General features: G+C 72.3%; 79 protein-coding genes and 1 pseudogene (1 of these 80 running past the window's edge). 46 read left to right on the forward strand and 34 right to left on the reverse strand.

Annotated features, from left to right (window positions below):
* Positions 1-583, reverse strand: the 5' end (the start) of a protein-coding gene (locus tag ABZS51_RS03490; protein ID WP_355435646.1) for an MFS transporter. The gene continues 854 nt to the left of window position 1, outside the view; 583 of the gene's 1437 nt are visible here — the first part of the coding sequence; the start codon lies at positions 581-583; the stop codon falls past the left edge of the window.
* 114 nt (positions 584-697) lie between these two features.
* Here ABZS51_RS03490 and ABZS51_RS03495 point away from each other — a divergent pair, with 114 nt between their 5' ends.
* Positions 698-1309 carry a TetR/AcrR family transcriptional regulator gene (locus ABZS51_RS03495; protein WP_355435649.1) on the forward strand — a complete coding sequence of 204 codons (612 nt, stop codon included), beginning with the start codon at positions 698-700 and terminating at the stop codon, positions 1307-1309.
* 162 nt (positions 1310-1471) lie between these two features.
* Here the strand turns inward: ABZS51_RS03495 and ABZS51_RS03500 are convergent.
* Positions 1472-1609: pseudogene (locus ABZS51_RS03500) on the reverse strand (IS3 family transposase); the annotation flags it as partial.
* Positions 1610-1631: 22 nt separating this feature from the next.
* Positions 1632-2387: a class I SAM-dependent methyltransferase gene (locus ABZS51_RS03505; protein ID WP_355435652.1), complete on the reverse strand. Its 756-nt coding sequence runs from the start codon at positions 2385-2387 to the stop codon at positions 1632-1634.
* A 263-nt stretch (positions 2388-2650) separates the two neighbouring features.
* On the opposite strand from ABZS51_RS03505, the gene ABZS51_RS03510 reads away from it, so the two are divergent.
* The 3 genes from ABZS51_RS03510 to ABZS51_RS03520 are packed head-to-tail and all read left to right on the forward strand — an operon-like array spanning position 2651 to position 4797.
* Positions 2651-3298: a TetR/AcrR family transcriptional regulator gene (locus ABZS51_RS03510; RefSeq protein ID WP_355435655.1), complete on the forward strand. Its 648-nt coding sequence runs from the start codon at positions 2651-2653 to the stop codon at positions 3296-3298.
* A gap of 22 nt (positions 3299-3320) precedes the next feature.
* A complete protein-coding gene (locus ABZS51_RS03515) occupies positions 3321-3521 on the forward strand; it encodes a ferredoxin (protein ID WP_355435658.1) in 201 nt (66 codons plus the stop codon).
* 1 nt (position 3522) lies between these two features.
* Positions 3523-4797: a cytochrome P450 gene (locus ABZS51_RS03520; RefSeq protein WP_355435661.1), complete on the forward strand. Its 1275-nt coding sequence runs from the start codon at positions 3523-3525 to the stop codon at positions 4795-4797.
* Positions 4798-4848: 51 nt separating this feature from the next.
* On the opposite strand, the gene ABZS51_RS03525 is transcribed toward ABZS51_RS03520, so the two are convergent.
* A complete protein-coding gene (locus ABZS51_RS03525; protein WP_355435861.1) occupies positions 4849-5625 on the reverse strand; it encodes an SDR family oxidoreductase in 777 nt (258 codons plus the stop codon).
* Between the two features lie 215 nt (positions 5626-5840).
* Here ABZS51_RS03525 and ABZS51_RS03530 point away from each other — a divergent pair, with 215 nt between their 5' ends.
* Positions 5841-6485 (forward strand): TMEM175 family protein, encoded by a 645-nt coding sequence (locus tag ABZS51_RS03530; protein ID WP_355435664.1) that lies wholly within the window; start codon positions 5841-5843, stop codon positions 6483-6485.
* A 9-nt stretch (positions 6486-6494) separates the two neighbouring features.
* Here the strand turns inward: ABZS51_RS03530 and ugpC are convergent, their stop codons facing one another.
* The 4 genes from ugpC to ABZS51_RS03550 are packed head-to-tail and all read right to left on the reverse strand — an operon-like array spanning position 6495 to position 10653.
* Positions 6495-7655, reverse strand: a complete 1161-nt coding sequence (gene ugpC / locus ABZS51_RS03535; protein ID WP_355435667.1) for a sn-glycerol-3-phosphate ABC transporter ATP-binding protein UgpC — start codon at positions 7653-7655, stop codon at positions 6495-6497.
* Positions 7656-7664: 9 nt separating this feature from the next.
* Complete coding sequence (locus ABZS51_RS03540) at positions 7665-8495, reverse strand: carbohydrate ABC transporter permease (protein ID WP_355435670.1); 831 nt, start codon at positions 8493-8495, stop codon at positions 7665-7667.
* A complete protein-coding gene (locus ABZS51_RS03545) occupies positions 8495-9400 on the reverse strand; it encodes a sugar ABC transporter permease (RefSeq protein ID WP_355435673.1) in 906 nt (301 codons plus the stop codon). Before ABZS51_RS03545 ends, ABZS51_RS03540 begins: the two co-directional genes overlap by 1 nt.
* The gene (locus ABZS51_RS03550) at positions 9397-10653 is read right to left on the reverse strand and encodes an ABC transporter substrate-binding protein (protein WP_355435676.1); all 1257 of its coding nucleotides are present in this window, start codon (positions 10651-10653) and stop codon (positions 9397-9399) included. The genes ABZS51_RS03545 and ABZS51_RS03550 overlap by 4 nt, the downstream gene beginning before the upstream one ends.
* Positions 10654-10910: 257 nt before the next feature.
* Here ABZS51_RS03550 and ABZS51_RS03555 point away from each other — a divergent pair, with 257 nt between their 5' ends.
* The 3 genes from ABZS51_RS03555 to ABZS51_RS03565 all read left to right on the forward strand — a co-directional run bounded on the left by ABZS51_RS03555 (position 10911) and on the right by ABZS51_RS03565 (position 14045).
* On the forward strand, positions 10911-12749 hold the full coding sequence (locus tag ABZS51_RS03555) for a DUF2264 domain-containing protein (RefSeq protein ID WP_355435678.1): 1839 nt from the start codon (positions 10911-10913) through the stop codon (positions 12747-12749).
* Positions 12750-12798: 49 nt separating this feature from the next.
* Entirely contained in the window at positions 12799-13755 is a 957-nt protein-coding gene (locus ABZS51_RS03560; RefSeq protein WP_355435681.1) for a YafY family protein, read from the forward strand.
* A gap of 71 nt (positions 13756-13826) precedes the next feature.
* Positions 13827-14045, forward strand: a complete 219-nt coding sequence (locus ABZS51_RS03565) for a cold shock domain-containing protein (RefSeq protein ID WP_310712079.1) — start codon at positions 13827-13829, stop codon at positions 14043-14045.
* Positions 14046-14052: 7 nt separating this feature from the next.
* Here the strand turns inward: ABZS51_RS03565 and ABZS51_RS03570 are convergent, their stop codons facing one another.
* Positions 14053-15117 (reverse strand): LacI family DNA-binding transcriptional regulator, encoded by a 1065-nt coding sequence (locus ABZS51_RS03570; RefSeq protein ID WP_355435685.1) that lies wholly within the window; start codon positions 15115-15117, stop codon positions 14053-14055.
* A 281-nt stretch (positions 15118-15398) separates the two neighbouring features.
* On the opposite strand from ABZS51_RS03570, the gene ABZS51_RS03575 reads away from it, so the two are divergent.
* The 4 genes from ABZS51_RS03575 to ABZS51_RS03590 are packed head-to-tail and all read left to right on the forward strand — an operon-like array spanning position 15399 to position 19980.
* The gene (locus ABZS51_RS03575) at positions 15399-16682 is read left to right on the forward strand and encodes a sugar ABC transporter substrate-binding protein (RefSeq protein WP_355435688.1); all 1284 of its coding nucleotides are present in this window, start codon (positions 15399-15401) and stop codon (positions 16680-16682) included.
* 2 nt (positions 16683-16684) lie between these two features.
* Positions 16685-17626, forward strand: coding sequence for a sugar ABC transporter permease (locus ABZS51_RS03580; protein WP_355435691.1), 942 nt, complete (start codon positions 16685-16687; stop codon positions 17624-17626).
* Positions 17627-17629: 3 nt separating this feature from the next.
* A complete protein-coding gene (locus ABZS51_RS03585) occupies positions 17630-18472 on the forward strand; it encodes a carbohydrate ABC transporter permease (protein WP_310712074.1) in 843 nt (280 codons plus the stop codon).
* Positions 18469-19980 (forward strand): family 43 glycosylhydrolase, encoded by a 1512-nt coding sequence (locus tag ABZS51_RS03590; RefSeq protein WP_355435695.1) that lies wholly within the window; start codon positions 18469-18471, stop codon positions 19978-19980. The genes ABZS51_RS03585 and ABZS51_RS03590 overlap by 4 nt, the downstream gene beginning before the upstream one ends.
* 35 nt (positions 19981-20015) lie before the next feature.
* Here the strand turns inward: ABZS51_RS03590 and ABZS51_RS03595 are convergent, their stop codons facing one another.
* The gene (locus tag ABZS51_RS03595) at positions 20016-20588 is read right to left on the reverse strand and encodes a helix-turn-helix transcriptional regulator (protein WP_310712072.1); all 573 of its coding nucleotides are present in this window, start codon (positions 20586-20588) and stop codon (positions 20016-20018) included.
* A gap of 48 nt (positions 20589-20636) precedes the next feature.
* Between ABZS51_RS03595 and ABZS51_RS03600 the strand changes: the two genes are divergently transcribed.
* The 3 genes from ABZS51_RS03600 to ABZS51_RS03610 all read left to right on the forward strand — a co-directional run bounded on the left by ABZS51_RS03600 (position 20637) and on the right by ABZS51_RS03610 (position 23956).
* On the forward strand, positions 20637-21527 hold the full coding sequence (locus ABZS51_RS03600) for a class I SAM-dependent methyltransferase (protein ID WP_355435699.1): 891 nt from the start codon (positions 20637-20639) through the stop codon (positions 21525-21527).
* A gap of 75 nt (positions 21528-21602) precedes the next feature.
* The gene (locus ABZS51_RS03605; RefSeq protein WP_355435702.1) at positions 21603-22463 is read left to right on the forward strand and encodes an alpha/beta hydrolase; all 861 of its coding nucleotides are present in this window, start codon (positions 21603-21605) and stop codon (positions 22461-22463) included.
* 80 nt (positions 22464-22543) lie between these two features.
* Complete coding sequence (locus ABZS51_RS03610; protein ID WP_355435704.1) at positions 22544-23956, forward strand: WGR domain-containing protein; 1413 nt, start codon at positions 22544-22546, stop codon at positions 23954-23956.
* A gap of 292 nt (positions 23957-24248) precedes the next feature.
* On the opposite strand, the gene ABZS51_RS03615 is transcribed toward ABZS51_RS03610, so the two are convergent.
* The gene (locus ABZS51_RS03615; protein WP_355435707.1) at positions 24249-25187 is read right to left on the reverse strand and encodes an AraC family transcriptional regulator; all 939 of its coding nucleotides are present in this window, start codon (positions 25185-25187) and stop codon (positions 24249-24251) included.
* A 169-nt stretch (positions 25188-25356) separates the two neighbouring features.
* Here ABZS51_RS03615 and ABZS51_RS03620 point away from each other — a divergent pair, with 169 nt between their 5' ends.
* Positions 25357-26829, forward strand: a complete 1473-nt coding sequence (locus ABZS51_RS03620; RefSeq protein WP_355435710.1) for an MFS transporter — start codon at positions 25357-25359, stop codon at positions 26827-26829.
* Between the two features lie 24 nt (positions 26830-26853).
* A complete protein-coding gene (locus tag ABZS51_RS03625) occupies positions 26854-27432 on the forward strand; it encodes an NAD(P)H-dependent oxidoreductase (RefSeq protein WP_355435712.1) in 579 nt (192 codons plus the stop codon).
* Between the two features lie 144 nt (positions 27433-27576).
* On the opposite strand, the gene ABZS51_RS03630 is transcribed toward ABZS51_RS03625, so the two are convergent.
* Positions 27577-27825 (reverse strand): hypothetical protein, encoded by a 249-nt coding sequence (locus tag ABZS51_RS03630; RefSeq protein ID WP_355435715.1) that lies wholly within the window; start codon positions 27823-27825, stop codon positions 27577-27579.
* Between the two features lie 1318 nt (positions 27826-29143).
* Between ABZS51_RS03630 and ABZS51_RS03635 the strand changes: the two genes are divergently transcribed.
* Positions 29144-30295 carry a hypothetical protein gene (locus ABZS51_RS03635; protein WP_355435719.1) on the forward strand — a complete coding sequence of 384 codons (1152 nt, stop codon included), beginning with the start codon at positions 29144-29146 and terminating at the stop codon, positions 30293-30295.
* 432 nt (positions 30296-30727) lie between these two features.
* On the forward strand, positions 30728-32251 hold the full coding sequence (locus tag ABZS51_RS03640; RefSeq protein ID WP_355435722.1) for a hypothetical protein: 1524 nt from the start codon (positions 30728-30730) through the stop codon (positions 32249-32251).
* Between the two features lie 27 nt (positions 32252-32278).
* Here ABZS51_RS03640 and ABZS51_RS03645 read toward each other — a convergent pair whose 3' ends face one another.
* Together ABZS51_RS03645 and ABZS51_RS03650 are read right to left on the reverse strand one after the other, a co-directional pair.
* Positions 32279-33634 carry an ATP-binding protein gene (locus tag ABZS51_RS03645; protein WP_355435725.1) on the reverse strand — a complete coding sequence of 452 codons (1356 nt, stop codon included), beginning with the start codon at positions 33632-33634 and terminating at the stop codon, positions 32279-32281.
* 13 nt (positions 33635-33647) lie between these two features.
* Positions 33648-34328, reverse strand: a complete 681-nt coding sequence (locus ABZS51_RS03650; protein WP_355435729.1) for a response regulator transcription factor — start codon at positions 34326-34328, stop codon at positions 33648-33650.
* A 140-nt stretch (positions 34329-34468) separates the two neighbouring features.
* Between ABZS51_RS03650 and ABZS51_RS03655 the strand changes: the two genes are divergently transcribed.
* Entirely contained in the window at positions 34469-34774 is a 306-nt protein-coding gene (locus tag ABZS51_RS03655) for a hypothetical protein (RefSeq protein WP_355435732.1), read from the forward strand.
* Between the two features lie 538 nt (positions 34775-35312).
* Here ABZS51_RS03655 and ABZS51_RS03660 read toward each other — a convergent pair.
* From ABZS51_RS03660 to ABZS51_RS03670, 3 genes are all read right to left on the reverse strand, one after another.
* The gene (locus ABZS51_RS03660; protein ID WP_355435735.1) at positions 35313-36521 is read right to left on the reverse strand and encodes an acyl-CoA dehydrogenase family protein; all 1209 of its coding nucleotides are present in this window, start codon (positions 36519-36521) and stop codon (positions 35313-35315) included.
* 97 nt (positions 36522-36618) lie between these two features.
* Positions 36619-37572 (reverse strand): glucosyl-3-phosphoglycerate synthase, encoded by a 954-nt coding sequence (locus tag ABZS51_RS03665; protein WP_355435863.1) that lies wholly within the window; start codon positions 37570-37572, stop codon positions 36619-36621.
* Between the two features lie 69 nt (positions 37573-37641).
* Positions 37642-39081: a helix-turn-helix domain-containing protein gene (locus ABZS51_RS03670; protein ID WP_310712132.1), complete on the reverse strand. Its 1440-nt coding sequence runs from the start codon at positions 39079-39081 to the stop codon at positions 37642-37644.
* 292 nt (positions 39082-39373) lie between these two features.
* Here ABZS51_RS03670 and aceA point away from each other — a divergent pair, with 292 nt between their 5' ends.
* From aceA to ABZS51_RS03685, 3 genes are all read left to right on the forward strand, one after another.
* Positions 39374-40660, forward strand: coding sequence for an isocitrate lyase (gene aceA / locus ABZS51_RS03675; RefSeq protein ID WP_355435738.1), 1287 nt, complete (start codon positions 39374-39376; stop codon positions 40658-40660).
* A gap of 172 nt (positions 40661-40832) precedes the next feature.
* Positions 40833-41342 carry a SigE family RNA polymerase sigma factor gene (locus ABZS51_RS03680; protein ID WP_355435741.1) on the forward strand — a complete coding sequence of 170 codons (510 nt, stop codon included), beginning with the start codon at positions 40833-40835 and terminating at the stop codon, positions 41340-41342.
* Positions 41339-42514 carry a hypothetical protein gene (locus ABZS51_RS03685; RefSeq protein WP_355435745.1) on the forward strand — a complete coding sequence of 392 codons (1176 nt, stop codon included), beginning with the start codon at positions 41339-41341 and terminating at the stop codon, positions 42512-42514. The genes ABZS51_RS03680 and ABZS51_RS03685 overlap by 4 nt, the downstream gene beginning before the upstream one ends.
* Positions 42515-42533: 19 nt before the next feature.
* Here the strand turns inward: ABZS51_RS03685 and ABZS51_RS03690 are convergent, their stop codons facing one another.
* Together ABZS51_RS03690 and ABZS51_RS03695 are read right to left on the reverse strand one after the other, a co-directional pair.
* Positions 42534-43367, reverse strand: coding sequence for a siderophore-interacting protein (locus ABZS51_RS03690; protein WP_355435748.1), 834 nt, complete (start codon positions 43365-43367; stop codon positions 42534-42536).
* A 75-nt stretch (positions 43368-43442) separates the two neighbouring features.
* Positions 43443-44417 carry an alpha/beta hydrolase gene (locus tag ABZS51_RS03695; protein ID WP_355435751.1) on the reverse strand — a complete coding sequence of 325 codons (975 nt, stop codon included), beginning with the start codon at positions 44415-44417 and terminating at the stop codon, positions 43443-43445.
* Positions 44418-44703: 286 nt separating this feature from the next.
* Here ABZS51_RS03695 and ABZS51_RS03700 point away from each other — a divergent pair, with 286 nt between their 5' ends.
* From ABZS51_RS03700 to ABZS51_RS03710, 3 genes are read left to right on the forward strand one after another with little or no spacing between them, the layout of a single operon-like run.
* Positions 44704-45435, forward strand: coding sequence for an ABC-2 family transporter protein (locus ABZS51_RS03700; protein WP_355435754.1), 732 nt, complete (start codon positions 44704-44706; stop codon positions 45433-45435).
* Positions 45428-46216 (forward strand): ABC-2 family transporter protein, encoded by a 789-nt coding sequence (locus ABZS51_RS03705; protein ID WP_355435757.1) that lies wholly within the window; start codon positions 45428-45430, stop codon positions 46214-46216. The genes ABZS51_RS03700 and ABZS51_RS03705 overlap by 8 nt, the downstream gene beginning before the upstream one ends.
* Positions 46217-46218: 2 nt before the next feature.
* On the forward strand, positions 46219-46995 hold the full coding sequence (locus ABZS51_RS03710; protein ID WP_355435760.1) for an ATP-binding cassette domain-containing protein: 777 nt from the start codon (positions 46219-46221) through the stop codon (positions 46993-46995).
* Positions 46996-47014: 19 nt separating this feature from the next.
* On the opposite strand, the gene ABZS51_RS03715 is transcribed toward ABZS51_RS03710, so the two are convergent.
* Positions 47015-47482: a hypothetical protein gene (locus ABZS51_RS03715; RefSeq protein WP_355435763.1), complete on the reverse strand. Its 468-nt coding sequence runs from the start codon at positions 47480-47482 to the stop codon at positions 47015-47017.
* 195 nt (positions 47483-47677) lie between these two features.
* On the opposite strand from ABZS51_RS03715, the gene ABZS51_RS03720 reads away from it, so the two are divergent.
* The 3 genes from ABZS51_RS03720 (at position 47678) to ABZS51_RS03730 (ending at position 49395) form a co-directional block, all read left to right on the forward strand.
* Positions 47678-48301, forward strand: coding sequence for an MFS transporter (locus tag ABZS51_RS03720; RefSeq protein WP_355435766.1), 624 nt, complete (start codon positions 47678-47680; stop codon positions 48299-48301).
* A gap of 49 nt (positions 48302-48350) precedes the next feature.
* Positions 48351-49100 (forward strand): YcnI family protein, encoded by a 750-nt coding sequence (locus tag ABZS51_RS03725; RefSeq protein ID WP_355435769.1) that lies wholly within the window; start codon positions 48351-48353, stop codon positions 49098-49100.
* A gap of 94 nt (positions 49101-49194) precedes the next feature.
* Complete coding sequence (locus ABZS51_RS03730; RefSeq protein ID WP_355435772.1) at positions 49195-49395, forward strand: EF-hand domain-containing protein; 201 nt, start codon at positions 49195-49197, stop codon at positions 49393-49395.
* Positions 49396-49461: 66 nt separating this feature from the next.
* On the opposite strand, the gene ABZS51_RS03735 is transcribed toward ABZS51_RS03730, so the two are convergent.
* From ABZS51_RS03735 to ABZS51_RS03750, 4 genes are all read right to left on the reverse strand, one after another.
* Complete coding sequence (locus ABZS51_RS03735) at positions 49462-49662, reverse strand: CsbD family protein (RefSeq protein WP_355435775.1); 201 nt, start codon at positions 49660-49662, stop codon at positions 49462-49464.
* A gap of 288 nt (positions 49663-49950) precedes the next feature.
* The gene (locus ABZS51_RS03740) at positions 49951-50979 is read right to left on the reverse strand and encodes an ABC transporter permease (RefSeq protein WP_355435778.1); all 1029 of its coding nucleotides are present in this window, start codon (positions 50977-50979) and stop codon (positions 49951-49953) included.
* On the reverse strand, positions 50966-51964 hold the full coding sequence (locus tag ABZS51_RS03745) for an ABC transporter ATP-binding protein (protein WP_355435781.1): 999 nt from the start codon (positions 51962-51964) through the stop codon (positions 50966-50968). Before ABZS51_RS03745 ends, ABZS51_RS03740 begins: the two co-directional genes overlap by 14 nt.
* Positions 51961-53148: a DUF2092 domain-containing protein gene (locus ABZS51_RS03750; RefSeq protein WP_355435784.1), complete on the reverse strand. Its 1188-nt coding sequence runs from the start codon at positions 53146-53148 to the stop codon at positions 51961-51963. The genes ABZS51_RS03745 and ABZS51_RS03750 overlap by 4 nt, the downstream gene beginning before the upstream one ends.
* A 152-nt stretch (positions 53149-53300) precedes the next feature.
* On the opposite strand from ABZS51_RS03750, the gene ABZS51_RS03755 reads away from it, so the two are divergent.
* Complete coding sequence (locus ABZS51_RS03755) at positions 53301-53975, forward strand: response regulator transcription factor (protein WP_310712043.1); 675 nt, start codon at positions 53301-53303, stop codon at positions 53973-53975.
* Complete coding sequence (locus ABZS51_RS03760; RefSeq protein ID WP_355435787.1) at positions 53968-55314, forward strand: ATP-binding protein; 1347 nt, start codon at positions 53968-53970, stop codon at positions 55312-55314. Before ABZS51_RS03755 ends, ABZS51_RS03760 begins: the two co-directional genes overlap by 8 nt.
* A gap of 60 nt (positions 55315-55374) precedes the next feature.
* Here ABZS51_RS03760 and folP read toward each other — a convergent pair whose 3' ends face one another.
* Both folP and ABZS51_RS03770 read right to left on the reverse strand, forming a co-directional pair.
* Positions 55375-56205 carry a dihydropteroate synthase gene (gene folP, locus ABZS51_RS03765; RefSeq protein ID WP_355435790.1) on the reverse strand — a complete coding sequence of 277 codons (831 nt, stop codon included), beginning with the start codon at positions 56203-56205 and terminating at the stop codon, positions 55375-55377.
* Positions 56206-56907: 702 nt separating this feature from the next.
* Complete coding sequence (locus tag ABZS51_RS03770; protein ID WP_310712039.1) at positions 56908-57777, reverse strand: LysR family transcriptional regulator; 870 nt, start codon at positions 57775-57777, stop codon at positions 56908-56910.
* 876 nt (positions 57778-58653) lie between these two features.
* On the opposite strand from ABZS51_RS03770, the gene ABZS51_RS03775 reads away from it, so the two are divergent.
* Positions 58654-59658 (forward strand): neutral zinc metallopeptidase, encoded by a 1005-nt coding sequence (locus tag ABZS51_RS03775; RefSeq protein ID WP_355435793.1) that lies wholly within the window; start codon positions 58654-58656, stop codon positions 59656-59658.
* Positions 59659-59917: 259 nt separating this feature from the next.
* Positions 59918-61786: an LCP family protein gene (locus ABZS51_RS03780; protein WP_355435797.1), complete on the forward strand. Its 1869-nt coding sequence runs from the start codon at positions 59918-59920 to the stop codon at positions 61784-61786.
* 318 nt (positions 61787-62104) lie between these two features.
* On the opposite strand, the gene ABZS51_RS03785 is transcribed toward ABZS51_RS03780, so the two are convergent.
* Complete coding sequence (locus ABZS51_RS03785) at positions 62105-64135, reverse strand: spermidine synthase (RefSeq protein ID WP_355435800.1); 2031 nt, start codon at positions 64133-64135, stop codon at positions 62105-62107.
* Positions 64136-64301: 166 nt separating this feature from the next.
* Here ABZS51_RS03785 and ABZS51_RS03790 point away from each other — a divergent pair, with 166 nt between their 5' ends.
* Positions 64302-65654 (forward strand): S8 family serine peptidase, encoded by a 1353-nt coding sequence (locus ABZS51_RS03790; protein ID WP_355435803.1) that lies wholly within the window; start codon positions 64302-64304, stop codon positions 65652-65654.
* Positions 65655-65678: 24 nt separating this feature from the next.
* Here ABZS51_RS03790 and ABZS51_RS03795 read toward each other — a convergent pair whose 3' ends face one another.
* Complete coding sequence (locus tag ABZS51_RS03795) at positions 65679-66416, reverse strand: ABC transporter permease (RefSeq protein WP_355435807.1); 738 nt, start codon at positions 66414-66416, stop codon at positions 65679-65681.
* The gene (locus ABZS51_RS03800) at positions 66413-67159 is read right to left on the reverse strand and encodes an ATP-binding cassette domain-containing protein (RefSeq protein ID WP_355435810.1); all 747 of its coding nucleotides are present in this window, start codon (positions 67157-67159) and stop codon (positions 66413-66415) included. Before ABZS51_RS03800 ends, ABZS51_RS03795 begins: the two co-directional genes overlap by 4 nt.
* 61 nt (positions 67160-67220) lie before the next feature.
* Between ABZS51_RS03800 and ABZS51_RS03805 the strand changes: the two genes are divergently transcribed.
* Positions 67221-67931: a TetR/AcrR family transcriptional regulator gene (locus ABZS51_RS03805; protein WP_355435813.1), complete on the forward strand. Its 711-nt coding sequence runs from the start codon at positions 67221-67223 to the stop codon at positions 67929-67931.
* Here ABZS51_RS03805 and ABZS51_RS03810 read toward each other — a convergent pair.
* Positions 67854-68171 carry a DUF4190 domain-containing protein gene (locus ABZS51_RS03810; protein ID WP_355435816.1) on the reverse strand — a complete coding sequence of 106 codons (318 nt, stop codon included), beginning with the start codon at positions 68169-68171 and terminating at the stop codon, positions 67854-67856. The genes ABZS51_RS03805 and ABZS51_RS03810 overlap by 78 nt on opposite strands.
* Before the next feature lie 114 nt (positions 68172-68285).
* Between ABZS51_RS03810 and ABZS51_RS03815 the strand changes: the two genes are divergently transcribed.
* Both ABZS51_RS03815 and ABZS51_RS03820 read left to right on the forward strand, forming a co-directional pair.
* On the forward strand, positions 68286-68759 hold the full coding sequence (locus ABZS51_RS03815) for a nitroreductase family deazaflavin-dependent oxidoreductase (protein WP_355435818.1): 474 nt from the start codon (positions 68286-68288) through the stop codon (positions 68757-68759).
* A 52-nt stretch (positions 68760-68811) separates the two neighbouring features.
* Positions 68812-69624, forward strand: a complete 813-nt coding sequence (locus tag ABZS51_RS03820; RefSeq protein WP_310712029.1) for an ion transporter — start codon at positions 68812-68814, stop codon at positions 69622-69624.
* Positions 69625-69688: 64 nt separating this feature from the next.
* On the opposite strand, the gene rpsD is transcribed toward ABZS51_RS03820, so the two are convergent.
* The gene (rpsD, locus tag ABZS51_RS03825) at positions 69689-70303 is read right to left on the reverse strand and encodes a 30S ribosomal protein S4 (protein WP_355435866.1); all 615 of its coding nucleotides are present in this window, start codon (positions 70301-70303) and stop codon (positions 69689-69691) included.
* A 76-nt stretch (positions 70304-70379) separates the two neighbouring features.
* On the opposite strand from rpsD, the gene ABZS51_RS03830 reads away from it, so the two are divergent.
* Both ABZS51_RS03830 and ABZS51_RS03835 read left to right on the forward strand, forming a co-directional pair.
* Positions 70380-71177 (forward strand): DUF2470 domain-containing protein, encoded by a 798-nt coding sequence (locus tag ABZS51_RS03830; protein ID WP_355435820.1) that lies wholly within the window; start codon positions 70380-70382, stop codon positions 71175-71177.
* An 84-nt stretch (positions 71178-71261) separates the two neighbouring features.
* The gene (locus ABZS51_RS03835; RefSeq protein ID WP_355435823.1) at positions 71262-71846 is read left to right on the forward strand and encodes a hypothetical protein; all 585 of its coding nucleotides are present in this window, start codon (positions 71262-71264) and stop codon (positions 71844-71846) included.
* Between the two features lie 36 nt (positions 71847-71882).
* Here ABZS51_RS03835 and ABZS51_RS03840 read toward each other — a convergent pair whose 3' ends face one another.
* On the reverse strand, positions 71883-73064 hold the full coding sequence (locus tag ABZS51_RS03840) for an ROK family transcriptional regulator (protein WP_355435826.1): 1182 nt from the start codon (positions 73062-73064) through the stop codon (positions 71883-71885).
* Between the two features lie 150 nt (positions 73065-73214).
* Between ABZS51_RS03840 and zwf the strand changes: the two genes are divergently transcribed.
* The 5 genes from zwf to ABZS51_RS03865 all read left to right on the forward strand — a co-directional run bounded on the left by zwf (position 73215) and on the right by ABZS51_RS03865 (position 80824).
* Complete coding sequence (gene zwf / locus ABZS51_RS03845) at positions 73215-74729, forward strand: glucose-6-phosphate dehydrogenase (protein ID WP_355435828.1); 1515 nt, start codon at positions 73215-73217, stop codon at positions 74727-74729.
* 85 nt (positions 74730-74814) lie between these two features.
* Positions 74815-76761: a phosphogluconate dehydratase gene (gene edd, locus ABZS51_RS03850; RefSeq protein ID WP_355435830.1), complete on the forward strand. Its 1947-nt coding sequence runs from the start codon at positions 74815-74817 to the stop codon at positions 76759-76761.
* A gap of 58 nt (positions 76762-76819) precedes the next feature.
* The gene (locus tag ABZS51_RS03855) at positions 76820-77899 is read left to right on the forward strand and encodes a glucokinase (protein WP_355435833.1); all 1080 of its coding nucleotides are present in this window, start codon (positions 76820-76822) and stop codon (positions 77897-77899) included.
* 144 nt (positions 77900-78043) lie between these two features.
* Positions 78044-78658 (forward strand): bifunctional 4-hydroxy-2-oxoglutarate aldolase/2-dehydro-3-deoxy-phosphogluconate aldolase, encoded by a 615-nt coding sequence (gene eda, locus ABZS51_RS03860; RefSeq protein WP_310712021.1) that lies wholly within the window; start codon positions 78044-78046, stop codon positions 78656-78658.
* 216 nt (positions 78659-78874) lie between these two features.
* Complete coding sequence (locus tag ABZS51_RS03865) at positions 78875-80824, forward strand: protein kinase (protein WP_355435836.1); 1950 nt, start codon at positions 78875-78877, stop codon at positions 80822-80824.
* Positions 80825-80855: 31 nt separating this feature from the next.
* On the opposite strand, the gene ABZS51_RS03870 is transcribed toward ABZS51_RS03865, so the two are convergent.
* Entirely contained in the window at positions 80856-81791 is a 936-nt protein-coding gene (locus tag ABZS51_RS03870; RefSeq protein ID WP_355435840.1) for an NADP-dependent oxidoreductase, read from the reverse strand.
* A gap of 270 nt (positions 81792-82061) precedes the next feature.
* On the opposite strand from ABZS51_RS03870, the gene ABZS51_RS03875 reads away from it, so the two are divergent.
* Together ABZS51_RS03875 and ABZS51_RS03880 are read left to right on the forward strand one after the other, a co-directional pair.
* Positions 82062-82523 carry a MarR family transcriptional regulator gene (locus tag ABZS51_RS03875; protein WP_310712017.1) on the forward strand — a complete coding sequence of 154 codons (462 nt, stop codon included), beginning with the start codon at positions 82062-82064 and terminating at the stop codon, positions 82521-82523.
* A gap of 16 nt (positions 82524-82539) precedes the next feature.
* Positions 82540-83739, forward strand: a complete 1200-nt coding sequence (locus ABZS51_RS03880) for a cytochrome P450 (RefSeq protein WP_355435844.1) — start codon at positions 82540-82542, stop codon at positions 83737-83739.
* 5 nt (positions 83740-83744) lie between these two features.
* On the opposite strand, the gene ABZS51_RS03885 is transcribed toward ABZS51_RS03880, so the two are convergent.
* The coding region (locus ABZS51_RS03885) for a PfkB family carbohydrate kinase (protein WP_355435847.1) at positions 83745-84348 on the reverse strand (604 nt) is incomplete at its 5' end.

The raw sequence follows: 84348 nt of genomic DNA on the forward strand, positions 1-84348 counted from the left end.
CGTCGGCCCCTGCGCGCAGCCCGAGTGGCTCCTCCGCAGTGAGCAGTCGGATGCCGGCGATCAGGGCCAGAGCGCCGATCGGCAGGTTGATGAGGAACACCCAGTGCCAGCCGAGTGCTTCTGTGATGAGGCCGCCGCTGATCAGCCCGGCTGAGGCGCCTCCGGCTGAGACGAAGCTGTAGATCCCCATGGCCCTGGCCTGCTCGCCGGGTTCCGGGAACAGCTTCATGATCATGCCGAGGATCACCGCCGAGGCCAGTGCGGCCCCGATCCCCTGCAGGGCCCGGCCCGCGATCAGCATGTCCTGACCGGTGGCCAGGCCGCACAGCAGCGAGGCGAGGGTGAACACGGTCATGCCGCCGAGGAACACCCGCTTGCCGCCCAGCAGGTCGCCGAGGCGGCCCGACAGCAGGAGCAGGCCGGCGAACGCGATCAGATAGGAGTTCACCACCCAGGACAGGCCGCTCTGGGAGAAGTGCAGGTCGTTCTGGACGGTGGGAAGGGCGACAGTGACGATCGTCCCATCGAGGATGATCATGAGTTGCATCACGCACAGCACCAGGAGTGCTGCCCATCGGTTCATGGATCGCTCACTTTCCGGTATTGAAGGACACGACACGTATCGTGTCTCAGAAGTGTGGAACTGTCTCGGCTTTCTGTCAACACGACACGTTCCGTTTCCTGGTAGTCTGGCGTCATGGAAACGTCACCTAACCTGCAACGACGCAGCGAGAAGAGCCATCGGGCGATCCTGGCCGCCGCCATGGAGCTATGCGTCGAGGTGGGCTACGGCAAGGTGACGGTAGAGGCCATCGCCGCGCGCGCGGGGGTCAGCAAGAAGACGATCTACCGGTGGTGGCCGGCAAAGGGTGCCGTCGTCCTGGAGGCGATGGTGGAGATGGTAGGCGAGGTGACCCAGTTTCCCGATACCGGCGACATCGTCACCGACCTCAGGAACCAGATGACCGCCGTGGTCGACTACTTCATGACCGGCCCTCGCGCCACCGTCTACACCGGGATCATCGCCGAGACCCAGCACGACGAGGCGCTCGCGCGCGATCTGCTCGAGCAGCTGCTCGGACCCAGGATCGAGGCCGCGCGAGAGCGGTTGCGCCTCGCGCGGGAGCAGGGGCAGCTCGCTCCTGACGCGGATCTGGATATGGCCGTCGACCTGCTGTACGGACCGATCTACTACCGGCTGCTCCTGCATCTGGGCGCGTACTCCCACAAGCAGATCGGCGCGCTGATCGACCTGGTCATCGGTTCGTTGGGGCCCACGCGGCGAGCAGAGCCGCCACCGAGTCGGTGACCAGTCAGGCTTGTCGAGCGAGGCCCGGGTAAGGAACCTGCGGACAGCCGTTGGCGATACCGGATACCGTTACGCGATCAACCCCGATCGGCACTTCCGCCGTCCGACCGAGGCCCGCTTTGCCCATCGGCCCGCTGATCGACATGTTCACCCAGTACCGGCCGCGTTGAACGACCCGGCCGCCGCGTTGTCTGCGCTGGTCCCGACCGCGCCGCGCGAGCGGGTGACCCCCAGCCTGCGACATACTCGCGCGAACTCCCGCGAGCAGTCCTGCCCGCCGTTGTCGCTGTGAAAGACCGCAATTGATCGTTACGAGGCGCCGTCAGCCGGCGTCTAGAACGAAGAACAAGAAGCCCAGGAACCTCGTGCCGGTGATCTCGCGGAACTCCTCGGGGAACAGTTCGCGGGCTTCCGGCACAAACGGCGGTTCGCTGATGACGCTGATGCGGAAGCCGGCCGCGGTGAAGGCCTCGGTCATCGCGTGCAGCGGCCGGTCCCAGAAGCTCATCCGGGCGGTCTGCCCACCCATGGTCCATTCTTCGATCCGGTTACGGGTTCCGAAATAGCTGGGCTTTTCCCCGGCCCTGTGACGCATGAGGGGGATCACGAAAGGATGGTCGACCGAGACGAGGAGTCGGCCGCCAGGCCTCAGCACGCGTCGCAGCTCGGCCAGTGTCGGTCCCCAGTCCTCCAGGTAGTGCAGCACCAGGGACGCGATGACGTCGTCGAACGCGCCGTCGGGAAAGGGCAGCGGGCCGGCCAGGTCGGCGACCCGCAGATCCGCGTCGGGGCCCAGCCGCCGTCGGGCCAGCTCCAGCATCCCGGCACTCGCGTCGATGCCGGTCACGATGGCGCCTCGATCGCGCAGCGCGAAGAACAGGGGACCCGAGCCGCAGCCGGCGTCGAGGATCCGCCGGCCGGCCACGTCCCCGGCGAGCTCCAGCATCGCGGGCCGTTCGTAGTACGCGTTCAGGAGGCTCGTCTCGTTCTCGGCCGCGTACCCCTCGGCGAGACGGTCATAGTCGTTGAATCGGGACGGGTGTGCGGTCTCAACGTGATCTTCGGGCTTGGTGGGCATGCAGGTCATTTTGGCCCAGCAGTCTCGGCGGCACAGACATACGGCGGATATGGATCAAGCATGCAGACGGCCTGACACCTTCACCAGCGAAGATGAAGCAGATCGAGCCGGGTCGAAGTAGCCGCTCCTCGCTTCCTCAACGCGCACATCCCCGACTCAAGCACAACTTCCGTGCCGTACTGCCAACTCGAAGGCGCCCAGACAAGTGAGGAGATCTCACTTCTGCTCTTGACGTGTTAAATGAACGATCTTTTAATTCGTTCATGGGGCGCATCGCCGGTGTCACCGCCGCCGAGACGCGGGAGCGGCTGCTGCGTGCCGCCGCCGACGTGTTCGGGCAGCGTGGGTACGACGGCACGCGCGTGGCCGACATCGCCGCCGCCGCGGGCGTCAGCAACGGCGCCCTCTACGCGCACTTCGGGTCGAAGGCAGAGCTGCTCGTCGCGGCGCTGCGCGCGCACGGGCGGCGGCTGCTGGCCGACCTGTTCGCGGCCGACCCCGACCGGTCCGCCACCGACCTGCTGCTGGTCATCGGCCGCTGGCTGCCCCGCCGCCGCGACCCGAGCGGGCACCTCATCGTGCAGGCGCTGGTCGCGGCCCGCCGGGACGAGGAGGTCGCCCGGCCCATGCGCGACTACGTCGGCGAGCGCGCCGACTGGGTCGCCACGCTCGTCCGCGCCGCCCAGCACGGCGGCGAGCTGGACCCCGCGCTGTCGCCGAACGCGCTGGCCCACTTCTGCCTCCTCCTGGCGATGGGCAGCTCGCTCGTCACTCCGGACCTGCACACGGTGGGCGACGAAGAGTGGGCCACGCTGCTCACCCGCGTCGTGACCGCCCTCGCCCCGTCCGAAGCGCCGTCCGAAGCGCCGTCCGAAGCGCCGTCCGAAGCGCCGTCCGACACCGACGAATGAACGAACAGAGGAGAGCGACGCGGTGAAAGTGCAGATCGACTCCGAGCGCTGCCAGGGGCACGGCCGCTGCTACACGCTCGCCCCCGGCATCTTCAAGGAGGACGACGAGGGCTACGGGCACCTCGCCGGCGACGGGGCCGTGCCGCCCGGCGAGGACCGCGCGGCCCGCCTGGCGGTGTCCAACTGTCCCGAACGCGCGATCGACCTGTTACAGGAGGCGTGAGATGACCGTCGACGACCGCTTCACCGAGGACTTCCGGGAGCCGCGCGGCGACGAGCCGCCCCCGGGGACCCGTACCGACCCGGTCATCGGCCCGGTTTCGGACTGGGCCACCGACTTCTCCCACATGGAGCCGGAGTGGGCGGCGGACCCGTACCCGATCCAGGACGACCTGCGGCAGCGGTGCCCGATCGCGCACACCGAGCGGTTCGGCGGTGGCTGGCTGCCGACGCGCTACGAGGACGTCGCCGCGATCGCCTACGACACCGAGCACTTCTCCTCGCGGGCGATCGTCATGAGCAACTTCCGGCCGCCCCCCGAGATCGCTCCGGTGGGCGGCGTGCCGCCGATCTCCTCCGACCCGCCGTTCCACCACGACGCCCGCAAGCTGCTGCTCCCCGCGTTCACCAAGACCGCGGTCTCGAAGCGGGAGGCGGCGACGCGGGCGTTGTGCCACGAGCTCATCGACGCGCTGGAGGGGCGCGACGTCGTGGACGCCGCCCGCGACTACGCCCAGCACATCCCGGTACGGGTCATCGCCGACATGCTCGGTTTCCCGCCCGAGGACGGGCCGCGCTTCCGCGAGTTCATCGAGAACTCCCTCGAAGGCGTCAACCGGCCGCCCGATGAGCGCATCGAGCGGATGGACGAGCTGTTCGACTACCTGCTCCAGCAGATCCGCGAGCACGTCGCCCGTCCGCGCGACGACCTGACGACGTACCTCATCGAGGCGGAGCTGTACGGCCGCAAGCTGGAGCCGTCCCACGTGGCCGGGACGATGGCGCTGCTGCTCATCGCCGGCATCGACACCACCTGGAGCGCGATCGGCGCGTCGCTGTGGCACCTGGCCAGGACGCCGGCCGACCGGGAGCGGCTGGTCGCCGAGCCGGGTCTGCTGCCGACCGCGATGGAGGAGCTGCTGCGGGTCTACGCGCCGGTCACGATGGCGCGGCTGGTCAAGGACGACATGCGGTGGAACGGCGTCGACATGAAGGCCGACGACTGGGTGCTGCTGTCGTTCCCGGCGGCCAACCGTGACCCGGCGCAGTTCGACCGGGCCGGCGAGGTGGTCATCGACCGCGAGGTCAACCGGCACGTGGCGTTCGGCCTCGGCATCCACCGGTGCGTGGGCTCGCACCTGGCGCGCATGGAGCTGCGGCTGGCGCTGGAGGTGTGGCTGGAGCGCGTCCCGGTGTTCGAGCTGGCGGACCCGGCGGCGGTGAGCTGGGCGGCGGGCCAGGTCCGCGGGCCGCGGACGCTGCCGCTGCGCATCGGCTGACAGGCCGCGCACGGCCCTGGACCGCCCGCACCGGCGGGCGGTCCGGAGTCCTCAGTGGACGGACATGCCGCCGTCCACGAAGATCGACTGCCCGGTGACGTACGCGGAGCCGCGGCCGGCCAGGAACACCGCCGCGCCCGCGAAGTCCTCGGCCAGCCCGTTGCGGCCGACCATGGTGCGGGCCGCCAGCTCGGCCACCTTCTCGGGGTCGGACGACAGCCGTGCGTTGAGCGGCGTCATCACGAACCCGGGCACGAGCGTGTTGCAGGTGACGCCGTGAGCCGACCACGCCTCGGCCTGCGAGCGCGCCAGCGACTCCAGCCCGCCCTTGGAGACCCCGTACACGCCGCTCTGCACGAACGCGCGGTGCGCCTGCTGCGAGCTGACGTGGATGATCCGCCCGAAGCCGCGCTCCGCCATGCCGGGGCCGAACCGCCGGCCGAGGAGGTAGGGCGCTTCCAGGTTGACCGTCATCGTGATGTCCCAGACGTCGTCGGTCATCTCGTTCATCGGCGGGCGCAGGTTGATCCCGGCGCTGTTGACCAGGATGTCGGGCTCGCCGAACACCCCGGCCGCCTGCTCGGCCGCCGCCCGCACGCCGTCGCGGGTGCTGAGGTCCGCGCTGACCCAGGCGGCGCGGCAGCCGCCGGCGGTCAGCTCGTCCACCGTGGCGGCCAGCTCGGCCTGCCTGCGCGCCACGACCACGACGCGCGCGCCGGCGCGAGCCAGGGCCCCGGCGATGCCCCGGCCTATGCCGGAGCTCCCGCCGGTCACGATGGCGACCCTGTCGTCCAGGGAGAACAGTTCGGAGAGGTACGTCTGCGACATCACGCCCGCACTCTAGAGGACGGCCCCGAAGCGGTGAGAGACGGATCAGGCGGTGCGGACCTGGACGGCCACCGGGGCGGCGTACCCGTCGAGGTCGTCGTCGCGCACGGGCAGGTGCGCCTCCTGTCGATCTGCCATGGATTGGGGCCCGGTTGGCTCACCGTTGCACCGCGACGACCCGCCTCGTCGTTACGCTCGGTGACCAGGGGGGTGGCATGGGCGAGGGGGACGCGGTCGCGCCGGGGATGACGCACGAGCGGGTGGCGATGTTCGTGGACGCCGTGTTCGCGATCGCGATGACGCTGCTGGCCGTGGAGATCCCCCGCCCGCCCGCGAACGTGGCCGAGGGCGAAGGGTCGCGGATGGCCCGCGCGGCCCGGCTGTGGGACTTCCTGGGCGACAACTGGAGCACGTGGCTGGCCTTCGTCATCGCCTTCCTCATCCTGTGGGGCGTCTGGCGGGAGCATCACCGCACCTTCGACATGGTCGTCCGGGTCTCGCCCCGCATCATGGCCAGGCACGTCCCGCTGCTCATCGTGGTCGTGCTGCTGCCGTACGCCACGGGGCTGATCGGCGAGTCGGCGGGCAACCCGCTGACCGTCTGCCTGTTCGTCGGCGCGGTGGCGGCGCTGCTGTTCGCGCAGGCGGCGCTGCTGCGGGCGATCCTGCGTGACCAGGTGCTGCGGCCGGGGGCGGACGCGGCGGCGATGCGGGTGCAGGCCGCCACGCTCATGGTGGTGGGGGCGTTCTGGCTGCTCACCGCGGGGCTGACCTGGCTGGTGGACGGCGTGCCGCTGCTGTGGGTGCTCAGCCCGGTGGTGGGGAGCGTGTCGGGACGGCGCTTCGCGGCACGCGCGTGAGCGTCCGCGTCAGGCGCGCTCGGTGAGGTTCTCCCCCGTCTCGGGATGGAACAGGTGAACGGCCTGCGTGTCGTACCAGAGCCGCAGCGGCTCCCCCCGGCGGGCCCGTGACTTCGGGTCGAGCTGCGCCACGAGCTGGGTGCCCTCCGTCGCCTCCTCGCCGCCCGTGTCCGCCAGGTGCTCCGAGCGGACCGCGGCGGCGCCGAGCGTGAAGTAGGCGAGCTTCTCCGGCCCCATCGACTCCAGCAGGTCCACGGTCCCGGTGAACGTGCCGCCCCCGTCCGCGTCGTGGACCAGGGCCGCGTCCTCGAACGACTCCGGCCGGATGCCGGCGATGACCTCGCGCGGCACGTCCCGGCCCCGCGCGGCCTGGCCCAGCCGGCCGCGCAGCGGGATGTCGCCGATGGCCGTGCGCAGCGCGCCCTCCTCCAGGCGCGCCGGCAGGACGTTCATCGACGGCGAGCCGATGAACCCGGCCACGAACAGGTTGCGCGGGTGGTCGTAGAGCTCCTGCGGCGGCCCGATCTGCTGGATGAGCCCGGCGCGCATGATGACGATCCGGTCGCCGAGGGTCATGGCCTCCGTCTGGTCGTGGGTGACGTACACGGTGGTCGTGCCGAGGCTCTTCTGCAGCCGCGAGATGGACGTGCGCATCTGCACCCGCAGCTTGGCGTCCAGGTTGGAGAGCGGCTCGTCCATGAGGAACGCCTTGGGGTCGCGCACGATGGCCCGGCCCATCGCCACGCGCTGCCGCTGCCCGCCGGACAGGGCCGCGGGCTTGCGGTCCAGGTACGGGGCGAGGTCGAGCAGCCCGGCGGCCCGCTCCACCCGCTCCTGGATCGCCGCCCTGTCCATCTTGGCGAGCTTGAGCGGGAAGGCGATGTTCTCGCGGACCGTCATGTGCGGGTAGAGCGCGTACGACTGGAAGACCATCGCGATGTCACGGTCGCGCGGCGCCTTCTCGTTCATGCGGCGCCCGTCGATGCGCAGCTCGCCGTCGGTGATGTCCTCCAGGCCCGCGATCATGTTGAGGGTGGTGGACTTGCCGCAGCCCGACGGCCCGACGAGGATCACGAACTCGTGGTCGGCGATGCGGAGGTCGAAGTCGTCGACGGCCACGGTGCCGTCGGCGTACCTCTTGGTGATGTGGTCGAGCACGATCTCAGCCATGGCGTCGCGTCATCCCTTCACCGCCCCGGAGGTCAGCCCGGCCACGATCCGCCGCTGGAAGAACAGCACGAAGATCACGATGGGGATGGTGATGACCACGGCCGCCGCCGAGATGGAGCCCGTCGGGTCCTCGAACTGGCTGCTGCCGGTGAAGAACGAGATCGTCGCCGGCGCGGTCCTGGCGGCGTCGGAGGAGGTCAGGGAGATGGCGAACAGGAAGTCGTTCCAGCAGAAGATGAACGCGAGGATCGCGGTCGTCACCATGCCGGGCGCCGCGAGCGGCACGATCACCTGCCAGAACGCCTGGAACGGCGTCGCGCCGTCCATCTTGGCCGCCTTCTCCAGCTCCCACGGGATCTCGCGGAAGAACGCCGACAGCGTGTAGATCGTCAGCGGCAGCGCGAACGTGATGTACGGGATGATGAGCCCCGGCCAGGTGTTGAACAGCCCGAGCGCCCGCTCGATCTGGAACAGCGGGCTGACCAGGGAGATCTGCGGGAACATCGCGATCAGCAGCGACACGCCGATGAGCAGCCGCTTGCCGGGGAAGGCGAGCCGGGCGACGGCGTAGGCGGCCATGGTGCCGAACACGATGGCGACGAGCGTGGAGATCAGCCCGATCCCGATGGAGTTGATCAGGCCGCGCACGAAGTCGGTGTTGGCGAAGATGCCGGTGTAGTTGTCGATCGTCCACCTGCGCGGGATGAACGAGCCGTCGGTGAACGTGCTGGGATCCTTGAACGACAGCGACGCGATCCACAGCACCGGGATCATCGCGTACAGGACGACCACGACGTTGGCGACGGTCCAGCCGGAGACGTTCCGGCGGCCGGCCTCCATCACCGCTCGCTTCCGGGCGCGGCCGTGCCGAACCCCAGGATGAAGATCACCGCGATGATCGCGACGGTGACGAGGATGAGCACGGACATGGTGGAGCCGATGCCGAGGTTCAGACCGCCGATGAGGTTGTGGTAGGCGCTGACCGAGACGGAGGAGGTGTTCTGGGAGCCGTTGGTCAGCACGTAGATGTTGTCGAAGATGCGGAACGCGTCGAGCGTGCGGAACAGCAGCGCGACCAGGATCGCCGGCTTCATCAGCGGCAGCGTCACCCGCGTGAACCGCTGCCAGCGACCGGCCCCGTCCATCGACGCGGCGCGCAGCAGCTCCTCGGGCACCACGGCCATGCCGGCCATGAGCAGCAGCGCCATGAACGGCGTGGTCTTCCACACCTCCGCCAGGATGATGATCGCGATGGCCGGGCCGCGCTCGGTCAGCGGGGCCGTCCCCTCGGGCAGCAGGCCGGCCAGCCAGCCGGTGGCGGGCGTCCAGGCGTACTTCCAGCCGTAGGCGGCGGCGACCGTGACGATCCCGTACGGGATGAGCACGACCGTGCGGACCAGGCCGCGCCCGACCAGCGCCCGGTACATCGCGAACGCCAGCAGCATGCCGAGCACCAGCTCGATCGCGACGCTGACGACGGTGATCACCAGGGTCACCCAGAAGGCGTTCCACCACACGGAGCTGGTCAGCACGGTGGCGTAGTTGGACAGGCCGACCCAGGCCCTGGCGGCGGGGAAGCGCAGGTCGTAGCGCTGCAGCGAGAGCAGCACCGAGTAGACGATCGGCCAGCCGGTGACCACCACCATGACGAACGCGGCGGGCGCGCACAGCAACAGCCCGAGCCGCCGCTCGGCCCGCTGTCCCTCGGTGAGCGGCCGGCGCCCGTCCTTGGCCGTCGCGCTCACGGGAGCACCCCCTGGCTGCGCAGCGCGAGGGAGATCTGCTCGCGCAGCCCGGCGAGCGTGACGGGCGGGTCGACGGAGGCGGGCGGCGACAGCGCCGCGGAGATCGTCGTGGAGACGTTCTGGTACGTGGGCGTCTTGGGCCGGGGCGCGGCCGTCCTCAGCGCGTCGAGGATGGCCTGGCGCATCGGGTACGGCCCGGCCATGGCGGGGTCCCGGTACACCGCCTCGATGGTGGGCGGCAGCCCGTCCTTGACCGCGGCGATGCGCTGGCTGACCGGGTCGCGCAGGCACAGCGCCGCCTGGAACGCCTGCTCGGGGTGCCGCGAGTACGAGCTGACCGCGAAGTTGCCGCCGCCCAGCGGCGAGGCGCCCGCGCCGCGGATGCCCGGGTAGGGCGCCCACTTGAAGTGCGGCAGCAGCTCCGGCTTGTTGGCGGCCATCGAGGCGTACACGAACGGCCAGTTCACCTCGAACGCGGCCCGGCCGCCCTCCATGGCCAGCCGCGCGGAGTCCTCCTGCGTGTTGGACAGCGACGGGTCGGCGGCCGGGGAGCGGGCGTAGTCGCGCATCGCCGTGAGCGCCTCCAGGGCGGGCGGCCCGAGCGCCACCCGGGTGCCGCCGGGGTCGAGGATGCGCCCGCCGGCGGAGGCGACGAGGCTGTTGAACCAGACGACCAGGCCCTCGTACTGGGCGCCGGTCACCTCGCCGTAGTGCGGCTTGCCGCGCGCCGCCAGGCCGGCGGCGGCGCTCGCCATCTCGCCCCACGTGCGGGGCGCCCGCGGCACCAGGTCGGAGCGGTACCACAGGAGCTGCACGTTGGTGTTGTACGGCGCCGCGTACAGCCTGCCCCGCCAGGTGGCGGTGTCGAGGGGCTTGGCCAGCGTGCCCGCGCGGGCCAGCCGGGCGTGCTCGCCGGTCCACTCGCGGATCCAGCGGGCCTCGGCCAGCTCGGCCGTCCAGGTGACGTCGAGGCCGAGCACGTCCAGGCCGGGGTCGGCGGCGGCGAGCCGGCGCACGAGCTGCTCGCGCTGGCCGTCGGCGTCGCGGGGCAGGGTGTTGAGCAGGATGCGGTAGCGGCCGCGGGCCTGGACGTTGCAGCGGGCGACGATGGCGGCGAGGTTCTCCTGCGGCGCGTTGTAGAGGTTGACCAGCGGGACGCTCCGGCCGCCCGCGCCGGAGCAGGCGGCCGGCAGGAACACGGCCCCCGCCAGCAGCACGGCCGCGGCCCCCCGTCTCCCGGTCCTCCTCGTCACGGTCAGGGCCTACCCGCCTGCCTGCGCATATCACCATGAGTAGTCAATCGCCTGCCAAAAGTACGATCGATTCGCCCACAAAGGACGGTCGGGCCTGTCCGAACGCCGTCGTGGTGGATCGTGAAGTGTCGATCGCGCTTTTCGTGGTCGTGCCACCATGCTGAACACGAGCCGGTCGGCGCCCTTGACGGCCGGGGCGGCCGGTCCATAGGGTCACCTGAAGGTTGGAAAGCGCTTACCAAGGCCGGAGGAGCACTGTGGGATCCCGCGAACACTGGGTGTCGGTGGCGGATCGGCTGCTGGAGGCCGTGGTCCCCTACGCCACCCCGGGCTTCGCCCAGTACCGGCTGCCGGGCCGCACGAGCGCCTCCGGCCCCGAGTCCGACGGGCTGGAGGGGTTCGCGCGCACGTTCCTGCTCGCCGCGTTCCGCGCCGCCGGCGACCCCGAGGCCGCTCCCGGCGGGCTGCTGGAGCGGTACGCCGAGGGCCTGGCCCACGGCACCGACCCCGGCCACGAGCACGCCTGGCAGCCCATCGCCGACCACCACCAGACGATCGTGGAGGCCGCCTCGATCGCGCTGGCCCTGCACGAGACGCGGGAGCTGCTGTTCGACCGGCTCGACCCGGCCGTGCAGGAGCGCGTGGTCGCCTGGCTGGGCGGCATCGTCGGCAAGTACGCCCCGCCGTGCAACTGGGTGCTGTTCAAGGTGATCGTGGAGCAGTTCCTCGCCAACGTGGGCGGCCCCCACGACCCCGCCGAGATCCAGCGGCACCTGGCCGACATCGAGCCGTGGTACGTCGGCGACGGCTGGTACACCGACGGCGCGGGCCAGAACTACGACTACTACTGCGGCTGGGCCATGCACCTGTACACGCTGTGGTGGACCCGGATGTCCGGGGCCGACCCGGGCGTGTACCGCGAGCGGCTGCGCACGTTCCTGGAGACGTACCAGCACCTGTTCGCCACGGACGGCGCGCCGATGCACCAGGGCCGGTCGCTGACGTACCGGATGGCGACCGTGGCGCCGTTCTGGGTCGGCGCGATCTTCGACGCCACGCCGCTGTCCCCCGGCCGGACCCGGCTGCTGGCCGACCGGACCCTCGGCCACTTCGAGCGCCACGGGACCCCGGGCGCCGACGGGCTGCTCAGCCTCGGCTGGCACCGGCCCTTCCTGCCCGTGACGCAGCCCTACTCGGGCCCGGCCTCGCCGTACTGGGCCAGCAAGGGCTTCGCCGGCCTGCTCCTCGGCCCCGATCACCCCGTCTGGACCGAGCCCGCCGGGGAGGCCGGCGACTCCGGCGACCGGGAGGACCTGACGCTGGCGATGCCCGCGCCCGGCTGGCTGCTGCACCGCTCCGGCGGCGTCGTGCGCCTGATCAACCACGGCAGCGACCACAACAACCGCGACAGCTCCGTCGACGACCCGCACTACGCCAAGTTCGCCTACTCCACGCACACCGCTCCCGAGACCGGCGACGAGGGCCGGGCCGCGAACATCGACGGCCACCTCACCGTCACCCGCCCCGACGGGAGCGCCACGCGACGGCGGCGCATCGACCGGCTCGTGGTGACCGACCGGCTCGCCGCCTCCCGGTACTTCGACGGCGAGGTCGCGGTCGAGACCGCGTCGGTGGTCGACGGGCCGTGGGAGGTGCGCGTCCACCGCGTCGCCGCGCCCGAGGGCAGCGCCGTCCGCGACGGCGGCCACGCCCTGGCGGGCGACGAGCCGTGCGCCACCCGGCTCGACGGCCTGGAGTCCCGCGTCTCCTCGGGCGCGCTGGTCAGCTCCATCACCGGCCTGCACGGCTGGTACGGGGCCCGGGTCGCGGCCCGTACCGGCCAGAACGCCGTCGGCGAGCACTCGGCGACGCCGTACCTGGTGGGCGATCACCCGGGCGGGCAGGCCCTGTACGCCGCGGCGGTGTGGCTGGGTCCGGGCGAGCCGTCGACGCCGCCGCCCGTCGTGGAGCCGGTACGCGACGGCTTCACGTGGAAGGACGCGGAGGGCGGCCGGATCGAGGTCCGGCTGGGCCGCAGCCCGGGCTACGTCCGCGAGCACCCCTCGGGAGAGCGCGTCACCTGGCCGGCCTCATAACCACCCATTGCGGACGGGCCCTGGCCGCTTTGCGTGCCATCCTCGGGCCATGGCCAGTACGCCGTCCCGCATGATCCGCCTGTTGTCCCTGCTGCAGACCTGCCGTGGCTGGCCGGGGCCCGAGCTCGCCGCCCGGCTGGGGGTCAGCCCGCGCACGCTGCGCCGTGACATCGACCGGCTGCGCGAGCTGGGCTACCCGGTGCGGGCCGCACCGGGTACGGGCGGCGGCTACCGGCTGGAGGCGGGCAGGGCGATGCCGCCGCTGGTGCTCGACGACGAGGAGGCGGTCGCCATCGCGATCAGCCTGCGCACAGCCGCGGGCGGCACGGTGGCCGGCATCGAGGAGACGTCGGTGCGCGCCCTGGCCAAGCTGGAGCAGGTGCTGCCCGGCCGCCTGCGCCGGCAGGTCAACGCGTTGCAGAGCTACACGGTGCCGCTGGTCTCCCAGGGGCCGGCCGCCGACCCGGACGTGCTGACGGTCATCGCGCAGGCGTGCCGCGACCACGAACGGCTCGGGTTCGCCTACCGCAAGCGCGACGGCGACGGCGGGACGCGGCTGGTGGAGCCGTACCGGCTGGTCCATCTGGCGCGCAAGTGGTACCTCGTGGCCTGGGACGCGGGCCGCGAGGACTGGCGGACGTTCCGGGCCGACCGGATGGCGTCGCCGCGGCCGGCCGGGCAGCGCTTCCGGCCCAGGGAGCTGCCCTCGCCGGACATCGCCCGGTACGTCGCCGAGTCCGTCACGGCCTCGCTGGCGCGGCACCGGGCCGTGGTCACGCTGCACGCGCCGTTCGCCGCGGTGGCGGAGCGGCTGCGCCCCCAGGACGGGGTCCTCACGGTGGTGGACGAGCACACCTGCCGCCTGCACACGGCGGCCGACTCGCTGCAGTGGCTGGCGCTCACGCTCGGCATGTTCGACGTGGACTTCGAGGTCCACGAGCCGCCGGAGCTGATCGCGTACATCCGTGCCCTGACCACCCGGCTGTCCCGCGCCACCCCCGCCTGACGCGCCCTCCCTGTCCCGCTCGGCCGGTTATTCGCTCGCGGCCGCGGCGGCGGGCCTGCCAGGGTGAGGGCATGACGCGAGGAACCGTGAAGTTCTGGAAGGCCGAGAAGGGCTGGGGTGCGATCTCCTCCCCCGAGCTCCCGCCGGGCCGTGACGCCTGGGGGCACTTCAGCGACGTCGTCGGCGACGGCTACCGGGTGCTGGAGGAGGGGGACGAGGTCGAGTTCGACGTGGAGCAGCGCCGCCAGGACAGCTTCGAGTACGTGGCGCTCAACATCCGCAAGCTGTGAGCCGAGGTCAGGCGCCGGGGCAGCCGCAGGTTCCGCCGGGCCACACCGCCGAGGTGAGCACCTCGTGGCGGTCCGCGCCCTCGCCCGTCTGGAGGGCGTCGAGGAGGATGCGCACCGCGACCCGGCCGATCTGCTCCATCGGCTGCCGTACCGTCGTCAGGTGCGGCGTGATCAGGCGTCCGGCCAGTATGCCGTCGAAGCCCGTCACCGCCACCTGGGACGGCACTCCGATCCCCTCGCTCCGGAGCACGTCGATCGCGACGAGAGCCTCCTGGTCGGTCGCGCACACCAGGACCCGTGGGAGGGGCGGGCCGCCGAGCAGGGAGCGGACGGTGTCGACGGTCGTCTGGTCGTCGCCCGGGTGGCTGCTCAGCGGAGGGGGCGGGGCGATCCCCGCCTCGTGGAGGGCCTGGGAGAAGCCCTCGTAGCGGGCCACGAACTCCGGGGTGCCCAGCTCGCCGAGGTAGGCGAAGTGCCGGTAGGCGTGGTCGGCCAGCAGGTGCCGCGTGAGCCGGGCCATGGCGTCACGGTTGTCGACGTAGACCGTGTGCATGCCCTCACGCCTGATCTCCCCGCCGAGCTCGACGACGGGTATCCGGGCCGAGATCTGCTCCAGCAGGGTGCCCGGCGCGGCGCCGGCGAAGGCGATGAGGCCGTCCACGCGCCCCGCGACGTCGATGACGCTCGGCAGATGCCCCGGGTTGCGGCCTGACCCGAGCATCAGGGCGTAACCACGCCGCCGGCACTCCAGCTGGACGCCGCGCTGGACCTCGTCGGAGTACAGCGGGAACAGCCGCCCGTCGGGAACGCGCGCCGCGTCGTGGGAGGAGGAACCCTCCTCGGCCGGCTCGAGGAGGTAGTCGAACGCGTACAGCCCCAGCGCCCCCGTCTTCCCCTTGGCGAGGCCGCGGGCGTTGGCGCTCGGCACGTAGCCGATGGAGTCCGCGGCGCGCAGGACCGCCCGCAGGGTCTCCGACTTCACGCGCTCCGGCTTGGTGAACGCGAAGGAGACCGTCGCGATCGACACCCCAGCGAGCTGGGCGACGTCGTAAACCGTCGGGCGTCTCGCCACGTCCGCTCCTCCCCCGGCGACGATCCCATGCCGGATCCGATGCCGTATCCATGCCGGGTCCGATCCGTGGTCCGATCCGGGTCGGCAGTCGGTTTCCGCCGTAACAGTACTGGATCACCGGCGGCCCGGACCGCCATAACGGTCGGGTGGGTTCGCTGGTGAGAGTGCTTGCCACCGTAAATGTTATGCGCTTAGATTACCGCACCGCACGGAGTCCAGCCAGCACATGAGCACGATCGTGCGCCCCGTAGCAACCCCCCATGCACGAAGGGGAACGACAGATGATCCGAAGGAACCTGGCGGCGGCCACGGCCGTCACCGCGACGCTCGCCCTGGCGCTCAGCGGCTGCGGACGCTCGAACGACCGCCCGCAGAGCGACGCACCGGCGAGCCGCCTGACGAACGGCCCGGCCACCGGCACCATCACCGTCTGGGCGCAGGGCACGGAGGGTGAGGCGCTCGCCGGCTTCCTCAAGCCCTTCAAGGACAAGAACCCCGGCGTCGACGTCAAGGTCACCGCCATCCCGTGGGACTCGGCGCAGAACAAGTACCAGACGGCCATAGCCGGGGGGACGACTCCCGACATCGGCATGCTGGGCACCGACTGGATGCCGACGTTCGCGTCGGCGCTGCGCCCGGCGCCCGCCGACATCGACACCGGCGACATCTTCCCGGTCTCGCTCCAGACCACCGACATCGGCGGCGCGCGCCTGGGCGTGCCCTGGTACGTGGAGACCCGGGTGCTCTTCTACCGCACCGACCTGATGAAGAAGGCGGGGTTCGACAGCTTCCCGAAGGACTGGCAGGGCTTCAAGGCGCTCGCGGCGGCGTACCAGGACAAGGCCGGCGCCAAGTACGGCGTCACGCTTCCCTCCGGAGGATGGAACGCGTTCCTGAACAATCTGCCGTTCGTGTGGTCGAACGGGGCCGACTTCATGAACGCCGACCAGACCAAGTGGACCTTCGACACCCCCAGAACGGTCGAGGCCCTCGAGTACCTGAGCGGCTTCTTCAAGGAGGGCATCGCCAACAAGAACCCGGACGCGGAGACGGGCTCCACCGCCTCCGCCTTCGTCAACGGCTCCGTCCCGATGTTCATCAGCGGCCCCTGGGACATCCCGGGACTGAAGACCGCGGGCGGCGCCGGATTCGAGGACAAGTTCGCGGTGGCCCCGATCCCGGCCCCGCCGGGCGGGACGTCCACCTCGTTCGCGGCGGGCGCCAACCTCGCCGTGTTCAAGAACTCCAAGAACCCGGACGCGGCGTGGAAGCTGGTGCAGTGGCTCACACAGCCCGACGTCCAGGTCGAGTGGTTCAAGACCGTCAACGACCTCCCGTCGCGGCAGTCGGCGTGGAAGGACCCCGCGCTGACCGCCGACCCGAAGGTGTCCGTGTTCGGTGAGCAGCTCAAGAGCACGAAGACGGCTCCGGTCCTGACCACGTGGACGCAGGTGTCGGCGGCGGCCGACACGGAGATCGAGCGGGTGTTCCGCGGCGGCAAGAGCCCGCAGGACGCGGTCCGGCAGCTCCAGTCCACCGCGGACTCGCTGGGGACCGGCGAGTAGGCATGGCCGTGACCCGAGCCGCGGGCACCGGGGCGCCCTCGCGCTCCGCCGGCGACGACCCGGGCAGGGCGCGTCGCCGGCGGATGACGGCGGTGGCCTACCTGTTCGCCCTGCCGTTCGTCCTGAGCTTCGCCGTCTTCATGGTGTTCCCGCTCGTCTCCTCGTTCGTGATGTCCTTCACCGACTTCCGCAACAGCGACATCGAGAACCCGCTGGCCGTCGAGTTCGTCGCGGTGGACCAGTACGTCCGGCTGTTCGAGAACCAGCAGTTCGTACGGTCGCTGCTGAACACCGTGTACTTCGTGGCGGCGGGCATCCCGCTCACGATGATCGTCGCCCTGGCCCTCGCCGTGGCGCTCAACAACGGGATCACCCGGTTCCGCACGGCGTTCCGCGTCGGCTTCTACGCCCCCGTGATCACCAGCATCGTGGCGGTCGCGGTGGTGTGGCGGTTCATCCTGCAGCCGGACGGCCTGCTGAACACCGTGCTCGGCGCCCTCGGGGTGCACGGCCCGGACTGGCTCAACGACCCGCTCTGGTCGATGCCCGCCATGATCCTCATGGCCGTCTGGCGGAACATGGGCACCCTTATGATCATCTTCCTCGCCGGGCTCCAGGGCATCCCCGCCAACGTCCTGGAGGCGGCCTCGGCCGACGGGGCCGGCGCGTGGCAGCGCTTCGCCCGGGTGACGCTCCCGATGCTGCGCCCGACGCTGCTCCTCGGCGCCGTGCTGCTGTCCGTGGGGTTCCTGCAGTTCTTCGAGGAGCCGTTCGTCATGACGAAGGGAGGCCCGCTGGACTCCACGCTGTCGATCAGCTACTTCACCTACAACCAGTTCGGGTTCGGCAACTACGGCACCGCGTCGGCGGCCAGCTACGTGCTCTTCGTCGCCATCGCGCTGCTGAGCGTCGTGCAGTTCCGAGCCTTCCGCACCAAGGAGTGACCCGTGACGACACAGTCCCCACGACGGCGGATCAGCGCGGGCCGGACCCTCGTGTACGTCGTCCTCGTCGCCGCCGTCGTGGCCACGCTCGTCCCGTTCGCCTGGATGTATCTCGGCTCGGTGAAGACCCAGTCCGAGCTGCTGAGGCGCCCGCCCACGTGGTGGCCCGAGACGTTCACGCCGGACAACTTCGGGACGTGGTTCGGCCGGCTGAACTTCCCGACGTTCTTCGTCAACAGCGTCGTCGTGGCCGGCTTCACGGTCCTCGGGACGCTCCTGTTCTGCTCCATGGTCGGCTACGCGCTGGCGAAGCTGGACTTCGCCGGCAAGCGCGTCGTCTTCGTGCTCGTCCTGACCACGCTCATGGTCCCCGGAGTCGTCACGTTCGTCCCGCTGTTCGTCGTGGTCAGCAAGCTCGGGATGGTCAGCACCTATCCCGCGCTGATCCTGCCGTTCCTCGCGGGACCGATGGGCGTCTTCCTCATGCGCCAGTTCATCAGCGAGATACCCGACTCGCTCATCGAGGCCGCCCGCATCGACGGCGCCGGTGAGGTGCGCATCTTCGCGCGCGTCATCCTCCCCCTCTGCGGCCCGGCGCTGGCGACGCTCGCCATCCTCACCTTCCTCGGCTCGTGGAACAACTTCCTGTGGCCGCTCGTGGTCGCGCAGACCGAGGACATGTACACGCTCCCCGTCGCGCTCTCCCTGTACTCGGTGGGGCAGAACGCGACGAACTACGGGGTCCTGCTGGCCGGCTCCGTGCTCGTCATCACTCCCGTGCTGCTGCTCTTCGTGGCCCTGCAGCGCTACTTCATCCAAGGAATCGCGGCGACCGGAATCAAATGACCACCTTCGAAGCATCCCAGGACCGGCGCCGCGAGGTCGCCGGCACGCATCCCGTCATCGGCGGGTTCCATCCCGACCCGAGCGTCTGCCGGGTGGGCGAGGACTACTACCTGGTCAACTCCTCGTTCGAGTACTCCCCCGGCGTCCCGGTCTGGCACAGCGCCGATCTGGTCCGGTGGACCCAGATCGGCAACGCCCTGACCGGCGCCGGTCGGTTCCGGGCGGGACAGGCGGGCGCGAGCAGGGGCATCTACGCTCCGACGCTGCGTTTCCGCGCGGGCCGGTTCTGGCTGATCACGACGGACGTCTCCTCGGGCGGCGGCCAGTTGCTGACGTCGGCGACGGACCCGGCCGGCCCGTGGGCCCCGGCCGTGGTGATCGACGGCCTGGAGGGCATCGACCCGGATCTGGCCTGGGACGACGACGGCACCTGCTACGTCACGTACTGCTCGACGCGGCCCGGCATGGAGGGCATCGCCCAGGCCCGCGTCGACCTGGAGCGGGCGGTGGCGCTGGAGGAGCCGAGGCTGGTGTGGCGGGGAACCGGCCTGGCCTTCCCCGAGGCGCCCCATCTCTACCGGCGCGACGGCTGGTGGTACCTGATGATCGCCGAGGGCGGCACGGAGCGCGGTCATGGCGTCTGCGTCGCCCGCTCCCGCAACGCCGAGGGCCCGTTCCAGCCCGCCCCCGCCAATCCCGTCTTCTCGCACCGCAGCACCACCCATCCGGTGCAGAACACGGGGCACGCCGACCTCGTCGAAACCCCCGACGGGGGGTGGGCGGCGGTGTACCTCGGCGTCCGCCCGCGCGGGACGACGCCGATGTTCCACGTCAACGGGCGCGAGACGTTCCTGGCCGGTGTGGACTGGATCGACGGGTGGCCCCGCTTCGACGAGGACCGTTTCGCCTGCGAGATCCCCGACCGCTCGTTCGTGGACACGTTCGCCGGACCCGGGCTCCACCCGCGCTGGGTCTCCCCCGGCGCCCCCCTCCAGGAGTTCGTCACCGCCACCGGGCCCGGGGTGACGCTGGCCCCGGCGACCTGCCCCAGCGGGAACGTCAGCGCCCTGATGGCCCGCGTGACCGACGAGCGCTGGCGCCTGGACGTCACGCTGGACACCTCCGGCGGCGCGGCCGGCGTCCTGCTGCGGCTCGACGACCAGCACTGGTGCGAGCTGCGAGCCGCGGACGGCTCCGCGCACGCGGTGCTGCGCATCGGCCCGCTGGAGTCCCGCGTCGGCGAGGCCGCGACCGGCCTCGGCCCGGCGCCGACGGTACGGATCGCGTCGGAGCCCCCCACCCACGGCGGCCCCGACGACATCGCGCTGTCGGTGGTCCGCGACGGCCGCGGCGTGACGCTCGCGCGCTTCGACGGCCGGTACCTGTCGACCGAGGTGGCCGGCGGGTTCACCGGCCGGACCGCCGGCGTCCGCGCCCTCAGCGGCACCGTCCACGTCGGCTCCGTCCGGTACGAGGCCGACGACGCCTACGCCGGCCCCCGGCCATGACGAAGCGGTTCGGGATCATCCGCGCGCGCGAGCTGTCATGAGCCGTGCAGGTGGGCGCGCTGCCCGTCGTGGTCGAAAATGGTGAGGATCTCCACGGGGCCGTCGTGAGCGCCGATGGCGTGCGGCACCATGGTGGAGAACTCGGCCGCGTCGCCCGCCGAGACCAGGATGACGCGCTCGCCCAGGTGCAGCCGGGCCGTGCCGGACAGGACCGTGAACCACTCGCGGCCCGGGTGCACCCCCAGGTGGTCGGGCCCGGCCGGCCGGTCCGGGGTGATGCGCATCTTCGCCACGGTCACGCCGTGCAGGGTGCGTTCGCGGGACAGCAGCCAGGTCGTCAGCCCCGGCGAGTCGCAGGGCTGCGGCCGGATCACGACGTCCTCGTCCTCGGCGGACTCGACGAGCTGGTCGAGCGTCGTGTCGAGCGCCCGGGCGATCGGCACGAGCTGGTCGAGGGCGATCCTGCGGTGCCCGGTCTCGATGCGGCTCAGGGTGGAGGGGCTGAGGTGACAACGGGCGGCGAGGGCGTCCAGCGACCAGCCGCGAGCCACGCGCAGGCCCCGGATGCGCCGGCGGATCAGGCTCTCCAAGGCGACTTCTTGCGTCATGCGCAAGAGTGTATGTCTTGGGCGCAGGGACCGCCTAGCGTGAAGCGCATGACACACCACTCACGGTCCCACCAGCACGATCACTCTCACCGCCATCACGACGACGGGCATCACGGCGACGGGCATCACGACGACGGGGCCGGGCTGGCGGAGCTGCTGGACCTGGACGCGGAGCTGCTCGGCCCGTACCTCGACGAGGTGACCGCGTGGGTGGCGCGGCACGCCCCGGACGGGCCCCGGACGGTCGCCGACCTCGGCGCCGGGACCGGCACCGGGACTCTGGCACTCGCCCGCCGCTTCCCGAAGGCGGACGTGGTCGCGGTCGACAAGTCGGCGCCGATGCTCGAACGGGTGCTGGCCAAGGCGCGCGGGCACGAGGCGGCGGACCGGGTACGCGCGGTGCGGGCCGACCTGGACGTCGCGTGGCCCGGGATCGGCGCGCTGGACGTGGCGTGGGCGGCCTCGTCGCTGCACGAGGTCGCCGACCCGGACCGGCTGATCCGCGACGTCCACGCCGCCCTGAACCCCGGCGGCCTGCTGGCGGTCGTCGAGATGGACGACCTGCCGCGTTTCCTGCCCGACGACCTCGGACTGGGTCGCCCCGGCCTGGAGTCACGCTGGCACGAGGCCGCGGCACGGGCCGGCTGGAACTCCCACCCGGACTGGCGGACGTCCCTGGAGCGGGCCGGCTTCCAGATCGCCGAGCAGCGGGTCTTCACCATCGAGGCGGATCCGGCGCTGCCGGACGTCGGGCGGTACGCGCACGCCTACCTGAGCCGCATCCGCTCCGCCCTCGACCCCCTGCTGGCCGCCGACGACCTCGACGTGCTCGACCACCTGCTGGCCGACGACACCCCCGGCTCGCTCCTGCGCCGCCGGGACCTGACCGTCCGCGGCACCCGCACCGCCTGGGCCGCCCGCCGCCCCTCCGGCCGCTGAGGCACGGCCGCACCTGATCCGCAGACGACCGCCCGCCCCCGTCCGGCGAGCCGCGAGGCCGTGTACCGTACGCCCATGAACTCGGGCGGCGCGCGGCCGGTGACGGAGCTGGACCTGAAGCTGGACGACGGCACCACCCTGCACGTCTACGACACCGGCGGGGACGACTCCCCCGGCCTCCTCCCCGTCCTGTGGCACCACGGCACGCCGAACATCGGCGCGCCTCCCCGGCCGCTCCTTCCCGCCTCGGAGCGGCTCGGCATCCGCTGGGTGTCCTACGACCGGCCCGGATACGGCGGCTCCACACCGGCCCCGGGCCGGGACGTGGCCTCGGCGGCCGCCTACACCTCGGCCGTGGCCGACGCGCTGGGAATCGGCCGGTTCGCGGTCATGGGCCATTCCGGCGGCGGCCCGCATGCCCTGGCCTGCGCCGCCCTCCTGCCGGAGCGCGTTCTCGCCGTGGTCAGCGTGGGCGGCCTGGCCCCGTTCGGCGCCGACGGGCTCGACTGGTTCGCCGGCATGCACGCCTCCGGCATGGCGTCGCTGCGGGCGGCCGCCGAGGGACGCGCCGCCAAGGAGGCGTACGAGGCCACCGCCGAGTACGACCCGGACATGTTCACGGCGGCGGACCACGCCGCGCTCTCCGGCTCGTGGTCCTGGTTCGGCGAGGTCGTCGGCCCGGCGGTCGAGAACGGCCCGGCCGCGCTCATAGACGACGATCTCGCCTATGTCGCCCCCTGGGGCTTCGACGCGGCCCACATCACCGCGCCGGTCCTGCTGGCCCACGGCGGCCAGGACCGGGTCGTGCCCAGCTCGCACGGCCGGTGGCTGGCCGGCCGCTGCCCCCGGGCGGAGCTGCGGCTGTCCCCCGAGGACGGGCACCTCTCCATCCTCACATCCGCCCCGGCGGCCCTGGAGTGGCTCCGGGCCCGCTGATCAGCACATATCCCAGTTTGTCACCGCGATCCTCTAGTGTCCCGGGCAGTTGATCAAGCCCGACCCTGGAGAGCACGGACATGACGTACCTGGAGCTGTCGGAAGACGACGGCGGATCGCACAAGTTCTACGAGGTGATCGTGTCCGGCGCCCAGGTGACGATCACCTACGGGCGCATCGGCGAGGCCGGCCAGACGAAGGTCACCGGCTTCCCCACCGAGGCCAAGGCCCAGGCGGCGGCCGCCAAGAAGATCAGCGACAAGATCCGCAAGGGGTACGCGCCGGCTGTCCGCGGCGTGCGCCAGCGGCGGGCGATCACCCGCCGGGCGGTCACCAGCAGCCGCTCCACCGCCCGGCAGGCCCCGGTCCTGTGGCGCTTCGCCAGCGGCGCCGCCGCGTTCGGCATCTTCGTGGACGCCGAGCGCTGCTGGGTCGGCAACCAGCGCGGCGACGCCTACACCGTCACCCACTCCGGCACCGTCACCAACCAGTACCGCCTGCCCGACGGCGTCAAGTGCATCGTCGCCGACGACTTCTGGATCTACGCCGGCTGCGACGACGGCCGCGTGTACGACCTCAGCGGCAAGGTGCCGCGGGCCGCCTACGAGATCGCCGCGGACGTGGACATCTACTGGCTCGACATCCGCGACGGCATCCTCGGCGTCTCCGACCGCGCCGGGCGCATCACCACGATCGACTACGAGGACGAGTTCCAGTGGGCGCGCACCGGCCGCGGCGGTTCCGCCTGGATGGTCAGGTGCGACCAGGACTCCGTCTACCACGGCCACTCGAACGGCGTCGCCCGCTACGACGCCTCCGACGGCACCCTCGTGTGGGAGAACGCGTCGGCCGGCGGCGTGCTGTTCGGCTGGCAGGAGCAGCGGTCGGTCTACGCCGGCACCGCCCGCCGCACCGTCCACCGGCTGGCCAAGGACGACGGCCGCACCGAGGGGGTCTACCAGTGCGACGGCTACGTCTACTCCTGCGCCACCTCGCCCGGCGGCCGGCACGTCTTCGCCGGCGACAACCACTCCTCCGTGTACTGCTTCGACGCCTCCGGCGAGCGGCTGTGGAAGCTCGCCACCGGCTGCGGCTCGGCCCTGTCCATGCAGTTCCTCGACGACCGCCTCTACATCGTCACCACCGACGGGACGCTGGCCTGCATCGACGCCAGCGAGGCGGCCATCGCCGCGGCCCGCGAGGGCACGGTCCCGCAGCCCGTGGACGTCAAGGCCGCGGCCACGCTCACCCCGGTCGAGCCGTCGGTCGTGGTGGAGACCACCACGACCGCCGGCGAGGGAGTCGTCGTGGAGTGCACGCGCGAGGGCGACCGGCTGCGGGTGCGGGTGGCCAGCCCCGGCTACGAGCGGTGGAACGTCCAGTTCCCCAAGGAGATCCGTGAGGAGGGCGCCCGCTACCTGGTGGACGGCGTACGCCCGTCGGGCCGCGGCGGCTTCTACCGCGCCTACGGCGACATCCGCCGCCTCCTGTGACGGCACCGCCGAGCCGGTGCGCGTCCTGATCGACTTCCGGCAGGTTGCCGGGGCGGAGCCCGTAGCGCAGCGGGCGCCCGGCGGGCCGCCACCCCGACCAGGTACGTGCTCGGGGGCGGCATCGCCTCGCGGGTGAAGCGGGAACTCAACGCCATGGCCGCGGCACTGGGCGATCCGCTCCCGCGTCCGGCCGTCGCCGCGATCCGCAGCGTCCACCGGACCGGCCCGCTCCCGTGAGCCGCCCACCCTCTGACCGGGACAGGCGCGTACCGTCCCACGCCGCCGAGCCGCGTCAGGCTCCTTGTCGGCGGTACTTGCCAGGGGCGGTGCCGTACTGCCGCTTGAAGGCGTTGGCGAAGGCGAATTCCGAGGTGTAGCCGATCTGCTGGGCCACGACGCTCAGCGGGGCGTCGGAGTCACGCAGGAGCCGGGCCGCCGTGGTCATGCGCCACCAGGTCAGGTAGGTGAGCGGCGGCTGACCGACCAGCGCGGTGAAGCGCCGGGCGAAGGCCGCCCGGGACAGCCCGGCCCGCGATCCCAGCTCCTCCACCGTCCACTGCCGGGCCGGGTCGCGATGAAGGCAACCCAGAGCCGTGATGATCGCCGGGTCGCCGAGCGCCGCGGCCCAGCCGGTGGCGGCGCCGCGCTCGGGCTGCTCGGCGAACCAGGCGCGCAGGATGAACAGCAGAAGCACGTCGAGCAGTGCGGGCACGGCGGCGTCGGAGCCGAGACGGGAGTCCTCCAGCTCGCCGCCGAGGAGGTCGACGGCGGCGCGCAGCTCGGGGTGGCGGCCCCGCCGGGCCGGCAGGTGGACGATCCGCGGCAGCTCGTTCAGCAGGGGATGCGCGCGGGAGAGGTCGAACTGGTAGGCGCCGCACAGGGTCACGCTCGGAGCGCCCGAGCCCCGCACCGCGTCCGGCGGGAACTCGTCGCGTTGCCCGAAGTGGACGCCCTGCTCGTCGGGGGTGCAGAAGGGCTCGGTCAAGGGGGTTGAGGGGGTGTCGGCCAGTCCGTGGTCGACCGGCCCGGGAAGGAACACCACGTCGCCCGGGGCCAGCGCCATGGGGTCGCCGTCCGGTGGGAGCAGCCAGCAGGTGCCCTGCAGGATCACGTGGAAGGCGGCTCCCGGCACGGGGGGGTAGCGCCGGCCCCAGGGGGCGTGTCGTCGCACGCGCGCGGAGGCGGGGCGTCCGATGCGCATGGCCGCGATCACGTCACTGAGCACATCCATGAGGCCATCATAGGTCCATCGTCTATTTCAAGAGACGATGACGTATGAATACGAGATTCATGAGCATGGATCATCTCCACTGATCACTCTACGGTCAGATGTGCGAAAGGTGACCGCCCCTTCCCGGGCGAGGCGCCACCCCCTTCTTGCCCTACGGGAGAAACCGCATATGCCCCACGACGCCCCACCGGCTCACGCGTCGCGCTGGCGCGCGTTTGCCGTGCTCAGCGCCGTACAACTGATGATCATCATTGACTCCAGCATCGTGTACGTGGCGCTGCCGCCCATCCAGAACGACCTGGGCTTCTCCGCGGCCGGTCTGGCCTGGGTCGTCAACGCCTACATGATCGCCTTCGGTGGCTTGTTGCTGCTGTCCGGGCGGCTGGGCGACCTGATCGGCCGCAAGCACATGTTCGTCGCGGGCCTGGTCGTGTTCACCGCGGCCTCGCTGCTGTGCGGGCTGTCGGTAAGTCAGGAGATGCTGGTCGCCGCCCGGTTCGTTCAGGGAGCGGGCGGGGCGATGGCCTCGGCCGTGGTCATGGGCATCATCGTGACCCTCTTCCAGGAGCCACGCGAGATGGCCAGGGCGATCGGCGCGATCGGCTTCGTCGCTGCGGCCGGCGGCGCGATCGGCGGCACCGCCGGGGGCGTCCTGGCGCAGGCGGCCGGCTGGCACTGGATCTTCTTCGTCAACGCACCGGTCGGGGTCGTGGCCGCCGTGCTGGCCGTACGCCTGCTGGCCGCCGACCGCGGGCTCGGCCTCGCCGCGGGAGCCGACGTCGCGGGCGCGTTCCTGGTCACCGCGGGCCTGATGGCCGGCGTCTACACCATCGTGAAGGTCGAGGAGCACGGCTGGGGATCGGCTCACACGCTCGGCCTCGGCGCCCTGTCCATCGCCTTGCTCGCGGGGTTCGCCGCCCGCCAGGCCAGGGCCAGGAGCCCGCTGATGCCACTGCGCGTCTTCCGCTCGCGCAACCTGTCGGGCGCCAACCTCGTCCAGGTCCTGATGGTGGCGGGCATGTCGGGATTCCAGTTCCTCACCGTCCTGTACATGCAGCGGGTCCTGGGCTACGGCGCGGCCGCGACCAGCCTGGCGGGGCTGCCCATCGCGCTGGTGCTGGCGGTTGTCTCTCTCGGCCTGGCCCCGCGCCTGAACACCCGTCTCGGCCCGCGCGCCGTCCTGCTCACGGGTCTGACGCTCATCACGGCGGCGCTGGCGCTGTTCACGCGCAGCCCGGTGGGCGGCGGGTACGCGCTGGACGTCCTGCCGTCGATGGTGCTGCTCGGGGCGGGCGCGGGCCTGGCGATGCCCGCGGTCATGACACTCGCCATGTCGGGTGTCCATCCCGGCGACACCGGGCTCGCCTCCGGCCTGGCCGGAACAGGGGCGCAGGTCGGTGGCGCGCTCGGCCTGGCCGCCCTGGCGGCGCTGGCCTCGGGGCGCACCGACGCGCTGGCCGCCGGCGGGAACCGTACCGTCTCGGCACTGAACGCCGGCTACCACCTGGCGTTCGGCGTCGGCGCGGGCCTCCTCGTCATCGCCGTCCTCCTCGGCTTCGTCGTGCTACCCGCCGGCCCGGTCGGGCCGCGTCGGCCCCCCGCGGCCGGTGAGCATCCGGTCACGAGCAGCATGCATTCCTGAATCAGCTGAACGGAGAGAACAATCATGATCAAGGTAGCGATCGTCATCGGCAGCACCCGCCCAGGACGTAACGGGGAGAGAGTGGCTCGCTGGGTCCACGACCTGGCGGTCGAGCGCGGCGACGCCGAGTACGAAGTGGTGGACATCAAGGACTACGAGCTGCCGCATCTGGACGAGGTGATGCCTGCGGCGATGGGCCAGTACGCCCTCCCGCACACCCGCGAGTGGGCCGCGACGATCGCGTCCTTCGACGCCTACGTGTTCGTGACACCGGAGTACAACCACTCGACGTCGGGCGCGTTGAAGAACGCCATCGACTTCCTGTACGCCGAATGGAACAACAAAGCCGCCGGGTTCGTCGGCTACGGCAGCGCCGGCGGCACCCGCGCGGTGGAGCACCTGCGGCTGGTGATGGGCGAGCTCCAGGTCGCCGACGTGCGCGCCCAGGTCGCGCTGTCGCTGTTCACCGACTTCGAGCACTTCAGCGTCCTCAAACCGGCTGCCCAGCAGGAGGACGCGCTCACCGCCATGCTGGACCAGGTCGTCGCTTGGGGCGAGGCGTTGCGGCCCCTTCGCCGCTCCTCGTCAGGTACTGCCGGGTGAGGTGATCAGCGGCCCCGGCGTGGACGGGTGAGGATCGCGGCAAGCGCGTGGGTCACCCGCCGGTCGCCTCGGCGACGACCTCGCCCCGCGCGGAGACGATCATCGCCGGGCAGCGCGAGGCCTGGTCAGCGACGCCGGCGCTGATCACCAGCCCGGGTAGCGGTCCCACCAGGACGGCTCTTTCGGCGGTCCGTACCCGTCGCCAGCGGGTTGGTGGTGATCTGCGAGGACCAGATCGCGCGCGAGCGTGTCCATGACCCACACCAGCTCGACCGGCCGGACGTCGACGCCGTACAGCGCTCCGAGCAGGGCGCCGGCGGCCGCGGCGACGGAGTCACCGTCAGGCGCCGTGGCCGCGAAGGCCAAGGCCGCCCAGCCCTGCACGTAGGTCACGCCGCTCGACGCGGAAGAGACGCCCGCAGCTCATCCCGAGCTGCGGGCGAGCCGGCTCCAAGTACCCCCTGAACTGCATGAACGTCACCACGACAGAATTCGCGCCATCACGCCGAGCATGAATGATCGGCTGCTGCTGGCAACGTTCGTCGAAGGCGGATACCTTGATCTCAGATCACGCAAAGGGCCTCGGCGCTCGCTCTGGAGGAACCTTCATGCACATCAGGCGAGGCGTTTCAGCGGCGGTGCTGGCCGCCGGCGCGCTCACTGTCGGCTCGACCCCGGCTCACGCTATTCCTCCTCCCCCGCCAGGGGGTGACAACCTCCTCGTCATCAGCTACTACAGCGGGGAACAGCTCATCGGACAGCGCTGGTCCGGGTGCAGTCAGCCTCCGGGCGAATGGGGGACGCTGGAAGGCACGCAGAAAGTCTTCTTCACGCCCTGCTGAGCGGAAAGAGAAGGGGCTGCCCCGTCTGGCGCCTCAGCGCGAGAACGGTGACCTGTCACGTTCAGAGCGCAATGCATGCGAGAAACTGCTCAAACGGTTGGCGATGCAGGGAGGCGCACCCGGAGTGGCCTATGGCCGCTCCGGGGCATTGCGGAGGCCGACGAGCGTCCGCACGAAAGTCGCGGCCACCGCTGCGTCACGTCCCCAGACGCGGGCCGGCCGGTACTGCTCGACATCCTCGGCGCGCGACTCCTCCTCCGCTTGCGCCCGCCGCGGAAAACGTGAGCTCTGACGTGAGTGATGCCTGTCAGGTACACGCCTTGACGCGGGTGGCGAACACCCCACAGAAGCCGTTCACGTCCGTGGTCTCGCGAAAATCGCCTGCGCAGAGGACAGCCATGATCCACGCGAGCCACGGACTTCCCCGCATCCCTGGGTGACCGCCACGCGCCGCCATCACCCACCGTGATTGCCACCGGTATCGATCCGCCCACCATGAAGCAGGTCGCCAGGATCGGCTCGGCGCCCTGTGATTCATGGCCAAATCCGCCCGCCTTGGGAAGCCTCTCCTTTTCTCAGGATAACGGAGGCTCGTACATTGTGCATTTCTCCGGACAATTTCCCCCGAATTGCACCTTGACCATCGGACATCAAAGTCCGGCGGTGTCCTGCATGCCGGATGGGCGGCCAGCGTCAAATACCGACAGCCCTTGGTATGGAATCACAAGATGCACACGATGCCACAAAGAGCATGCCCGTAATGGATGGTACGCCTGGCGGGAACCCCGAGTGCCCACGGTTCGTCTCCGGCGCCACCGGTGGGGTCTCACGGAACCGAACAGGAAAGGAAACGTATGAAAATACGTCTCGTGCTCTCCGGATCAATCGCGGCGGCGAGCCTATGCCTCTACTGCGCCACGCCTGCCATGGCCGCCGAGGCATCTTCTGAGGTGGGCTGCGGCGATGTCACCGGGCTCATCGCGGCGATCGGTCTCGCGAACGCGAATCCTCAGGGCGGCACGATCAAACTCGCTGAGCGGTGCGCCTACCGCTTCGAGGACGAGTTCCAGGACGACACTGACCTGGCTCTGCCGCCGATCACCGGAAGGGTCAGCATCATCGGCGACGAGTCGACCCTCATCCGCTCGTCTCAAGCCGGAGTGGAGCAGTTCCGCCTCCTCGCGGTCAACGAGGGCGGCGAACTGCGCCTGAAGGACGTCACCGTGACCGGTGGCGACGTCGATGGAGACGGCGGCGGCATCGCCAACGAGGGCAAGTTGTGGCTGGATGACTGCATCGTCGCCGGCAACCAGGCCACCGGGGACGGCGGGGGCATCTCCAACGAGGGTGGCACCGTCACCCTCGTCGAAAGCCGCGTCGTCACCAATGTGGTCACAACGTCGGTCCCGGGCGCGGCCGGTGACGGCGGCGGCATCAGCAACAACGCGGCCGGCACGCTGATACTCAAGAAGACGAAGGTCACGGGCAACACGGCGGACGAGGACGGCGGCGGCATCCACAACCAGGGCGCGCTCTTCATAGAGAAGAGCGACATCGAGAACAACGAGGCTCGCGACGACGACGGCGGCGGTCTCAAGAACCTCGGAACCGCGACGATCAAGAACAGCGAGTTCGAGGCGAACTGGGCCGGCGTCGAAGGCGCGGGCATCGACAACAGCGAGGACGCGACGCTGAACATCAGCTACACGTCCTTCGAGGAGAACGTCGCGGGCCGCGACGGCGGCGGCATCAACAACGAAGGCACCGCGACCCTGCAAAAGGTGGAGATCAAGGAGAACCAGGCCGGCCGCGACGGCGCCGGCATCAACAACGAGCAGGACCCGCAAGCAGACCAGACCCTGCTGACTGTCATAGACAGCAAGATCACGAAGAACCGGGCTGCCAGGGCCGGCGGCGGCATCAACAACTGGCTCGGCGCCAAGGTCACGCTGAAGGACACCAAGGTAGCCGAGAACAAGCCCACGAACTGCTCGGGCTTGGTGCCCGGCTGCTCGGGATGACAGAACCGCCCCTGTCAGCAGTCGTGCGAGCAAGGGCCGCTCCGGTCGGGCGCGTGACGGCCAGTCCGTGGACGAACACGGACGCGGAGCGCCAGACATGACACAGGGCCGGGACCGTGCTGGTCCTGGCCCTACCTCACCAGATCGTGTTCGCGGTGGCGCTCATGATCCCGAATGCCCATCCATGCGGGTCTTCATCATCTTCCCCGTCATCCAGCCCGGCCGCGTCCCTCTCGCGACTCCGGCCGCCGCCGCTCGGCTGCGCGCCCAATCGCCAACGGCAGGATGGCCACTCGGGTGCAAAGCATGACGAAATGCCTGGTCAGTGCACCCATCAAATCTTAACAAAGGTGACCGGCGCGACGGTACCGACTGTGTCGCGATAGGTCGGCTCGGGTAGACGACGTTCGTCTGCCTAGTTCGGAGTTCAGCATGACGGCCACTCGTCCGCGTGCGCCAGCGGCCGTCGCCTCCAGGTGGCTTTCCGCTCCGCACCCGACCGTGCTCCTCGCGCTGGTCAGCGTCCTGTACGGCGTGGCTCAGCTCGTGGTGGTCCCACCACGAATGGGCATCGGCTGGGACGAGGCCATCTACGCGAGCCAGTACGCGTCCCACGCGCCGCCCGCGCCCTTCAGCGCTCCCCGTGCACGGGGGGTTCCGCTGCTGGTCGCCCCGGTGGTGGCAATGACTGACTCGGTGTTCGCGTTGCGCCTCTATCTGACCGCGGTGTCCTCCCTCTCCCTGTTCGGCGCGTTCCTCGTGTGGGTGCGCGTGCGCGCAGACCGCTCCGTTCCGCTCGGCGCGCTGCTGTTCGGCGGGTGCTGGTTGTCGCTGTTCTACGGCAACGAGGCCATGCCGAATCTGTACGTCGCGCTCGGCGGGGTCGCGGCCACCGGCTTGGTCGTGCTGGCCGTCCGCTCCCGCCCGGCCGCCGGGCTCACCGTCGGCCGCTCCGCACACGCGGTGATCGGCCCCGCCGAGCCGGTCACCCGTTCCTGGAGGGTGCCGGCCGGGCTGGCCGGATCGCTGGCCGCCGTGTCGTTGATGCGACCATCGGACGCGCTGTTCCTCTCCCTGCCACTCGCCTGCGCGGCACTTGTCGTGCTCGGGCGGCGCGCGCTCGTACCGCTCGCCGCCATCGCGGTGGGACTGGCCGTCGGCTGGGGGCAGTGGCTGGTCGAGGCGGAGCTGAGTTACGGTGGCATCGCCGCACGGCTGCGCGAGGCAGGCAAGGCCAACATGACCGGGCTGACCGTGTCCCTGGTCGAGCACGCGCGGGCGTTGGACGGCCCGTCCTTGTGCCGGTTCGGCGTGAAATGCGGAGACGTTTCACCGGTCGCGCTGGCATGGGCGCTGGTCATCCCCGCGATGACCCTCCTCGGCCTGTGGTCGGCCCGGCGTGCTCACCGTCTCCGCCCCGTCTTGCTGGCCACGATCACCGGAGTCACGATCGCCCTGCCGTACCTCTTCTATGTCGGCTACGCCGCTCCGCGCTTCCTGATGCCGGCATATGCGCTGCTGTCGCTGCCGGTCGCGGAGGCCGTGACGGGGCTGCGGCCGCGCGGCCGGTGGTGGGTTCCGGTCACCGTGCTACTGACCGTCGGGGTGCTCGCCCACCTGGCGCTCCAAGGTACGTACGCGCATCGGATAGCGGCCCGCACCCTCCGGGACAGGGCGCGGATGGGCCTGGCTGTGGAGGAGCTGCGCCGCCTGGGCGTGCGCCCGCCCTGTGTGATCTACGGCCAGGCCGGCGTGCAGATGGGATACCTGCTCGGCTGCGACGCGCTGGCCATCGCCCAGCGGTTCCCCGACCGCCTTCCGGACGGCATCCGCCAGGCCATGCAACGCGGAACCCGGCTGGTCATGGTCCACACCAGCGCGCCCCTGCCGCCGTATGCGAGAGCCTGGAAACAGACCGACCTGCCCGGCCCTTGGAAGGCCCGCTTCGTACCCTGAGATCAGAGCAGCGACGATGGCGGCCCGTCACCGCGGCAGGACGATACGAACCACGGCCCCTGCACCCGCCGGCTGATTCGCCGCCTCGGCTCGCCCTTCGTGGGCTTCGGCCACGGCCTGCACGATCGCCAGGCCCAGCCCGGCGCCCGCTCCGTCGCGGGGGCGGGTGTCGTCGGCACGGCGAAACCGTTCGAACGCGGAAGGAAGGAAGCCCTCGGGGAATCCGGGCCCGGAGTCGAGCACCTCGATGAGGATCCGGCCGTCCTGGCGGCGCGCGCGGACGATGACGTCACCCCCCTGCGGCGTGGCGCGGAGCGCGTTGTCCAGGAGATTGTCCAGGGCCTGGCGTAGCCGGTCGGGGTCGATGTCGGCGGTAATACCGGTCGGCGCGTCGACCTGCAGGCCGACAGCGCGCCGGCATGCTCGCCTGGTCATGGCGTCCACCGCCCCGCTCAGGACGGGTGCGAGCGGCAGCCGCTGCGGCCGGGCGAGCGGGACACCTTCATCGCTCTGCGCCAGCAACAGCAGGTTGTCGGCGAGCCGGCTGAGGCGTCGGCTTTCCTCCGCAGCGTTGTGCACTGCCGCGGCCATCTCGGTCCGGCTACGGCCCGGCTTGGCGGCGAGTTCCAGCTCCGCCTGCAGGACGGCCAAGGGGCTGCGCAGCTCATGCCCGGCCTCGGCGACGAACCGGCGTTGTCGTCGCATGGCCTCCTGCAGGCGGGCGAGGAGATCGTTGAACGTACGGCCCAGCCGAGCGATCTCATCACGCGTGGCCGGCACTTCCAGACGGGACGCGGGGTCCCGGACATGCACGTCCTCCGCCGCCAGCCGCATCCGTTCCACCGGTCGCAGAGCCGCGCCGGCCAGCAGCCACACCCCGGCCGCGCCGAGCAGGACGAGACCGGCGACGGCCGCCAGCAGGTCCCGGCGTACCCGTGAGATGGCGCTCTGCGACGGTTCCAGTGACCCACCGACGACAATGGTCCACTTTCCCGTGGGGCGGGCCACGGGCTCCGCCCGCAGCCGCACCGCCTCGCCGTTCAGGCGGCGGGTGAGACAGCCGGCCGAGCGCCGTGCGGTGGCCAACTCGGCGGCGTTCAGCAGCGGTCGCCTGCCGGTCGCCTCTGAAGCCTCAACCAGCTCTCCAGAGGGGGCGAAGATCTGGGCGAAGGCCGCCCTCGAGGTGGTAAGACGTTCCGGTTCATCCTGAAAGTTCAATTCGGTGCCGGCCTCGGGCACCACCTGCGCGATCTCCCCCGCGCGCGCCTGCAGCGCAGTGTCCATCGACATGACCAGACCATCGCGCAACTGCCGCTCGAACACGATCCCCCCGGACACGGCCAACACCGTCGAGGCGACGAGGTAAGCCACGAGCAGCCGCACTCTTATCGGCACGTCAGCCTCCGCGCGGTTCCCGCAACCGGTAGCCGAAGCCGCGCACGGTCTCCAGATCGCTCCGCCCGAAAGGCTGGTCGATCTTCCTGCGCAGCAGCCCGACGTACTGGTCGACCACATTGGACACGCCGTCGTAGGCGAAGTCCCAGACATGGTCAAGGATCTGCGTCCGGGTCAGCACCTCGCCGGGATGCCGCAGGAACAACTCCAGCACCGCGAACTCCCTCGGGGTGAGGTCTATCTCCGCAGAGGCGCGCCACGCCTGCCGAGACGCCGGATCCAGCCGCAGATCGCCCACCTGCAGCACGGCGGGACGCTCATGCGCGCCACGCCGCACCACCGCCCGCAGCCGCGCCGTCAACTCGTCGAAGGAGAAAGGTTTGACCAGGTAGTCATCGGCGCCGGCGTCCAGGCCCCGGACCCGGTCGGCCACGGCGTCACGGGCGGTCAGCATCAGCACCGGTGCCCAGCGCCCGGCGGCACGCATCCGGCGGCAAACCTCGAATCCGTCATAGCCCGGAATCATCACATCGAGCACGATGACGTCGTAGGCGCATTCGCACACCTGCCAGATGGCGCTCTGGCCATCCGTGGCGAGATCGACGGCGTAGCCCTCCTCCGCCAGGCCGCGCCGGAGCAGGACACCCATCCGGGTGTCGTCCTCGACGACCAGCACCCGCATATGACCGATGCTAGGCCCCGCACATGTAGAGCCCGTGTACGCCCCCGCGTCCGCCGGCCGTAATGCTTCACCGTCCTTACATCAACGCGGAGTTACGGTCGCAACTGGTCGACACGATGTCGAAAGGAGATGACTGGACGATGCGAACATTTCCGATGACCCTGGCCGCGCTCGCCGTCGCCACGATCACCACGCTGGGACTCGGCTCGCATGCCGTGTCCTCCGCCGCGGTGGGCTCGGACATCGCGGGTGCCGCGTCCATCACGCAGGTGCACCCGGCCCCCCTGGGGGCCAAGACACAGCCGCCCGACCCCGACGAAAAGTCGGGCGAGCACGAGAGCAACAACGCCAAGGCCGAAGGCGACACCCACGAGGATGCGCACGGGCAGGACGTCGAGCACCAGTGCCCGCCGAACTGTGACACCGCGCACGGAGAAACGCCCTGATCGCTGCGATGCGAGTGAGCGCCGTTGCAGGACGGCGCTCATGCGCGCCGGCCGGTCCACGTGTGCGGGCTCCGGCCTCGGAAGGTCTGTCAGCACCCGTGCGCGAGTCTCGCCGCCGGACACGCCAACGGCATCGCGGCTTGGTCAAGCCGATCCACGGGTACGACACCCGATGACGCCGGCAGGCGAGATACTACTCGCGCCAATAGTAGTAAGTGGGTGAAGCTTCGGACTCGTCTCCGAGAACGCGAAGTCAGCTTCGGAAGCGGGCACCGTCCTCGCCGGTGCCGCCGATGCCGCCGGTGAGGCAGGTCCCGACGAAGGTCCGCAGATGTTCGGAAGCGGTGTCCCCAGGGCCATGCCGAGTCCGGAGATCGAGGAAGGCCCGCGGAGCCGTCACCGCCGAGATGTGCCCGTGCCCTGCGCTCGGTGGGAACACCTCCGGGTGAACGTCCCTGCCAAAAGGGCGAGAACGCGCCGGTGGAGAGCCAACACCTCCAGCGGCGCAGTCCGGACCGCCATCCGGCGGATCCCGCGCTCAGCGAATGGGCAGGCCGGTGATCGCGCGGCCGATGATCAACCGCTGGATCTCGCTCGTGCCCTCGAAGATGGTGTAGATCTTGGCGTCACGGTGGAAGCGCTCCACCGGGTGCTCCCGCGTGTACCCCGCCCCACCCAGGATCTGGATGGCCTGTTCCGTCACCCAGACCGCCGTCTCCCCGGCCACGAGCTTCGACATCGAGCCCTCCGCCTGGCCGAAGCGCTTGCCGGTGCGGGCCATCCAGGCGGCGCGCCAGGTGAGCAGGCGGGCCACGTCGACCCGCGTCGCCATCTCCGCCAGCAGGAACGCGATGGCCTGGTTCTCGCCGATCTTGCGGCCGAACTGCTCCCGCTCGCGGGCGTAGTCGCGGGCGTACTCGAAGGCGGCGCGGGCGATGCCGACCGCCATCGCGGCGACCGACGGGCGGGTGGTCTCGAAGGTGCGCATCGCGGCCTGCTCCCCGGCGCGTTCGCCGCCGCGGACCCGGGCCAGCCGGGCGTCGAGCTTCTCCTTGCCGCCGAGCAGGCACGAGCCGGGCACGCGGACGCCGTCCAGCACCACCTCGGCCGTGTGGGAGGCGCGGATGCCGTGCTTCCTGAACTTCTGCCCCATGGACAGGCCCGGCGTGCCCGGCGGGATGACGAAGCTGGCCTGGCCGCGGGTGCCGAGATCCGGGTCCACGGAGGCGACGACCACGTGGACGTCGGCGATGCCGCCGTTGGTGGCCCACGTCTTGACGCCGTCGAGCACCCAGTCGCCGTTTTCGTACACGGCGCGGGTGCGGATGGCGCCGACGTCGGACCCGGCGTCGGGCTCGGAAGCGCAGAAAGCGCCGAGCTTGACGTCGTTCGCGGTGCCGAACATCTGCGGCAGCCACTCGCCCAGCTGCTCCGGCGTGCCGTTGGCGGACAGCGCGGCGGCGGCCAGGCCGGTGCCGACGATGGACAGCCCGATGCCGGCGTCGCCCCAGAAGATCTCCTCGAACGCCACGGGCAGCGCCAGGCCGCTCTCCTCGAACGACTGTGTGGCGAAGAAGTCGAGCGAGTACAGCCCGATCTTGGCGGCTTCCTGGAGGATCGGCCAGGGCGTCTCCTCGCGTTCGTCCCACTCGGCGCCCGCCGGGCGGATCACGTCGCGGGCGAACGCGTGCACCCAGTCGCGCACCTCGATGACGTCGTCGCCGAGCTCCAGATCGAACCCGCCCATGCACGCTCCCTGAGAAGGACCCGAGACCGCACCGGCCGGAGAACGGGCGCGCACCGGGGCGCCCCGGACTCCCCGCCGGGTCTACCGCGGCCATACCTTACCGGCCAGTAGCCCTTCCGGGCCAGGCCGCGCGCACGGTGCTCATCGGCGGGCGCTCGGCGATGGACACGTCCGTGGCGAACGCCTCATGGCCGGCCTCGCCCCGCCTGAACTGCGTCAGCCGCACCCCGGGCCGCTGGAACGCCTGGATCTTGCCCTGGCGCTCCAGCCGGGACCAGGCGGCCAGCATGATCTGCGCGGCCATCGCCCCGAGCGCCTCGGTGGACTGGTGCGAGTGCTCCCGCACGCCCAGATCGACCTGGGCCAGCGCGTCCAGCCCGGCCAGCTCCGCCAGGTCCACGAGCAGCCCGAGCTCCACCCCGTAGCCGGTGATGAACGGCACCCGCTCCAGCACGGAGCGCCGGCCCGCGTACTCGCCCGCCAGCGGCTGGACGAACCCGGCCAGCTCCGGCCAGTGCAGGTTGATGAGCGGGCGGGCGACCAGCTCGGTGACGCGCCCGCCGCCCGTCGGCGCCCCGCTGAGCGGCCGGTCGTAACAGCCCTTGACGTAGACGACGCCGGGGTCGTACAGCAACGGGCCGAGCAGGCCGGTCACCAGCTCCGGCCGGAAGTTGCGGATGTCGGCGTCCACGAACGCGAGGATGTCACCCTCCGTGACCGCCAGCGACTTCCACAGCGCCTCGCCCTTGCCGCCGAGCGGTTCGAGGTGGGGCAGGATGTCGTCCTGCGCGTGGACGCGGGCGCCGGCGCGGGCGGCGACGGCCGCCGTGTCGTCGGTGGAGCGCGAGTCGATGACCACGACCTCGTCCACCAGACCGGCCAGCTCACCGCGGATCACCCGGACGATGTCGCCGACGGTCTCACGCTCGTCGCGCGCCGGGAGCACCACGCTGATCGTGGTGCCGCCCTTGGCCTCGGCCAGCATGCGCGCCGGCCAGTCCGCCGTCCGTGAGGTGCGACGGCGCGACCAGGCGCGCACCTCAGGCAGCACACACTCCTCCCCCGTCCACCCCATGGCCCAAGCTTAGGGTGTCCCCCCGCACGCCCCGTGACCACCCGGTCAGGTTGTGGCCGCGTGCCGTTCGAGGAAGGTGTAGACGTCGGCCTCGTCCACGCCGGGGAACGAGCCGGGCGGCAGCGCCGCCAGCACGTGGGAGTTGGCGCGCGCCGACGGCCAGGCGTACCCCTCCCAGCGCTCGGCCAGGTCGGCGGGCGGACGGCGGCAGCAGTCGCCGGTGGGGCAGTGGCTGCGGGTGCGGTTGGTGGTCTCCCGGCCGCGGAACCACCGCGACTCCCGGAACGGCACGCCCAGCGTGATCGCGAAGTCCCGCTCGCGCGACGGGTCGACGTGGGCGACGCAGAAGTACGTGCCGGTCGGCGAGTCGGAGTACTGGTAGAAGACGGAGAAGCGGTCCGGCGAGGTGAACACCTGGCGTCCCGACCACTGCAGGCACATCCGCTGGCCCTCGATCGCGCCCTGCTCGTCGGCGGGGAAGACGATGCCGTCGTTCTCGTACGCCTTGTAGATGGTGCCGCCGGCGTCGTTGCGGACGAAGTGGCAGACCAGGTCGAGGTGATGGGTGGCGAGGTTGGTGAAGCGGTGGGCGGCCATCTCGTACGACACGGCGAACACGTCGCGCAGGTCCTCCACCGACAGCGCCCGGTCGGCCTTGGCCTCCTGGAGGTAGACGGCGGCGGCCTTCTCGGGGACGAGCACGGCGGCGGCGAAGTAGTTGGCCTCGGTGCGCTGGCGCAGGAAGTCGGCGAAGTCGCGGGGCTTGCCGTGGCCGAGGGCGAGGTGGCCGAGCGTCTGCAGCAGGATCGTGCGCGGGGTGTGCATGCCGAGCTGCTCGTGCTTGACGTAGATGCGGCGATTGCGCAGGTCGGTGATGGAGCGCACCGACCGGGGCAGGTCCTGCGCGGTGTGCACGGTGTAGCCGAAGTGCGTGACCAGGCTCTGGATCATGCTCTGGGACAGGGCGCCCGTACGGTAGCCGACGGCGGCCAGGGCCTCGGCGGCGGCGTTCTCGATCTCGGGGAAGTAGTTGCCCAGCTCGCGCTGGCGGCGTCGCAGCTCGGCGTTGGCGGCCCTGGCCTCCTCGGGCGTGGCGGTGCCGCGCGCCTGCCGTGCGCGCAGCTCGCCGTACAGGCCGAGGATGTGCTCCAGCACGTCGTTGGGGACGCGCGCGGACACCTTGAGCCGGGGCAGGCCGAGCGCCGCGTAGATGGGGTCGCGCTGGGCCTCCTCCAGGGCGATCTCCAGCTGGGCGCGCCGGTTGGGCGGCTGGCGGCGCAGCAGCTCCTCGATGGGTACGCCGAGCGCGGCGGCGAGCGCCTTGAGCAGGGACAGCTTGGGCTCCCGCTTGCCGTTCTCCAGCAGGGAGAGCTGGCTCGGCGCCCGGCTGACGCGCGCACCGAGGTCGGACAGGGTGAGCCCGCGCTGTTTGCGCAGGTGGCGTAGGCGCTGGCCGAAGGCGATGAGATCCAGCTCCTGCGTCAAAAGCAGCGGTTCTTCCCCTACCAAGGAGGCCATGTCGGCATCTTAGACAGAATTTCGGCCCATTTTCTAGCTCCTTCGCGATCTTGCCGGAAGCGCCGGCGCGACCAGGCCCGGCACCCGCGATTGGTCTAGTCCAACGGGAAAACTCGCGATTTCTTCTCTATTGAATACCCGCCGGTATTCACTGTAAGCAGAAGATTCGACGTTCTTCTGAGTGGTTAGGCCTGTCGATCGGGCGTTTCCGGGGCACACACTCGTGACAGGCCCCAGGGGACGACAAAGGAGTGCACACATGAACGATCGCCTCAAGGGAGCTGCGGAGCAGCTGCGTGAAGAGTGGGAGAACGACCCTCGGTGGGAGGGCGTCGAGCGCACCTACAGCGCCGAGGACGTGATCAGGTTGCGCGGCAGCGTCCAGGAGGAGCACACGCTGGCCCGGCTCGGCGCCGAGCGGCTGTGGCGGCTGCTGCACACCACGGACTACGTGCACGCGCTCGGCGCGCTGACCGGCAACCAGGCCGTCCAGCAGGTGCGGGCGGGACTGCAGGCCATCTACCTGTCCGGCTGGCAGGTCGCCGCCGACGCCAACCTCGGCGGCCAGACGTACCCGGACCAGAGCCTGTACCCGGCCAACTCGGTGCCGGCCGTCGTGCGGCGCATCAACAACGCCCTGCTGCGCGCCGACCAGATCAGCTGGTCCGAGGGCGAGCAGCGGGACTGGCTGGCGCCCATCGTGGCCGACGCCGAGGCCGGCTTCGGCGGCGTGCTGAACGCCTTCGAGCTGATGAAGGGCATGATCGCCGCCGGCGCCGCGGGCGTGCACTGGGAGGACCAGCTCGCCTCCGAGAAGAAGTGCGGTCACCTCGGCGGCAAGGTGCTCATCCCGACCGGCCAGCACATCAAGACGCTCAACGCCGCCCGGCTCGCCGCCGACGTGGCCGGCGTCCCGTCCCTGATCATCGCGCGGACCGACGCCCAGGCCGCGACGCTCCTGACCAGCGACGTGGACCCCCGCGACCAGCGCTTCACCACCGGCGAGCGCACCCCCGAGGGCTTCTACCGGGTGCGCAACGGCGTCCAGGCGTGCATCGCCCGCGGCCTGGCCTACGCGCCGCACTCCGACCTGCTGTGGATGGAGACCGGCACACCGGACCTCGACGTGGCCCGCGAGTTCGCCGAGGCGATCAAGGCGGAGTACCCGGACCAGATGCTCGCCTACAACTGCTCCCCGTCGTTCAACTGGAAGAAGCACCTCGACGACTCCACGATCGCCAGGTTCCAGAAGGAGCTGGGCCACATGGGGTACAAGTTCCAGTTCATCACGCTCGCGGGCTTCCACTCGCTGAACTACTCGATGTACGACCTGGCCCAGGGGTACGCCGCCGGCGGCATGACGGCGTACGTGGACCTCCAGGAGGCGGAGTTCGCCGCCGAGGCGCGCGGCTACACCGCCACCCGGCACCAGCGCGAGGTCGGCACCGGCTACTTCGACCTGGTCAGCACCGCGGTCGCGCCCGACTCCTCGACGACCGCGCTCAAGGGCTCGACGGAAGAGGAGCAGTTCGTCCCGGCCCACTGACCTCCACGGGCCTCCAAGGCTCGCCGGCCACCTTCAGGGCATGGAAGGGTTCCCCCGGCGACACCAAGGGCCGCGCCGATCTCCCCCCGGATCGGCGCGGCCCTTTCGCGTGCAACAGTTTCCGCGCCCGGCGCCTCTGGGAGGTGACCAAGACGACGAAGGGCTGACGCACGTGGACCAAGACTCCCGTTTCGCGGAGTTCGTCGCCGAACGCGGCGACGCGCTGCTGCGCTACGGATACGTGCTCGCCGGGAACCCGCACGACGCCGCCGATCTGGTGCAGGAGGCGCTGGTCAAGCTGCGCGGCTCCTGGGCGCGGGTGCGGCTGAAGGACAACCCGGAGAGTTACGCGCGCACCACGATGGCCAGGCTGCACATCCGCGCCTGGCGGTCACGGCGGCGCGAGCACCTCGCCTGGGACCCGCCCGAACGTGCGCACCACGACACGCTGCCCAGCGGGGACGAGCAGCGGCTGTGGCACGCGCTGGCCGGACTTCCGCGCCGTCAGCGGGCGGTCCTCGTGCTGCGCTACTACGAGCAGCTCACCGACGAGGAGATCGCGGCCGTCCTAGGCGTCTCGCGCGGCACCGTACGCAGCCAGGCCGCCCGCGCCCTGGCCAAGCTCCGCAGCACGCTGCCGCAGGAGACCCCCGTCCGCAGCAACCGAGGAGAGGCTCGATGAACGACCTCGAGGAGACCCTGCGCAGGACGCTCGCCGGGGCGGCCGACCGGGCGCCGCACGCACCCGGCACGCTGGCCGGCACGGTCGAGACCCGCTTCCGCAGGCGCCGCAACCGGACCCGGGCGGCGCTGGCCGCGACGGCGGTCGTGGTGCTGGTGGGCGGGACGACGTTCGCCCTGAACGGCGGGACCACGCGGGCGCTGCCCGCCACCCCGCCCACCGCTGACCTGCCGGCCCCGATCGAGAAGGTGTGGCCCCAGGCGGTCCGCGAGATCCCGGCCGGCCTGCCGGACGGCCGGGCCTTCCACCCGTACCAGTTCATCGACGAGCGGACGCTCCTGGTGGCGCCGGACACTCCGGCGGCGGACGCGGTCTACGCCTACGACCTGGACACCCATGACACGCGCAAGATCGCCGATGTGCCGATGCCGAAGAGGACCGTGAACTACCCCGGCGGCTTCGTGGCGGGCGGCGGCCGGGTGGTGTGGTGGGCGGCGCTGGACAACGGCCGCGGGCAGGTGTGGTCGGCGCCCCTGTCGGGCGGCCGGGCCGAGGTGGTGGCGACTTTCCCCGTGGACGACGGTGGCTTCGACGGCCTGACCGTGGTCGGCGACCGGATCGTGGTCTCGGTGGAGTCGGGCGGGGTGTTCACCGTTCCTCTCGGGGGCGGAACGGTGGAGCCCGTCAAGGGCGGGGAGGACGCTCACCTGCTGGTGTGGCCGTGGATCGGCACGCCGGGACAGCCGAGCCTCGACGGCGAGCCGATGTTCGGCTCCATCCGCAACGTGGAGACGGGCCGGACGAGCACCGCGTTCACCCGGCCGGGAGAGGAGCTGGTCCAGTGCGGGCGGGAGATGTGCACAGGCCGGCCCGCGCGTGGCGCCGCCTTCGTGAGACTGCGTGACGGCTCCGGCGAGAGACCGGACCCGTGCGCGCGGCCCATGCCGACGGGGGCACCCGGCCGCTTCTGCACCGAGGCGGTCCAGGGAGCGGACAAGGAACTGATCAGAGTCGTCCTGCACGACAGGAAGAACGGAAGAACCGCCGACCTCGGGCCCCAACGCACCATGGAAGGGGTGGTGACCATTCCCGTGCTGCGGGACGATCAGCGGCTGCTCTCCTACACCGTCGGGAACCGGATGTACGTCGTGGACCTCACCAAGATCCCGTGACCGGGGCACGGGGAGGCGGTCAGCCCAGGGCGGCCGCCTCCTCGGCCTCGATCTGCCGGTTCCACTCCTTCTTGACCGCCCGCCACGCCTCGTCGTCCACGCCGGAGCGCCAGTAGCCGGAGATGGACAGCCGCTCCAGCGGCACCCTCCGCTCGATGCGCAGGTGGTGGCGCAGCCGCCGGACGAAGCCGGCCTCCCCGTGGACGAACGCGTGCACGTCGCCCTCCGGGAACTCCAGCTCGCACAACGCCTGCACCAGCGCCTCGCCGACGGGCCTGCCGTCGCGGTACAGCCAGGTGACGTGGGCGTCGGCCACGGTCTCGATCTTCTGCTCCTCGGCCGGGCCGTCCACCTCGAGCAGCACGTACGCCAGAGCGCCCGCGGGCAGCGCCTCCACCGAGGCGGCGATCGCGGGCAGCGCGCTCTCGTCACCGGCGAACAGGTGCCAGCCGGCCGCCGGGTCGGGCACGTAGCCGCCGCCCGGACCCAGCATGAGCAGCTCGTCGCCGGGCACGGCCCGGGCGGCCCACGGGCCCGCCAGGCCCTTGTCGCCGTGGTGGACGAAGTCGATCGTCAGCTCGCGCGTTTCGGCGTCCCAGGAGCGCACGGTGTAGCTGCGCAGCCGGGGCCACAGCTCGCGGGGCATGGTCTCGCGGACGTTCTGGACGCTGAAGGGCTCGGGATAGTCGACGCCCTCGTGCGGGAAGACCAGCTTGACGTAGTGGTCGGTGAGCCCGGACGTGGCGAAGTCGCTCAGGCCGTCACCGCCCACCACGACGCGGATCATGTGCGGGGTGAGCCGCTCGGTGCGCAGGACGACGCCGCGATGGTGGTCCCTGGGCTTGCCGGACATACACCAACCCTTCCGCTCTACTTAGGGAAGCCTAACTTACACCGACTACCCCAGTGACGCGGCCCTACGCAAGGGTCAGGCTGCGGCCCCCTCGTCCCGGGCCGAGGATGCGCCCACGGCCGACAGGAACTCCCCCATGTGGCGGAACGCCAGCCGCGCCTCCGGCACCACGTCCGCCAGCAGCGGGAAGCAGTGCGGCATCCGCCGCCACTCCTCGTAGCGCACCGGCACCCCCGCCTGCCGCGCGCGGACGGCGACGCGGCGGGCCTCGTCGCGCAGCACCTCCGTCGAACCCGTCAGGATCATCAACGGGGGCAGCCCGGCGAAGTCGCCCAGCACCGGCGACACCAGCGGATCGAGCGGGTCCAGGCCGGAGGTCCAGCGGCGGGCGAGCCAGCGCACCCGGCCGGCCGGCAGCATCGGGTCCTGCCAGGCGTTGACCCGGCGCGGAAAGTCCGTCAGGTCGGCCCACGGCGACAGGCAGACGGCCGCCCCGGGCATGGGCAGCTCCCGGTCGCGCAGCGCGAGGAGGCTGGCCAGGGTGAGGTGCCCGCCGGCGGAGTCGCCCGCGAGGATGACGTCCTCCGGGGCGTACCCCTGCTCCAGCAGGCAACGGTACGCGTCGAGCGCGTCCGACAGGGAGTCGGCCAGCCGGTGCACCGGGCCCTGACGGTAGTCGAGGGCGAGCACAGGACGCCGGGCCACGCGCGACAGGCGCCAGGTGATCGGCCGGTGCGTCGCCGGTGAGCCGGAGAAGTAGCCGCCGCCGTGGAAGTACAGCACCACCTTGGCCTCGTCCACCTCCTCGCCGGCGCGCACCCACTCGCCCCCGCACGCCGAGAACGCGGCCGGGGTGACCGTGACGTGGCCGGGCAGGCGCAGCGGCAGCAGGTCGACCAGCCCGCCCAGGCGGGAGGCGCAGTCCAGGGCCAGGGCGTGCCGCATGAACAGACTGGACGCCGGCTTGAGCGTGCCGCGCATCAGGCCGATGAACGCGCGCGCCTGCCAGCTGAGGGGATAGTCCGGAGCGACGTCCCTGTCGATGTGCATGATCGGTCCTCCGATGAGTCCCTTTCCCCGCAGAACACCGATCTACCAACGAGTAAGGAACTCGTCCCTCACCCGCGCATGTCGCGGACGCATCGCTCGCCCCGGGCCTGCGGTAAATCCGTTGCGGGGCCGGCGACGCCCGGACCATAATCCAGGGCTCCCACTGGCCGGCCCGCGCGCGGGCCCGGGTACGGCATGTCACCGTGCCATCACTCTCCGGAGGTGCGTCACCTTCCCCCTCTACGCCCGGCTCGTCCGGTACGGATTCCGCAAGCACGCCACGTACGTGGGGGCGGCCCTGGCCGGCGCCTTCACCAACAGCGTGTTCGGCGTGCTGCGCGCCTACATCCTCATCGCGCTCTGGCAGGCCCGGCCCGGCCTGGCCGGCTACGACGTGAGCACCGCCGTCACGTTCTGCTTCATCACCCAGGCGTTCATCGGGCCGATGCAGCTCCTGGGCGGCGGCCTGACGCTGCCCGAGCGCATCCGCAGCGGCGACATCGCGCTCGACCTCGTCCGCCCGGCGCCGCTCCAGCTCTGGACGCTGGCCGAGGACCTCGGCCGGGCCGCGCAGCAGCTCCTGGTGCGCGGCGTCGCGCCGATGGTCGCGGGCGCCGTCCTGTTCGGCATCACCGTTCCGGCGGGCCCCGCGCAGTGGGCGGGCTTCCTCGCCTGCCTCACGGCGGGGGTGGTCGTCAGCTTCGCCTGGCGCTATCTCGTCGCCCTGTCGGTCTGCTGGCTGGCCGACGACCGGGGCGTCATGGTCTGCTCGATGCTGCTGACCACGCTGCTCAGCGGCATGATGGTGCCCCTCGCGCTGTTCCCCGGCACGCTCGGGGAGGTGGTGCGGGCCCTGCCGTGGGCCGCCATGGCCCAGGCGCCCGCCGACGTCTACCTCGGCACGGCCCAGACCGGGCCCACCCTCGCCTTCCAGGCGCTGTGGGCCGCCGCGCTCCTCGGGCTCGGCGCCCTGGCCACCCGCGCCGTACGCCACCGGGTGGTGATCCAGGGTGGTTAGGACGTACGCGCTGCTGGCGTGGGCGTGGACCCGCGCCGCCATGGCCTACCGCGCCTCGTTCGCCCTCATGATCGTGCTCGGCGTGGCCGTCACCGCCACCGACGTGGCGGTCATCCTGGTCATCTTCTCCCACACCACCGCGCTGGGCGGCTTCACCCGCGACGAGGTCCTCTTCCTGTACGGCGGCGCCGGCCTGTCGTTCGCCCTGTGCGACATGTTCGTCAGCAGCGTGGACCGGGTCAGCCAGCACATCAGGGCGGGCACGCTCGACACGATGCTGGTGCGGCCGGTGGGCGCGTGGATCCAGCTCGCCACCGACCGCTTCGCCCCCACCCGCGCCGGGCGGGTCGTCCAGGCGGCGGTCGTGCTCGGCTACGCGCTGTCCGTCCTGGACGTGGACGTCCGGAGGCTGTGGATGGTCCCCGTCATGGTCGTCACCGGCGTCGTCATCTTCGCCGCGATCTGGACGCTCGGCGGGGCGGCCCAGTTCTTCCTCACCGACGCCCCCGAGGTGGCCAACGCCTTCACCTACGGCGGCGGCCAGCTCACCCAGTACCCGCTCAGCGTGTACGGCCGCGACCTGGCGCGCGGGGTGACGTACGTGCTGCCGCTGGCGTTCGTCAACTGGCAGCCCGCCCTGTACGTGCTGGACCGGGACGACCCGTTCGGCACGCCCGGCTTCGTCCGGTTCCTTGGCCCGGTCGCCGCCGCCGTCCTCACCCTGCCGGCGTGGCTGGCCTGGCGGCAGGGCCTCAGGCACTATCGATCCACGGGGAGTTGACCATGCCCATCATCGAGGCGGACCGCGTCGGCCGTACCTTCAAGGTGCGGCGCGCCGTCGTGCACGCCGTGAGCGACCTGTCGTTCCGGATCGAGCCGGGCGAGTTCGTCGGCTGCCTCGGCCCGAACGGCGCCGGCAAGTCCACCACGATCAAGATGCTGTGCGGCATCCTCACCCCCAGCTCCGGCAGCGTGCGCGTCGCCGGGCTCGACCCGTCGCGCAGGCGGACGGCGCTGGCGCGGCGGATCGGCGTGGTGTTCGGGCAGCGGACCACCTTGTGGTGGGACCTGCCGCTGCGGGACAGTTTCGAGCTGATCCGGCTCCTTTACAAAGTAGATCGCAAGCTGTTCGCCGCGCGGCTGGACGAGTTGACCGAGACCCTCGACCTGGGCGGGTTCATGGGAACGCCCGTGCGGCAGCTCAGCCTGGGCCAGCGGATGCGCGGCGACCTGGCCGCCGCGCTGCTGCACGGCCCCGAGGTCCTGGTGCTCGACGAGCCCACCATCGGGCTGGACGTGGTGAGCAAGGCCGGCATCCGGTCGTTCCTGCTGCGGGTCAACGCCGAGCGGGGCACCACCGTGCTGCTGACCACGCACGACCTCGGCGACGTCGAGCGGCTCTGCCGCCGGGTCATGCTCATCGACCACGGGCGGTTGGCCTTCGACGGCACGGTCGGCGACCTCATGGCCACCGCCCCGGGGCAGGCGACGATCGAGGAGGTCGTCACCCGCCTCTACACGAGCGGGGAGGCCGTCCCGCCGCCGGTCGAGTCCGTGTGAGCGCGCGCCAGGGCGGCCGTCAGTAGTAGCCGCCCTGCGGGCTCTCCTCGTACTCGTCGTCATCGTCGTCGTAGCGGCGCGCCCAGCGCGAGGGCATCAGCACCGGGATGAACAGCGCCACGCCCAGCAGCGCGAACATCCCCGTCGTCAGCAGGGTCCTGGCGCCCTGCCCGGCCTCGCGGACGATCTGGTTCACCGACGGCTCCGCCGGGATCCAGGAGAGCGCGCGGTTCATGTCCAGCGCGTACACGACCGTCCAGGCGAGCAGCGCCATCGACGGCAGGAAGGTCGCCAGCGGCGAGACCCGTCCCGCCACCACCAGCCCCATCACCAGGCCCAGTGCGGCCATCGCGCCGAGCGCGATCCAGAGCTTCTGGCCGGCCGGCGGCTGCGCGGTGCTCAGCGCCTGCTGGACCGCCCATCCCCCGCCTCCGACCAGGGCCGCCGTCACCACGACCCCGAGGAGTAATCCAGCAAAGTGCCGCAACGTTCTCACCTCTATGTCAACGTGATCGGCACGACCCTAGCGACATTCTCCGCAAATCGAACGCGCATTGCACGGCTTGGGCGGGACCGGCCTGGACGGCCCCGGCTCGGGTGGCGCGGCTCGGGTGACATGGCTTGACCGTTATGGGTGTTGGCTGCGCGAGGGCCGGGGGACCGTGAGACGATGGGGCCGCTCATGCGCGCCCACCTTCCCCTCAGGATCGCGCGGACGGCCGTCTTCTCCGCCGTCTGCGTCGTCCTCGCGGCCCTGGCGCACGCCGCGGGCGGCGGATCGATGCCCGCGCCGGGCACGGCCGCGCTCGGCCTCGGGGCGGTGTCCGTGCTGGCGCTCGCGCTGGGCGGCAGGGAGCGGCACCCGCTGACGGTCAACCTCGCGCTGGCCGCCGCGCAGGCGGGCCTGCACGAGCTGTTCGCCGGGGGCACCACCCACGGCTACACCGGCTACGTGACCGTCCACCTCCCGAGCTCCCCCACCGGCGGGACGGGCCTGGCCGTCGACGCCGGCATGCCCGGCAGCGGGCACGGCCTGGCCGTCGACGCCGGCATGCTGACCGCCCATCTGACGGCCACACTCGTCACCGGCTGGTGGCTGGCGCGCGGCGAGACCGCGCTCTGGTCACTGCTGCGCCGCCTCCACGACGGCCTGGGACGCCGTCTCGGGCGCGCGCTGCTCGCCGGGCCGTTCCCGGCGCTGCCGTCCACGCGGCAGGCGCCCCCCGTGGTGCGGGTGCGCGTCGTCCCCCCTGATCCAGCTCTCCGTCACAGCCTGGCCAGGCGCGGTCCTCCACGCACCGCCTGACCTCTGACCCCCCTTGTCATTCCCCCCGATCCTCACGTGGAGATCCACCATGTCGTTCACCATGTCCTTCGCCGTGTCCGGGCGTTCGCTGGCGCGCCGCGCCGTCACCGTGCTCGCCGCCGTCACCGCCGTGACCGCCGCCACCGCGCTGCCCGCCCTGGCGCACGTCACCATCAACCCCGCCGCCGCCGAGCAGGGCGGCTTCACCAAGGTCGCGTTCCGGGTGCCGAACGAGCGTGACGACGCCTCGACCGAGCGCGTCGAGGTCACCTTCCCCACCGACCACCCGCTGGCGTTCGTGTCGGTCAAGCCCGTGCCCGGCTGGACGGTCAAGGTCACCGAGAGCAAGCTGCCCGCCCCGGTCAAGACCGAGTACGGCGACCTGACCGAGGCCGTCTCCAAGGTCGTCTGGTCCGGCGGCAAGATCTCCAAGGGCGAGTTCCAGGAGTTCGAGGTGTCCATGGGCAAGCTGCCCGAGGGCGTCGATCAGCTCATGTTCCCGACCAAGCAGACGTACTCGGGCGGCGAGGTCGTGAACTGGTCCGACGCCCCCAAGACGGACGGCACTGAGGCGGAGCACCCGGCGCCGCTGCTGAAGCTCACCCCGGCCGTCGCCAAGGCGGACCCGGCGGCGAGCCCGGCGGCCGCCCCCGCCTCGGCCCCCTCTGTGGCGGCCCAGCCGGTGGCGGCGTCGTCCGCCTCCGACGGCACGGCCCGGCTGCTGGGCGGGGCGGGGCTCCTGGTGGGCGTCGTCGGGATCGTCGTCGCGGTCCTCGCCCTGCGCCGCCGCCCCTCCTGACGGGCAGGGCGGCCCGCGAGCCGGCACGGCGGGGTCGCTAGGTTGTCGGGGTGGACGTGCCCCCCGACGGGCCCCGACTGGAAGGTGATGAGACGTGACGGATGAGCGGCTGACGCGGCTGAAGAAGGAGTTCGCGGCGCTCGACGGCGACGGCGACGGTTACATCACCGAGGCGGAGTTCCGGGCCCACTTCCCGGCGCTGCCGGCCGAGGCGATGCCCGCGCTGCGCGACACCGGCGACGCGGACGGTGACGGACGGTTCTCGCTGGAGGAGTTCATCCGGCTGATGCCGTGACCGGCCCCCGCGGCGCGGGCCCCACCCGGGGTCCGCGCCGCGGCGCGGGCGCGGTCACCGGTGCGGTCACGTGTCCTTGGTGAAGGCGTCCTTCACCTTCTTCCCGGCGTCCTTCACCTTCTCGCCGGCCTGCTTGAGCGCGCCCTCGGTCTGGTCGGCGCGGCCTTCGGCCTGGAGCTGCTCGTCGTCGGTGACGTCGCCGATGTTCTCCTTGGCCCGGCCCTTCAGTTCCTCCGCCTTGTTGGAGATCTTGTCGTCGGTCCCCATGTCGGTGCCTCCTTCGGGTCTCGTCCGCTTTCGCGGGTCCCCTATCCGGGGGACGGCCCCGGAAACACCTCCCGGCCTCTGTGAGGTGCCCCACATCGGGGTGCGTTCACCCATACACAGATGGTTATCGGGCATCCACACCTTGCACCCGGTACGCGCGCAAGCTGCGGAAACACCGGGTCAGGGGGCCGGAGAGCCACGCGGGGGCAGGCTCTCCGGCCCCCACCGCTCCCCCCGGCCGCGGGCCCGACGGCGACAGACTCCCCCGGGACAGGCCCCTCGCCCGGCTCAGGACGTGATGTCCTTGCCGGTGAAGCGCGCCCACGCCACGGAGCCGAACAGCACGATGTACGCGCCGAACGCGACCAGCCCGTCCCGCATCGCCCCCACGTCGATCGGGTCGCGCAGCGCCCCGTCGAAGCGCGGCCACCAGGTCGGCAGGAGGTACTGGCTGACCGCCTCCAGTTGCGGCACGGCGCGCAGCACCTGCGACACGATGACGATGACCACGGTGCCGGCGATGGCCCCGATGGACACCTCGGTGAACGTCGACAGCGCCAGCGCCACGGCCGCCAGCGCGGCCATGCCCGCGCCGACGTACCCGACGCTGACCAGGATGCGCAGCAGCCCGTCGGCCACGGACACGGTGGTGCCCGACAGCAGCGTCACCGGCCCCACCGGGAACAAGGCCAGCCCCGTCAGCAGGGCCGACACGGCCACGACGGCGGCGACGGCGAAGGAGAACACGACCGCGTTCAGGTACTTGACCGCCAGCAGCCGGGTGCGCCCCGCCGGGGCGGCCAGCAGGTAGCGCAGGGTGCCCGCGCCCGCCTCGCCGGCGATCGCGTCGCCCGCCACCACGCTCACGGCGACCGGCATCAGCAGCACGACGAGGAACGACAGCGACGCGAAGGCCAGCATGAGGCTGTTGCCCGCGACCGACTCGATGAGGCCGCCCATCCCGCCGCCCCGGCCGTCGTCGCCCATACCGTCGGCGACCAGGCGCAGCGCGACGCCGAGAATGATCGGGACGCTGGCCAGCACGGCGAGCATCACGAGGTTGCGCGGCCGGCGGAAGGTCAGCCCCAGCTCGGAGCCGAGCAGCCGCCAGAACGCCCCGGCGCGGCGCGGGAGCGGCCCGCCGTCGCCCCGGGCGCCTCCCCCTGCGGCGCCCGCTCCGGTGCCCGCCTCCGCCACGGCCGGTCCTTCGGTCACGGCAGGGGCGAACTCGGGGCTGTCGCGGTCGGCGGTGCGGAGCGTCTCGGAGACCGGGACGAGGCCCGGGGTGCGCCGGGGGCGCGTCTCAGCCGTCGACATCGAATCCTTCTCCCGTCAGTCTGACGAACACGTCCTCCAGGCTCGGCCGTACGACCGCGAACCCCCGGACGGCCACGTCCTCCCCCACGAGGGCGGCGTTGACCCGCTCCGGCGCGTGCCCGCCCAGCTCGGCGCTCACCGCGGAGCCCTCCGCCGTGGCCTCGGCCCGCGCGTCGGCCCGCACGTCGGCGAGGCCCAGCGAGCGCAGGACGCGCTGCGCGGCGGCCGGGTCCGGCGTCCGCACCTGGACCCGGGTGGCCTGGCCGCCGCTGAGCGAGGCCATCGACCCCTGGGCGACGAGCCGGCCGGCCCGCATGACCGCCGCGTGCGTGCACATCTGCTCCACCTCGGCCAGCAGGTGCGACGAGACGAACACCGTGGTGCCGCCGGCCGCGATCTCCTTGACCAGCGAGCGCACCTCCCGGGTGCCCTGCGGGTCGAGCCCGTTCGTCGGCTCGTCCAGCACGAGCAGCTCGCGCGGCCCGAGCAGCGCCGCGGCGATGGCCAGCCGCTGGCGCATGCCGAGCGAGTACATGCGGTAGCGCTTGCCCGCGGCGGCCGTCAGGCCGACCCGGTCGAGCGCCTCGGCGACGCGCCGGCGCGCGGTCGCGGACGGCGCGGTGGGGTCGGCGGCGTCGAAACGGCGCAGGTTGGCCTCACCCGACAGGTACGGGTAGAACGCGGGCCCCTCGACCAGCGCCCCGACCCGGGGCAGCGCCTCGCCCAGCGGCAGCCCGAGCAACTCGTGCTCACCGGAGGTGGGCGCGACGAGCCCGAGCAGCATGCGGATGGTGGTGGTCTTGCCCGAGCCGTTCGGCCCGAGGAACCCGAAGACCGAGCCGCGCGGCACGGTCAGGTCGAGCGCGTCCACCGCTACCTGACCGCCGCGAAAGCGCTTGGTGAGCTCCCGCGTGACGATCGCGGGGCCGGCGGAGGGCGGGGCCGCCCCGAAGGGCGCCCCCGCTTCGAGCGTGACGGTCGTCACCTGATGCCCGCCGCCTTGGTGATCTCCTCCGGGGTGACCGCGCCGATGAGGACCCGGCCGTCGTCGGTGATCAGGGCGGTGACGAGCTTCGTCCTGATCAGCTTGCCGGAGCCCCACGTGCCGCTCACCGGGGTTGCCGCCTTGAGCAGGCTTTCGGTGATCGCGCCGTCGGCCTTGCCGTCCTGACCCTTACGGCCGTCCTGGCCGTCCTGCTGAGGCTGTCCGGACTGCAGGCCCTTGAGGTCGGCCTCGGACATCTTCAGCACCGCGACGCTGGTCCAGCCGTCGCCGACGACCTTCAGCCGGTCGCCGGCGGCCTTCCTCGCCTCCTCGGCCTTCTCCACGGCCTTCTCCTGACCGGCGGGCGGCTCGTCGCCGATGGTCGTCTCCTTCACCTTGGCCCCGGCGGGCGGGGTGAAGGTGAAGTTCTCCTCCGCCGGCTCGCTGAAGGTCACCTGGGTGAAGCCGAGCTGGAACGCCGGCTCGGACGAGCCCTTGGCGAACACCTGCACCTGCAGCGGCACGTACGTCTCGCCGTCGAGCGAGAGCCGCACCTCCTTCACCAGCGAGCCCTCGTCCTTGGGGGCGACGACGAGCTGGTAGACGGGGCGGCCGGCCACCTTGTCGGTGTTGGCCACGCTGATGGTGCTGTACTCGCCCGCCGTGGCCAGCAGGTGCTCGGCCACCGCCTGCGGGGTCATCGCCGCGGGCGTGGAGGTGGCCGGGCGGTGCGCCTCGGGCGTGTCCCTGGCGCCCGCCTTGACCTTGAGGCGGGTGGCCGTGTTGGCGGCGCTGTCCCAGTACCACGTCTGGTCGTCGTTGACGATCAGGTCGGTCTCGTTCATCTGCGTCGGCATGGCCACGCGGAGCCGGTTCCTGGAGCCGTACCAGACCTTGATCTCGTGCGAGCCCGACAGCAGCGTCAACGGCGATTCGCCGCCGCTCTGCGGCAGTGCGGGCAGGCCGAGCGACGCGGTCTGCTGGACGGTGCCGGACATGGCCGGCGGGCCGTTCTTGTCCTTGGACGCGGCCACCGCGTCGGCGAGCAGCTGCTGCGCCGACCGCTCCGGCAGCGCCGGCTCACCGCTGACGGCGGCGATGACGGGACCGGCGCCAAGCGCCCCTCCGATGACGGCAGCCGCCGCGACCGGGACCGCCCACCTCACGAACGTGCCTCTACGCATGTCACTCCTCAACCGTATGCGGATGTTCAGCTCGACGCTCATGTCGATGTCAGCAGCTTGCGTCATGCATCCTTTGAGGAGCCTGAGACGGGCTGAGACGGCTCTCAGGCTTCTCAGCTCCGTCTCAGGGCGGGCACGGGAGGATGGGGCGCATGAGAGTACTGGTCGTCGAGGACGAGCGGCGGATGGCGGCGGCGCTGCAGCGCGGGCTGCAGGCCGAGGGGTTCGCCGTCGACCTCGCCCACGACGGCGAGGACGGGCTGCACCTGGCGCGGCACGGCGACTACGACGTGGTGGTGCTGGACATCATGCTGCCGCGCCTGTCGGGCTACAACGTGTGCAAGCGGCTGCGCGCCGAGGACAACTGGGTGCCCATCCTCATGCTGTCGGCCAAGGACGGCGAGTACGACATGGCCGACGGGCTCGACCTGGGCGCCGACGACTACCTGACCAAGCCGTTCTCGTACGTGGTGCTGGTGGCGCGGCTGCGCGCGCTGCTGCGGCGCGACTCCGGGCGGCGCCCGGCCGTGCTGACCGCCGGCGACCTGTCGCTCGACCCGGCGCGGCGCAAGGTCCAGCGCGGCGAGACGCCGGTGGAGCTGACCCCCCGCGAGTTCGCGCTGCTGGAGTACCTGATGCGCCGGCGCGACGAGGTGGTGTCGAAGGCGGAGATCCTGGAGCACGTCTGGGACACCTTCGACACCGACCCCAACGTGGTCGAGGTGTACGTGGGCTATCTGCGGCGCAAGCTCGACGGGCCGTTCGGCCGCAACTCCCTGCAGACCGTGCGCGGCGCGGGCTACCGGCTGGCCGGCGACGGTGCCTGACACGCCGTACGCGTGGTGGCGGCGGCAGGGGCTGCGGTTCCGGTTGACCGTGGTGGCCGTCGCGGTGCTCGCGGCGGCGCTGGCGCTGTCGGCGTCGGTGCTGGTCAGCGTGCTGGACCGGGCGCTGGTCGACACCATCGACGAGACGACGCGGCAGCAGGCGCAGACCGTGCGCGTCCACGCCGACGCCGGCACCCTGACCAACCCGATCACCACCAACGACGGCACGATCGTGCAGGTCGTCGACGCCTCCGGCCGCATCACGCATGCCACGTACGGCACCGACCGGCTGGTGCCCCTTGTCGACGCCCGGCAGCGGGCACGGCTGCTGCGCGACGGCTCCGCGATCTTCATGGACGGCCGGCCGTACGCGATCCCGGGGCCGCTGCGGGTGATGGCGGTCAGCGCGGACCACGGGCGTACCGTGCTCGCGGCCAGGCCCGTGGGCGAGATTCAGACGAGCGTCGGCACGGCGGGGCGGGTGCTGCTCGTCGGCACGCCGCTGCTGGTCGTGGTGCTGGCCCTGGCGAGCTGGATGATCATCGGGCGGACGCTGCGGCCGATCGCCGCGCTGCGCCGGGGCGCGGCCGACATCACGCACACGGCACGCTCGCGCCGGCTGCCCGTGCCCGAGTCGCGGGACGAGGTCCACTTCCTGGCCGTCACGCTGAACGGCATGCTGGCCCGGCTGGAGGAGGCCGAGCAGCGCCAGCGGGCCCTCGTCTCGGACGCCGCGCACGAGCTGCGCAGCCCCCTGGCCAGCATCCGGCTGCAACTGGAGGTGGCGCTCGGCCACCCCGAGGGTCAGGACTGGCCGGAGACGGCCGAGGGCGTCCTGGAGGACGCGATGCGGCTGTCGCGGCTGGCCGAGGACCTGCTCGCGCTGGCCCGGCTGGACGAGCGCGGCGGCGTGCCGGCCCGGAGGGAGCCGGTCGACCTCGACGAGGTGGTGCGGCAGATCGTCGACAGGTACGGCGAGGCGCGGCTGATCGTGTGCGACCCGGTGGTGGTGCGGGGCGACGCCCTCGACCTGAGCCGCGTGCTGACGAACCTGGTGGACAACGCCGTCCGGCACACCGCCTCCAAGGTGGAGGTGGCGCTGACCCGCGACGGGGTGCTGACGGTGACCGACGACGGGCCGGGCATCCCGGAGGCGGACCGGGAGCGGGTGTTCAACCGGTTCACACGGCTCGACTCGGGGCGCAGCCGGGACGAGGGCGGCGCCGGGCTGGGGCTGGCGATCGTGCGGGAGACGGTGCGCGCCCACGGCGGCACGGTCCATCTGGAGGACGCCGGGCCGGGGCTGCGGGCCGTCGTACGGCTGCCCCCGGCCGTCTGATCAGCCTTACGACGGCACCCGGCCGTCCGATCAGCCGTACGACGGCGCCCGGCCGTCCGATCACACGAGCCGGGCGATCTCGGCCAGCGCCGTACGGGCGGACGCGGCGTCGTGGACCCGGAACACCCGCGCCCCGAGCAGCGCCGACACCGCCAGGGTGGCGATCGTGCCGGCGTGCCGCTCCTCGACGGGCAGCCCGCCGAGCGTCTCGCCGACGAAGTCCTTGTTCGACACCGCCACCAGCACCGGCCACCCGGTCGCGGTCATCTCCCCCAGCCGGCGGCTGACCTCCAGCGAGTGGTACGTGTTCTTGCCGAAGTCGTGGGCCGGGTCGATGAGGATCGACTCGCGCGGCACCCCGGCGGCCACGGCCCGGCGCGCCAGGCCCACCGTGTGGGAGACGACGTCGGCCACCACGTCGGCGTAGGCGACCCGGTGCGGCCGGGTACGGGGCGCCGCGGGGCCCGCGTGCGCGCACACCAGCCCGATGCCGTGCCGCGCGGCCACCTCGGCCAGGCCCGGGTCGGGGCCGCCCCAGGTGTCGTTCAGCAGGTCCGCGCCGGCGCCGGCGACCACCTCGCCCACCTCGGCCCGCCAGGTGTCGACGCTGATGATCAGCTCGGGGTGCCGCTCGCGGACGGCCTCGACCAGCCCGGCGACACGGCGGATCTCCTCGCCGGGGTCCACCTCGTCACCGGGGCCCGCCTTGACGCCGCCGATGTCCACGATGTCCGCGCCGCCCTCGACGGCCCGGTCGACCGCCTCGACGGCCGCGCCGAAGTCGTAGGTGCGGCCCTTGTCGTAGAACGAGTCGGGAGTTCGGTTGACCACGGCCATCACCGCGTACTCCCCCGGCCCGAACGTCCGGTGGCGCAGCCGCAAAGTGCTCATCAGGGGCGAGCGTACCGCGCACCCACCCACCTCCCGCCCGCCACTCCAGGGCCGCATCCCAGGGTCGCCGGTGCGTCGCCCGCGCGCCGCCGCCCGCGGCGTGCGGGCGGTGCTCCGGAACGACGCCGCATGCCCCGGCCGCTCCGCCGTTCGGCGACAGGTCGCAGGGCGGCCTGCGCGCGGCCTCGTCACGGGGCGTCCACTGTGCGGCAGCCCCCCGCCGGACCGTTCCAGGACCCGCCGGACCGTTCCAGGACCTGCCCCGGAGGACCCGATGCCGCGCGGGGCGGGCTTTTCGGCTTCCAGGACATACGGGACATGCGGCCCGACGGGTTGCGGCAAGGCGGCGTCCGCGGGGTGGCCGTAACGGGCCGGCGGGTGGTGCGGTGCCGTGGATGGCGGTGGTGCGGCGCCGGAGGCGGCGGTGGTGCGCCGGAGGCGGCGGTGGTGCGAGTGCGCCGGTGCGGTCGTGGCCGGCGAGCGGTGCCGGAAGGGCCGGATGGATCCAGGTAGGCCGTTCCAGGAGGCGACACACCCGAGGCGGTGCGGGGCCGGGGAGGCGACGCACCTGGATCGGTGCGCGGCCGGGGAGGGGGTGGCACCGGAGGAGGGTTCGGTGCCGGCGGCAGGGGCGGGGCCCGTGCACGGAGTGCGGGAGTGAGGGGCGGGGAGTGAGGGGTGAGGCGGCCGACGGCGGCGCCGTCAGGCGGCGGGGCCCTTCTCGGCGGCGGACAGGAAGTCCTGGGCGATCAGCGGCAGGCGGCGGCGAGCGTGGACGACGGCGATGACGCGGCGGACGGCGGGTTCGAGCGAGCGCACCACGAGCCCGGCGCGGCTGGCCTGCTCGGCCATCCCCCGGTACCACAGGAGCGACGCCTTCCCGCTGCGCACGGCATTGAGCCAGCCGTTGCGCTCGTCGGTCTCCAGGACCACCACCGGGTTGACGGAGTACTTGCCGAACATCGCGTCCAGCTCCCTGCGCCGCAGGCTGCCACGGGCGGGTAACGCCAGGCGCATGCCGTCGAGCCGGCCCATCGGCACCGGGTTCGGCAGCTCCATGCCGGGGGGTGAGATCAGCACGATCTCCTGACGTTCCAGGGGATGGGTGATCAGGTCGGCCGGCACGGGCAGGTCGGTGAGCCCGAGGTCGGCGCGTTGCTCCCGGATGGCGTTGACCACGGCCTCGCGCCCCTCGCAGCGGACGATCTGCACGCGGACACCGGGATGCTCGGCGGCGTAGGCGGGCAGGAGGCGTCCGGCGAGGCCGGGTTCGAGGGTGGGGGTGGAGGCGATGCGCAGCTCCGTGTCGGTGGAGCCGGCGTGGCTGGCGAGTCCTTCGATCTCGTGGACGGCGTCGAGCGCCTCCCTCGCCAGCTTCACCACCCGGCGGCCCTGGGCGGTGACGACGACACCGCGTCCGGACCGGGCGAAGAGCGTCAGGCCGAGTTCGCGTTCCAGATCCCTTATCGCACGCGAAAGCGCAGGCTGTGCGATATAGAGCGACCTGGCCGCGTCGGTCATGGTGCGGTGCTCCGCAGTCGCGACCACATAGCGGAGCTGCTGGAGGTTCATGCCAAAGAAGCTAGGACACCGCCCGCCGCGCGGTGGGGAACATAGCGGAGATCACCTCGAATGATTTCGGACCGTGACCGAGTGCTGTCACATCCGTGACGGGTGATAAATCAGTATGCTTCTGCCCCAAATTTGGCAAAGCTTCGGCCAGTGACTTCTCAAGTCACGCATTACGGACAAGCGACCAGTCGGGGAGACAGCGTGACAGGCAACGGGCAGCATCCCCCCACGCCCCAGGAGCCCGGCCACCCCCAGAGGCCACCGTCACTCCCCTGGCCGCCTCCCGGCCGCCGCCCGCCCGGCGAGGACCACGCCCCTTCCCAGGACGGCTCTCCCCACGGATGGCCGTCGGCGCCACCCCCGAGTGGTTCTCCTTACGGGCCACCGTCCGCGCCCCCTCAGAGCGGAACGCCGTACGGACCACCATCCTCGCCCCCTCAAGGCGGAACGCCGTACGGACCACCGTCCGGGCCCCCTCAAGGCGGAACGTACGGGCCGCCGGCCGCGCCCCCTCAAGGCGGGACCCCGTACGGCAGGCCGGGCCCGTCCCCGGCACATGGGAACTCGCCTTACGGCCCGCCGTCTCCCGACCAGCCGTACCCCGGGCACCCGGCCCCGGGCCGGCAGCCCGGGCAGCAGGGACAGCTTGGCTCCCCGTACGGCGCGCCGTACGGGGCCCCGCAGGCGCCCTCTCCCCCGCAGGGCCCGCCCCGACAGGTCCCGCCACCGCCGCCGCCTCCGCCTCCGGGCGGCTCGGCGTGGCCGCCCCGGCCGGGCCCCCACCAACCGCCGTACCAACCGGGCCCGCCCCAGCCTTCGACACCCCCACCCCCGGGCCCGTACGGGTGGCCGCAGCAGCCCCGGAAGAAGCGGGGCATGAGCGCGGCAGGGATCGTGGGCCTGGTGTTCGCGTCGATGGCGGCGCTGTTCGTGCTGCTCGTCATCGGCACCGTGGCGTTCAGGACCTCCGGCACCGAGACGACCACGCCCGTCGCCATCCCCACCTACGAGCGGCCCACCTCGCGCGACACCGCGGACCCGTTCCCCACCACGACCCGGCCCCGCCCCTCGGAGACCCACGACGCGCAGCAGACCGAGGAGACGCCGACCCCCGACGACACGGTCACCCCGCCGGCCCAGGTCAAGCTGGACCGGAGCCTGAGGACGAACACGGTCTACCGCGCCGGCTCGCTCCCGAGGCTGAGCTGCCGGGCCGGCAACGCGAACGTGTTCGACCACGCCCAGCTCAAGGCACTCATCCTGAAGACCGGCGCCTGCATGGACAAGGCGTGGCGGCCGATCCTGGAGAAGCAGGGCATCGCGTTCAGCCCGCCGGGTTACGCCATCGCCGCCAAGCGCGGCCGAGGAGCGTGCGGCGACTACCCGGCACCGGGCGGCATGGTCCCGTACTACTGCCCGCGCAACAACACCATCTACGCCTCGACCACGGCGATGGCGCGGGGCAACGGCACGTCCCGCGGTTACGCCCAGCTCCTCGCGTGGAACGGCGGGATCGTCAGCATGATGGCCCACGAGTACGGCCATCACGTGCAGAACCTGACGGGCCTCATGGACTCCTGGTGGGAGCGCACGCTGGAGACGAGCGGCAGGAGCGGCAAGCTGGCGCTCAGCCGGAAGCTGGAGCTGCAGGCGACCTGCTTCGCGGGCATGTGGATGCGCTCCGTCGCGACCTCGTACCCGGTGAGCACCTCGAACCGCAGCCGCCTGTTCTGGTTCTACGGCCAGGTGGGCGACTACCCGGGTTACCCGCGCGACCACGGCTCGCCGCCCAACAACAACCGGTGGTTCCGGCAGGGCTGGGAGCGCAGTCAGGTGTACCAGTGCAACACGTGGATGGCTCCGTCCTCCACGACGTCCTGACGTCATTCGACGTTCATCTCAGCTTGAGCACATGTCTCGGTTGTCCGTATATGGGGACTAGAATCCTGGCAATCTTGTGCCCAACGGGGGGCAAAACCGAGTTTTGCCTGGCAGGCGTGAAGGAGCCGGTGTGAGCAAGCGCGATGGGGTAGACGCCGGGACGGGGGGCGGGAAACGACGTCCGCGCCGTCCTCGCGCGGCGTCCGGCCCCGGGTCGGGCCCCTCCGCGTCGGAGGGCGCCGAATCCCCTGCGCCGCCCGTGGGCGGCCCTCGGAGCGACCCGCCCCGCCCCGCCGCGGAGCCGGTCGCGCCCGGCGAGGGCCGCCGTGCAGAGGACACCGGCGAGGGCCTCCGGGCCGGGGACACCAACGGCGAGGGACGCCAGGCCGGGAACACCGGCGAGGGCGTCCGGAGCAATGGCACCGGGGAGGGCCGCCAGGCCGACAAGACCCGGGAGGTCCGCCGAGCCGACAAGACCGGGGAGGACCACCGGGCCGATGAGGCCCGGGAGAGCCGCCAGGCCGATGAGGCCGGCGAAGGGCATCGGGCGCATGAGGCCGGCCAAGGCCGCCGAACCGGTGAGACCCGGCCGGCAGGCAAGGGCCGCCCGTCCGGCGGGAAGGGCGGCCGGGGACCGGGACGGCCGGGCGGCGGCGCGCCGCGCTTCGCCAAGCCGCTGACCGTCGGCTCCGTCCTCGGCTGGACGGCCCTGTCCGTGATCGTGCCCGGCGTCGCGCACCTGCGCGCCGGGCACCGCCGTACCGGGCTGGTGCTGATCGGCGCGTACGCGGTGCTGCTGCTCGCCGCCCTCGCCTACGTCCTGACGCGTACCCAGGAGAACGTCGCCACCCTCGTCGGGGACGACGCGCTGATCGCGGTGACCGCGCTAGCGGCGCTGGGCGCGCTGTGCTGGTTCGCCGTGGTGGTGACCTCGTACGTGGCGCTCAGCCCCAACCGGCTGAACCAGCAGGGTCAGATCGTCTCCGGCATCGTGGTCGGCGTGCTGTGCGTGTCGGTGATGGCGCCGTTCGCGCTCACCGCGAACACCGTGCTGGCGACCAGGGACGCCATCCAGACCATCTTCCCCAGCGTCCCGAGCGACCCTGACGTGGCGCCCATCAAGGAGGCGGACCCCTGGAACGGCAAGAACCGGGTGAACTTCCTGCTGATCGGCGGCGACGCGGCGGGCAACCGGACGGGCGTGCGCACCGACAGCATGACGGTGGCCAGCGTCGACATCCGGACGGGCAACACGGTGCTGTTCAGCCTGCCGCGCAACCTGCAGCACGTGCGCTTCCCGCCGTCGTCGCCGCTGCACAAGCAGTTCCCGAACGGCTACATGGCCGAGCTGCCGAACGGCGGCCTGCTCAACGAGGTCTGGCAGTACGCCAACGACCACCCGGAGATCATGGGCGGCCACAACAAGGGTCCCCGGGCGTTGATGGACGCCATCGGCTACACGCTCAATCTCGAGATCAACTACTACGCCCTGATGAACATGTTCGGCTTCGCGGACCTGGTGGACGCCATCGGGGGCCTGAAGATCCGGGTCGAGCAGGACGTCAAGTGGGGCGGCCACTTCGGCACCGCCGGCACGATCAAGGCCGGCTTCCGGAAGCTCACGGGCGAGGAGGCCCTGTGGTACGGCCGCTCCCGGGTGAACAGTGACGACTTCTCCCGCATGAGCCGCCAGCGCTGCGTCATCGGCGCCTTCACCAAGCAGGCCACCCCGGACAAGATCCTGATCAACTTCTCCAAGATCGCCGGAGCGGCGAAGCGCCTGGCACAGACCAACATCCCCCAGAAGCTGGTGCAGCCGCTGGTCGCGCTGGCGTTCAAGGTGAAGAGCGCCAAGATCACCAGCATGCAGTTCGTCCCGCCGGACTTCTGGCCGGGCGCCGCGGACTGGGTGAAGATCCGCCGCGCCGCGATCAAGGCGGTCGCCGACTCCGTCAAGCCGGCCCGGCGCGCCCAGGCGGCGAACGTCAGCGCCTCGCCCGGCGCGCCCTCGGCCGGCGCCCCCACCTCGACGGGTCCCGCGACGACGGCCGCGAGGCCGACGCAGACGCCGACCCGCAACGGGTCCCAGAAGACGGCCAAGACGCTCGAGGAGCTCTGCGGCCTGTGACGCCTGCCCCGTCTCCCCGCGCCCGCCGCGGGGAGACCGGGCAGGCGTGGGGAGACCGGGCAGGCGCGGGGAGACCGGGCAGGCGCGGGGAGACCGCCGGGACCTCTGAGGCGCGAGGAGACCGGCCGGACCTCCGGCCAGGCTCTCGGGAAGAGCCGCCGCACACGTCGGACGCCGCGTCCGGCTCAGAGCGGAACGGACGGCCCGACCGGCTCGGAACGGACAGCCCGACCGGCTCGGAGCGGAACGGACGCGCCGGCCGGACGGACACGGGAATGACACGCCGGCCCGACGGGCGCCCACCCGAGGGGCGGCTCGTCAGGCCGAGACCGCGCCCCGGCGGGGCAGCAGTGCGAAAGCCGCCAGGTAGAGCACGGCGGCCACGATGATCAGCCCCTTGTAGCCGATCACCAGCGCGAGATACTCCAGGCAGCCGCCCACCATCGCGCCCAGCAGGTTGGCCCCGAACGACGTCGTCGCGTCGGCCGTGTCCGCGAACCGCTTGGCGAAGACCACGTTGGCCGCGAAGATCGGCAGGAACGCCACCGTGACCGCCGCGACGGCCCGCAGCGGCAGCGGCAGGGACAGCAGCCACGCGTTGGGCACCAGCCACGCCAGTAGGAGCCCCGCGAGCAGCACGCCGTACATGACGGGCAGCGGCGGGGTGCGGAAGCGGCGCGTCACCTCGACGGCCGCGAGCACCGCCACGAGCACCCCGGCGAAGACGATGGCGTTGACCACCCAGGTGGTGCCGAACAGCAGCGCGAACCCGGTCACGCTCTTGGTCTCCAGCAGCATGAACGCCACGCCCAGCAGGAACAGGTCGGCGTACGGGCGCATCCGCCGGTACGGGCCGGCCACGACGCGGACGGCGAGCAGGCTGGCGGCGAGGACCAGGCCGAGGGTGATGAGGTAGATGGGCGGGATCGTCCGGTCCTTGAGGTAGAGGAACGGCCGGTCGTCGCCGGCGGGCGGCGGGGTGCCGGCGGTGGCCCCGGCCCACGGGGCGGCGCACCGCTGCGCGGCCGGGGTGACGCCGGCGGTGATGACGGCCTGCTGCCCGGCGGTGCTGACGACGTCCACGCACGGGTCGTGGCCGAAGGCCGCCTTCACCGTCGAGGCCAGCCGGTCGACCAGCCAGCTCTCGCGGTAGTAGTTGTACATGGAGAAGGCGCCGCCCGGCTTGAGGTGGGCGCGGGCCGCCCGCATGGCCTCCTCGGTGAACAGGTAGCTCTCCAGGCGCAGCGAGCTGGCCCCCGACACGAGCGTGAGCGAGTCGGGCAGCGCGAACAGGATCAGGTCGTACTTGGCGGAGGTGCGCTCCAGGAAGGCGCGGCCGTCGGTGACGTGCGTGGTCACGCGCGGGTCGTCGTAGGGGTGGTCGGGGTGCGTGGAGCCGCCCAGCTCGCGCAGCTTGGGGTCGATCTCGACGGCGTCGACCCGGGACACGCCCTTGGACAGGGCGATGGCGACGTCCGTGCCGCTGCCGGCGCCGACGATGAGCACGTCACGGGGCGGCGTGGCGGCGCGCTCGTACGGCAGGCCGTACTGGCGCTCCCACTGGAGCCGGGCGGCGGCGGGCACGGCCTGCTGGTGCGGGATGCCGTTGACGGAGATGTCGGTCACCGGCACGCCGAGCTGCTCGAACTGCCGGAAGGTGACCTTGTAGTACGGCGACCACAGGGCGCCGGCGGTCAGCGTCTCGGCCAGCAGGAGCCCGACGACGGCGAGGGCGGGCACGGCGACGAACGCGAGGTAGGACAGGAGGGGGCGCGGCGTGAGCAGCAGCCCGTAGGCGACGGCGGCGACGGCGCCCCAGAAGACGGGCGGCGCGCTGAGGAAGGACAGCGCGGTGAAGGCGGCGATGCCGGTCAGGCTGCCGATCAGGTCGTAGCGGTAGGCCTCCAGGCGCGGCAGCTCGGGGAAGCAGCGGCCGACCAGCTCGGCGGGGCCCATGAGGACGAGCGCCGCCGCGCAGAAGATCACCGGCAGGATGAGCCAGGCGGGCGGCCCGGTGGTGGCCAGGCTCGTCCAGTACAGGACGCCCTCGGTGTCGCGGTCCACGGTGACGGGGAAGGCCAGGACCACGACGACCAGACCGAACAGCACCACGGGCGAGTAGTACGGCTGCCCCTTGGACCTGCCCACGCGCAGGAAGCCGAGCCCGATGCCGAGGAACGAGCCGAGCAGCACGAAGTTCGTGAAGTAGCTCAGGTGGACGATGTTCGACCCGGTCCAGCGGATCAGGGCGAGCTCCAGGAAGAGCATGAACGCGCTGGCGAGGACGAGCCTCGGCCGCACCGCCAGCCAGTGGTCGCCGTTCGGTGCGTGGGGGGCCAGGGGGGTCATGCCGCCTCACCGTAGTGAACGGATCGGCCGCGGGGAAGCCCGTCGCGACCGGTTCGCCCTCTTGATGATGTTTGTGCAGGTCAGCCCAGGGCGAACCGCTGGACGCGGCCCCGCGGATGCAGGAACGTGGGGGCGTCCGCCCGTTCCGATCCCCGGTGGTGACCCCATGCGCGTCCTCATCCAGCTCCGCCCCTCCCCCGACGTGGTCGCGGCCGTCGTCGACCCCGGTCGGAGCGCCACCGTGGCCGACGTCGCCGACGGGCTGCCCGGCGTCGTCCTCGACCCCGCGTACACGCCGGTGCCGCTGGCGCGCCCGGTGCCGCCGCCCGGCGGCGACCCGCTGTCGCTCAACCAGCCGCTCGGCTTCTCGCTCGCCGCCGAGGACGCCTCGGTGCTGGTGCGCGGCGTCATCGCGGACGACGAGCTGACCGCCCGCGTGGCGATGCTGACCTCGCTGCGCCCCGACGTCACCGGCGTGTTCGCCGACCCGGTCATCCACACCACGTTGACCTGCGGCGGCGACCCGCCCGTCGGCACCTGGCACGACGTCGAGCGGCTGCTCGGCGCCGACGCGCTGCGCGCCGAGGGGCTGGACGGGTCCGGCGTGGCGCTGGCCGTGCTCGACACCGGGATCAACCTCGCCCACACCACGCGGCAGCTCGGCAGGGACGTCATCCTCGACGCGGCGCGCAGCTGGGTGCCCCCGGGCGTCGACGGGCGGCCGGGCCAGTTCGAGGTCGACCACGGCACGATGTGCGCGTTCGACACGCTCATCGGCGCGCCCCGGGCCACGCTCGTGGACGTGCCGGTGCTGCTGTCCAGGCGGCCCGGCGGGTCGGCGCTCGACGGGCTGCTGTCGGACGCGGTGGCCGCGTTCGCGCACCTGCGCGGGGTGCTGGAGGCGCAGCCCGCCGAGACGCGGGCCCTGGTGGTCACCAACTCCTGGGGGTCGTTCTCCCCCGAGTGGGACTTCCCGGTCGGTCATCCGGGCAACTACTCCGACAACCCGGCCCACCCGTTCAACCTCATGGTGACCGCGCTCGACCAGGCGGGGGCCGACGTGCTGTTCGCGGCGGGCAACTGCGGGCGCCAGTGCCGCGACGGCCGGTGCGCCTACCCCGACCGGCCGATCGTCGGCGCCAACTCGCACGCCAAGGCGCTGTCGATCGGCGGCGTGGACATCACCGGCGAGCGGGTCGGCTACTCCTCGCAGGGGCCGGGACGGCTGACCGCCCGCAAGCCGGACGTGTGCGCCTACACGCACTTCTCCGGCTCGCGGGCGTTCGGCGACACCGAGCCCGACTCGGGCACCTCGGCGGCCACGCCGGTCGCCGCCGGCCTCGTCGCCGCGCTGCGCACCCGCTGGCCGTCCACGCGGCTGTCGCCGTCGCAGCTGCGGGCGCTGCTGCGGCGCACCGCCGACGACCGCAGCGAGGTGGGCTTCGACTTCGACTACGGGTACGGGGTCATCGACCCGGAAGGGATCCTGGCGGCGCTGCGGCGCCGGTCCGCCGCCTGAACCCCGGGGAGCGGTCCCGCGTGTTCAGGCGTTCTCACGGCTGAACACGCGGGTGCCGACGGCGACGCTCACCACGGCCAGCACCGCGGTCACCGCCACGCCCAGCCCCACCGTGCCGGTGGCGTAGTGCCCGGCGAACAGCTCGCGCAGCGCCTCAAGCACGTACCGGAACGGGCTGATCCGCGAGAGCACGTCGAGCCAGGCCGGCGCCATCGACATCGGCAGGAACGACCCCGACAGCAGCGCCAGCGGCATGACGATCGTGCTCATCACGGGCGCGAACAGGTTCTCGTCGATGGTGAGCGCCACCGCGTACGACAGGGAGGCGAGGCCCGCGCCCAGCACGACGACCAGCACGAGCCCCGCCAGCAGGCCGGCGACCGGCGCCCGCAGCCCGAACGCGTAGCCGACGGCGACGAGCACCACGGTCTGCACGACGAGCGCGACGACGTTGTTGAGCACCCGGCCGAGCAGCAGCGCCAGGCGGCTGGCCGGGGTGACGCGCAGCCGTTCCAGCACCCCGAAGCGCCGCTCGAAGACGACGCCGAAGCCGGCCATGCCGGTGCTCATGAGCCCGAGCTGCACGATCAGGCCGGGCACGAGCGTCTCCCAGGTGCCGATCGAGGCGAAGATCGGCCCGAACAGGACGAGGAACACCATCGGCTGGATCGCGCCGAAGACGAGGCCGAGCTTCTGCTGGAGCGTGACGGCGAGGTTGTGGCGGAACAGCAGCCACGTGTCCCGGGCCGCGGACCTGATCACGCCGGCACCTCCTCGCGCAGCGACCGGCCGGTGATGTCGAGGAACACGTCGTCGAGGGTGCGGCCACCGGCCTTCAGCTCGGCCGGGCTGCCCTCGGCGACGATCCGGCCGCCGTCGATGATCAGGAGGCGGTCGCAGAGCGCGTCGGCCTCGTCGAGGTAGTGCGTGGTGAGGAACACCGTCATCCCGTGGTCGGCGCGCAGCGCGCGGATGTGGTCCCAGAGGTGCGCGCGGCTCTGGGGGTCGAGCCCCGTGGTGGGCTCGTCGAGGAAGAGCAGCGGCGGGCGGTGCAGCAGCCCGAACGCCAGGTCGAAGCGGCGACGCCGGCCGCCCGACAGCGCTCCGCCGGGCAGGTGCTCCATGCCGGTCAGCTCCAGCAGGGCCAGCACCTCGGCGACGCGCCCGCGCGCCTCCTCGCGGCTCATGCCGTACAACATGGCCTGCAGCACCAGCTCCCCGGCAGGCGGGACGGCGAGGTTGACGCTGCCGTTCTGCGAGACGTAGCCGATGCGCCGGCGCACGCCCGCCGGGTCGGTGAGCAGGTCGCAGCCCGCGACGGTCGCGCTCCCCGAGGTCGGGGCCAGCAGCGTGGTGAGCATGCGCATGGTCGTGCTCTTGCCGGCGCCGTTCGGGCCGAGGAAGCCCACGATCCGGCCGGGCTCGACGGTGATGTCCACGCCTGCGACGGCTTGCACGCCGCCCTTGAAGGTCTTCGCCAGACCTTTGGTCTCGATCAATTTCATCGCCTCCAAAATTAAACTAGCCCTAATTTTGGTGTCACTGCAAGCTAGATACGATGACCTTATGGACGAAGGACTGCGCGAGCGCAAGAAGCGGGAGACCCGCCGCCGGATCTCCGACATGGCGACGGGCCTGTTCCTGATGCGCGGCTTCGACCAGGTCACGGTGGCGGAGGTGGCGCGCGCGGCCGACGTGTCGGTCAACACCGTCTTCAACTACTTCCGCACCAAGGAGGACCTCTTCCTCGACCGGCAGGCCGATCTGGAGGAGATCTACGGACGGATCGTCCGCGAGCGGCGGCCCGGCGAGAGCGTGGTGGACGCCTTCCGGCGCGACTTCCTCGACGCCCTGGACACCGGCGACTGGCGCTACGGCTTCAACGAGGGGGCCGAGACGTGGATGCGCGTAGTGGCCGAGAGCCCCTCGCTGACGGCGCGGACACGGGACATCGAGCACCAGGTCATGGCCCGCGTGGCGGCGGCGATCGCTGAGGAGACGGTCGCCGGCCCCGACGACGTGCGGCCCGAACTCGTGGCGGCGCAGATCCTCGACACGACGCGGCTGCTGTCACAGCACGCGCTGCGCCGCCGGACGGCGGGCGAGAGCCCGCGCGAGGTCGAGGCGTGGCTGCGCGAGCAGACCGAGGCGCTGTTCGACCTGCTGGAGTCGGGGATCGGCGACTACGGCCGGCGCCCGCTAGGTGCCGACGCGGCTGAAGACGGCGAGGCCGCCGGCGACGAGGAAGATGACCACGTAGAAGGCGATCAGCGCTAGCCACAGGCAGGTGCTGACGATGCCGCAGATGCGGCCGGCCTGCACCATGCCGCGGTTCTCGAAGTAGTAGCCGCTGCCGTCGATCTCGCGCAGCGCCTTGTTGCCCATCACCCAGGCGAACGGGCCGAGCAGGCCGCACACGACCAGGCTGAGGATGCCCAGCACGAGGATCGTCGTGCCGTTGGGGTGGGTCTGGGGCGGCGGTCCATAGGGGGACGGGCCGTAGTTCGGGTAGGACATCTGCGCTCGCCCCTCGTCGTCGCCTGACAGCGGTCGTTTATACCACGAAGGCCGCCCGACGGACGGACGTTGCACGGGGAGTGGTATTGACCTAGCGCTTGCTACAATCGCGGCATGATGCAGGTCCTCAAGCCCTTCGCCCAGTGGATGGCCTCGACCGACTGGTTCCTGAAGGTCGGCCCCCGGTTCGTCCCCCAGCTGGACCGCGCCCTCTACCGGCTGACCCGGGGCAAGGTGATCAGCAGCGACCGCGTGGTGCCGTCGCTGGTGCTCACCACCACCGGCGCCAAGACGGGGCGGCTGCGCGAGTCGCCGCTCGCCTGCCGTCCCGAGCCGGACGGCGGCTTCCTCGTCGTCGGCAGCAACTTCGGCCGCGAGAACCATCCGGCCTGGACCGGCAACCTCATGAAGAAGCCGGAGGCCGCGGTCACGTACAAGGGCCGGCAGATCCCCGTCACGGCCAGGCTGCTGACCGGCGAGGAGCGCGAGGCGGCCTGGCGGGAGCTGGTCGAGCAGTGGCCCCTCTACGACCGGTACGTGGAGAAGTCGGGCAGGGAGCTGAGGGTCTTCCGGCTCACGCCCAGGTGATCTTCTACGCCATCATGGTGGGGCACCCGAAACCGTCAAGGAGCCTCCACCCGTGCGTGAACGTGTCCGCGCCGTCGTCACGAGCCGCCGTTTCCAGCAGCTCATCGTCGTCGTCATCCTGATCAACGCCGCCACCCTCGGCCTGGAGACCGTGCCCGCGGTCGCCGCGCGGCACGGCGCCACGCTCACCGCCATCGACCACGCCGCCCTCTACGTCTTCGTCGCCGAGCTGATCGCCAAGATCTACGCCGAGCGGTCGCGCTTCCTGCGCGACCCCTGGAACGTCTTCGACGCGCTGATCGTCGCGATCGCGCTGGTGCCCGCGACCGGCGGCCTGTCCGTGCTGCGGTCGCTGCGGATCCTGCGCGCCCTGCGCCTGCTGTCGGTGGTGCCCAGCCTGCGCCGCGTCGTGTCGGCCCTGCTGCGCGCCATGCCGGGGATGAGCTCCATCGTGGTGCTGCTGGGCCTGGTGCTGTACGTGGCGGGCGTCATGGCCACCAAGCTGTACGGCCAGGCGGCCCCGGAGCGCTTCGGCAGCCTGCCCTCCTCGCTGTTCACGCTGTTCCAGACCATGACGGGCGACGACTGGGGGAACATCGCGCGGGACGTGATGACCCTTCACCCGACGGCCTGGATCTTCTTCACCGCCTTCATCCTGATCTCCACGTTCATCGTCCTCAACCTGTTCATGGCGGTGGTGGTGAGCGCGATGGACGAGGAGTCGGCGGCCGAGCGAGCCGAGCTGCAGGGGCTCGGCGACGAGTCGGCGGCCTCCACCCGCGTCATCCTGGACGAGCTGGCGGCGCTGCGCCGCGAGGTCGCCGCCCTGCGCCGCGACGGCGTCCTCGACGGCCCCGGCCGATGACCCCCGACCGGAGACACGGCGGGAGGCACGGCGGGAGGCACGGCGGGAGGCATGGCCGGGCGGGTCAGCGGGAGTAGAACTCCACGACGAGCTGCTCGTCCACCGGAACCGCGATCTGCTCGCGTTCCGGCCGGGCCGTCAGCGTGAACCGCAGGTCGGCGTGCTCCACGGACAGGTACGGCGCGATCCGCTCGTCGGCGTGGACGCCCTCGGCGGCGGCCACGAACGGCTGCATGCGCCGCGACCGCTCCCGGACCGAGACGACCTGACCGGGCTTGACCAGGTAGCTGGGGATGTCCACCTTGCGGCCGTCCACGGCGATGTGGCCGTGTGTGACGTACTGGCGGGCGGCGTAGATCGACGGCGCCAGGCCGGCGCGCAGCACGAGGGAGGCCAGACGGGTCTCCAGCAGCGTGACGAGCTCCGCGCCGGACGCGCCGGGCTTGCGCACGGCCAGGTCCCAGTAGCGGCGCAGCTGCCGCTCGGACACGTCGTAGTACCAGCGCAGCTTCTGCTTCTCCAGCAGGCGCAGGCCGTAGTCGCCGGTGGTGCGGCGGTTGGTCTTGCGGCCGTGCTCGCCCGGCGGGTACGGCCGCTGCTCGAAGTAGCGGATGGCCTTCCTGGTCAGCGGCACGCCCGCGCGGCGGGACAGCCGCACCTTGGGACCGGTGTAGCGCACGTTCACCTCATGTGATTAGGTAATGCTTACTTAGGTAAGGCTAACCTAGTCTTCACGTTGATCTCAAGGAGCCGCCATGCCGCCCATCGCCGAACGCGTCCGCACGCTCGCCGCGACCTCCGCCGTGGTCCGGGTGACCGTCGACGGCGTCCCGTCCCCCGCGACCGGCGGGGTGGACGAGCGGGGCCGCCCGGTGCTGCTGGTGCGCGCCGGCGAGCCGCTGCACGGGCTGGGCGACGACGCGGTGGTGGCGGTGAACCTCACCGCGACGCGCCGCCTGGGCGAGGCCGAGCACCCGCGCGGGCTGCTGGAGGTCCAGGGGTGGGCGCAGGCCGTACCGGTGGAGGATGCGCGGGCGGCGGCCGTCGCGGTCGCGGCGCGCAGCGCGGACGAGGGGCTGTTCGCGGCGCTGGAGCGGTACGGCGAGCCGTCCGCGCCGCGGCTGCTGCGGCTCGACGTGGCGCAGGTCGTGTACCTGACCGGGCAGGAGTCGGGCGTGCTGGACGCCGACGAGTACCTCGACGCCGGGCCCGACCCGCTGACGGAGACGGCCGAGCGCGTCCTCGCCCACGTCAACGAGGCGCACCGGGCGCAGCTCGCCAACGGCGTGGCCGCCCTGCTGGGCGAGCCCGCCCTCATGGGCGAGGGCCGCGGTCACGGCGGGCGTCCCGGCTGCTCCGGCCGCTCGGGCGCCGTCGGGACGGGCGCTCCCGCGGCGGGCGCCGGGTGCGGCGAGGTGTGGCTGTGGGAACTCGACAGCCACGGCGCGACGGTCCGCGTGGACGACGACCTCGTCCGCTTCCCGTGGCCGGCCCGGGTGGGCACCGGCCAGGACCTGGAGGCCGCGCTGCGCGGGCTGATGTGCACGTGCTGAGCCGCCCGCGGCGATCACCATCTTGATCACGATTGTCGCGGGGGCGGTCCGACCTCCGGCAGGCACTCAGTATCATCGGCGGCTGTGACCGAGACCGAGCCGCGCAGACGTGTCCTGATGACCGCCGGTGTGCTGATCGGCGTGGTGATGCTGAGCGCGGCGGCGATCCTCGGTCTGGGAGAGCTCGGAGGCGCCTCGCTGTCCCCGGTCAGCCTGCCGGACGGCGGCGAGCGGCGTGCGGAGCCCGCCAGGGCCGGGGCCACGCGGGTCACGACGGCCAGCGCCCCGGTGACGCGCCCCGGCCACCACGCGCCCACGCCGGCGGCCGTGCCGTCGCCGCTTCCCACCGCGACGGCCCGGCCCACGGCCACCCGCTCGCCGCGCACGGTGGGGGCCACACCGGCTCCGCGGCGCGGCGCCACGACCGCGCCGCCCGTGCGGCCGGGTGAGGCGTCGGTGACCCCCGCCCGCTCCCGGCGGCCGGGAGTCGCCAGCCCCGCCCCGGCGGGCCCGGTCACGCCCACGCCCACGGACGTCGTCCCGAACGCCCCCGCCAACCCCGCCGGCCACACCCCGCCGGGCCACAGCAGGCACCCGGGCCACGGCAACGGCAATGGCAATGACAATGGCAATGGCAACGGCTTGGGCGACGGCGACGCCGCGGACTGAGCTCCGCCGCCGTTCTCGGGTCCCGGGTGGCGGGTGTCAGGAGGGGCGCAGGTCGAGGCTCTCGTCGACGGCGTCCGGTGACAGGACGCTGTCCAGCACCATCACCGCGCAGCCGCTGATGCCCGCTCCCCAGCCCATGCGGCTCGGCTCGATGCGCAGGCGCCGCGTGGCCAGGGCCGTGGAGCGCCGGTAGACGACCTCCCGGATGCTCGACACGAGCGGCCCGAACGCCTCCGCCACGTCGCCGCCCAGCACGACCACGGACGGGTTGAGGATGTTCACCGCGCCGGCCAGGACCTCGCCGATACGCCGCCCGGCCTCGCGGACCATGGCCATCGTCTCGGCGTCCCCGGCCCGCACGAGCGCGGTCACGTCGGCGATCGTCTTGACGTCCTTGCCGGCCGTCCGCAGCTCGCGCAGCAGCGCCGTTCCGCTCGCCACCGAGTCGACGCAGTCGACGTTGCCGCAGCGGCACAGGACGCCGCCGCCGTCGCGGACGGGAATGTGCCCGATCTCGCCGGCCGCGCCGAGCGCGCCGCGCAGGATCCCGCCGCCCGCGATGACGCCGGCGCCGATCCGCGTGGACACCTTGACGAACATCAGGTCGTCGAGGTCGGGGTAGACGCCGCGGTGCTCGCCGATGGCCAGCACGTTCACGTCGTTGTCGACGAGCACGGGCACCGGGAACCGCTCGCGGACGATGGGCGGGATGAGCACGCCGGTCCACGACGCCATCACCCGCGCGCTCTCGGTGCGGCCGCGCGCGAACTCGACCGTGGCCGGCACGCCCATGCCGACTCCCTTGACGTCCTCGCGCGGCCGGTCGCCGAGCAGGTCCTCCCAGGTGTCGAGAAGCAGCGGCAGCACCACGTCGGGGCCCTGCTCGACGTCGATGGCGAAGTCCCGGCCGGCCAGCTCGCGGCCGGCGAGGTCGCACACGGCGACGCGGGTGCGGCTGGCGCCCAGCGCGGCCACCAGCACCACCCCGCCCGCGGCGTTGAACTCCAGCCGCACGGGGGGCCGCCCCCCGGTGGAGGGCGCGTCGGCCCGCTCCACCACGAGACCGCGCTCGATCAGCTCGGCGACGCGCAACTGCACCGCGGGGCGCGACAGGCCGGTCACCCGGCCGAGATCGGCCCGCGTCACCGCCTCACCCGAGCGGATGAGGCGCAGCACCTCGCCACTCGTGGCGAGGGTAGCGGCGGTACGTCGAGGCATCGGCTAAGTGAATCACAGGAGGTTACGTAATGAAAAGTCGCAACTTTTTCATCTCACATGCCAAAACTCTGCTTGTCTACAAACCAAACTCTGGCTAGTGTCCGTTCTGTCCTTCTTGGTAGATCAACGGAGTTCCTCGTCGTGTCCCCCATGAGCTCGTCTTCCGGCACATCAGCGTCCGGCGCGCCCGAGACCGCGCACACCGCCGACCTCGTGGTCTTCGGCGGCACCGGCGACCTGTCCATGCGCAAGCTGCTTCCCGCGCTGTACCACGGCGACCGCGAGGGCCGGCTCGCGCCCGGAACGCGCATCATCGCGATGTCCCGCGGCGGGCTGACCGACGCGGACTTCCGCGGCAAGGTGGACGCCGAGGTACGCGACCGGATCCCCGGCGGCGACGCCGAGGTGTGGCGCCGCTTCCTGGGCCGCCTGCACCACGTGTCGATCGACGTGGGCGGCGGCCAGGCCGTCGACGGGGGCTCCGACCGGTCGGGGTGGGGCGCGCTGGCCGCCCTGCTGGCCGGGCACGAGGACCGCGACCGGGTGTTCTACCTGGCCAGCCCGCCCCGGACGTTCGGCGCGTTCTGCCGCGAGCTGGCCGCCGCCGGCCTGGTGACGCCCCGCTCCCGCGTGGTGCTGGAGAAGCCCCTCGGCCACGACCTGGTCAGCGCGCAGCGCATCAACGACGAGGTCGGCGCCATCTTCGACGAGCGGCAGATCTTCCGGATCGACCACTACCTGGGCAAGGAGACCGTGCAGAACCTGCTCGTGCTCCGCTTCGCCAACGCGTTCCTGGAGCCGATCTGGAACTCGCTGTGGATCGACCACGTCCAGATCACCGCCGCCGAGACCGTCGGCACGCCCGGCCGCCGCGGCTACTACGACCACGCGGGCGCCCTGCGCGACATGGTGCAGAACCACCTGCTCCAGCTCCTGTGCCTGACCGCGATGGAGCCGCCCGCACGCAACGACCGCGAGGCGATCCGCGACGAGAAGGTCAAGGTGCTGCAGGCGCTGCGGCCGATCACCGGCGGCGAGGTCGAGCGGTTCACCGTGCGCGGCCAGTACGTCGAGAGCGGCGACATGCCCGGCTACCTGGACGAGCCCGCCTCCACCCCGCCCACCGAGGAGTCGCGCCGGGTCGAGACGTTCACCGCGATCCGCGCCGAGATCCGCAACTGGCGCTGGGCCGGGGTGCCGTTCTACCTGCGCACCGGCAAGCGGCTGCCGCGCCGCGTGTCGGAGATCGTCGTCCAGTTCAAGGACGTCCCGCACTCGATCTTCCCCGGCGGCACGCCCAACCGCCTCGTCCTGCGGCTCCAGCCCGAGGAGGGCATCCAGCTGCACATCATGGCCAAGGAGCCGGGCGCGGGCGAGGTGACGCTCAAGCCGGTGCCGCTGAGCCTCAGCTTCGGCGAGACGTTCACCGCGCGGGTGCCCGAGGCGTACGAGCGGCTGCTCATGGACGTGCTGGCCGGCAACCCGACGCTGTTCATGCGGCGCGACGAGGTGGAGGCCGCCTGGCGGTGGATCGACCCGATCCTCGCCGCGTGGGAGGCGTCGGGCGAGCTGCCCGAGCCGTACGCGGCGGGCTCGACCGGCCCCGCGGGGGCCCACGAGATGCTCGCCCGCAGCGGCCGGGCCTGGCACGAGGACGAGTCGTGACCGGCGCCGCCCCCTTACCTCTCACACCGCCTGCCCAGACCCCGACAGCACCGGCAGTAACCGCACGGCCGACGAAGGAGTGTCCATGAACCCCGTCATCCAGGAGATCACGGACAGGATCACCGAGCGCAGCCGCGCGAGCCGCAGCGTCTACCTGGACCGGATCCGGCGCGCCGGCGAGGCCGCCCGCGCCAAGGGCCCGGCCCGCGCGCACCTGGGGTGCGCGAACCTGGCGCACGGCTTCGCCGCCGCGCCCGCCGAGGACAAGCCGGCCCTCATGGGCGCCGCCAAGCCCGGCGTGGCCATCGTGACCAGCTACAACGACATGCTGTCGGCTCACCAGCCGTACGAGACGTACCCGCCGGAGCTGAAGGCGGCGGTGCGGCGGGCCGGCGGCGTGGCGCAGGTGGCGGGCGGCGTGCCGGCCATGTGCGACGGCATCACGCAGGGCCGGGCCGGCATGGAGCTGTCGCTCTACAGCCGGGACGTGATCGCCATGGCGACCGCGATCGCGCTGTCGCACGACATGTTCGACGCGACGCTGCTGCTGGGCGTCTGCGACAAGATCGTGCCGGGCCTGTTCATCGGCGCGCTGCACTTCGGGCACCTGCCCGCGATCTTCGTGCCGGCCGGCCCCATGACCTCCGGGCTGCCGAACAAGGTGAAGGCCCGCACCCGGCAGCTGTTCGCCGAGGGCAAGGTGGGCCGCGTCGAGCTGCTCGACGCCGAGGCGAAGTCCTACCACTCCCCCGGCACCTGCACCTTCTACGGCACCGCCAACTCCAACCAGGCGCTGATGGAGGTCATGGGCCTGCACCTGCCGGGTTCGACGTTCGTCAACCCGCACACCGAGCTGCGGCACGCGCTGACCGAGGCGGCCGGCCGCCGTGCCGTGGAGATCACCGCGCACGGCTCCGAGTACACGCCGCTCGGCGAGCTGGTGGACGAGAAGGCCATCGTGAACGCCTGCGTCGCGCTGCTGGCCACCGGCGGCTCCACCAACCACACCCTGCACCTGGTGGCCATGGCCGCCGCCGCGGGCATCGTGCTCACCTGGGACGACCTGGCCCGCCTGTCGGAGGTCGTGCCGTCGCTCACCCGCATCTACCCGAACGGCCAGGCGGACGTGAACCACTTCCGCGACGCCGGCGGCATGCAGGTGCTCATCGGCGACCTGCTCGACGCGGGCCTGCTGCACGAGGACGTCCTGACGGTCGCCGGGCGGGGGCTGAGCCACTACCGCTCCGCCCCGGCGCTGGAGGACGGCGCGCTGGTCTGGTCCGAGGTCACCGGTGGCAGCAAGGACCTGGACGTGCTGCGTCCCGTCTCCGAGCCGTTCTCCGCCGACGGCGGCATCCACATGCTCGAGGGCAACCTCGGCCGGGCGGTGAGCAAGGTGTCGGCCGTCAAGCCGGAGCACCTGGTGATCGAGGCCCCGGCCAAGGTGTTCGACGACCAGCTCGACCTGCTGCGCGCGTTCGAGGCGGGCGAGCTGGACGGGCAGGACTTCGTCGCCGTCCTCCGCTACCAGGGGCCGAGTGCCAACGGCATGCCGGAGCTGCACAAGCTCACGCCGCCGATGGCCGTGCTGCTCGACCGCGGGCAGCGGGTCGCGATCGTCACCGACGGGCGCATGTCCGGCGCGTCCGGCAAGGTGCCCGCGGCCATCCACCTGTCGCCGGAGGCGGCCGACGGCGGCCCGATCGCGCTCGTCCGCGACGGCGACGTGATCAGGCTGGACTCGGCGGCCGGGACGCTGGAGCTGCGGGTCCCGGCCGAGGAGCTGGCCCGGCGCACGCCGGGCGGCCGGCCGCTCAGCGACGCGGAGTGGGTCGGCACGGGCCGCGAGCTGTTCGCGACGTTCCGCCGCATGGCGGGGCACGCCGAGCAGGGCGCCGGGATCTTCGGCATCAGCGGCGCCGAGTCGCCGCACCACGGCCCCGGGCTGGGCTTCCCGGCGGAGGCGGGCGCCTCCCACCTGGAGACCGGCCTCGCCGACCCGGCCCAGGTGGGCGCCGGAGCCCGCAGGTGAACGGGTTCGGACGGTTCGGCTGGGCCGGCCGCCTCGGACGGTTCCGGAGGGCCGGGCGGTGAGCGGGTTCGCCTTCCCGTGGCTGGTCGCCGACATCGGCGGCACCAACGCCCGGTTCGGCCTGGTGACCTCGCCCGGAGCGCGGCCCTCGCACGTCGCCGTGCTCGCGGGGGCCGAGCACCGGGGCCTGCCCGAGGCCGTGGCCGCCTACCTCGCCGACCACGCGGACGGCGCGCGGCCGGGCGCGGCCTGCCTCGCCCTGGCCGGTCCCGTGGACGGCGACCGCTACGCGCTGACGAACCTGCCCTGGTCCGGCTCGGCCCGCGACCTCGGCGTGCCGGAGGTGGCGCTGCTCAACGACTTCGAGGCGCTGGCCGTGTCGCTGCCGCACCTGGAGGGCGACGACCTGGTGCCGCTGGGCGGCCCCGCCCCGGCGTACGGGGTGAACGCCCCGGCGTACGGGATGAAGGCGGTGCTCGGTCCCGGCACCGGGCTCGGCGTGGCCGGGCTCGTGCCGGTGGACGGCGGCTGGGTCCCCGTCCCGGGCGAGGGCGGGCACGTGACGCTGCCCGTACAGGACGAGCGTGAGCTGGAGGTGCTGCGGGCGCTCACGCGCCGGCACGTGCCGGGCGGCCCCGGCGGCCAGGTGGTGGCCGAGCACGTCCTGTCGGGTCCCGGGCTGGTGCGGCTGCACCGGGCGCTGGCCGACGTCCGCGGCGTGGCCGCGGCCGAGGACACGGCGTCGGGGATCGTGGCGCGGGCGGACGACGCGTTGTGCGCGGAGACGGTCGAGGTGTTCTGCGGTCTGCTCGGGACGTTCGCGGCCAACGTCGCGCTGACGCTGGGCGCGCGGGGCGGGGTGTACCTCGGCGGCGGGGTGCTGCCGCGGATCGCGGAGCGGGTCCGTACGGGTCCGTTCCGCACACGCTTCGCCACGAACCCTGACATGGCGGACTACCTGTCGGCCATCGCGACGTCCCTCATCGTCGCCCCGCAACCGGCGCTGACCGGGGCCGCGGCCTGGCTGGACCGCCTCGCCTCGCGCGCCGCCCGTGGCTCCTCGGAATGGGCGGAGGACCTGCCCATGACGACCGCGTTGCCCGTCGCCCCGGCGGAGCCGGCGCCGCTGCCGGGCTGAGGGACGGCGGTGGCCGCGCGGACCCGCCTCCCGGGGACTCAGTAGCCTGGGCGCACGGCTCGCCCCGGCCGGACAACGTGCAACGGCCTTCGGGCCGACGAGATGGACGACGGCCCCGGTGGCCGGCAAGGAGAAGAGTTGCAGATGACGAGCCTGCTCGACCTCGCCCCCGTGATCCCCGTCGTGGTGATCGACGACGTGGAGACCGCCGTGCCGCTGGCGCGGGCGCTGGTCTCCGGCGGCCTGCCGGTCATCGAGGTGACGCTGCGCACGAAGGTGGCGCTGGAGGCGATCGGCCGGATCGCCGCCGAGGTGCCCGGCGCCGTGGTGGGCGCGGGCACGGTGCGGACGGCCGCCGACGTCGAGGCTTCGCTGAAGGCGGGCGCGTCGTTCCTGGTCTCGCCCGGGGCCACGCCGTCGCTGGTGGACGCGATGCTGGCGGGCGGCGCTCCGTTCCTGGCGGGGGCGGCCACGGCGTCGGAGGTCATGGCGCTGGCCGAGCGGGGGCTGAAGGAGCTGAAGTTCTTCCCCGCCGAGGCCGCGGGCGGCCGGCCGTACCTGAAGTCGCTGGCGGGGCCGCTGCCGGACGTGCGGTTCTGCCCGACGGGCGGGATCCGGCCGGAGACGGCGGCCGACTACCTCGCGCTGCCGAACGTCGGCTGCGTCGGCGGCACCTGGCTCACCCCGGCCGACGCGCTGGCGACGGGCGACTGGGCCCGCGTCGAGGCGCTCGCCGCCGAGGCCGCCGCCCTCCGCTGACCGCCCCGGGAGCCGGCCGCCCCGGGAAGAGCCGCGCTCCGCGCCCTTCCCCGCCCCCATGCCCTGTGGGGGCGGGGAAGGCGGTGGCGGGCGAGGCCGTCACGCCGCCACCGGAGGGCGCCTTCCTCCGTTAGAGTCTGGGGTGGAAAAGGGCATGCCGGGCGATGGCCCGGCCGGTCGAGGCGGCGGGATGACGACGGCGAGAGGACAGCGACGTTGGGGCTGCAGGATCGCTCCGCGGGCACTCCGCTGACACCTGAGGACCCCCCGGCGATCGGCCCGTACGAGCTGGTCAGCCGGCTGGGGTCGGGCGGGATGGGCACCGTCTACCTGGCCAAGGCGGCCGACGGCGCGCGGGTGGCGCTCAAGGCGATCCGCCGCGACTACACCGCCGACCCGGTCTACCGGGCGCGTTTCCACGAAGAGGTGTCCAACGCGCGCAAGGTCGCCTCGTTCTGCACCGCCCGGGTGCTCGACCACGGCGAGGACGGCGGCGTCCTGTACCTCGTCACCGAGTACATCGACGGCATCTCCCTGGAGGACCACCTCATCGAGCACGGGGCGTTGTCGCCGTCCGTGCTCCACTCGGCCGCCGTGGGCGTCGCCGCGGCGCTGACCGCCATCCACGCGGCGGGCCTCGTCCACCGCGACCTCAAACCGGCCAACGTCATGCTGACGCTCGCCGGGCCCCGGGTGATCGACTTCGGGCTGGCCCGCTCGGCGCACCTGTCCTCCCGCCACACCAACGCCGGGATGGTCATGGGCACGCCGGGCTGGATCGCTCCGGAGCAGGTGTTCGAGGGGAAGACCAGCCCGGCGGGCGACGTGTTCGCGTGGGGGTCGCTCATCGCGTACGCCGGGCTCGGCGGGCACCCGTTCGGCGAGGGCGACGCGTACGTGATGGCCGCCCGCGCCCGCACCGCGCCGCCCGACCTCCGGGGGCTGCCCGCGCCGCTCGACCGGCTGGTGGCCGCGGCCATCCACCCCGACCCGGCGCGCCGGCCCCCGGCCCGGCAGTTGCTGCTGGAGCTGGTCGGGGCGGCGGACGAGCCGGCGGCGCAGCTCGCGGCCACGCGCCACCTCACCACCACGTGGGACCCGGCGGATCTCCCGCCGCTGTCGCAGTCCCCCCGCAGCGCCCCCGGACGCCCGCCCGTTCCCCCGCCCGGCCCGCAGGCGCCCCCGGCCGCGCCGCCCGCCCAGCCGGGGCCGCCCTCCTCGACGGGCGGCCGGCCCCCGCAGGCCCACCAGACGGGCCATGTGCCGCTGCCGCCGCAGGCCCACCAGACCGGTCAGGTGCCGCTTCCCCCGCCGGGGCAGCCGCCCATGCCGTCCGGGTCCCTCCAGCAGCCGCCGCACCACCACACCGGCCAGGGGCCGCTCCCCGGCCGGCCAGGACCGGCCGCCCAGGCGCCGTCACACGGGCCGGGACCGCAGAACCCGTCGTCACACGGACCCGGGCCGCAGCACCCGTCGTCACACGGACCCGGGACACACGGCCCGTCATCGCATGGACCCGGGACACACGGCCCGTCATCGCATGGACCGGGCGGACCGCACGGCCCGTCGTCGCACGGGCCCGGAGCGCGCGGGCGTACCGTGCAGGGGCCGCCGCCCGGTCAGGGGCCTCCGTCCGGGCTCACCGGGCCGGGCCCGCTGCCGCCCGCCACGATGCCCCCGCCCGGCAGGCCCCGGCGTGGCACGTTCACCGGCTGCCTGACCACCGTGGTGATCGCCCTGGTGCTGCTCGTGGTGCTGGTCGCGTTGATCGCCTGGATGACGCGGGACCCCGCCGTGGGCAGCGTGGACGGGCCGGCGCAGGACGGCAGGCTGCGGTTCGCGGTGACCGGCACCAAGTGTCCCAAAGCGGCCAAGTCCGCCAAGCTGCGCACCTGTACGGTCTCGGTGAAGGTGGACAACATCGGCCAGGAGGCCCGCGTCCTCTACCCGGGGCAGCAGAAGCTCTGCGACGAGGACGACGTCCCCCACGGCGGCACCCGGCTGCTCGACAAGGCGGGCACCGAGATCACTCCGGTGCGCATCGGGCCGGGCCAGTCGTTCAGCGGGGCGCTGGTGTTCGAGCTGCCCAAGGGCGCCGGCCCGGCCGCGCTGGAGCTGCACGACTCCGGCCTGAGCCACGGCGTCCGCCTCACCCTGGGCGGCTGACCGCCCGGGCGCGCCCCGGACCAGGCCAGGATCAGGGGACGAGGACGAGGCGGCCGCGCAGGCCGCCCTTGGCCAGGCGGCGGTGGGCCTCGGCCGCCTGCTCCAGCGGCAGGGTCTCCGCGACCCTGAGCGTGAGCGTCCCCTGCTCCACCAGCTCGACCAGGTCCGCCAGCCGCGCCCCGTCCGCCGTGATCCAGTGGGTGAACACGCGCGTCCCCCGGAGCGGCACCGGGGCGCCGCCCGCGACCACCGCGGCGAAGGAGCCGCGGGAACGGACCGCGTCGAGCGCCGCCGCGCCGGTCACGGCCGCGTCCAGGGCGCCGTGGACGCCGCCGGGCACCAGAGCCCGTACGGCCTCCCCGAGCCGGGCGGTACGGGGCACGAACAGCTCCGCGCCCAGCTCCCGTACCAGGGGCTCGTCCGCGGCCCCGGCGACGGCGACGACCCGCAGGCCCCGCGCGGCGGCGAGCTGGACGGCGAACCCGCCCACCGCCCCCGCCGCGCCCGTCACCAGCAGCGTCTCGCCGGGGGCCAGGCCGAGCCGGTCGAGGGCCTGCACTGCGGTCAGCCCGTTGAGCGGCAACGTCGCCGCATCCACCGCGCTCACCCCGGACGGCGCCCGGCTCACGACGTCCGCGTCGAGCACGACCTGCTCGGCCTGGGTCCCGAGCGGCACGTCGAGCCGGTCCGACAGCCCCACCACGCGGTCCCCCGGCGCGAGCCCGGTGACGCCCGGGCCGGTCTCCTCGACGGTCCCGGCCACGTCCCAGCCGATGCCGATCAGGTCGCGCTCCGGCAGCAGCCCCGCCTCGGTGAGGGCGCCCGACCGGGTGGCCGCGTCGACGGGGTTGACGGTCGCCGCCTCGACCCTGATCCGTACCTGCCCCTCCCCCACGGACGGCACCGGCAGGTCGGCGATCTCCAGCACCTCCGGGCCGCCGAAGGCGCGGATGACGACAGCACGCATGCGATCTCTCCCTCTCGCTCGGGTGGCGGACCTCCCGCCGCACACCACCGTAGAAGAGGCACTCTCTTGCAGGAAGCAGGTACCTGAGAGTTCGTAACGTACGAAGTGGAAACCCGAGCCGTCAGAAGATGCTCGCCCAGACGCCGCGCGCGCCGGAGCGTGCGGGGCACCTGTCCCGTTCGGCGCCCGTCACAAGGTCGGAGTCCGGAAACGAGGAGGCGCGTAGAGTTCGTCAAGTACGTATATGACGATGTTGCCGGCGGTGCCACGATGGATCCACGGGAAGGCGAGTTCATCGACCGGATGGGGCTGGTCATGGAGCGCATCGGCGGGACCCGCACCATGGGCCGGCTGTACGCGTGGCTGATGATCTGTGATCCGCCGCACCAGTCGCTGACCGAGCTGGCCGCCCGGCTCGGGGTGAGCAAGACGGCCGTCAGCACGGTCGCCAGGCAACTGGAGGCGGGCGGGATGATCGAGCGCGTCCCCGCACCGGGGCGCGAGCACCGCTACCAGGTGGCCCACGGCGGATGGGCGCACGTCCTGAAGGTCCAGCTAGCCGGGGTGCACCTCGGCGTCGAGGCCCTGGACCTAGGGCTGTCGCTCGTCGGCGAGGACCGGCCCGAGCAGCGGGCCCGGCTGGCGGAGACCCGGGAGTTCTTCGCCTTCACCGAGCGTGACGCGGACGAGATGCTCCAGCGCTGGCAGGAGTACCGCGCAGAGCCGACCTGACACGGAGGGAGAGGCGATGACCGACATCGTCGAACGGTACGACATCCCCGAGCAGCACTTCTGGCTGCGCGGGCCGCGATCGGGCCAACCGGTGGAGTACGACGCCCGCACCGGCATGTGGAACGTCTACGGCTACCCGGAGGCCCACGACATCCTCGGCGACCCCACGACGTTCTCCTCCGACACCATGCGGGTGCTCCCCAAGGGGCTGATGCCGGACAGCGAGGAGTTCTCGATGAACGGCTTCATCACCCAGATCGACCCCCCGGAGCACGGCAAGCTGCGCAAGCTGGTCAGCAGCGCCTTCACCCGCAAGGTCGTCGCGGACCTCGAACCCAGGATCGCCGCCCTCACCCATGAGCTGCTCGACGCGGCGCGCGAGCGCGGACGGCTGGAGCTCGTGACCGACCTGGCCTACCCGCTGCCCGTCATCGTCATCGCCGAGCTCCTGGGCGTGCCCAGCGGCGACCGCGCCCTGTTCAAGCAGTGGGCCGACGCGCTCTTCCAGCGCGACACCACGATCTCCCTCACCGAGCCCGTCGAGGAGCAGAACGCGGACGTCCAGGCCACGCTCAAGCCGTGGAAGGAGATGTCCGCCTACCTCGCCGGCCACGCCGAGGAGCGCCGCCGGCGGCCGCGCGCCGACCTGCTCACCAGGCTGGTCGAGGCCGAGGTGGACGGCGAGCACCTCCCCGACGACCAGGTGGTCAACTTCGCGATCATCCTGCTGCTCGCCGGGCACATCACCACGACCATGCTGCTCGGCAACACCGTGCTCTGCCTCGACGCCTTCCCCGAGCAGCAGGCCAAGGTACGGGCCGACCGCGCGTCGGTCCCGGCCGTCATCGAGGAGTCCCTGCGCCTGCTGCCCCCGTTCGCCGCCCTCGGCCGCTCCACCACCCGCGAGACCGAGCTGGGCGGCGTGACGATACCGGCCGACCAGCTCGTCATGGTGTGGCTCGGGGCCGCCAACAGGGACCCCCGGCAGTTCGCCGACCCCGGCGTGTTCGACCCCGGCCGTGACCCCAACCCGCATCTCGCCTTCGGCCGCGGCATCCACTTCTGCCTGGGCGCTCCCCTGGCGCGGCTGGAGGGGCGGGTCGCCCTGAACATCCTGCTCGACCGGCTCGACCCGCTCCGCACCGATCCGGAGGACCCGGTGACGTTCATCCCCACGCCGACCATGACGGGGGTGGCCCGCCTCCCCCTCGTGTAGCCCTGTCAGGCAGCCGGGGCCGCGCCGAGCAGCGCGGCCTCGGTGATCGGCGCCTCATGGGTGCCGGGCACCGTGCAGGCGTGGGCCCCGGCCAGCGAGCCGAGCCGCACGCACTCCTCCAGCGCCGCTCCGCGCAGTCGGCCGTACAGGAAGCCGGAGACGAACGCGTCGCCCGCGCCGTTGCTGTCGGCCACCGGGCCGGGCAGCGGGGTGGCGGGGAAGGCGCGCAGGTCGCCGCCGCGCGGCAGCACCAGGCAGCCGTCCGCGCCGCGCGTGCAGACGACCAGCTCGGCGCGGCCCAGGCGGAGGATGTCGCGCATCACGCGCTCGGGCGAGTCCAGCGCGGCGGCCGACATGAACACCAGGTCGGAGCGGTGGGCGAACTCCCGGTGGTGGTCGTTGACGCCGTCCCAGTCGTGCAGGTCGGTGGAGACGGGCATGCCGTCGAGGTCGTCGTACACGTCGCGGCAGTAGCCGGTGATCGAGACGTGCGCGTGGCGGGCGCGCACGCCGGCGTAGAGCTCGCGCGGCAGCCGCTCGCCCGGCGTGTCGCGCGGGTCGTGCAGCGAGGTGCGGCGGCCGTCGGGGCCGACGAGCAGCACGCTGCGG

Source organism: Nonomuraea sp. NPDC005501, assembly GCF_040605905.1.
Classification (GTDB): Bacteria; Actinomycetota; Actinomycetes; order Streptosporangiales; family Streptosporangiaceae; genus Nonomuraea.

Bases quoted from the DNA above. Each gene is read 5' to 3' on its own strand.
- ABZS51_RS03495 (WP_355435649.1), top strand. From the start codon at position 698: ATGGAAACGTCACCTAACCTGCAACGACGCAGCGAGAAGAGCCATCGG.
- ABZS51_RS03505 (WP_355435652.1), bottom strand. From the start codon at position 2,387: ATGCCCACCAAGCCCGAAGATCACGTTGAGACCGCACACCCGTCCCGA.
- ABZS51_RS03510 (WP_355435655.1), top strand. From the start codon at position 2,651: ATGGGGCGCATCGCCGGTGTCACCGCCGCCGAGACGCGGGAGCGGCTG.
- ABZS51_RS03520 (WP_355435661.1), top strand. From the start codon at position 3,523: ATGACCGTCGACGACCGCTTCACCGAGGACTTCCGGGAGCCGCGCGGC.
- ABZS51_RS03525 (WP_355435861.1), bottom strand. From the start codon at position 5,625: ATGTCGCAGACGTACCTCTCCGAACTGTTCTCCCTGGACGACAGGGTC.
- ABZS51_RS03530 (WP_355435664.1), top strand. From the start codon at position 5,841: ATGGGCGAGGGGGACGCGGTCGCGCCGGGGATGACGCACGAGCGGGTG.
- ugpC (WP_355435667.1), bottom strand. From the start codon at position 7,655: ATGGCTGAGATCGTGCTCGACCACATCACCAAGAGGTACGCCGACGGC.
- ABZS51_RS03540 (WP_355435670.1), bottom strand. From the start codon at position 8,495: ATGGAGGCCGGCCGCCGGAACGTCTCCGGCTGGACCGTCGCCAACGTC.
- ABZS51_RS03560 (WP_355435681.1), top strand. From the start codon at position 12,799: ATGGCCAGTACGCCGTCCCGCATGATCCGCCTGTTGTCCCTGCTGCAG.
- ABZS51_RS03565 (WP_310712079.1), top strand. From the start codon at position 13,827: ATGACGCGAGGAACCGTGAAGTTCTGGAAGGCCGAGAAGGGCTGGGGT.
- ABZS51_RS03575 (WP_355435688.1), top strand. From the start codon at position 15,399: ATGATCCGAAGGAACCTGGCGGCGGCCACGGCCGTCACCGCGACGCTC.
- ABZS51_RS03580 (WP_355435691.1), top strand. From the start codon at position 16,685: ATGGCCGTGACCCGAGCCGCGGGCACCGGGGCGCCCTCGCGCTCCGCC.
- ABZS51_RS03590 (WP_355435695.1), top strand. From the start codon at position 18,469: ATGACCACCTTCGAAGCATCCCAGGACCGGCGCCGCGAGGTCGCCGGC.
- ABZS51_RS03595 (WP_310712072.1), bottom strand. From the start codon at position 20,588: ATGACGCAAGAAGTCGCCTTGGAGAGCCTGATCCGCCGGCGCATCCGG.
- ABZS51_RS03600 (WP_355435699.1), top strand. From the start codon at position 20,637: ATGACACACCACTCACGGTCCCACCAGCACGATCACTCTCACCGCCAT.
- ABZS51_RS03605 (WP_355435702.1), top strand. From the start codon at position 21,603: ATGAACTCGGGCGGCGCGCGGCCGGTGACGGAGCTGGACCTGAAGCTG.
- ABZS51_RS03610 (WP_355435704.1), top strand. From the start codon at position 22,544: ATGACGTACCTGGAGCTGTCGGAAGACGACGGCGGATCGCACAAGTTC.
- ABZS51_RS03615 (WP_355435707.1), bottom strand. From the start codon at position 25,187: ATGGATGTGCTCAGTGACGTGATCGCGGCCATGCGCATCGGACGCCCC.
- ABZS51_RS03620 (WP_355435710.1), top strand. From the start codon at position 25,357: ATGCCCCACGACGCCCCACCGGCTCACGCGTCGCGCTGGCGCGCGTTT.
- ABZS51_RS03625 (WP_355435712.1), top strand. From the start codon at position 26,854: ATGATCAAGGTAGCGATCGTCATCGGCAGCACCCGCCCAGGACGTAAC.
- ABZS51_RS03640 (WP_355435722.1), top strand. From the start codon at position 30,728: ATGACGGCCACTCGTCCGCGTGCGCCAGCGGCCGTCGCCTCCAGGTGG.
- ABZS51_RS03650 (WP_355435729.1), bottom strand. From the start codon at position 34,328: ATGCGGGTGCTGGTCGTCGAGGACGACACCCGGATGGGTGTCCTGCTC.
- ABZS51_RS03655 (WP_355435732.1), top strand. From the start codon at position 34,469: ATGCGAACATTTCCGATGACCCTGGCCGCGCTCGCCGTCGCCACGATC.
- ABZS51_RS03660 (WP_355435735.1), bottom strand. From the start codon at position 36,521: ATGGGCGGGTTCGATCTGGAGCTCGGCGACGACGTCATCGAGGTGCGC.
- aceA (WP_355435738.1), top strand. From the start codon at position 39,374: ATGAACGATCGCCTCAAGGGAGCTGCGGAGCAGCTGCGTGAAGAGTGG.
- ABZS51_RS03685 (WP_355435745.1), top strand. From the start codon at position 41,339: ATGAACGACCTCGAGGAGACCCTGCGCAGGACGCTCGCCGGGGCGGCC.
- ABZS51_RS03690 (WP_355435748.1), bottom strand. From the start codon at position 43,367: ATGTCCGGCAAGCCCAGGGACCACCATCGCGGCGTCGTCCTGCGCACC.
- ABZS51_RS03695 (WP_355435751.1), bottom strand. From the start codon at position 44,417: ATGCACATCGACAGGGACGTCGCTCCGGACTATCCCCTCAGCTGGCAG.
- ABZS51_RS03710 (WP_355435760.1), top strand. From the start codon at position 46,219: ATGCCCATCATCGAGGCGGACCGCGTCGGCCGTACCTTCAAGGTGCGG.
- ABZS51_RS03720 (WP_355435766.1), top strand. From the start codon at position 47,678: ATGCGCGCCCACCTTCCCCTCAGGATCGCGCGGACGGCCGTCTTCTCC.
- ABZS51_RS03725 (WP_355435769.1), top strand. From the start codon at position 48,351: ATGTCGTTCACCATGTCCTTCGCCGTGTCCGGGCGTTCGCTGGCGCGC.
- ABZS51_RS03735 (WP_355435775.1), bottom strand. From the start codon at position 49,662: ATGGGGACCGACGACAAGATCTCCAACAAGGCGGAGGAACTGAAGGGC.
- ABZS51_RS03740 (WP_355435778.1), bottom strand. From the start codon at position 50,979: ATGTCGACGGCTGAGACGCGCCCCCGGCGCACCCCGGGCCTCGTCCCG.
- ABZS51_RS03750 (WP_355435784.1), bottom strand. From the start codon at position 53,148: ATGCGTAGAGGCACGTTCGTGAGGTGGGCGGTCCCGGTCGCGGCGGCT.
- ABZS51_RS03755 (WP_310712043.1), top strand. From the start codon at position 53,301: ATGAGAGTACTGGTCGTCGAGGACGAGCGGCGGATGGCGGCGGCGCTG.
- folP (WP_355435790.1), bottom strand. From the start codon at position 56,205: ATGAGCACTTTGCGGCTGCGCCACCGGACGTTCGGGCCGGGGGAGTAC.
- ABZS51_RS03770 (WP_310712039.1), bottom strand. From the start codon at position 57,777: ATGAACCTCCAGCAGCTCCGCTATGTGGTCGCGACTGCGGAGCACCGC.
- ABZS51_RS03775 (WP_355435793.1), top strand. From the start codon at position 58,654: ATGAGCGCGGCAGGGATCGTGGGCCTGGTGTTCGCGTCGATGGCGGCG.
- ABZS51_RS03785 (WP_355435800.1), bottom strand. From the start codon at position 64,135: ATGACCCCCCTGGCCCCCCACGCACCGAACGGCGACCACTGGCTGGCG.
- ABZS51_RS03790 (WP_355435803.1), top strand. From the start codon at position 64,302: ATGCGCGTCCTCATCCAGCTCCGCCCCTCCCCCGACGTGGTCGCGGCC.
- ABZS51_RS03800 (WP_355435810.1), bottom strand. From the start codon at position 67,159: ATGAAATTGATCGAGACCAAAGGTCTGGCGAAGACCTTCAAGGGCGGC.
- ABZS51_RS03805 (WP_355435813.1), top strand. From the start codon at position 67,221: ATGGACGAAGGACTGCGCGAGCGCAAGAAGCGGGAGACCCGCCGCCGG.
- ABZS51_RS03810 (WP_355435816.1), bottom strand. From the start codon at position 68,171: ATGTCCTACCCGAACTACGGCCCGTCCCCCTATGGACCGCCGCCCCAG.
- ABZS51_RS03815 (WP_355435818.1), top strand. From the start codon at position 68,286: ATGATGCAGGTCCTCAAGCCCTTCGCCCAGTGGATGGCCTCGACCGAC.
- ABZS51_RS03830 (WP_355435820.1), top strand. From the start codon at position 70,380: ATGCCGCCCATCGCCGAACGCGTCCGCACGCTCGCCGCGACCTCCGCC.
- ABZS51_RS03840 (WP_355435826.1), bottom strand. From the start codon at position 73,064: ATGCCTCGACGTACCGCCGCTACCCTCGCCACGAGTGGCGAGGTGCTG.
- zwf (WP_355435828.1), top strand. From the start codon at position 73,215: ATGAGCTCGTCTTCCGGCACATCAGCGTCCGGCGCGCCCGAGACCGCG.
- edd (WP_355435830.1), top strand. From the start codon at position 74,815: ATGAACCCCGTCATCCAGGAGATCACGGACAGGATCACCGAGCGCAGC.
- eda (WP_310712021.1), top strand. From the start codon at position 78,044: ATGACGAGCCTGCTCGACCTCGCCCCCGTGATCCCCGTCGTGGTGATC.
- ABZS51_RS03870 (WP_355435840.1), bottom strand. From the start codon at position 81,791: ATGCGTGCTGTCGTCATCCGCGCCTTCGGCGGCCCGGAGGTGCTGGAG.
- ABZS51_RS03875 (WP_310712017.1), top strand. From the start codon at position 82,062: ATGGATCCACGGGAAGGCGAGTTCATCGACCGGATGGGGCTGGTCATG.
- ABZS51_RS03880 (WP_355435844.1), top strand. From the start codon at position 82,540: ATGACCGACATCGTCGAACGGTACGACATCCCCGAGCAGCACTTCTGG.